Raw genomic sequence first — 115,343 nt, 5'->3', positions numbered from 1 at the left:
TGGAACCCACGAGGAGTCATACCTTTTTCAGTAAGAATTCGTTTGACATCATCCCACACCTGGGAAGGGGCCGTGTCGACATTCGTATTGGACTTACACCCTTCGCTTTCGAGAACATCCAAAAGTCGTTTGCACTGTTCAGCACGATTGCCAAACACAGAAATCTCACGCAAAAAACGCAGTTGTTCATCGCGTCCTGAAATATCTAGAGAGTAACCCGGGCGATACTCGCCCTTCAATGTAGTTTTGCGAACACGAGAATTGATGCCAAAACGCAACAGGAGAATAGAAAGCTGATCCACTAGCTCACGTGAAGTTGAGGAATAGTAGATACGCCCTGTTCGACCATTCTTGTTCACAGTTACAGAACCATCAGTTGCCCACAGGTGCTGAATAAACAGAGCAATCTGACGTTTAGGCAGGGCATTTACTGACTCAGGGATAAATTTTTCCCATGACCGCAGACCAAAAAGACCCACTTCATCCAGCCAAGAAGCCAAAGGATTACGTTTGCCGTGGGTAAGTCGATGGGGCGCAGGCAGACGCAAAGAAACACAACGGGCAGCTTCGTGCTCATCACGCACAGCTGTAATACCGAACTGCTTGAGGGCAGCGTCAGTCATTACCTTCAAATTATTTTCATCAATAGACGCATACCGTATGGGCTGATGTTTTACAGCCGAACCATCGCCCAACATATGAGCCAGCAGGATGACCTGCTCATCGCTCCACTTCACGCGCTCTGAGGGGCCGTTTACATGGCGGGACACGCCAATGCGCTCGCCGACTTCTAGCTCGCCCAGCCCCTTCCACCCGCGGAAGGTAAAGAAGGGATGGTTAGCGGTTGCGCGCAGGGTCTTGCCGGACGCCGTAGTGAGGCGGTAGACCGGCTTTACACCGGTTGAGAAAACGTGGGTGAGGTGACGTTCCACGAAACGCATATCGTCACCTAGAGACCACACAGGTACATCCTGAGCTCCGGCTGCGTAAAGCTCGCCCATAGTGGTTTCCGCGCCGGTGTCTGCCCTGAGAATACGAGTATCCGCGGTGAGGCAGCCCGATTCGCGAAGATCTGACACCATGGGTTTCTTGTCGGTGCGCTGCTCCGAACCACGGTTCAGCTGCGAAAGCGCGATGAGAGGAACCTCCAGTTCCTTCGCCATCAACTTCAGCGCACGGGAAAACTCCGAGACCTCCTGCTGACGAGATTCCACCTTCTTACCCGAGCTCATCAGCTGCAGGTAGTCCAGCACAATCAGCTGCAAGTTATTGCGCTGCTTGAGGCGGCGTGCCTTCGCGCGAATCTCCATCAGCGTCATATTCGGCGAGTCATCAATAAACAGGGGCGCGGCGTCCATCTTACCCATCGCTGTTGCCACCTTCGCCCACTGGGAATCATCCAGCGTACCCTTACGCAAATCAGATAAGTTCAAAGACGCCTCAGCCGAAAGTACACGCATAGCAATCTCATTACGGCTCATTTCCAACGAGAAAAAGACCGTTGCCATATTGTGCTTAATCGCAGCGGAACGAGCGATATCCAGAGCGAACGTACTTTTTCCCATGGCCGGCCTCGCCGCAATAACAATCATCTGACCTGCCTGCAAACCGGCGGTCAGCTCGTCGAGCTCGATGAAACCGGTGGGGACGCCGTGAATGCCGTCGGGGCGGGCACCGTTAGCCTCGATTTCCTCAACCGTGGCATTCATAATCTCACCCAGCGGCGCATAGTCCTCGCTCTCGCGAGTATCAGCCACCTGGTAAATCTCAGCCTGCGCCTGATTTACCAAAGCATCGACCTCACCATCGCTCTCATAACCCAACTGCACAATCTTCGTACCAGCACTCACCAGACGGCGCAGCACGGCGCGCTCGCGCACAATCTCAGCATAAAACCCAGCATTTGCAGCAGTAGGCACCGAAGAAATCAAAGAGTGCAAATAGGGCACACCACCCACTCGCTCAAGCTCCCCGCGCTTCTTCAACTCATCAGCCACCGTCACCGCGTCCGCAGGCTCACCGTGACCGTACAGCGAAATCACAGCCTCATAAATACTCTCATGGGCAGGCTTATAAAAATCAGTACCGCGCAGCACCTCAACAACATCAGCAATCGCGTCCTTCGACAGCATCATGCCGCCCAGCACCGACTGCTCAGCCGCGTCATTATGCGGGGGTGTTCGAACAAACTCAGACTGATTTTCAGACACGAAAGCCACCTTGGATAGGGAAAAGAACCGGTTTCTATTATCCCCCATTCTTCAGCATCGCATGGAGTCTAGGGGGTTTATACTGAGCATAAGTAGTTCATCGCACCCAAGGAAGAAAAGATGAAATCCACACCCAACACTCTCATCGTCTGGATTTCAGCGGTGGCAGCAACAGTCAGCGTTCTCATAGTTGTTTTGACCACAGCGACCCTTGACTACGGGTCGCCCCTTACCCCTCTCATCGAAATATTCAGTGTGCTGGGCAACGTATCCTACATACTCTTAGCATTTGCACTGCTACCACTGATTAGCAAAATCTTTCGAGGCGAAGGTTCTGCCTCAGAGACCCGCACCGCGTGGGTTGCTCCTTTAGTAGCCACAGGGGTGCTGGTTGCTGTGTGCATACCGGGCATCATTCTTCTTTCTCTCAACTCGCCGGTAGCGTTCTAGGAGGCACACCATGAGTAACTACACCAGCACATCCGCCCCGACGACAGGACGCACCCTCGGGCTTCTCGGAATCATTTTCACCCTCATCGCCGTGCTCGTGATCTGGGTAGTCACCCTCGCGCCCCTCTTTGACCCTGAAAGTGAAATGTGGCTGTTCGTCTCGATCATCTTAATGCCCTCTGCCCTGCCGGGTTACATGATGCTGATACTCGCCGCAGGTAAGGGATACCGCAGTACACTCGCCAAAATCTGCGCACTCGCAGTGCCCCTCACCGCGGGACTACTGGGGCTTATGCTCCTTTGGTTCATCTTACCTAGCATCAGCATTCTCTAACCTCACCCGTCTTTAAATACCACCGGGCAATCTCCGTTCATTCTGCTGGGTGCAGTGAACAAAAAGTGAATCACTCCCAAACAAACCTCAACACCTTTACCAGCTTGAGGGGCATCTTTCACCAAGGACTGAATCTTCGAATTTATCTAGCACTGCGACTAATCTAACCTCATCCGGGAGGTACATATTTTTGTAAAGTTACTGATGATACCTTTCAGTCGCCAGAGGCAACCCACCGATTCGCTGTATGAATCAGATGGACGATACAGGGAAAAATACTCCTTGAAGTCCTGGAATGAGTGACTCATCCTACTCAAACAAGCACTAAAGATACTTGGCTCGCTGGCGATTGATGGAATACTAATTCTTCAAGCAAGCGCAAACGTACTGGTTTTACGCTTCAAATAATCTGCACATTATCCAGTCAACCATTTGCGATAACGAGCCAACTTCCAGAAGCTAAACATAACTACCTTCAAAGCTCACGGCTTAGAGAAAGCTGACGTATTTTCACGCGGTATACAGGCATCGGCTGAGGTCGTATAGTGGGTGTTTTCGGTGGTACGCGGGTTGGTGTTTTTGAACCACAGGGAACCCCTTATGGACTAAGATCTCTAGCCCGGTTGCACGCTGATATAGCAATGACCCTTCCTATTGGCTGAGATTATTTGGTCGAAGATTTAACTCTCATTGTGCCAATAGTAGGGCCATTGTCTCGATTGGTGTGGGGCTTTTAAATAAGCTTCCTAGTAGCTAGTAATAAATTATTCTGAGGCTCTCACCCCTGCATAGCTTCCAGTTACTTTCTGCACTGCATATCGAACCACTCTCTCCAATGGACCATGTGCAAAGAAAGCAAACCAGCACACAGAAAACAGTAAAAACACTCCAGCAGTAGTCCAAAAGAACCACGGTACCCTTACAACACCGCCAGGACCCACCATAATAAAGACTGATAAGACGTGCAAAGAATAAACCGTCAGTGGCATAGTGCCCAAAGCCACTATTGGTAAAGCTAGCCAACGCAGCCTAGCAGCGACCATCAGACATACCGATACCACGACTAGAGCGAGCCCCCCCGAGCCCATAATCTCAAGAGTTCCACCAGCGTGAGGTTCAGAGGCGATCCAAACTGCAAGGATTGTAGGTACCAGATCTGGCTCAACCAGACGTTCGCCTACTTCGGACCATTGGTTTATTATCTCCTCTTCTGATTCACCCTTTTTCTTATCGAGATCTTCCTTAGATCCTGTTAAAGTACAGCCAATATACGCTTTATCGAAACGCTCACATTCGTACTTCGTGAAGTCAAAGTCTTCAGATGGAACGGTCTCAGGTGGAACGTCCTCAGCAGAATATAGTTCCTTCTTCTGTTCCGCAGTTATGGGTGAAGAACTGGAGTCAGCAAAACTCATCAGACCTGGCAACATGATGCCAAGGACAAGAGCAAGCCCAGAGCTCAACACCATAAGCCCCACACCCGCACCAGCTAGCTTCGCAAGAACTTGAAAACTTCCTAAATCCAGACGTCCCACATACATCCCTAATAGCATCAACGATGTCCATGCAGCAGGAGAATAGATTGATTGGAAAACTAAAGCGTAGCCAAAACCGTTACTGGGCATTAGAGTCTGAGTCACAGCAATCAGAGGCGGACCGACAACCATGATACCGGCAGACCACCACAAGAGCGCTCGTGAGGTAGCTGTTACGAAAGGCAACATCACCATATACAAAGCCCCGTAGAGCGTAAGAATCACCATTATAGAGGTGCCGAGCGATTCCAGTAAAAGACCAAAGCCGAAGATAATGATCCCGCGAATCATGAGGTTGATTCTAGCGGTAGTTACCGCCTCAGCGCTCTTTGTTTTCCACGCTGCTTTAGTCATCAAAGAGATTGATACCCCAGCAAGCAAAGCGAAGAGCAAAGATGGGTGCCCATGAACTATGGCGTTATAGCTCTGTACATCAAACAGTGAAAAAACATCAGCTGTAGGGTAAGTATGTGCAGCAATCATACCGATAATTGCAAGCCCGCGTGCCAAGTCAAGACCCGCAAGGCGTGGTGCGGCCCCTAAGCGAGCTAACCTGCTGAAAACCGATGAGGATGGTATCTGTCCTATTGTCATAATTGGTTAGCCTAACCTAAATATCTCAACTTGAGAAGACGACATGCTTCTGCGTTTTCAGCAAGATGCCCTAGAACATCTTCATCGATGCTTAATACAGAGACCTAAAACCTTATTTATAAGGTCTTACCTCACACTAAAATCACTTAGTGAGTTCCAGCAAACTCTGCAAGAGGGCCAGAGGAGAAGATTCCTGCGGTTTCTATGCACAGATAAAAATAGGGGCAGAAACACCAATGCCTGCCGCCAAAAAATTAGTTGATACCCTAGATGGCACCTCAAATTCCACAATCCATCTGTATTCCCCCTCCACAGCCTGGAAAGAAAAAGGAGGGGACTGCAGCCGCTGAGTAATAATCCGGTTATTTTTTGGGGCAAGCGGTACACCTAAAACACCACTAGCTGGTGAGGAACTGGTACTGTAAGCCGATCTTGAAGCAGCCACCTCATTACCTTGAGGGTCAATAAGGTACACTCTCATGGTGGGGTGCAAGGTATTTGGCGCGTTGGCGGGTAGTGAAGTGATCCCGTACTGAGTTGAGTAAGTGCGCCCAGCTCTCAAAGCACCCAAAGCCTCACCCCCTGAGCTAATAGTTGTTGAGTAACGCACTAAGGCTATACCCCCAGGGTTGGCGGTAGTAGAAGAGATGAAGTAATCCACATTATCCGCCCCTCGATAAACCTTGTTTGCCTTAGGAGAGTAAAGAGAACCCTGAACAGGGTTCTCTAATGTCCAAGAAGCATCAAATCTCTTCTCATAAGACGGGCATACAGAAGCAGCATATGCTGGCACCAAGCAAGTACTAACAACAACCGGAGCAGCCCACAAGGAACCCTTTAATAGAGCGCGTCGTGATTCTTCACTTCTCTGTAAAATTCTATTGTTCATTTTTCTACCCCAGTTTACTTTCGCTCTTCATTAGGTAGTTACCTAATCTTGTTAGTACCAGATAGTACAGGCAAGTAAACTGCCTAAGTTGAAGACCCGACCTCTCCAACTAGTGATGTTTAACATGCTAGCTACAGGTGATGGTCTAGCTTTTTGAACAAGAGAAGATGCAGCAGTTCCACAGCAAAAGTTTCAGGCACTCAGTAAAAACTATGCGAAAAATATCATACGCATGAGTTACCCAGCGTGGAATCACGGTGGAGGATAAAACGCCAGCGTACAAACGCAGCTCAGCAACCCAGCACGTTGCTGACAGCCCTTACCAGCCACCTCGCCTGACCAAAACCCTAAAAATCACGCCTCTGACCTACCGGCAGAACATCATCCGAGCAGGCTACTACCAAATCTACGCCTACCACAGCATTGCAGGATGCACCATAGCAAGACCACAAGTTGAAGCCTGCCTCAAAGAACTCCGTCCAGAAGATGCCCTCGGTAAGGTGGCATATGATGGTTGCATTACCTACGCTTGATGATCAGGGAGCCTTCCGTGTCGAAGAAGACGAAGAAACAGCAGAAGAAGCTGGCTAAGGCGCTCAAGAGCCAGCATAAATTGTTGAAGAAAGTTGTCAAGCAAAACAAGAAGCTGCACCGCCAGTTGCGTGTGGTACATCAGCAGCTGGACGCACTGCCCCTGGCAGCTCAGGCACCCCATACCGCGAACGATGCTCAGCCCACGCGGTCTCAACCTCACCGGGCGCCGGTAGTGAGCACTAAAGACCGCCCGGGAGCGCCAGCCCCCTTACGCAGCGGCAAATACCCCTCGCCCTACCTGCGATACAAGGTGGCGAGTGCCCTCCGCATCACGCCCACGATGATGAGCATCCGCTGTATTCCCGCAGGTGGGGCGCGGGTGGAGAGTCAGCATCTGGTCGGTGAGTACATGCGGGTTCTGGTTTCGCGTGATGGCTCTGCCCTTGCAGAGCCTGAGTTTAAGGGCAGCAAACCGGTATGGGGCAAGCCCTCCCCTACCTCACGTAAATACACTATTCGTAAATTCTGGCCTGAATCTGGTGCCATTGAGTTGGGCGTGGTCATCCATGCGAAGGGTCCGGGCACCCAGTGGGCGCAGCAGGTTCAGCCGGGCGACCCCGTTCACCTCTTAGGACCGCGCTCTGGGTACGACATCAGCGATAACTACGACTTCTACCTGTTGGCAGGTGATGAGACGGGGCTACCCGGTATGGCTCGCTGGATTGAATCTATGCCCGCCACTGCTCGGGGTGCTGCCTATATTGAGATTCCTTCTGCTGAGTCCGAGCAAGAAATTCTTGCACCCGATAATTTCGAGGTTCACTGGGTCATTCATGAAACCGAGAACTCGCTGTATCAGGCAGTGAGTTGCGCCGAGCGTCCGCAGGGTCAGGTATTTATGTGGCTGGCGGGTGAGTCCCGCTCCATTCAGCCCCTACGCCAGTGGATGCGCACCGAGCTGAATCTTGGTAAGGATCACGCTCATGCCAAGGGGTACTGGAAAGATAAAGACTAACTCAAATAGTCCCTGGCAATCTGCGCTCCCAGTTCTTCAACGTGCGGACGCGGGTCGGCCAGAGATTCTTCGAGACTCACCCCGGTACCCAGCACCGAGTAGACAGCATCGAACCCGGCATCGCTCCACTGACTCTCATCAAGTTCGCAGGCACCGCAGACTGCAAGGACGCGTGCACCCACCTGACGGCAGGCAGCGGCAACACCGGCGGGGCCTTTGCCTTGAAGGGTTTGTTCATCGAATTTTCCCTCACCGGTAATGACCAGGTGAGCTCCGTGGAGTGCCTGGTGAAAGCCGGTAAGTTCGAAAGCGACATCGACGCCAGGTCGCATGGTTGCCCCCAAAACTGAGAGGCAGGCAAATCCTAGACCACCGGCAGCGCCAGCACCGGCGGCTTCGCTGAAGGTGCCCCTGGCAACTTTCAGGGCCTGCTCTACGAGCTGCGCGGTATGCGCCAACAGGCTATCGAGTTCAGCAACATCAAGAGCAGATGCGCCTTTTTGTGGACCATAAATAGCAGGAGCACCGTTGTTCCCATTCAGAGGGTTAGTCACATCGGACGCCATCACAAAAGACACCTCGTGCAGGCTGGGGTGCAGGGTCGAAAGATTAGCACGGGTGACGCCGCTCAGAGCAGAACCACCGTGCACAGCAGTCGGATTCTCAGACCCCACAAACCGCACCCCCAAGGCGCTGAGCATGCCCGCACCGGCGTCCGTCGTGGCAGAACCGCCCAGACCGATCACTATCTCAGATGCATCCTGTGCTACTGCGTGCAAAATGAGCTCGCCTACGCCGTAGGTGGTGGCACCGCATGCGTCCAAAGAATCCATGAGACGCAAACCGCAGGCTTCAGCCACCTCAATTACGGCTGTTTGTGTAGAGGGGTTCAGCGCATACCGGGCAGTCACCGGTGTACCTGCCGGGCCGGTAACGCGCGCAATTTTCTCTTCAAAACCTGCAGCGAGTGCAGCATCCACCGTGCCATCACCACCATCAGCAATAGGGCTGATGCGGGGAGCAAAGCCCTCCCCCAGGACTCGGCGCATACCGGTAGCAAGGGCGTCCGATAGTTCGACGCCGGTGAGTGAACCCTTGAACTTATCAACAGCAATGAGAACGGTCATGCTTCTAGTATCGCGCACCATCTACCGAGATCCGGATTTATTGCCGAAATCCTGATATAAAACAGGATTTCGGCAATAAATCCGGATCTCGATGCACAGAAGAAAAGCGAATGGCTCAACCGCATTTGGTTGAGCCATTCGCTAATCACACACACATACATACTTTGAGAAACCGTCAGGTTTCTGACCAAGAAAGTCACACAATCACTCTCTTAGCTCCCTGAGGAACCGTATGATTCAAGTATGCTCCGCCCACCTTGAAGTTGGTAGTAATCTGACTGAGAGTTACCTGTGCATCTCACAAATCTAGGGTTAACGTTCGTTGCGCCTGTAGTTATCTAAACGCTCAGGGGTAATAATTTCTAGGTTCTCTGTCAAAGGATCCCCCGGACGCCATGTTTCTCGCACCAGTAACCGTTTGGTTCTTCTGCGGGTTTTGCTACGAAAGCTAGGACGCGGCACCGTAATACTCACGGGTTGAGGTAGCTGCCAGTTGCGCCAGCGTGACAGCAGACCCAAAACGCCACAACTCAGGATTGCAACCGCCATGCCAAGGGTTGGCTGGTTGAGTGCTACGGTGAAGATAGCCATTTCGGCTGCGCCAATGAAGGCGATGGTTGCGTACAGTGAATTGCCGCCAAAAATTGAGGGAATCCTGTTGACCATCACGTCTCGTATGATCCCGCCACCCACCGCGGTAACAACCCCTAAGACGACTGCCGGGAACCAGTGCAATCCTACGCTCAGACTTTTGAGGGTGCCAGTGGCTGCCCAACAGCCCATACCCACAAAATCGACAATGAGCAGAAGACGGTCAGTGATTTTGCCGCCCAGGTCAATTGCGTAGGCGACCCCGGCAGATACAAGGGCTGCTACCCAGTAAGCGCTATCGGTGAGGGCAACGGGTAAACCGGTGTTAAGCAGGACATCGCGAATTAGCCCGCCGCCCATGCCGGATGCAACGGCAAGCATCAAAAAGCCAACCACATCAAACCGGAAGGCTCGTGCTACAGCACCGCCAAGCAGACCGTTGGCTGCAACTGCGGCAACATCAACAACGCGATACCAAAGGTCTGGGTCAAAAGTTGCCATAAATGCCCCTCCCTCGTCTTTCTTCCCGTATCCTAGTACACTGCCTTGAGACCGATAACGCCACCAATAATCATGGCGAGAAAAAGAATTTTGAGAGCGGACGCACTCTCCGCCCCAGTGAGCATCGCCCAGCTGACCGTCACTATAGCACCGATACCGACCCATACTGCGTAGGCGGTACCCACGGGGAGCCCCTTGAGTGAATAGGCAAGCCCCGCCATCGAGGCGCACAGCCCAACCACGAAAATCAGGGAGGGCACCAACCGCGTGAACCCCTCAGACTTACCCAGAGCTGTCGCCCATACCGCTTCGAGAACGCCCGAAAGAATCAGAATCAACCAGTACATCTTTGCTTTCTGAGCCGTCTTGTCGCTGACCGGGTACGGCCTCCCTCGTCCGGGGTCTTGCCTGAACGGCTGAAGACCTCGAATGATATTAGCAAAGTTTCAACTCACATCATCTTCGACAAAAAAATGCTGTACACCCGACGATGTGAGGTTCTGAGAAACCCCAAAGTTTTAGTACCCTCAGAAGAGATTATTCTTCTTTCATCCAGCAAGAGGCTTGCTGTGATTGGTCTTGTTGATCCGACTGCGGGTTTGATTCTTAGCTCCCTCATTGCCGTGGCTTTTTGTTGCTGGCGGTGAGCGCTTTTGCAAGAGAGAAATGATTTACCTGCCCTAGTACATGCAACGCAGGGAATTCTTGCACTGACTGCGGGTGCTTGTGTTCTTAGCGCGGTGTCTCTGGCAGAAATCTGGGGCGCCAGCCTGGTGGCACTCTTGCTGGCTTTCCTCTAAGCATTGGGCAGGTTCTCGTCAAACATTAACGAATATGGAGGGAAATCTTTTTGTTAAACACGAAGGCGAGATCCCCATACAGATCTCGCCTTCGTGTTGAGTATATTCAAGGCTCAGCATTACCTTGTTTATTCAGCACACACATTTTGCTTCACGTTCTCACCGAAGTCTTACTACTATTATGCATGCCTATTCTTGGGGGTAGTTTGAAAAAACCTGCAAGAAACCTGAGTGTTTAACGACTTCTACCTAAACACCTGAGAAAACCACCAAACCCATGAAAATAGTGAGCGGATTGAACACAAAGGCAGCCACGAGAAGAAAACTCAGCCAGAGAGTGTATTCTCTGAACTTCACCAAACCCACAAGAGCGAGTAAAGCAGCAAGACCAGCAGCAATCGACCCCAGCACCAGAGCCACCAGAAAAACAGTAACCACCACTGAGGTAGAACCCGCTGTAAAGAAGAATGCTACCAGCAGCATCAACACCGAAATACCCTCAGCAATACCGGCTGCTACTAGCATCTGCCCCGCCGGACTCAAACGTTTTTTCGCCATGCCTACAAGCATGGCAGAAACAGCGCTGGCAACACAAAAATCAAGGCATACAAAGGGACGCGCCAACCCGCTCTCGCTAAAGAGCAGGTGAGCGCGTCCTTTGAACTAACGCTAGGGGCTAACCCCTAAAAGAGTTAATTATTCAGCGACAACGTCGAGCTCAACGTTAGCAGTTACGTCTTCGTGCAGACGTACTGAAACGTTGTAAGTGCCGGTTGACTTGATTGCTGAACCGAGGTTGATTGAGCGCTTGTCAATTGAACCTGCACCAGTAGCTTCAATAGCTTCAGCTACGTGCTCAGCCTTAACGGTACCGAAGAGGCGACCATCAGCACCAGCCTTGTGAGCTACGGTGATGGGTGAAGCAGCAAGTTTAGCTGCCTGTGCCTTAGCGTCCTCAAGATTAGCCTTCGCGCGAGCCGCACGAGCTGCCTTGATTGACTCAACCTGCTTCTCGCCGCCTTTGGTCCAGGTAACAGCGAAACCGCGGGGCAGCAAGTAGTTACGTGAGTAACCGTCTTTAACGGTTACAACGTCGCCTGCAGCACCGAGACCGGTAACTTCCTGAGTAAGAATGATCTTAGCCATGTTCTTCTACTCTCCTTATTCTTTAGCGGCCAGCGCCTGAGTAGGGCAGCAGTGCAACTTCGCGTGCATTCTTGATTGCCTGAGCAATCTTGCGCTGTTCCTGAACGGTTACGCCAGTAACGCGACGAGCACGGATCTTACCGCGGTCGGAGATGAACTTACGCAGCAGTGCAACGTCCTTGTAGTCAATTACAGTAACGTCAGCAGCCTTGAGCGGGTTCTGCTTGGGTTTGGGCTTACGGATTTCAGCCTTAGCCATCGTGGTGCTCCTTATTAGTCTGGGAGCCCGCGGGTTTCAAACCGCGGGATGGTGGATATTTTGGTCTTAGTTAAAGAAGGTGAACGCGGTGAAGCGTGAGGCTCTCTTTAGAAGGGAGGCTCATCGTCAGCGCCGCCACCCCAGTCATAGTTACCGCCGGACTGAGCGCCCCACGGATCAGCTGCGGGAGCAGCAGGTACCGCGTTAAAGCCACCGCCGGTGTTGCCACCGTTGTTGTAGCCATTACCGCTACCAGCGTTGAACTGGTTAGCTGCCGGGGCTACTGGGGCGTTATTGTAACCGCCCTGCTGACCGCCGAAGCCGCCATTTTGCCCGCCTGCGTTGTAACCACCCTGACCACCGCCATTGAAGCCACCGTTTGCAGCGCCACCGTAGTTGTTACCACCGTTGCGCTGATTGCGGTTGACCGAAGCGGTCGCGAAACGGAGTGAGGGACCAATTTCTTCGATCTCTAGCTCCATTGAGGTGCGGCGTTCGCCTTCTTTAGTTTCGTATGAACGGGACTTCAAACGGCCCTGCGCGATAACGCGCATACCCTTCTTCAGGGTTTCGGCGATGTTCTCCGCAGCATCACGCCAGGCGGACGCGCGCAGGAAGAGGGTTTCGCCCTCTTTCCACTCACCAGACTGACGGTCAAAGACGCGCGGGGTTGATGCGATCGTGAAGTTAGCTACCGCTGCACCGTTGGGGGTGAAACGAAGCTCGGGATCGCCAGTGAGATTACCAATGACGGTAATAACGGTATCGCCGGCCATAATCAGCTCCTGTTAATGTCGAAAGAAGTATTACTTGAAAGGGTAGACTCACCGACTGACATTTTAGGGTCTAGTAACCGTGCCAGCGGGAGAATTTTCAAGAATTTACTTTGCAGAGATCTGCTGATCTTCCGGGCGGATGATCTTGGTGCGCATGACAGATTCATTCAGGTTCAGAACGCGGTCAAGCTCAGCAGCAGTCTCAGGGGTTGCAGTGAAGTTAACGACTGCGTAGATACCTTCGGACTTCTTCTGGATTTCGTATGCCAGACGGCGACGACCCCAGATGTCCATGTTGTCTACGGTGCCGTTGTCTTTGGTGACAACTTCGAGGAATTTCGAGAGGGTGGGCTCTACAGCCTTGTCCTCTACCTCGGGATTGAGGATAACCATCAGTTCGTATGCACGCATGATTAAACCCCTCCTTTGGGCTAAACGGCTATGGGATTTCCATAGCAGGAGTATCTTCTAGTTCTGTGTGCCTCGCGGGGATTGGCCGGTTGGCTACACAGACTCATTCAACTTTACAGTAGTGCGGCGGCTTTGGGCAGGGCTGAACAAGGTTTTCTAGCAACTTCGGTGCAACTCACACTAATTACGCCCCTGCTATTTACCGACGCGCGCACCTACGCCAAGAACGCGCCGCTTACCCGATAGATATCAAGCAAGCAACGCGTCCTAGTAGCTAAGAACTAAGCAGTTTTAGTAGCGGTAGCCCTGATTGGCGCGGGCGGTGGCAATAGCATTGAGGATTCGCACACGCAGGGGAATGGTAAAGATGTCAATAAACATCAAAAAACCCCAGAGGAAGAGGGGAATGTACCCGATAAAAAGAGCGACAGTGAGTGAGCCGATACCAAAGAGAGCCAAGTAGATGATTCCCATAAAAGGCGCATTCAGGTAGAACTTATGAATACCTAGCCCCCCCCCAAGAAGAACCAGAGCACGTAGGCAACAATCGAGGATTTCGACCTCACCACAACCTGCGGGGTGGCACCCCACAGAACGTTTGACTGACCCCAGCTTGCTCGTTCTTGGTCAGTAATAGGGGTAGGAATATAGTGATCGGGTTGCTGACTCATAGCCCTCCATCTGTAGGTGCGAAATGTGTTACTGCAAGATGCTTTCTGCGTCCTGCAATGACACGTCAATTTTCGCGCTGCTACCTGTAGATTCTACCCGCGCGTCAATTGCGGCTTCGATAGTTTCACGTTGAGCTTTACCGTCGATTTCGTAGGTTAGCTCGAAGACAACGGGGGAGCGTTTCTCAGCTTCCCAGACAGTGGGCTGCTCAAAGTTTTGAGCAAGGACGAGGGCAGGTCGATTCACGAGTTTCCAGCGGACCTTCTCGACCACCACGCGCTCATCAACATCACTGTCACTTTCGCTGTCATCATCTACTGCGGGAACAGCAACCCTACCCCGCAAAGACATTCCGTTTTCTACATATTTCTCAGATGAGGGGCACCCACTGGGCGATAGACTGCGGGCTTCAGCGCACCTTTTAACCAGCCTGCTCACCTCTTCATCAACCTCGGACCACATGCGAGATGAGGGACGAACCCCTAGTGACAGCAATTCCACTTTATTGTCAGTCAAGGCTACACTGAAGGGCTTATTCATGCCTACCAAGGAATAATACGAACCCTTAGGTGTGTCTAACTGATATTCACCGGGCAGAAGAACAAGACCCCACTGGGTAGCTCCACTAGGCATTACAGCCCCCTGACCGGCACCTAAATCAGTTTTCACACCGTTCACAGTTACCGCATCCAGCGGCAGCGGAGCCTCAATAGGCTGCACTATTTGCGTGGGGTTAACCAGCTGCCACTCGTCATTCAAAAGCCCCTCTTTTTCAAGACGCTCCACAGGAATATCAACGGTATGCCACTGGTCATGCACCTTGACCTCAACATGCGCTACAGCCTGATTCACACCGGCGGTCTCAACATCCTTAATACGGTGATCTTCGATACGCCCTGTTGACCTGCGGTAAGCGGCGCTTTTAATGAAGATTTTGTGATCGGCGGTGAAAACATCTTTATCAAGGGCAGAGAAATAGCTACCGCGCTCCAGTGAGCGCAAGTAGGAGTTCACTGCCTGCTCGGGAGTGCTATTGGTCGTGAGGTGATTGGTAATCGACGCGACCACTGCACCCACCAGCGCCAAGGAGAAAGCAACAAGCAACAAGCGGTTGCGCACAGTAATGCGATCCCTGGCGGTGAGAATACCCGCAATCACCTTAGGCGGCTTGTAGTTGCGGCGGGGCTTAGGTTTCTTGCCCGCAGAAGAAAGGCGGCTCTTGCCAGCCTGAGAGCTTTGAGGCGATGACTCAGCCACAAGAACCTCTTTCTCTTATCAATATCTAAATTATAAGTTTACTGTTTACGGGCGCCCGGGCTGACCAGCCCGCTCTCATAGGCGAAAACAACCACCTGCACGCGATCTCGCACATCGAGTTTAGTCAGAATAGAACGCACGTGGGTTTTCACTGTTGTCTCAGAGACGAAGAAACGCTGGGCAATTTCAGCATTCGACAAACCCTCAGCAATAGCGCCAACCACCTCGTACTCACGCTTGGTCAGCAGAGCCAGCTGACGTTTGTACCGTGCGTCCGACTCTTGAGCAGCAGGACGCGCGATGTACTCTTCTACCAGTTTTTTAGTGATGCGCGGGGCAACAATAGAATCTCCCGCACTCACCACCTGAACGGCACGAACCAACTCATCAGGTTCTGAGTCTTTGAGCATGAAAGCACTCGCGCCAGCACGCAGACCGGAGAAAGCATACTCATCCAAATCAAAGGTGGTCAGAATAATGACCTTTGAATCAGTCTCAGCAGTAATCTTAGCGGTGGCGTCAATGCCGTTGAGCAAGGGCATACGAACGTCCATGAGCACAACATCGGGTGCTAATGAACGAGCCAGATCGTACCCTTCAAGACCGTTCGCACCCTCGCCAACCACCTGAATATTATCGGTGGACTCCAAGACCATCTTGAAGCCCATACGAATGAGGGGCTGATCGTCAACAATAACAACTCTTATCTGAGGTGCCATATATACCCTCCTAGCTATTATTCCATGCCAAATGGGCTTTAACCTGCCAGCCACCCTCTTCGTGAGGGCTTGCTTGCACCGTACCACCGTAGAAAGCAGCGCGCTCTCTCATACCCGCAATGCCCTTACCAGACCCAATGCTGGGTGGCAGAGAATCACACAGTAGCGACCCATCATTAATGATAGTCAACCAAATATCTGGCAGGTTAACCTCCACCTTCACACTAATATGCTGGGTATTTTGCCCATATCGCAAAGCATTGGTCAGTGACTCCTGCACAATACGGTAAAGACTCAACCGCAGATTGTTATCAGAGGGGATCTCTTGCCCCTCGTGTACAAATCTCGCCTTCATGCCGGTGCTAGCAAAAGACTCGGTTAGCACCCGCAGGTTATCCACCGCTTTTTCTTCCGCACCCTCGGCGGGGGCTAGACGCGCATCCTCACCCTCATCAGAACGCAATACACCCAAAGTGCGGCGCATATCAGCAAGTGCGGTGCGCCCCGTCGTTGAAAGCTCTTGAAGAACCTCACCGGCTTTTTCGGGGTTCTTAGCGGCAACGAACCTAGCCCCATCAGCAAGAGTAATCATCACTGTGAGAGAGTGGGCGATTACATCGTGCATCTCGCGAGCAATGCGATTGCGTTCCTCAGCAGCAGCCAGAACCTGATTCTGTTTAAACCCAGCCAGAAGCGCCTGTTCAAACATGCGGTTGCGGTGTACCGCGCGTCCCACCAAGAAGAGGGTGATGTAGAACAGAGCAATAGAAATGATGTCCCCTGCAATGTAGGGGAAATCCGTTGTTGCTGACTCCACCCCTTCAGAGAACTCAACGCTAATGAGATCCCCAGAGTTGTTGATGGAGCGCAGATAGAGCAACACCTGTGTAGATATAGCCATAAGGGAATACAAAATACATCCCAGTAGACCCCGCCTAAAAGGCTCACGTGAACCCAGGGTGTACATAAAAACCCATGAGGTAGCACCGCTGACCACATTGTTCAGTGGGAATGCTACAGCAATCAAATCGACAACACCGCTAGCTAACAAAAGCCACAATGAATAGCGGTTGCGCCAGAAAATCCCCAGAGAAAAGAGAATGCCCAGTGATACCACCAGTAGAAGCTGAGCCCCTTGACTCAAACCTGGGGCTTGACCCGCGTCAGAATCCCCTGCCAATACCTGAGACGCTGACCCCACCACAAAAGACAACAGGTGCATAACCACCAGTGCCACATTAATAATGCCGGGATGCTCATTAACCCACCGCAGCAGCGGGCCGCGTCTTTTCGCCAGCAGGCGCTGACCCTCCTCAGAGAAATCAGCGCCTGCCGGTAATGTTTCATTAGCCTTCTTCAAGGCTTCTACAGCTTTCTACTTGGAATCCGTAAAACGGAATCGCAGGTATCCCAAAACTGCCGGGACAACACACCAAATGGCAAGGTATCCCGCTGCTTCAAGATTATTGTGTTTAGCGTCGGCTGCAACTTCGTAGGCCACCATGCTGTGCCCCAATAAGTTAGGCATGTAGGGCACCATATTAGTAGCCCATTCAAAACCTCCAGCAAAAAGCGCAAACATAATCGGCAAGACAAAGAGGCAAGAAACCACCAATACGATGCCGCCGGCATTATTACGCATGAGAGCGCCAAAGCCAATTCCCATCCACGCAAGCATCATGAAGTAGGCGGCTACTGCCAAGCAGTTGTAGAGCACACCAACCTCAAAGGGGTTAGCATCACGTATTGCAGGTTCAAGAATCGCGTAAGAAGCAAAGAACCCAAGCAACGACAGTACGAAGCCCAAGGTGAAGCTGTAAACACTCATCATCAGTAGCTTGGCGAAAAATACCATGGAACGCTTAGGTACTGTGGCCAGAGTAGTACTTATAGACCGCGTGGCATATTCAGAAGCAACAAAGACCACGGCAATAGATGCAATCAGCATATTTGCCATATCCATGCTCACTGCACCGTTAGAGAAAACGTCATTCGCGAAACTTGTAGCTGCGGACTGATCCACAGATCCGGCAGGCAAGCCCTCCATCTCTGCGGCAGACAGGGCACTCTTGTACATGCTGTTAATAAACAGACCGCCCAGCATGGCGAACCCGATAACCACCACCGCCAAGACGCCGGTCATCACCCAGTTGGTGGTGAGAGTGCGGAACTTAAGAAATTCAGAACGCACAACACCAAAGAACGAGAGTTTCTTGTCCGCGTACCGCGAAGCCTTCGGGGAAAAAGTTGTAGTAGTCATTTACTCGCCTTTCGAGCCCCAGGGGGTCTGGGCTTTCTCATACATGGTTGCTGGTGCTGCCTGCGGGGTGACGCTGGGGTTACCACCGTCCGTAATCACAGAACCTGCAGGCTCAAAACCACCAGAGTGGTACTCAACGTCATCGCGGGTCATCTGCATATAGACCTCTTCGAGGGTCGCAATCTGCGGAGTGAGCTCGTGAAGCACAATGCCTGATTCCATAGCTCTACGAGCAAGGTCACGGGCATCTACACCACTGACCATAAGACCGTCAGTTTCCACCGGGGTAATGGTGAGTTCCTCGGCAGTGGGAGCACCGTCTCGCAGGATGCGCTCAAGCTGCTCACGTGCGTCCGCACGTACCAGCAGACGGGAGTTATCTGCCTGCTCCAAAAAGTCTTTGATAGAGGTGTTAGCCAGTACCCTACCGCGGCCGATTACTACGAGGTCGTCAGCGGTCTGCGCCATTTCGCTCATCAAGTGTGATGATATGAGGACGCATTTGCCCTCGGAGGCTAAGTGACGGGCAAGGTTGCGTACCCAGATGACACCCTCGGGGTCGAGACCGTTAACGGGCTCATCAAGGATAACGTTCTGAGGGTCGCCCAACAGCGCACCGGCGATACCCATGCGCTGCCCCATACCCAAGGAGAAACCCTTAACTTTTTTCTTGGACACGGCACTCAGACCGGTCATCTCGATAACCTCATCAACGCGGCTCTTAGGGATACCGTGGGTAAGAGCCAGCGAGCGCAGGTGCTGCATGCCGGAGCGGCCGGGGTGCATGGCTTTTGCATCCAGCAGGGCACCGACTGATGCTAGCGGTGATGCGAGCGAGGTGTATTTTTGACCGTCAACGAGCGCAGTGCCTGAGGTGGGATTTTCGAGCCCGATGAGCATGCGCATGGTGGTGGATTTTCCGGCGCCGTTGGGGCCGAGGAATCCGGTGACTTTGCCGTCAGGCACGGTGAAGCTGATGTCGTTGACAGCTACTTTGTCACCGTATTTTTTGGTGAGGTTCGTGACTTCTAACATTGCGAACTTCCCTCCCTGTGTCAGCGAATGTGTTGGTGCTCTTCTAGGTTCATACTACGGCACTGAATGGGGACGTGTAAGGTTCTGCGGGCTGGTTTTAAGGGAAAGTAGAGCTAGCTCTACCCTCCTTGCGGACGATTTTTCGGTGGATTTTAGGGGCTTATGAGAAAACCCCACCTGCGGAGGTGGGGTTTTCGTCGTTAACCGGTGGGGGGCTATGAGGTGGTTTCTTGTTCTGCCCACCATGATTTGAGGCGGTTGGTTGCTTCTTCTTCGCCGAGGGCGCCTTCATCTAGCCTCATGTTGAGAAGGTATTTGTAGGCTTTGCCGACTGCAGGACCGGGTTTGATGCCTAGGATTGCCATGATTTGCTGACCGTCGAGGTCAGGACGCATGGCGTTGAGTTCTTCTTGTTCGGCGAGTTCTTCGATGCGGCGTTCGAGGTCGTCGTAGGCGCGGGCGATTTTGTTGGCTTTGCGTTTATTGCGGGTGGTGACGTCCGCCCGGGTGAGGCGGTGTAGACGCTCCAGTAAATCGCCGGCGTCACGCACATAGCGGCGTACGGCCGAGTCGCTCCAACCGGCGTCACCGTACCCATAGAAGCGCATGTGCAGCTCGACGAGGCGAGCGACCGCTTTGATGGTGTCGTTATCAAAGCGTAAGGCGCGCATGCGTTTTTTGGTGATTTTGGCTCCCACGACATCGTGATGCAAGAAGCTGACGGTGCCGTTGGGTTCAAATTTGCGGGTGGCCGGTTTACCGCAGTCATGCATGAGGGCGGCAAAGCGCAGTACAAAGTCGGGGGCGGGTACCGCACCGTCGGCACCGGTTTCTTGGGCTATGGCCTGTTCCATGACGGTCAGGGAGTGCTGGTAGACGTCCTTGTGGTGGTGTTCATCAGCCTCCAGTTTGAGGGCCGGAATTTCGGGCAGAATGTAGTCGGCAAGCCCGGTGTCTATCAGCAAGTCGATGCCGCGGCGGGGGGAGTCAGCCAGAATAAGTTTGGTCAGTTCATCGCGCACGCGCTCCGCAGAGATGATTTCAATGCGTCCTGCCATGTTCTTCATGGCGTCGAAAACATCGTCAGCGAGCGCATAGTTGAAGCGGGCAGCAAATCGGGCGGCGCGCATCATGCGCAGGGGATCATCGGAGAAAGAGGTTTCGGCGGCGCCGGGGGTCTGGATGATTCCAGCTTCGAGGTCGCGGGTGCCCCCATAGGGGTCTACGAGTTCGAGAGTGGGTAGGCGTAGCGCCATGGAGTTAATGGTGAAGTCGCGGCGAAAGAGATCGTCGTTGAGGTTATCGCCAAAAGCTACGGTGGGCTTGCGTGAATCAGGGTCGTAAGAATCTGCCCGGTAGGTGGTGATTTCTACGGTTTCATCGCCTTTACGAATACCGATGGTGCCAAAATCGCGCCCGATATCCCAGGTCGCATCCGCCCATTCGGCCGTTATCTCTAGGGTTTGGTCGGGGGAAGCGTTAGTGGTGAAATCAAGGTCGATAGCTTTCGTACCCAAGATGAGGTCGCGCACGGGCCCGCCTACCAGTGCCAGTTCAAAGCCGTGGCGGGCAAAGAGCTCCCCCAGTTCAAGGGCAATGGGGTCAATGTGTGATGTCTTAAAATTCGCAACCATAGTGCCTTAATCGTGCCAGATGTTTGGGTGTTCGGCATACTTTGAGGTGTTTGTCAGAAGGTATCTTGTGAAAGCGGGCAAAAGGTAGGGCAAGTTTTCGGTAAGGTAGTAACATGACTTTTCCAGTACCTAGAGCACCAAAGAATCGGGTTGTGACACCTGTGTCGATGCTGCCTACGGTTGAGGAAATCTCTGCTGGCGGCGTGATTGTTGATTTTGAGAAGCCTTCTTTGCCGGTAGCGATTATTGCCCGAGTGAACAGGGGCGGACGTGTGGAATGGTGTCTGCCGAAGGGTCACCCTGAGGGTGTTGAGACGAACGAGGACGCCGCTGCCCGCGAAATTGAAGAAGAGACGGGCATCGCCGGTGATGTTTTAGCTTCTCTGGGTAGTATTGATTATTGGTTTACGGTGGGTGGTCACCGGGTTCATAAAACGGTGCATCATTTTTTGTTGAATGCAACGGGCGGGTATTTGACCACCGAGAAAGATCCTGATCACGAGGCAGTTGATGTTGCCTGGGTTGATATTAATGATCTGGGCCGTAGGCTTTCTTTTCCGAACGAGCGTCGCATCGCTGAGATTGCGCGTGAGTACATTATTCATCAGCTTTCCTAGGTTTGTGGGGGGGCTGGTTAGCGGCAGTGAGGGCTTGTTGTGGCGCGTACCGGTGCTTTATCGAGCGCAATTATGGCTGCGGGAACGATGGTTTCTCGTGTGCTGGGTTTTGTTAAAACTTTTCTGATTACCATTGCTTTGGGTTCAGCAACAACGGTGGGCGATGTTTTTGAAACATCGAACACTTTGCCGAACCTGATTTATGTGTTGGTGGCCGGCGGTATTTTCAATGCGGTGTTGGTGCCGCAGATTATTAAGGCTGCTAAGCACGATGACGGTGGCTCTGATTTCGTCTCGCGTTTGGTGACGCTGGCGGTGACGGGTATTTTTGCTGTCACTGTGGTGGTTGTGGTGTGCGCGTGGCCGATTATTACGGTGATGGGACGCGGCTGGTCGCCGGAGCAGCGCGAACTCGGTTTCATTTTTGCGCTGTGGTGTTTTCCGCAGATCCTTTTTTACGGCATTTACACCATTATTGGTCAGGTGCTCAATGCCCGCGGTGCTTTTGGCTGGTTCATGTGGGCGCCGGTAGTCAATAACGTTGTAGCGATTATTGGTGTGCTGGGCTTTATCTGGGGCTTTGGTGCTCAGCGGATGAGCAACCCGCCGCTACATTCTTTGGAGTCGTGGACGTCCACCCAGACCCTGGTATTGGCTGGTTCAGCGACCCTGGGCGTTATTTGTCAGGCACTCATTTTGTTGCTGCCCCTGCGTACAGTGGGCTTGAAATTGCGCCCGAAATTCAAGTGGCGCGGCATGGGCTTGGGCGATTCAGCCAAGCTGGCAGGCTGGACGCTTGCTACCGGCATCGTCTCTAACCTCGCTTTTCTCTACCTGACCCGCGTTGCCGCTGGTGTAACCGGTGCTCGCGCGGAATACCTTGAACAGGGCATCCCGATTCTGGGTGTAGCGGCACTGAACTACTCTTCAATGCTCTACTCCCTGCCCCACGGCGTCATTGGTCTCTCCATTGCCACCGTGCTCTTCAACCGTATGTCTGAAGCCTCACAGGGCGACGACGCAGCAGGTCTGCGCCACGCCCTCTCAGCGGGTCTGCGCGTAGCCTCTGTTGCCACCGTCTTCTGCGCCGTAGCCCTAGTAGTGTTCGCTGGTCCCGTCGGCATGATCTTCTCAGGCGGCGACCCCGTCGTTGGTGCCCAAATCGGTCAGGTCCTCGCCGTTATCTCCCTCGGCGGGCCCTTTTTGACCATCGCCTTCATGATGGGCAGGGTCTTCTACGCCCAAGAAGACGCGAAAACCCCCTTCTACATTCAAGTATTCTCAGCCCTACTCATTGTCGTCGCAGGCTTCGCAGCCTCACAAGTAGACGCCCGCTACACTATCTTCGCCCTGGCAGGCACCTACGCCACCCAGAACATCTTGGCGGTCTATCTCAGCCACCGCGTCCTTGCCCGCCGACTCGGCGACTACGGGCAACACGATATCGTGCGTACCCACGCGCAGGTTGCGCTCGCGTCCTTCTGCTCAGCCCTGGTAGGGGCAGTTGCCCTGTGGTTGCTTGGCGGCTTTAGCTTCGCGGGTTTCGCCTGGCAGTCCCAGCTAACCGCCCTACTCGCTGTCGCTGTTGGCGGCGTTGTCATGGCCATCGCTTACTATGCCTTCCTGCAAATCTTCCAGGTGCGCGAATTTGACCAGTTAGCTGACCCGATTCGCAGCAAACTCGCACGCCGCTAACACAACACCACTGTGCAGTACGGAGCAGTCGCACGATAGCCGTCACAAACATAACGTGAACCGTTAGCTACGGTTCACCGGGTATTATTTGAAGTTACAGCCTTAACTTTGCATTCTAAGGCAGCAATATTTATAGGGGAGGGCCCTTGTCGCAACCATTCACACCAGGTACCGTGCTCGGTGAGCGTTACAACATCACCGGCAAAATCGTTGAAACCAGCGATGGTGTTTATATTTACGATGGTCAAGATCAGGTACTGGGTCGCAGTGTCTCTATTGTCGCAGCCAGTGCAGGACGCGGTGAGCAGCTTCTCGCTAACGCCCGCACGGTTGCTGCCTCCCCGCGCACTAACGTTCAGATTCTTGATCTGGGCCAGTCAGAGAACACCGCTTATCTGATTACTTCACATACCCGCCCGGCTATACTTACCGAATCTCTGGTACACGCTAATGCGGCGCAAAATGCAAACGACACCAACGCCCTCGGCGAGCATATCTTCGGTGACACCGCCTCCCACGCCGGCGAAAACAGCTACGTAAAGGTGGAATCAGAAAAGCCCACCCGCCGAGCAGAACCCCTTGAAGCGTCAAGGTCTGTAGCAGCCCCCGCCGCGGCAACCGCTGCAAGCGCCCTCAAAGAACCCGCCTATAGCGCCGAGACAGCCTACGAAACCACCTACGAACCCGACGAGTTCGAGGTAGAGCACGACGAGGACGACGAAGATTCCGGCTCAGGCATGTGGTTGCTCGCCATCGCCGCAATCATCTTGCTTCTGATCGGTGCGGCTGTCGTATACTCACAACTCGGCAGAATGGTCGATGAACCAGAAGACACAGCTGCCAATCCCACCGCAACCGCTACAGCCACTACATCCATTGCAGCCAGCGCGTCCGCAATCCCCTCACCGGAACCCACCGAAACCAAAGAAGAACTCCCCAAACCCGTAATCTCCGGCGTCAGCCGTCTCTCCCCCGCCAATCCCACCTTCATGGCAGATCAGGATGGCACCCTGGGGCACATGACCGACGGCAACCCCAACACCCAGTGGATGAGCTACGGGTTTGGCTCCCCCAACTTCGGCGGGCTGGTCAATAACTTCGCAATCTCCCTGGAGCTCAAAGAAGAAACCACCGTCTCTGAACTGGTCATCAACCAGGTCTCAGGCACCGGTGGCAGCTTCACCGTCTTCACCAACAGCACCAACTCGCTCGACGGCGCTACAGAGGTCGGTTCAGGCACCTTCACCGCCGCCGAAATCACCACCAAACTCAACGAAGAAGCGCAGAAGGGCGAAACCCAGTTCGTCATTATCCGCTTCGACCAAGCGCCTCTGCTTGCCCAGCCCATCACCCCCGCCTACGTGTACGGCTTGCGCATCGCGGAGCTCTCCGTCAACTAACGCCTCACAGCTCAGGACGCGCCTTCGCCCACCCGTTCACTCACCGGGCGAAACGCGCGTCCTTGTAGCGTTAAAAGGGCAAGCAACCGGCACTACCGGCTGAGCCCTATAGAATACTTCGCACTTTTGGAATAATCGATACTAATCCCGGGTTTAACCCGGTGTAAGCACATGCCCCACAGACGAAAGGCGTTTTAGTGAGCACTTCTCTACCCTTCGGCAACGTTTTTGCCGCGGCAAGCGTCAATCTTAACTCTGCAGGTGAAGACCCCGTTCAGGCACAGCCTACAGGCACCACCGATGAGACCGTTCACGATGTCATCATCGTCGGTTCAGGCCCTGCCGGGTACACCGCCGCGATTTACACCGCACGAGCCAACCTCAGCCCCATCGTCTTCGCATCATCCATCTCCCCCGGTGGCGATCTGATGACCACCACCGAGGTTGAGAACTTCCCCGGCTTCATCAACGGCATCATGGGTCCTGAGCTCATGGGTAATCTACAGGCGCAGGCAGAACGCTTTGGTGCGGACGTCCATTTTGAAGACGTCGCTTCCCTTGAGCTTGAGAGCGATGTTAAGACTGTTACCCTCACCGACGGCAGCGTTTTCCAGGCGAAATCAGTCATTATTTCTACTGGTTCTGAGTACCGCAAACTCGGTGTAGACGGTGAAGAGCGCCTCAGCGGTCACGGCGTCTCATGGTGCGCCACCTGCGACGGTTTCTTCTTCAAAGAAAAAGCACTTGCCGTTGTAGGCGGTGGCGACTCCGCCTTGGAGGAGGCACTGTTCCTCACCAGCTTCGCGTCAAAGGTTTACATTGTGCACCGTCGCGATACTTTCCGCGCCTCAGAAATCATGGCTCAGCGTGCTTATGACAACCCCAAGATCGAGATTCTGTGGGACTCAGAAATCGCCGCCATTGAAGGCGAGAACAAAGTGGAGTACGCAACCCTGCGCAACACTCGCACCGGCGTTGAGTCACGACTCGATATTGAGGGTGTTTTCGTTGCTATCGGTTCTGATCCCCGCACTGATTTAGTCAAAGACAAATTGGAACTGACCGCGCAGGGAACCATTCGCGTTGATGGTCGTTCCTCACGCACTTCTATCCCCGGTGTTTTCGCAGCAGGTGACGTCATCGACCCCACCTACCGCCAGGCAATCACCGCGGCAGGTTCCGGCTGTGCAGCAGCCATTGATGCCCAGCATTACCTGGAATCACTGTAAACACCCGCGGCCCCACCCCGCACTATAAGATTTACCCGCACAACAACCTCTAGGAGTAGATAATGAGCAAAGCTCTCGCAGTTACCGATTCAACCTTTGGTGAAGAAGTTTTAAAGTCAGATATCCCCGTGATCGTAGACTTCTGGGCTGAATGGTGCGGTCCCTGCCGCATGGTTGGCCCCGTACTCGATGAAATCGCTGGCGAGCACGAAGGTAAAGTCAAGGTTGTCAAGGTCGATGTTGAAGCTAACCAGGCAACCGCCATGAAATACGGCATCACCTCTATTCCCGCAATCTATGTCTTCAAAGACGGCGAAGTAGATAAGCAGACCGTAGGTGCTAAGCCCAAGCCTGTTCTGCTCAAGGAGTTCGAGGACTACCTCAAGTAAGCGCTCCTTGACCCCTCAGCGCCCCCTGTTTCACGTGAAACAGGGGGCGCTTGTGTATGCCAACCGCATAAATGCTTCACGAAATAAGTAAGGCTAGTAAATCTTGCTAATCTTATTTTTATGACACAGCAAAACATACTTACACCCCCTGAGATGGTGAGCACCCTCGTCAATTCCATGGAGACGAAGGCAGAAACACCCACCCTCAAACTCATCACTCAGGCACTAGCTGGCGGCGCGTTCATCGCTCTTGGCTTCGCTTTTTACATCAACACCATTACCGGCGCTGGTTCCATCGTCCCCCAGGGCATTTTGAAACTCATTGGTGGTGCCACATTCTCGGTGGGCATCATGATGGTAATTATTACCGGCGCTGAGCTTTTTACCTCCACCACAATGAGCCTCACTGCTCGCCTGTCAGGGCGCATCTCGTGGTTCAACTGGGCACGTCACTGGCTGTGCTCCTACGGTGGCAATTTTATTGGCTCCATGATGGTTGTAGCGCTGTGCTACTACGGTGGCTTGCACCTGCGCAACGATGGCGGCTGGGGCGAAACCATTATTGGCACCGCAATGATAAAGACGTCATATTCCTGGGGTCAGGCTTTTGCTTTGGGCATCGGCGCTAACTTCCTGGTGTGCGTAGCTGTTTTTATGTCACTGTCAGGACGCACCACTTTTGACAAGCTCGCATCAGCACTTGGCCCCATCACGGCTTTCGTGGCTCTCGGTTTCGAGCACTCTGTAGCGAATATGTACCTTATTCCTTACGCTATTTTTATTAGCGATGATCCCACCCTGAATTGGACCGCTTTTATCTTCTCTAACCTTATTCCGGTAACTCTCGGAAATATTGTTGGTGGCGGCATCTGCATGGGTCTTTACCAGTGGGTTATCCACGAACGCATGGGTAAAAAGAAAGCTTCGCAGGTTTAACAATCTGCCAAAAACAAAAACCCTCCACTTCTATATAAAAGTGGAGGGTTTTATTATACGCAACCCTAAAAAACCTGACAGGATCATAAGATACGACTCCTACGCATCGAATGCATCCGGGTGTTACTAAAAACTTGACAGCGAAGCGGGGCAGAGAGAGCCATTCACCAACAGATAGATTATAAGGTTTACTCAAAAGTCATATAAACAGCTCCGAACGCGGCAACGGTGAACTAACCTTCTTACCTAGTTCGCCGACGCTCACAAGGCAATTCACATCCCGGCTCACAGGAGGGTTATCCATAAGGGATTTCGGCGGCCGCTTACCCTTGTATACTGGGGTGTTTGCGGTGGGGCGAGGGTTGGTATTTTATGCTACTGGTAGGACTTTGAATAAACCTACAGAAACCCACCGGCACCGGGAACAAAATTATTCATCCACTGGTTGATTTTGTTCCCGGTGCCAACCAGTTGGCATTTCCCGCGCGTCCATCTTTAGTTGTTTTCACCTACCTTATGAATAAAATTTAAATAACTTATGTTATTTATATCTCTCTTATAATTTTCTTGTATAGAAGAAGTGTAAAAAATTAAAGAAACTATGATTTCAATTGAGAATTTTACAAATAATTCTAATCATCAGGCAGAAAACTTAATGACAGCAAGCATAGTCATTAAAAAATATTTAAAACTTTTCACGGTGTATTTTATAAAAAATAGAATTTACATTCTATTAAAATGCTTATAAAAACTTTTATATCCCGACCTTACACATAGACAATTCTTTGTGATAAAGCGTTGCCAGTGGAAAGGACGATCCGCAAGCGTCCCAGAGAAGCATCCATCAAGAACTGCCTATAAGCTAGTGAGTATGGGCAACTATGTACCCCGTTACGAGGATTTTGACGATTTCAGGTCTAAGCCCCTCATTCGCACCAGGTTCAGGGCATACCAGATAGCCTGCTGGCAGGGATACCTAGGCACCCACGAGTTCTTCTTAGGTCACTCACTGCGTGGCTGGGGCATTCTGCTCTTTACATCGGTTCTTTCAACGCTCTCATTCTCGAACCGATAATTGGCGTTTTTCTCCTACTGGCAGTCGGGGGGCTACTCAATCTAGCCAGTATTCACACTATTGCAGCAACAGAGCCTCACGTTAGCGAATCCTACGGGCAGCCCTACGACTCTGTATTTTTCGCCCTCCACATGGTAGGGTGGCTTTCAATTCTCTAGGACGTAAACTTCTGGAAAGGTAAAGAACCACAGACCCAGCACCCACCGATGGGCTCTCATAAGATTTAGTGACAATTCTCCCTGTCGGTTTCACTCAAAATTTCAGACAGCACACGGTGTTTCACGTGAAACATGAACACACAAAAGCGGTGGGGACGCATCCACAATGCTGCCCCACCGCTTAAGTTTTCTGCGGAGAATCCGGTCTTAGGAATCCATCTGCGGATCAAGCACCGAAATAATACGATTGAGATCTTCCACAGACGCGAACTCAATTGTCATCTTGCCCTTGCGCGCACCCAGCTGAATCTTCACGTTCGTGTCGAGCTTGTCTGCAAACGCATCCGCTATGTAGTCAAGACGCTCGTGGTGCTTCTGCGGCTGTGCGGGTTTGCGTGCAGGTTTAGAATCTGAGGAACCCACCGCGAGAACCATTTCTTCAACAGCACGCACCGAAAGACCCTCATTAACAACCTTTTGAGCTACTCTTTCAACCTCTGCGGCGCTCTTGAGACCCAGCAGGGCTCGCGCGTGACCGGCAGAGAGTACGCCAGATGCTACCCTGCGCTGTACCAGCGCAGGCAACTTTAACAGGCGAATAGTGTTAGAAATCTGCGGACGCGACCGCCCGATGCGCTGCGCCAGCTGCTCCTGGGTGGTTCCGAACTCGTCCAGTAACTGCTGGTAAGCAGCTGCTTCTTCAATGGGGTTCAGCTGGCTACGGTGCAGGTTTTCCAGCAGAGCATCACGCAAGAGATCAACGTTCTTAGTCTCGCGAATAATGGCTGGAATTGTGGTGCGACCAGCCCGCTGACTAGCCCTCCAGCGGCGCTCACCCATGACCAGCTCGTACTTCTCAGGAGCGTTAGTGTCTTCGCTAGGTCGCACTACAATGGGCTGCAGGATGCCGATTTCCTGGATTGAGTGTACGAGCTCCTGCATATCGTGTTCGTCAAAATCAATACGCGGCTGTTTGTGGTTGGGGTGAATATCAGCGATTTTAAGTTCGACAAACTTCGCGCCGGGTACGGGAACCAGAGTATCTGCGTTCTCAGAGCCGAAGAAAAAGTCGGCTGGACGCTTGGTTGCCCCGGCGCTACGCAGGGCAACTCCCATGTCAGCACGCTTTTTCTTCGTTTCACGTGAAACATTGTTCTTAGACTTCGATACTTTATTCACGTCCGGCTCGACAGTATTGCTTTCAGTGGGTCTCTCAGCAGCTTGCTCAACTGGCGCAGTCTCAGGCTGACGGGTCTTCCTCGGGGTTGAGATGCGAGGCTCGACAGATTTTTCTGTAGCTGAAGAACCCACCGTGGTATCAGCTTGCTGATGCTCTGTCTGGCTCTTCTGCGCTACCGGCTCCTGCTCTGCGGTTTTGAAGATATCGGTATTTTCGTCACCTGAAGGAATGAGAGCACCTAAGCCCCTCCCCAGTCCCCGTCGTTTTTCTGCCACGATGCTTTAGCTCCTGCTCTTGCTGAAAAATTCTTCCTTTCAAGTCTAAAGCAGTCAGAGAAAAAGGGGGGTCTACGATCCGCCGGTGGCGGGCTATGTTTCACGTGAAACACATAAAGCCCTGTTTGATTCTTAAGAATCAAACAGGACTTTATCTACAAATAACAACTGTTTTTAGTTGTTTATTTGTTTGCTATTTCAAGGGCGGCCTTGAGATAGGCAATAGCTCCAGTCGAGTGCGGATCGTAGGTAAGTACTGTCTGCTGGTAGCTGGGCGCCTCTGAAATGCGAACTGAACGAGGAATCATGGCACCCAACACCTCGTTCGGAAAGTGCCTGCGCACCTCTTCAGCAACCTGGGACGCGAGGTTGGTACGACCGTCGTACATCGTAAGCATGATAGTGCTGACGTGAAGCTCACTATTGAGGTGCTTTTGAATCATGCCGATATTCTTCAGCAGCTGACTCAAGCCCTCCAATGCGTAGTATTCTGCCTGAATTGGAATCAGCACCTCTTGGGCAGCAACAAACGCGTTAATGGTCAGCAGACCTAAGCTCGGCGGGCAGTCGATAAAGATGTAGTCCAGGCGAGACAGCCCTTCACGTTCGCGATACGCAGCGTAATCTGAAATTGCTGACTTCAACCGTGTTTCACGTGCAACCATCGAGACCAGTTCAATCTCGGCACCGGCAAGGTCAATGTTGGCAGGGGCTACCCACAGATTCTCTACGTCGGGAGCGGGCTGGACCACTTGCGCCAAAGGCAGATCTTCGATGAGCACATCGTAGGTACTTTTCACCTCGGTGCTGTGTTCAATGTTGAGGGCGGTGGACGCATTACCCTGGGGGTCGTTGTCAATTACCAGTACGTTGAGCCCTTTGAGCGCTAGGGCAGCTGCAAGGTTAACAGCGGTTGAGGTTTTACCCACCCCGCCTTTCTGGTTTGAGATGGTAAAGATGCGGGTTGATGCCGGCTTTTGGACTTCAGTTTTCATGAGAGCTGCGAACTGCTGGCGTTCCGAAACAGCCTCTTTGGCGAGCGGGGTGTTGGCTGCCGCCGATGATGAGCGCTCGATCTTTTCTAATGTTTCACGTGAAACACGCTTGCCACGATCGGGTGACGATGCTTTTGCATCTGAGGTGGGTTCCGGAGGTAGACCAAAATCCGCCGGCTTTACATTTGCGCTCATGAGGTTCTTTCCTTCAATACTGTCAGGGGTAACCGACACTCCCACACCCCCTCAGGGTAGGTTCAGTGCAGCGGTTTCTCGTTTCTCTAAGACTACCCGGCACGTCCAACAATCACCAGCAAGATAATTTTTTAAAACCTATAAAGGTTTATATTCTGAATATTAAGGGGTGTTTCACGTGAAACCGCCCCAACACGGTATAAATTTGCACGTTCTCCCATTGACAGTGACGTAAGTATAAATCTTGAAAATAAGGAGATGCCAGTGAGCAACCAACATGTCTTTACTTCAATAGTGATTGGTGCAGGGCAAGGCGGGCAGGCAGGCTGCGCGTGAAGTGAAGAAGTTTCTTGTAGAGAGCACATCAGCGACTACTTCAGGTTACGGTCGCCCCTAAGACTAGAGACAGCGGGGCATCAGTAGCTAGCAAAAAGCCCACCGTCCCTGCGAAGGGGCGGTGGGCTTGAGGTGAGACAGAAAGAGACGTTAGAGCGTCACTCGTACCACGGTAGTGGAATCTTCTAGCAGGTTCTCGCCGGCGAGAATAATCTCGGTCTCGCGAGCGCCGTACTTATTGAGCTTCTTTTTCGCTTTGGTGATTTCTTCTGCTGCGCTGCGACCTTTGAGGGCGAGCAGGGTGCCGGTGCCTCGCAGGATTGGCAGGGTGATGTCGAGCAGTCCTACCAGGGCTGAGACGGCGCGGGCGGTGACATAGTCGGCGTCCACCTGCCCGACAGCTTGTTCGGCGCGTCCGCGGATGATATCGACGTTCTCAAGACCCAGATCGTCAACGACTTCGGTGAGCCAGATGACGCGGCGCTCTAGGGGCTCTATGAGGGTCAGCTGGAGGTCGGGGCGTGCAATTGCTAGGCAGAGGCCAGGAAGCCCTGCTCCGGATCCTACGTCGGCTACTGAGGCGCCCTGTTCGATGTGTTCCTGTACGACGGCACAGTTGAGCACATGACGTGCCCAGAGGCGGGGCATTTCGCGTGGTCCGATGAGGCCGCGTTCGATGCCGCTGGTTGCGAGGTGTTCAACGTAGCGCTGCGCTAGGGGCAGACGGTCGCCAAAAACGGCGTGTGCGGCGGTGAGGTCGCTACCGGTTAGTTCGGGGGTTTGGCTCACTGGTTACTCGCTTTCGACTGAGATAACGATGTGGCGGTCGCGTCCTTCGCCCTGGGATGCTGAGATGAGACCGTGTTCTGCCACGAGGTCGTGAACAAGTTTGCGTTCGTAGGCACCGAGCGGGGGCAGGTGTACCTCTTCGCCGTTTTCTTGGACGGAGGTGATGGCGTCCATTGCAAGTTTAGCTAGGCGCTGCTGGCGTCCTGCACGGTGGTTGGCGATATCGAGGATTAGGCGTGAGCGGTTGCCAGTGGAGGCGAGAACGGAGAGGCGGACGAGTTCCTGTAGGGAGTCAAGCACCTCGCCTTTGGAGCCGATGAGAGCTCGAAGGTCTTCGTTCTCTTCACCGTCGGTTACTACCGAAATGTAGTTGCGGTTGTTACGAATTTCGATGTCGATGTCGCCGTCGATATCAGCGATATCAAGCAGTTCTTCGAGGTAGTCAGCGGCGATGTCGCCTTCCTCTTCGAGGGTGGTGATATCTATCTCGTCGAAGATTTCAGTTTCAGACATTACAAAGCTCTTTTCTGGTGGAAAGGGGGTAGGCAAAACGTAGAGGCTAGAAGCTATTTGTTCTTTTTGAGCTGCTGTTTCTGACGTTTTTTGCCAACGGGTTGTACTCGCTGACCGCGGGTTGCGCGTTCGCGGATTTCTGCCTGTTCCTGGTCGTGCTGTTCTTTAGTTTTGCCAACGGGGGGCAGACCTTTAGCGGCACGGCGGGCGTTAAGTTCGCGTTCTGCCTGTGAGTTGGGTGAGGGGTTGTTGCGGATAACCCACCACTGCTGCCCCATTGACCAGAGGTTTGAGACGGTCCAGTAGATCAGCACACCGATGGGGAAGTTAATGCCGGTGATGAGGAAGATGATGGGGAAGACGTAGAGCAGAATCTGCTGCTGGCGGTATATGGAGGATTCTTTGGCAGCGTCAGACATGTTTTTGGCTGAGAGCTGCTTCATGGTGATGAACTGGGTCAAGCTCATCAGAACCACGAGGACGCCTGCGATGGCGATGGTGGAGGTGTGGTTGCCGTTGCCGGGCTGCATCATGGTGGAGAACAGGGGCGCACCGAAGACGAAGGCATCATTGAAAGAGGTGACGTCAGACGGTGAGAGCATGAGAATACCCTCATTGTTGCGAGCTGCACCGGGTACACCGTTCAGTACCTGGAAGAGGCCGAAGAAGATGGGCATTTGCACCAGAATGGGTAGGCAGGACGCGAGAGGGTTGGTGCCCTTTTCTTTGTAGAGCGCCATCTGCTCCTGCGCCATTGCCTGGCGGGAAAGCTGGTCGGTCTTACCCTTGTATTTTGCCTTCAGCTTCAGCAATTCAGGCTGGAGTTCCTGCATGCCGCGCATTGATTTGATCTGCTTCAAGAACAGCGGAATGGTGAGAACACGCATAACCAAGGTTAGGCCGACGATGCACAGCACCCAGTTCAAACCGGATGAGGGATCAAGACCGATGGTGGTGAAGAGGTTGTGGAAACCGGTCAGGATCAGTGAAACGATCCATTTGAAGGGCCACAGTATTGCATCAAACATTAAGTTATCTCCTACGCCAGGGGCTTATTCTGGCAGGGTTGGGTGGGTATCTGGGGGCGTGCCGTTATGAGTGAGGGGCGACGCGTTCAGGATGGTTCAAAAGTATTATTTTTGGTTCTTCACCGGGGGTGAAAGAACGTTTGCCAGCGGGCACTGGGTCTAAACCGCCGGTTGCCCAGGGGTGGCATCGCAGTAGGCGTCTGACCGTGAGCGATAGGCCTTTGCAAGTGCCGTGAACGGTGACTGATTCTAGCCCGTAAGCTGAGCAGCTGGGGTAGTAGCGGCAGACGTTGCCGTACAGGGGTGAGACCAGCATGCGGTAGAGCTTGAGAAAAGCAGTGAGCGTGTTTTGGGGCAGACTCCACAGCGCGTGGGTAATGGAGGTGGGACGCACGAACTCGTGGGGTGCATCTTCTAATCGCTGCTCGTTGGTATCAGCGGTGCGCGGTGCGGTGCCCATGGGTAAATTAGAGCTCCTCTCGCGGCTGCGGTACGGGTGCATCTGCAGCGTCAGGGCGTGGTGCTACTGCAGTGGTTTCAGCGGGGCTGAGTTTGGCAAGGACGCTAGCGAACGCCGATGTGTAGTCATTATTGAGCGTTTTGTAGCTAGCTGAGGCTGCTGCTGGTAAAGCTCTTACTACAAAATAATAGCCCTCCGCGTGGGTTCTTAGCGAGTCTGCACTGATGTGGCGTAGTTTGCGCTGTACTTTATTGCGCATTACCGAGTTACCAACGGCTTTAGACACAATGAAACCCACCAGCGTTGGGGTGTGCTCTACCGGCGCGGCGTACAGTACGAGGGTTTTGCGTCCTACTTTGGCACCGGTGCGTGTTGCTACTGCGAACTGGGCTCTGGTGCGCATGCGGTGTACTGCGGCAAGCATAAGAGTTACGGGCGTCCTTGGTAGAGGTAGTGAAAAGTAGTGTGATAAGGAGAAAGCCCCCAACTGAACCAGTTGAGGGCTTCACCGTTTAAGCTGCGAAAACCTTATGCTGAGAGCTTTGCGCGACCCTTTGAGCGGCGGTGTGCGAGGATTGCACGACCAGCGCGGGTACGCATACGCAGGCGGAAGCCGTGCTTCTTGGCACGACGGCGGTTATTCGGCTGGAAAGTACGCTTTGACATGATGTTGTCTTTCGGTTGTTTCACGCGTTCACGGTGCTACAGAAGAAAAGTTTTTCTGTAGACACTGCGCGCGCAAATTTCTTGCTGTGTACGGTTTCGCCCGGATCTACGGTCGCTTGTGCTCCTTATTTTCTTGGTTTTAACACCGAGTAAATTGGGCACAGTCCTGTACACATACGACTGGACAACTCTAGAAGATTTTTGGTAGTGGGGTCAAGTTTAGGGAGTACTCGTTTTAATCACAGGCTGTATACACAGAGTCATCAACAGGTGTGGATATTTGTAATTTCACGTATGCTGGAAGGAAGTTATCCACAGGCAAGCTATCAACATCCACAAATGACAAGTTTTCGCGGATTTTTGCAGGCTTTGCTCACGGTATCCATACGACTTACCCCAGGTAAATCACAAGTTTTCCACCCTGTGTATAGTTGTGTGGATATTCGGTGCGCTGCTTGTGGACTAGCCTCAAAAAGTTTTTCGAAGAATTAAAGGTGAGCCATGGTTGAGAACCTCGATGACGATCTGAAGCAGCGTTGGGCGCATGCGACCAGTCTGTTGCGTTCACACTCAGGAATCAGTCAGCGGTGGAAGGCATTCGTGGGTTTAGCGCAACCACAGGCACACATGGGCAACGTGTTGCTAATTGCTGTTCCTAACGAACTCACCCGCGATGTTTTTCAGAACCACATTAAAGCTGAGTTCAAGGACGCCTTAGATACAGCCTTTGGGGCAGGTACCTCCGAGGCTTTTGTGATCGATACCGGTCTTTCAACGGAACCAATCACCCCCGCTCTCACCGCTGATACCGCAGCAACAGTGCCTACCCAGCAGGAACAGCCCCTCGAACCGGTGGCAGAGGTACAGCCCGAGCCTGCGATCCGCTCCAATGCTCAGGCGAAGCGAACCCTGCCCTCGCTCAAAGATTTAGAGGCAGAACAGGGTATGTCTTCGCCTAATTTTGCGGCGCAAACCCCGCATATTGATTCTTCCGCCCTGGATGTTCCTTCATCAGATACACCGCAATCAGATGCCCCCCAGCACGAAGAGGCACCTCTCGCAGAACCCGCACCTGAACCAGCCGCGTCCGCACCGTCGGCAACCGGTGCGTCCACAGCCCAGTGGGAATCTTCAGCGCGTCTGAACCCCAAGTACACCTTCGATACTTTTGTCATCGGTCAGTCCAACCGTTTTGCTCACGCAGCAGCTTTCGCGGTATCAGAAACTCCCGCCATGGCATATAACCCACTCTTCATATACGGCGACTCGGGTCTGGGTAAAACCCACCTGTTGCACGCTATCGGTCACTACGCCAAGCACCTCTACCCCAGTCTGCGCGTACGCTACGTAAACTCTGAAGAATTTACCAACGATTTCATTAACTCCATTCGTGATGATGAGGGGTCATCTTTCAAACAGATTTACCGCAACGTAGATATGCTCTTGATTGACGATATTCAGTTTCTCGCGGGCAAAGAGCACACGCAGGAAGAGTTCTTTCACACTTTCAATGCCCTGCACAACCACCAGAAGCAGGTGGTGATCACCTCGGATATGCCGCCGAAGCAGCTCACCGGTTTTGCTGAGCGCATGCGCTCGCGCTTTGAGTGGGGTTTGATTACCGATGTGCAGCCGCCAGAGCTTGAAACCCGCATTGCGATTTTGCGTAAGAAAGCTCAGAACGAGAATCTGAATGTTCCCGATGACGTGATGGAGTACATCGCCTCGAATATTTCCACCAATATTCGTGAGCTGGAGGGTGCGCTGATTCGCGTCACTGCCTTTGCATCGCTTAATAAGCAGGATGTTGATCGGGCGCTGGCTGAGCTGGTGCTCAAGGATTTGATTACGGACGATGGTGCTTCTGAGATTACGGCATCGCAAGTTCTCACGGCTACAGCTACATATTTTGATGTCACTCTCGATGATTTGAAGTCGAAGTCGCGTACTCGCACGCTGACGACGGCTCGGCAGATTGCTATGTATCTTTTGCGTGAGCTCACCGATATGTCATTGCCGCGTATTGGGCAAGAGCTGGGCGGACGCGATCACACCACCGTGATGCATGCAGATCGTAAGATTCGCACTCTGATGGCGGAGCGACGCACGATTTTTAATCAGGTGACCGATCTGACGAACCGCATTAAGCAGGAGCAGCGTACCCAGAAGTAGTGATGTGAACCCTGTGGATAAGGTGTGCGTCCACAGGTCTTTAATGTGGACTACTCTTGAATATTTATTCAAAGAGTGTGGATGGCTCCCTATGTATAAATATCCATTCACAATGCATGCACAGTGATACTAAGTTTTCTCCACACACCATCAACAGGCATTTTCCGCGGATTCACGGGCTCAGCTGGGATTTTCCACAGAATCCACAGGGGTTATTAACACTACGATTCCTTAAAGAAAAGGCCAAATAACAAATTCTGTGCTGCGCTACCTGGTTCATCGGGGGTGTAGGGATTGGATTTTTCGTAATTACATGATTCGGCTGTGACTGCTAGGGGTCGAGATAGAAATTTAGGTAATTACAAACTTTTCTGACCCCCTTAATCGGGTAGACTGAAACATCGAGCTTGCTGCTCTTGAAATAGATTCGTTGTTGTAGCCGGAAAGTTCACCGTGTAAGGGGTATTTGGCGTGAAGTTTGTTGTTGATCGCAGTGTATTGGCAGATGCTGTTAGCTGGACTGCCCGCTCCCTCTCCCCTCGTCCCCCAGTGCCTGTACTTTCGGGTCTGCTCATTAAGGCTGAAGACGGAGCAGTTTCTATTGCTAGCTTCGACTACGAGACCAGCGCCAAGCTCACCATCGAGGCTGAGGTTGAAACCGAAGGCACCACGCTGGTGTCGGGTCGTCTACTGGCTGATATTTCTCGTTCACTGCCTTCTTCAAGTACCGATGTAACCTTCGAGGTCGTAGACTCTAAAGTTCACCTGACCTGCGGAAACTCACGCTTTAATTTGGCTGCTATGCCCGTTGCCGATTACCCGGAGCTTCCCGCTCTTCCCAATATCTCGGGCACCATCGATGGTCACACCTTCGCACGCGCTGTCGCGCAGGTGGGCGTTGCCGCATCCAAAGATGACACCCTGCCCATTCTCACCGGCATCCGCATGGAAATTGAGGGCGACACCATCACCCTGCTTGCAACCGACCGTTATCGTCTGGCAATGCGTGAGCTGACCTGGTCACCGGAATCCAGCGACATTTCAACGGCTGTGCTTGTCAAGGCAAAAACCATGAGCGAAGTCGCCAAAACATTGGGTGCAGCCGGTGATCTGAACCTGGCACTCTCTGGTTCTCAAGAACTTATCGGCTTTGAATCAGGCTCACGCCGCACCACCAGCTTGCTGGTTGGCGGTGAATACCCCAAGATTCGCGCCCTGTTCCCTGAGAACACCCCCATTCACGCGGTAGTACGCACCCAGGATCTTCTCGAAGCCGTTCGTCGAGTCTCATTGGTTGCTGAACGCAACACCCCCGTTCGACTTGCCTTCACTGACAGTCAGCTAACCTTAGATGCAGGCACAGGCGAGGACGCGCAGGCTACCGAGCAGATTCATGCGCAGCTCACCGGTGAAGACATCACCGTGGCCTTCAATCCCTCCTACCTGTCAGAGGGTCTCAACGCTTTCGGCTCAGAGTTCGTACGTTTCTCCTTCACTACTCCCCCCAAGCCCGCTGTGCTCTCAGCACAGGAGGATCCGCTGGGTGAAGATTCTAAGGAATACCGTTACCTGCTCATGCCGGTACGCTTACCCAACCAGTAACCGCAACTTCGCTGTGATTGCCCACTTGCTTAGGCGAAATACCCCGGTAGTCTCCCACTGGGTATAAAGCGCAGCAACATCTTTGAAAGAGAGGGTACGTGCTATGTACATCGACCATATTTCGTTGATGAACTTTCGCACGTACCCTTTGCTGAACCTCGCCCTCACCCCCGGTGTCACCGTTTTTTTGGGTTCTAACGGGGTGGGCAAAACTAACATTTTAGAAGCGGTCGATTACACCGCCCAGCTTTCATCACACCGCGTGAGTAATGATTCCCCGTTGGTGAGGGTGGGCGCAGATCGCGCCTATATTCGCACCAGGGTGGTGCGCGGCGGGCAACAGACCATCATGGAATTCGAACTGGCACCGGGCAAAAGCAACCGTGTACGCATCAACCGGGCAGCTCCCGTCCGCGCTCGCGAAGCACTGGGCATTAACCACACGATTTTGTTTTCTCCTGAGGATCTGCAGCTAATCAAGGGGGAACCTGTCTACCGTCGTCGTTTCATTGATGATTTAGCGGTAGCCTTGCGACCTGCTGTCAATATATACCGCAGTGAGTATGAAAAGGTGTTGCGTCAGCGCAACTCCCTTTTGAAATCCATGCGCTCCCGCAGGGCTGATGTAACAGACCTCAATACATTACGTATTTGGAATGAACAGCTGGCGGACGCCGGTGCCCACTTGGTACAGGCGCGTCTGCGCGTCCTGGCTCTGCTATTGCCTCAGTTGCAGCGCGCTTATCGCGAGATGACCGACGGTGCTAAGACTGTGGAATTCACCTACGAATCGGTCGCCCTGCCCCCTGTGACCGCCACTGTCATAGATAGGGCAGCGCTCATGAGCGTAGAAGATCTCAAGCGCGCACTGCTGCAATCGCTGGGCGAAAAGCAGAAGGAAGAACTAGAACGCGGAGTGAGCCTTGTCGGGCCCCACCGTGATGAACTGATTTTAGAACTCGGTGGTATTCCGGCTCGTGGCTTCGCTTCCCACGGTGAAACCTGGTCTTATGCTCTGGCGCTGCGCCTTGCCTCTTGGTACGTGCATGTGAGTGACAACTCCTCCCCCGGTGCCTCCCCTATTCTCTTGCTCGATGATGTTTTTGCTGAACTCGATACCGCCCGCCGAACCCGCCTGGGTGAAATTGTTGCCGGTGCCGAGCAGGTACTGATTACCTGCGCCGTTGACACCGATATACCCGCTGCTCTGCGTGAAAATATGAGCTTGGTGCAGGTGGTTACCGGTGAGGCGCAGAAGGTGGATGCGCTCACTCCCTCCCCGCGGGCTGAGGCGCAACCTGCGCGTCCTGAGAACCAACACCGCGAACCGACAGATGAACACGAGGCTTCGGAGCGCCCATGAGCCAGCCGGTAGACCCGCATCGCTATGAAGATGAGGTCGATGCGCCCCATGCTTTGCTCAACAGATTGCGTATGAGCGCGACAGCTCGCGGAGAAGGACGTCTGAATAAGGCGGCGTCAAAGAAGCTGATCCGGGATTTTGGTGCGGCGATGAGTGCCACTCCGGGGTCTAAGCGCAAGCGATCTTTTTATGCCCATGATCCCCGCCTACTGGGGGGTTACTCGGGGCCCAGCAAGAGTGCTCGTGACCCCAAACCGCTCACCGAACTCATGGAAACCATGATCGCTTCGCGCGGGTGGAAGGAGCCTGTTGCAGTCTCTAGCGTTCTGGCACGCTGGGAACAGCTGGTGGGTGCCCACCTTGCCTCCTATGCGCGTCCTGTGAGCTTTAATGACTCCACGGTGGTGATTGAGTGTCAAACGACACCGCAGGCAGTGAACTTGCGCATGATGACTCATGAAATCCTCAAAGTGTTTGAGCGTGAGCTGGGGGCGGGGGTGGTGCAGAAAATCCAGGTATTTGGGCCTGAAACCCCCTCATGGAAGCGTGGACGCCGCGTTGCACCGGGTATGCGTGGGCCGCGAGATACCTACGGGTAGATGGCGTACGTGCCTGTATAGAGCGCGCTCGCGGTGCTCTGTGCATGGGACGGCAGAACCCTCGCGAGAGCCTCCGTGAGCCACCGCGAACATCCAAAGAAGAAAAAACAGCCGCCAGATGTGTTGAGGACTCAAAAGGTCTTGACCTACAGCTACGGGGGGTCAAGCCCTAAAAACCGCATTTACGGGCTTTTAAGCGGGACTTACCCCTTTCAATCCGGTAGAGTAAGAGGTAATCGTGCGCTCTGCGCGCCCTTCTCTTTCGAAGCTGAAAACGATCACGTTTAAGCGACTGCTCGGTACCTGAAATAACTGCTGGCAGTTGGCAGTTTTCAAGCAGTGTAGAAGTGGCTGTGAGTTTGGGGCGCCTTTCTAAGCACAAGGAGCCTGAGAAAAACAGTGGCAACTGAAGAAACACCGCGCGAATACGGCGCGAGTGACATTACCGTTCTTGAAGGTCTCGAAGCCGTTCGCAAGCGTCCGGGTATGTACATCGGCTCAACTACAGAGCGCGGTCTGCATCACCTGGTCTACGAAGTGGTCGATAACTCCGTTGATGAGGCGCTGGCAGGGTATGCCGATCGCATTGATGTCACCATTCAAAAAGACGGTGCGGTGCGCGTTAAAGACAACGGTCGCGGTATTCCTGTAGACGAACACCCTACCGAGCATAAGCCCACCGTTGAGGTCGTCATGACTATTCTGCACGCCGGCGGTAAGTTTGGCGGCGGCGGTTACGCTGTCTCCGGTGGTCTGCACGGTGTTGGTATTTCTGTGGTGAACGCGCTCTCAACGCGCGTGCTGACCGAGGTTCGCCGTCAGGGGTACTCCTGGAATATCTCCTTCAAAGACGGCGGTCACACTGACCAGCAGCTCATCCGCGGTGAGCCTACCGATGAAACCGGTACCACTCAGACTTTCTACCCCGATGCCTCAATTTTTGAGACCGTAGATTTCGATTTTGAAACCCTGCGTGCGCGTTTTCAACAGATGGCGTTCCTCAACAAGGGTCTTACCATTGCTCTTACTGATGAGCGTGAGCAGTTTGAAAAGGACGAGGTTGCTGGCGATGACGAAGCCGCTAAAGAAATTCCCCTGAACCAGGTGGGCGCAAGCGACGATGGGTACAAGACCGTTACCTACCTCTACGAAAACGGTTTGTTGGACTACGTGAAGTTCTTGAATGAGTCCAAGAATCTGACCGTGGTGAATGAAGAGGTTATCGACTTTGAGGGTGAAGATACCGAGCGTGTGATGACCCTTGAGGTCGCGATGCAGTGGACTTCTTCTTATAAAGAGTCGGTACATACCTACGCCAACACCATTAACACTCACGAGGGCGGTACCCATGAAGAGGGCTTCCGTACCGCACTGACCACCCTGATTAACCGTTACGCCCGCGAGAACAAGCTACTGCGTGAAAAGGACGATAACCTCACCGGTGAGGACGTTCGCGAGGGTCTGACCGCGGTTGTCTCGGTCAAGATTTCAGAACCTCAGTTTGAGGGTCAGACTAAGACCAAGCTGGGTAACTCTGAAGCGAAATCCTTTGTGCAGCGCGCCATGATGGATCACTTGGGTGACTGGTTTGAGCGTAACCCCAGCACTGCTAAAGAGATTATCCGCCGTGCTATTACCGCGTCCCAGGCTCGTATTGCTGCGCGTAAGGCACGCGAGACCACCCGCCGCAAGGGTCTGCTCGAATCAGGCTTTATGCCCGGTAAGCTCAAGGACTGCTCATCGAAAGAACCCAGCATCTCTGAAATCTTTATGGTGGAGGGTGACTCCGCGGGAGGTTCAGCGGTGCAGGGTCGAGACCCTGTAACCCAGGCGATTTTGCCCCTGCGCGGTAAGATCCTCAACGTTGAGCGCGCTCGCATTGACCGCGCCCTCTCCAACTCCGAAATTCAGTCGATGATTACCGCTTTCGGTACCGGCATTGGTGATGAGTTCGATATCGAAAAGGCGCGCTATCATAAGGTAATTTTGATGGCTGATGCTGACGTCGACGGTCAGCACATCACCACCTTGCTGCTGACCCTGCTCTTTAGGTTCATGCGTCCGCTTATTGAAGCTGGCTACGTGTACCTGGCACAGCCTCCGCTCTACCGTCTTAAGTGGTCGAACGCGCCACATGATTACGTGTATACGGACGCGCAGCGCGATGAGGCTTTGCGCGCCGGTCAGGCAAAGGGCTGGCGCCTGCCCAAGGATAACGGCATTCAGCGTTACAAGGGTCTGGGCGAGATGGACTACTCGGAGCTGTGGGAAACCACTATGGATCCCGAGAAGCGCACCCTGCTGCAGGTGACCATGACCGATGCTGCTGCCGCTGATCAGATTTTCTCTGTGCTGATGGGTGAAGACGTGGAGGCGCGTCGTGAGTTTATTCAGCAGAACGCTAAGGACATTCGATTCCTTGATATCTAAGGGTTTTTCGTGTGAAAAACCGGCTATATAGCTGATGAAGAATATTAGGTATTGAAGAAGAGAGACGTAAGGAATTGAACATGAGCGACGAAACTATTAACAGCTCAGAACCCCTTGAGGGCGTTGTCGTCAATGAAGAAGGCGCTATTGTTGCCGGACGTGTGGAGCAGGTCGACCTGCAGGGCGAGATGCAGCGTTCTTACTTGGACTACGCCATGGCGGTTATTGTTGGGCGCGCACTGCCCGATGTTCGTGACGGTTTGAAGCCCGTACACCGCCGCGTTATTTACGCGATGTACGACGGTGGCTACCGTCCGGAGCGTTCTTTCAACAAGTGCGCTCGCGTGGTGGGGGACGTGATGGGGCAGTACCACCCGCACGGTGACTCGGCTATTTATGACACCCTGGTGCGTCTGATTCAGAGCTGGGTCATGCGTTACCCGCTGGCTTTGGGGCAGGGTAACTTCGGTTCACCGGGTAACGATGGGGCTGCGGCTCCCCGTTACACCGAAACTAAGATGGCTCCCATCGCCCTGGAAATGGTGCGCGATATCAACGAGGACACCGTTGATTTTCAGGATAACTACGACGGCAAGTCGCAGGAACCTACCGTTTTGCCTGCCCGTATTCCTAATCTCTTGGTGAATGGTTCATCGGGTATTGCTGTGGGTATGGCAACCAACATTCCGCCGCACAACCTGCGCGAGGTTGCCGACGGTGTGCAGTGGTTCTTGGAGAACCCCGAGGCTACCAACGAGGAGTTGCTTGAGGCTCTGATTGCCCGCATTAAGGGCCCGGACTTCCCCACTGGCGCAACTATTTTGGGCCATAAGGGTATTGAGGATGCCTACCGCACCGGTCGTGGTTCTATCACTATGCGCGCGGTGGTCAATGTTGAGGAAATCAAGGGTCGCACCTGCCTAGTGGTCACTGAACTGCCGTACCAGGCAAACCCCGATAACCTTGCTATCAAGATTGCTGAGCTTATTAAGGACGGCAAAATCGGCGGTATTGCTGATTTGCGCGATGAGACCTCTGGCCGTACCGGTCAGCGCCTGGTTATTGTGCTCAAGCGCGATGCTGTGGCGAAGGTGGTGCTGAACAATCTTTACAAGCACACCTCCTTGCAGGAGAACTTCTCTGCGAACATGCTGGCGATTGTGGACGGTGTGCCCCGCACACTGTCGCTCGATGCTTTCATCCGTCACTGGGTTAACCACCAGATGGAAGTTATTGTTCGCCGTACTAAGTACCGTTTGAAGCAGGCTGAAGAAGAGGCGCACATTTTGCGCGGTCTGCTTAAGGCATTAGATGCGCTCGATGAGGTTATTGCCCTGATTCGCCGCTCTCCCACTGCTGATGAAGCGCGTACCGGTTTGATGCAGCTGCTTGATATTGATGAGTCACAGGCTCAGGCTATTTTGAACATGCAGTTGCGCCGTCTGGCTGCTCTGGAGCGTCAGAAGATTCAGGATCGCCATGACGAGCTGATGCGCATGATCGACAAATATAACGCCATTATCGCTTCAGAGGATCGTCAACGTCAGATCATTTCTGAAGAGCTGGGCGATATCGTCAACCGTTACGGTGATGACCGTCGCACCAAGATTCTTATGGGTTATGACGGCGATATGTCGATGGAAGATTTGATTCCTGAAGAGGAAGTCGTGGTGACGATTACCCGCGGCGGTTACGTCAAGCGAACCCGTAGCGACCAGTACCGTAGCCAGCATCGCGGCGGTAAGGGCATCAAGGGCGCGTCTTTGCGCAGTGATGACGTGGTCGATCACTTCTTCGTGACTACCACGCATACCTGGATTCTCTTCTTCACTAACTTTGGCCGCGTTTACCGCACCAAGGCATACGAGTTGCTGGAGGCAGGACGCGACGCGAAAGGTCAGCATATTGCTAACCTGTTAGCCTTCCAACCCAATGAAGAAATCGCTCAGGTGATGGAACTTTCCTCCTACGAGGATGCTCCTTACCTGGTGCTTGCCACTAAGAACGGTCTGATTAAAAAGACCAAGCTCTCTGACTACGACACCAACCGTACTGCTGGCGTTATCGCTATCAACCTGCGTGATGGTGATGAGTTGGTATCAGCAATGCTTGCCTCAGCTGAGGACGATCTGATGCTGATTTCCCGCAAGGGGCAGTCACTGCGTTTTACCGCCACCGATGAGGCACTGCGTCCGATGGGTCGAGCCACCTCCGGTGTAACCGGTATGAAGTTCCGCGATGATGATGAATTGCTCAGCGCCAATGTCGTTAGCGATGATTCCTTCGTCTTTGTTGTAACCGAGGGCGGCTACGCTAAGCGCACCCAGGTTGACCAGTATCGCGTTCAAGGACGCGGTGGCTTGGGCATCAAGGTTGCCAAACTCGCCGAAGATCGCGGCGATTTGGTGGGTGGTTTGATTGTTTCTGAGGACGATGAGGTACTGGTTGTCATGCAGGGCGGCAAGGTTGTTCGCACCGCAGTGTCAGAGGTTCCCGCGAAGGGGCGCGACACTATGGGCGTCATCTTCGCAAAGCCTTCAGTTGGCGATCAGATTGTGGGCGTGGCACGTAATCACGACCGCCAGCTTGAAGAGGAAGCTGAGGGTGAAGAGGGCGAAAACGGTGCTGAAAAAAACACCGCAGAAAACTCTGAGGTCGCAGAAAATGAAGTACCGTTAGATAATCAAACAGATGAAAACACCGCTGACGCGGTTGAACCTGCCCAGCACGGAGGTAACTAGTGAGCACCAACGCTTCAGCGCCTAAGAGCTCAAGCGCGCCGCGTAAGGGTGCTGCCCGACCGCAGCCCCGCCCCACCGCAACTCGAGGAAACAAACCGCTGGTACGCCCTGCCCCCCGGTCGAAGGTGCGCCGCGCTCGCCTGGTGGTTGCCAAGGTTGATACGTGGTCAGTTGCCAAGCTGATTTTCTTGCTTTCTGTTGCCCTGGGTATTGTGACTGTGGTTGCCACCGTTATTCTGTGGTTGGTTATGCAGACGACCGGTGCTTTTGATGGTTTGAATGAGCTTATTAGCTTGCTGGGTACTACCGGCAACAATATTCAGATTGATCAGATTCTTTCGCTGGGGCAGGTTGCTTTGTTTGCAACTATTATTTCGGTGTTCAACGTTGTCTTGCTGACTTTGTTGGGCGTTATTGCTGCCATGCTGTACAACGTAGCTGCCAAGCTCGTGGGCGGTATTGGCGTAACCCTCACCGACGACTAAACGTTACATTGGATTCAAGCTGTACAACCCGCGTCCTGGGCGTCTGAAAAGGTGTTTCGGGCGCGGGCTGTGTGCTTTACGGGTAGTGCTTACGCAACCCCTGGGGGGCTTGTGATGCATAACACCGCCTTTCGATTTGGCAAGAGGGTGAAACCTGTGTAGAGTTGTATTTCGTTCCGCTGCGGAACGGAGGGCGTATAGCTCAGGCGGTTAGAGCGCTTCGCTGATAACGAAGAGGTCCCAGGTTCAAGTCCTGGTACGCCCACTCTCCGAAAGCTCAAGGGGTCACGATGAAGAAACTGATAGTCATTGCTATGGCTGGTGCGGTAAGTTTCATTGCGGCTCGCAAGGTCAAGGAAAACCAAGAAGCGAAAGCTACTTGGAATGAATCAACTGATTCACTTAACTAAATAGAGATTCAGCTCTTTATTACGGGGGCGTGGCGCAATTGGTAGCGCACCTGCTTTGCAAGCAGGGGGTTAGGGGTTCGAGTCCCCTCGCCTCCACGTTTCGGTGATTATATCAAGAGGGAAACGCCCGGATCCATCCCGAACCCGGAAGCTAAGCCTCTTCGAGCCGATGGTACTGCACTCGGTAGGGTGTGGGAGAGTAGGTTATCGCCGAGCTAATTTTATAAAAAACCCAGTCACTGTGTGGCTGGGTTTTTTGTTTATGGGTGTTTGTCTCTAGAAGTGGCCTCGCGTTTTCGGAGAATAGGGAACCTATATGTCCTGCAACGACATATCTGCTCCTATCGCTATTCTTTTCTAAACGTGTTCGGCGAGAATACTGAACGCGTTTTTCTATTATCAGCTACCTGTCTCTGTTATATGAGGGTGAACGTAGTATGGACTTATGACTATTTCTACCCTCGCCTTGCGGTCTGTGTGCGCTGTTAACGGGGCGGACGCGCTCTCCCGCGACCGTTGGCCATTCACGGTGCCCAGTGTTCGGGCTGTGCTTGCTGAGGGGCTAGATTTCGCGCCGCTGACGGTCATCGTGGGTGAGAATGGGGCTGGCAAGTCTGTGCTGGTAGAAGCTCTGGCGGTTGTCTACGGCTTGCCTGTTGAGGGTGGCACGTCATGGGATCAGCGTGAGAGTGCCGAGGGTGAGTCTTTGCTGGCTCGGTGGCTGCAGCCGGTGCGGGGTGCGGCGAAATCCCGCGAGGGGTTGTTTTTTCGGGCTGAGACGGTTCACTCGTTGGTGAGTTATCGGGTGCTTGCTGGGTCTGACATGGCACCGCGTTATTTTAGGCAGTCCCACGGTGAGTCTGTTCTAGAGATGGTTGAGGCTGCTCGTTCTCGCGGTGGTTTGTGGATTTTTGATGAGCCCGAGTCGGGGCTTTCTTTTAACGGTCAGTTAAGGCTCATCGCCTTGATAATGGAACACCTTGAAGCGGGGCACCAGGTAATCCTGTGTACGCACTCGCCGCTGCTCATGCAGGTGCCGGGTGCGCGCGTCCTTGAAGTTGGTGGGTGTGGTATGCGCCCGGTGAATGTTGAAGATCTTGAAATGCTGATGCATTGGAAAACATTTCTGGACGCGCCGGGCAGGTATCTAAGGCACCTGTAGCGATGAAATAAATTTTCTGGAAGGTCTTGATTCTTTTTGTGATTCGAGTTACTTTTGTAGTGTCACTTCAATAGTGAAGTGACACTTGCATGAGCGAATCATGAAAGGGGAATCTCATGGCAATGAGTTCACCCCAAAAGATTGCGGTATCAATGGTGATAGGTGCTGGTCTGGTCGCAATGTTATCAACGCATGGTCATCTGCTGAAGTGTTCTACTTCAATAACAATGCGTCATATTCGTATCTTGGTAGAGCAAACGATGTCATCGATCATTTTGACCGGAGGTAGTTAATTATTGTTTCGAGGCACGTTTGCTGTTCTGACAAGTCTGTCTCACAAACAAGAGAGGTAAATATGAAGCGGATACTAACTGCTACTGCCTGTTTGGTACTGACTGCTTGTGGTGCAAACACCGGAGTGGGTGAGGTTCACCCCCAAACTCGAGAAATTATCAATAACTACAGCACTCCGAACCCAGATATTGAGGCAGCTTATAAACAGTTGGTTGAGCAATGCCTTATGCAACGAGGTGTTCCCCAAGCGCAAGGGCTTGAAAGTTCACAGCGCTCATCGCTTCTAGGGATTAGCGGAATATTTACCTCTGAAGATGCAGCCAGAGATGGCTACCCCGGCACTTACAAGGAATCTTCGTCACTCACTGCTGAACAGCAATCGGCTCTATACGGCTCGTCTCAGAGTTCAACTTCAGATATCACGTTGTCATCGGGCGTAGTAGTTAGCGTAAGAACAGACGGGTGCGTATCTGTTGCAGAGGAAAAAATTTATGGCTCATTAGAAAATGCTACCCGCTATAAAAACTTCATCAATGAGATGAAAACCGGTGAGCAAGAAGGAACAATTGAAGACATCTTTGACGCTGCTGGGAAAGAAACGAGTGCTTACAAGGCCTGCATTACAGATAAAACGGGATTCACTGCTGAAACACCTGAGCATCTAGCGCAACAGGTTGAAGAAAAACTTGGTCAGTATAGGTTGCCCGGCCAATCTCCTCATACAGAAGAACTAAATATTGCTGTGACCGACTACAAGTGTCAGCAATCTTCAAAGATTGTGGAAAAAACCAACAAGGAGTACCTCAAGCGCATCTCGCAATGGCTGAAGGAAAACGAAGAGATGGTGCTGAAAATTCGTGACATCGAAGAGGCTGCACAACAGAACGCTATAGATATCGTCAATTCGTAATACATCATCACGCTTACAAGGACGTAAGTAGAGGAAGAAATCATGGACCAGCAGCAGTACCCGCCGCGTCGCGGCATCATTGTTCCACTCTTGGTGCTGCTACTGGTTGCTATGACCTGTTTAGCACTCTATGCCTTCCTCATGGGAACGAATACGCAGGCAGAGTCAGAGAAAAAATCTGAGGAAGCTGAAATTCTCACGGCTAAGGTTGTGCAGCAAACCTTGGCTGAGACATATCAAGCCCCCGTATCTGTTGTTCAAGAAGGCGCAGCAGAGATAGCACCGCCCGTTAGTGCCTCGTCTGTGGTGACGCGCGAAGCACCTGCTGTTGGCACGGTTCTAGAAAGCGGCGATGTTGTAGCAACTATTGATGAGCGTCCCTTATTTATTTTTGAAGGAGGGGTTCCTGCCTATCGTGATCTTGCACCGGGTGTACGAGGTGAGGACGTAGCCCAAGTTCAGCGCACCCTAGTAGCACTGGGATACCCTATTTACGATGAGCTAGGGGAATACGGCAAAGACACCGCTAACGCTGTCTACCTTTTCTACCTCAACTCAGGCTACTACCCACCGGGTAATGTGGATGCGTCTCAAGACGACGATGCTCGCTATACAACTAGTATGCCACGCTCGGAATATTTCTTTGTGCCTCACGAGCGCTACACCGTGTCTAGCTTGTGCGGTGAGGTGGGTAAAGCGCCCCAACAACCCCTGTGTACAGTCGGCGATGGTAGCCAAACCTTGCGATTTAGCGTTGATTCATCAACCACCGCTCAAGCGGTGAAACCTGAACAGCAGGCAGTTGTTACCCTCAAAGACGGTCAACGTCTGCAAGCGACAGTGGGGCAAGCGCGTCCCCCTGAAAAACCCTCATCTGCTGTAAACACCGATAAAAGTGCAGACTCCGCACCGGAAAGCCAACAGCTCCCACCAGAAGGAAAAGTTCAGTACTTTGAGCTGAACATAGAAATTCCAGAAGGTGCAGACTTCACAGAATCCTCTGTAATCGTGACAACTGCATCAAGCTCCCCCGACGCTATTACGGTTCCCGAACCGGCAGTGAGCGTTGAAACAAGCGGCAGACAGTATGTGCTCGTCAACGGACAACAGGTTGATATCACCACCGGTCACTGCCAAGGCGGTTACTGCGAAGTCAAAGACCCCAATCCGTTGCTTACCCCCGGTGCAGAACTGACTCTGCCTTGAATATGACCATGCCTGCACCTCTTCTTGAAGCCAAAGAACTTTCCCGTTTCTTTGAACCGAATACCTGGGCTTTGACATCTGCCCATCTCACTATTTACCCAGGAGAATCTATTGCAATCACCGGGGCGTCAGGCTCCGGTAAATCAACCCTGCTAGCCCTCATCGGGCTACTAGACACGCCCACCAGCGGGGAACTCATTCTTCTGGGCGAAAACCTCAGCACCGCCAAGGACGCGCAGCGAACACTCATGCGCAAAGAGAACATCTCATTTGTTTTTCAAGCTTTTCATCTTGTTCAGCATCTTAGTGCTCTCGAAAACGTTCGATATGCCCTTGAACTCAGAGGAACCCCCAGACATCAAGCAGCAGAAAAAGCCAAACTAGCGCTACAAGAAGTGGGACTTTCTCACCGAAGTCACGCTCGTCCTTCTCAGCTGTCAGGTGGCGAGCAACAGCGGGTAGCGGTAGCACGGGCACTGGCAAGTAGCGCGGCTCTACTGCTGTGCGATGAACCTACAGGAAACCTTGATACCCAAAACTCCCACAAAATTCTAGACCTGCTCCTTAACTCACGAAGCGAACAGCAAAGCCTCGTCATTATTACTCATGAGCCGGATATAGCTGCTCGCTGCGATAGGCAGTTCACGATGACCGACGGCAAACTGACCGAAGAAAAACAGCAGGTTCAACCATGAAAACCACGGTTTACTACGCCTTTCTCAGTGTTATTCGAAGGTACAAAAGAAACCTGCTCACCATAGGAGCCATGCTCGTGGGCGCAGCCAGCGTTGTTGCCCTCATAGGCATCTCAGAATCATCAGCATTACACAGTGCTACTCGATTGACTAAATACGAGTCCGCCCATATTGGTGTGAGGCTGCAACCCGACACATGGCAAATAAGCGAAGAAGAAATCCAAAACCGCATCAACCAGGTGCCCTCCGTCGAAACAGGCGGAACACTCACCATCAGTGAGCAGCCAATTTTAAACGTCTCTACTCTGCGCCGCACCACCCATAAGAGCGTCACCCTAGCTATCGTGAGCCAAGAAGGCTTGCATGCCCGTGAAGCCACCATTACCGAAGGAGCCTACTACCGTCCCCACCATGCAACTGAGCCCACCGTTATGCTGGGTTCAGCACTGGCCCAAGACCTGGGAGTTACCACCCGACCAGGGTCAAATTGCCTACTCATCAACAACCAAGCAGTCAGCGTTGCAGCAATTATTAAGGACGGCCCAGACAAGGCAGCGCTCGCTGTAGCAGTTATGGTGTCGCCAGATTCAGCTCTCTTTCCCGAAATCTTTACTTCTGCTCGTGCCCTTGTCATCAAGGTGGCTCCTGGGGGCGCAGAAACAGCAGGTGCAGACTTAAAAAGAGTTCTTGACCCCTCTCGTCCTGATGACGTTAATATCGCGATTCCACCCTCTCCTCAGCAGCTCAAACGTCAGCTCACCGAAGATTCCCGCCTGCTCACCGCTGTTATCTTAGGAGTCATGGTTGTTTCTACCAGCTTTGGCATCATGATGACCATGTACATGTCTGTATGGGAGCGCCGCCGAGAGATAGGTATTAACCGTGCATTAGGTGCTGCGCGTAGGTCAGTAGCGATGCTGTTCTTGATTGAAGCAATTATTGTGGGCGCACTGGGTGCGCTAAGCGGCTTTGTCGTAGGCATCTGTATAGCTTTCACTGTTGCCCACGTTAACGGATGGGACTTTTCAATACCTGCGTACACGGCAGCTTTACCTCTGCTGGGCGCCCTGGTCGGTGCTCTCTCTGGGGCTTTGCCGGCGTATAAAGCCAGCACTGTTGAACCCTTAGAACTTTTGCAGTAATCAGCATCTCACCCTTTTTAAGATGAACAGTGGGTAAACATGAGTTAACCATGCGGTTCTAAGGTGTGGGTTTAAGGTGTTTGAGCGCACGAAAGCCACTGGTAGGTGGGTGTTGTAGGTGGTGGTGATGCACGGTTGTTGTGCATAGCTTCCCTTGATATATCAAGGTTTTAAGACCCCTTTATTCCTTGGGATGTAAAAGTCAAAACCTATTTATCGTTTGGCTTTGTGTGGGTTTTCTCGAAGTTTTGCCCACTTTTAGCTGTGGGTTGTGTGGTGTTCACCTGCTTTTATCTTTAATCTGAGCAGACGATAATTCTTATGTGACTACTGAACTGATTATCCTGGCAATCGTGGTGCTCACTGCGCTGGCATTCGACTTCACGAACGGATTCCACGACACCGCGAACGCGATGGCAACCTCCATCGCCACTAAAGCTCTCAAACCTAAAACCGCTGTAGCGCTCTCAGCAGTGCTCAACCTTATCGGCGCTTTTCTTTCCATTGAGGTTGCTAAGACCGTCGGTAAGGGTCTCGTAAACCTCGACTCGGCAGGCTCAAATAACAGCCTCATGCTGATCGTCTTCACCGGCCTCGTTGGCGCGATCCTTTGGAACGTGCTCACCTGGCTGCTGGGTCTGCCCTCATCATCATCACACGCTCTCTTTGGCGGTCTTATCGGCGCGACCCTCGCGTCCTTGGGTGCTAATGGCGTACTGTGGAGTGGCGTCCTCTCCAAAATTATTATTCCCGCCATCGCAGCGCCCTTCATCGCAACCATCGTTGCAACCGTGGGCACCTGGTTGGTATACCGCCTCTCGCAGCCCGTCTCTGATGAGAAAAAGCGCTCGGGCTTCCGTTACGGTCAGGTAGCCACTGCTTCACTCGTTTCGCTGGCACACGGCACCAATGACGCGCAGAAAACCATGGGCGTTATCTTCCTAGCACTGGTAGCAGCCAACGAAATCGACCCCGAAGCAAGCATTCCTTTCTGGGTACGCCTCACCTGCGCACTGGCTATCGCTCTGGGTACCTACCTAGGTGGCTGGCGCATCATCCGCACCCTTGGCAAGGGTCTCGTTGAAATCGACTCACCGCAGGGTATGGCAGCAGAAGGCTCGTCAGCAGCAATCATTCTTACCTCATCACACTTCGGTATGGCGCTGTCAACCACTCACACCGCAACCGGCTCAATCCTGGGTTCAGGTCTGGGACGTAAGGGCGCAGAAGTGCGCTGGGGTGTCATGGGTCGCATGGTTATTGCCTGGCTCATTACTCTGCCCGCCGCGGGCGCTGTTGGTGCTGCCACCTGGTTCATCGGTCACTACATCAACCACTTCAGTGGTAGCGAATGGTTGGGTGAACTCGTCGTCTTCCTCATTCTCGTAGGCTTCTGCACCTGGATGTTCCTGCACTCACGCAAACAGCCCATTGACCCCACCAACGTCAATGACGACTGGGAAGACTCAACCTCCGTAGCGGCACCCGTTGCCACCGCAGCGGCAGAAGCTGTTAGCTCACAGAAGGCAGGACGATAACCATGAGTTTCGCAGAAATCTTTGAAAAGATCATCCCCGTTCTGCTGGCAGGTCTCTTCTTCGGTGCCGGTATGCCCGCCCTCTACTCACTGGGTATGCGCTGTATGGCAGGCACTACCGAATACACCGCAGACGGCAGGCTTATCGAAGTTGATCCGCCCTCAAGCATCGCCAAAGCGGTTGGATACCTCATTTTCGCGGTCATCATTGTGGTGATTGTTCTGGGTATCCTCTGGATTGCAAAAGACTTTATCTTCCACATGACCGGTTTTAACCTCTTTGGTCTTACTGGCAACTAGGATTTAAAGAAACTGCACTTTACCCAAGGAGGCAACGATGCCCGATAAGAACGTTATTTCACGTGTGATTGACTGGCTGAGCGCAGGCTACCCTGAGGACGTGCCACCCACAGACCGTGCAGCGGTCATGGCGGTGCTACGTTACAACCTCACCGACGGCCAGCTTGAAGAAGTCATTCGACGCCTCATGAAATCCCGCGAAGCCCGCGGTGAGGAATACGTGAGTGATAACCGCATCAACGAGTACATTCGCAAGGTCGTTGGTCAGGCACCCAGTGACGAAGACATCGACCGTGTGGCAAAAATTCTCGGATCGCGCGGGTTGAAAATCGATGCCCGTCACCTTGAGGAAAACTCAGATACTGCAACCGGTGAATACCGTGCCGTAGATTCTGACACCAATCTTCAGAAGTAGTCACATACTCTCAAGCCATAAGGCACCATCTGCTGTTTACCCCCCGGTTAGCCTGGGGAAGGCAGGTGGTGCCTTTGTGGTGGTGGGTGCGGGCGGACGCGTCCGCCCGAGGTATGAAGTGTCGGTGGGCTTGCGGTTTTACCGCACGCAAAGTAGTAGTGATACAGAACACCGTGTACTGATTTGTTTTAAGATGTTTACCTGCGGTAAGCTATTTATACACCACGGGGGCGTGGCGCAATTGGTAGCGCACCTGCTTTGCAAGCAGGGGGTTAGGGGTTCGAGTCCCCTCGCCTCCACGTTTCGGTGATTATATCAAGAGGGAAACGCCCGGCTCCATCCCGAACCCGGAAGCTAAGCCTCTTCGAGCCGATGGTACTGCACTCGGTAGGGTGTGGGAGAGTAGGTTATCGCCGAGCTAATTTTATTAGCCGGATAGGTGAGAAAAAGACCCAGTTCTTAGGAGCTGGGTCTTTTTCGTTGTGCTCACGTCCGTGGTGCCTCCTTGTGCCACCATGAACGTGCAGCATCCACTCAGCTCGCGGTGTCACCGCAGCCGATGCCGCCGGATCAACCGCTAGCCGGTGATATTTCTTACCTGCTAATCTGCGCATTGGTAATCTTGAGCATCTGCTCATAAGCTAGAAAAGCTGTAACCCCGATTACGCTTGTTCTTAAAAGTAATCACCACACACGTTTTTAGCGTGTTACTGACACAAAAGGTGCCTCTATGTCTCCACAAGCCATTGGCTTCTCGCTGCTCATTCTGGGAGTAGCGTTACTGATCGGTAAGTTTGTTCGCGTGAAATCAAGCATGGCGCAGAACCTGTTTCTGCCCAGCTCTATCATCGGTGGCGCGCTTCTTTTGCTACTCGGACCTCAGGTTCTCGGACGCTTTGGAGGCCCCTGGGGCGAGTTCGGTTTCTTCAACGAAACCATGATTACCACCTGGAAGGCTCTTCCCGGTCTGCTCATTAGCGTTATCTTTGCGACCATGTTCTTGGGTCAGCCTCTGCCCAACCCCAAGCGTGCCTTCAAGCTGGCAGGCCCGCAGCTTTCTTTCGGTGTTGCGATGGGCTCAGGCCAGTACGTTGTTGGTTTGCTGCTCACCGCACTGATTTTAATTCCCGCCTTTTCAGCATCCCCCATGTCTGGTGCGCTCATTGAAATCGCTTTTGAGGGCGGTCACGGCACCGCAGCAGGTATGCGCGACGTAATGATTGAGCTCGGCTTCGAGACCGGCGCTGACCTCGCTGTTGGTCTGGCAACCGTTGGTATCGTGGGAGGCATCGTTATCGGTATCGCCATGATTAACTGGGCTGTTCGCACCGGCAAAACCAAGGTTCTGCGCGGGGACGCCCACATGAGCGTTGAGGAACAGAAAGGCCTGTTCCGCTCAGATGAGCACTACGAAGCTGGCAAGATGACCTCACGTCCAGCGTCCGTAGAGCCCCTTTCACTGCACATGTCAATCATGGCTGTGGCAATCATCATCGGCTGGGTGATCCTCGAAGCGCTGCGTTGGGTAGAATCACTGACCTGGGGCAAGATCATGCTTGATGAATCGACCCCTCTGGAAATCTTCTCTTACGTTCCATTGTTCCCCATGGCACTCATTGGCGGCGTGATCGTACAATGGATCGCTACCGCGCTGAAGGTCGATCACATCATCGACCACCAGATGATGCTACGTATTCAAGGCTGGGCACTGGACTTCCTCATCGTTGCCGCAATGGGCACCCTCTCACTGGCAGCAGTGGGCGAGAACCTGGGCACCTTCCTGATTCTGGCGATCGCCGGCATTATCTTCAACGTCGCGATCTTCCTGTTCCTGGCACCGCGCGTACTCGGCTACTACTGGTTTGAGCGCGGCATCGGCGACTTCGGTCAGGGCATGGGCGTTACCGCAACCGGTCTGATCCTGATGCGCGTGGTTGACCCCAAGGGCGAAACCCCCGCCTTTGAGGCTTTCGGCTACAAGCAGCTCATCTTTGAGCCCTTCTTCGGCGGCGGTATGGTGACCGCGCTGGCAGTGCCGATTATCTTCTTCTCGGGCATCTGGCCACTATTCTTCTTCATGCTTGTACTGTTCTTCATCTCAGCCGGTATCGGTTTGATGATGCAACGCAAGAACAAAGATTTTGACGGTCCGCTGACCACCCGCCACGCCATCGTGGACGAGACACGCTAGAACCTCTAACCTCTGTAGATACTCAAATACCCTCTCTCAACCTGCGCCCCTCGGGACTGTGGGGTTGCGGGAGGGTATTTTTATGGATGGAGGCAAAGGCTTTAGGCTATTGCTCTGAAAATCAGGTACATGGTGAGCAGAAAACCCACCGCGTAGTTGGTCCAGAGAAAATTCTTCCAGCCTTTATTTGCGGTTGCCGAGGTCCGTATCCGTAATGCCCACAAAAGGAGCCCCGCTAAGGGGGTATAGGGTAGCACCGCAAGTTCCACCAGCGCATTCGACAAACCTAAGCTCAAGAGCAAACAACCACTGATTAGCCACAAGGACAGCGCGAAAAGTACCGCCTTCAAACGCGCCAGCGCAGAATAAACCTGTATAAGGCTGAACTGCTCCCCAATGCGGTACGTTCTCGCAAGAACAGAAAAGGGCATACAAAAAGCGGTGCGAGAGCACACGCTCTCACACCGCTTGAGAAAAATGTAAGACTTAGCGAGCCGCGGGGGTCTTCCAGGGATCCTCAACGGGGCGTGATGCCTTGTACGCTGAGAAACCAGCAACACCAGCAGCAACAATCAGACCAACAATGAGCAGACCCTTGCCGCCCTTCTTTGAAGCCTTCTTCTGATCCTTCGCGTACTGCTTAGCAGCCTTAACAGCTGCCTTCTGAGCCTGCTTCACAGCCTTCTTGTTACCGGTTGCCTTAGCAACAACGGTCTCAACCTGAGTGGGCACCTCAGCGTCAGAGAGCTTATCAGCAACATTTGAAGCAACCGCAGCTGCCTTGAGGCGAGCATTTGATACTGCATCCTCAACAACGGGGCTTACGTTCTCAATCTGCTCCTGGAACTTATCGCTCAAAGTCTCCTGAACATTGTTCAGCTTCTTAGCGCCGTCCTTCTGAGCAGCCTTGAACGCCTTCTGAGCGTTCTTGCCGGTTGCTGCAACAGACTTCTGAGTCTTGTTCAGCTTCTTCTCGCCCAGCTTCGCGGCCTTAGCGGCGTTCTTCTCAGCGATCTTCGCGAACTTGTCAGCCTTCTTACCAGTGGTCTTCTGTGCCTTAGCAAAAGCCTTCTCAGCTGCCTTAGTAGCCTTCTTTACCTTGCGGTCTTTACCGAATACCATTCGATATACCTCCCTATAGGTGCCGGTACTCACGCCAAAAAATGAAACGACGAGCTACCAGCAAACGTATGTTTGTATATCAGCTTACGTTCTATCGCCCCAAAACCCTAAGAAATCACCTCTCAACACTCAAGGTTTCACTGTTCGCTAAAGTTTTCCTCAGACCGCGATTTCAGGCGTTCACTAGCGTCCACCCACTTTCGCTACCTGCAAAAGAACCCCCAAAGTGTAGCGCGGGGCTGTTCATGCGTGAGAAGATAACAAACATGACTGCAACAGCTAAAGCAACTATTCATACCAACCACGGCGACATCGTTGTTAACCTCTTCGGTAACCACGCGCCGCTCACCGTTAAGAACTTCATCGGTCTGTCAGATGGCACCCAGGAATGGCGCCACCCCCGTACCGGCGAAGTACAGAACGGCCCCCTCTACAAGGACGTCGTTTTCCACCGCATCATTCGTGACTTCATGATTCAGGGCGGTGACCCCCTGGGGCAGGGCATCGGTGGCCCCGGCTACCAGTTCAAGGACGAGATTCACCCCGAACTCTCCTTCAACAAGCCCTACCTGCTGGCAATGGCTAACGCTGGCCCCGGCACCAACGGTTCACAGTTCTTCATCACTACCGTTGAGACCCCTTGGCTCAACGGCCGCCACACCATCTTCGGTGAGGTAGCAGATGAGGATTCCAAGAAGGTTGTAGACGCTATTGAAGGCGTAGCAACCGGCGCTATGGATCGCCCCGTTGAAGATGTTGTTATCTCATCAGTAGATATCGAACAGCTCTAAAAATTTTTCAAGCGCTAACGCGCTAATAAAGGCTCAGTGGATGCCCGTACAATGTGCGGGCATTTACTGTATGCCCGGTAGTTAACCATGGAGATAAGGACGCGCGTGAACCAGCAAGACCCCTATTCACCGGATGATGGTGCACGAGATTTTCAGGCACCTCAACCTACCCGTTACGGTGCCTACGAAGAGCACCAGCAGTTTCCCACCTGTGCTCGCCACCCCGATCAGGTGAGCTATGTGCGCTGCGGTCGATGCGCGCGTCCTACCTGTGGACAATGCCAGATACCGCTTGAAGTAGGGATGATCTGCACTGACTGCTATAGGCAGGCGACCGGCAAGAATTACCATCAAGAGCAGCGTAAAGACCGCGGCGGGGTGTGGGCGAATTACCCTGTGACGATGGTGCTGATTGTGCTCAACCTTCTAATATATGCAGCTCAGGTTATATTGCCGGGTGCGACTGTTCTGCAGCACCTAGCCTTCAACGGGCAGTACGTTCAGTACACAGGGGAGTGGTGGCGTATGCTTACCGCAGGTTTTGTACACTCACAATCCAACATCGCCCACGTGGGTATGAATATGTTTACTCTCTACCTCTTTGGGCAGGCTCTGGAACCGCTCATGGGTAGGGTCAAATATTTGCTGACCTACCTGCTGGCGATTTTGGGTGGATCTTTAGCTGTTCTGATGATTGCCCCCACCGCGACGGTGGTAGGTGCCTCAGGCGGCGTCTTTGGTCTCTTCGGTGCCCTTTTGGTGCTAACCAAACTGCGCGGCGGCAACACCCGCTCTCTCGCGACCCTTATCGCCATCAACTTCGCCTTCGGGCTGATCTTCCCCAATATCTCTTGGGAAGGTCACCTCGGCGGTCTTATTGCTGGCGCCCTTATGGCTGGCGCCCGCGTTGCTAATCTGCTGAAACTTAAAAACAAAAAACCGGCAGTCCACAGGTAATAGGTGGCGGGCTGAGGGGTGGGGCAGACATGTCTGCCCCACCCCCCTTTCTCTCTTTGTGTCGTGTGTTGCGGTTAATTAGCGGCCTCTAATGTGAAATGTCGTAATTACATAATCCACAGAAGTTATCCACACCTGTTAGTAACCACAGCAGTGTAATTCCACAGGTGTTAACAAGCCTGTGGATACTGCAATTCAGGGTTTCTTGGCGTCTTGGACACCCTTGGAATTACAGGCATGTAAGGAATATCCCCAGAATTATCCCCATCTGTGGAAAACCTTTAAGAACAGGGTGTGGACTCTTTGTAATTTTAAAAAACTTTCATTCAGCTAAGTGACAGAGCACCAAGAGCACCAAAAAGGGCACCCACTAGGGGCGCCCTCTTGAAGGAAAAATCAGTACTCGTGAATGACTTTAGCGAGTAACAACCTCACCGGTTACCGCATCAACGTCTACCTCATCGTCGTTGCCAACAACATCAAAGGAAACTTCCCATACCAGGCGGTTGTTCTGGGCATCAATGCGGTCAAGGCTCACGCTCTCTACCTCTTCGCCGGATTTCTCGCCCTGCGCGGTAGCGATTGCGTCCTTGATATCAACCCGCGCCTCGCCGGCATCGCGAATATCGTCGCTGTCAGAATCATGATCTACATCAACATCTTCAAGCTCAACCTGGGTGCCGTGAATGTGAATATCGAGTTCTTTATTATCCTCGACGGCGCTAACATCCCAGTGGTCTGAATCGTCATCAGCACTGATAGAGACAATCTGCGCATTGGGATGCGCTTTGCGCACTGCATCTACCGCGCCCGCTACATCAAGGGCACGTGAAACCTTTGATACTGGGGACTGGCTGGTTGCTGAGCTTGCCGCTGAAGTTTTAGCTGCTGCATTTGAGGTGTTTGCATCGGCTGTCGGGGTGGATGCCGGTGCCTCTGCGGTCACGGTGACAGTTGATACCTCGGGAGCAGGTTCTGCGGTGTTTGAACCGCATGCGCTCAAGGCGAGAAGGGCGAAAATTCCTGTTGCTGCGTATGTAGTTTTCTTCATCATGCTTATAATTTTGCCAGAAGAATATGAAAGAAACATGAAAAACCCCTTGAGGCGCGTAAATTGCAAGGAAATGGTTGGCAGGTCAGCGCCAGGGGGGGGCAACGAACAACCGGTCACCGCAAACTTGCTGGTAATACCTTCACTGTGGAGAGAACACCGTGAAATCATATGCTATAGCTGACAACCGTGGGCAACGTGCAGGAACTAGAACCTAGCTTGCCCTGACTGGTTTTAATCTTGTGCCCCTGATAGTCGGTTTTGTAGGTAAATGCTTACCTCCCACTATATTGACGGCTGGTACGCTACTGCTCACAAAGTGCCCTGGAACTCGCCCAACTTCGTCTTCGCCCCGGTGTTGACCCTGCTTTATATTGTGATCGGCATTGCCGGCTGGAAGCTGTGGCAGAACTCCGCTACCACCGGAAACCTGATGACTCTCTACTGGGTGCAGCTGGTGCTTAATGCTGTATAGTCACCGCTGTTCTTCGGTAGGTACACTGCCTGAGGAACCACAGCCCTATGGCCTTGCCTTTGCTATTATTCTCGCTCTGCTCCTTACTATCACCGTCCTCTTACGAGGTGCCTTCACTCGTGGATTCACTCCTGTAGGTTTTCTATTACTACCCTATTTTTGTGGGTGGAGTATGCCTCTACACTCAACCTGTGGGTGGCAATCTTTAACTAAGGCGGAGAGCGCGTCCGCCCAGGTCTCTGGCGTCCTACTGCCCCAACAGGGCGGATCAGCTTTACTCAAAGTGACCACCAAAAATCAGGGGTGACCATCAAAAGTAATACTGACCGTGAAATGTACGGTCAGTATTACTTTTGATGGTCACCTCTTACTTTTCGCGGTCACCCCGTGGGAAAACCGGGTTGTCGCGGACGCGTCAAGTTCCTGAGCATCTGGCCGCTCTTCAACCTCAGCGGAGCGGTGGTTAGCTTGCTCATTCTCTCAGGTATTTTGCTGGTTTCAGCCCTGCCTGCTGCCATTGCCACCGTGGGTGGGACAGCCATCACCGGGGTAGCCTGGACGGTAGCGACGCCGCCGGTGACTAAGCTGCCGCCCGGCACGTCCAGAAAAATACCGAGAGTACACTTTAAGACATGTTTTGAAAGAAAATATGTCTTAAAAATGCACTCTCGGCGGTGCAAGGGGCTTTAGCTTGCCTGCGCCTCTGCTTCCTCTACATCTGCCGCTGACACCTCAACGCCGGTGTAGAGCCTAAACTGCTCAGCCGCCTGCAGGGCGATGACTTCGCCGCCGGTAATAACCTCTTTGCCAGCTGCTCTGCCCGCCTGAATCAGGGGAGTCTCCACCGGCATAGCGACCACATCAAACACTATGGACGCGGCGTCGATAGCTACCTGGGGGAAAGAAAGTTCATGCTCCTTAGCACCCCCAGCCATGCCAATAGGAGTTACATTCACAATAACGGGGGTCTGCACACCTTCGGGTGAAGAAACCCATTCGTAACCGTATTTGGTTGCTAGCGCGCGTCCTGCTTCTTCATTGCGGGCAATAATGGTTCCCTGCGTGAAACCGGCATCAAAGAAAGCCCCCGCAACAGCCGCCGCCATGCCGCCCGAACCGCGCAGAGCAAAGGGTAGAGACGGATCAACCGTGTGGCTTTTCAGAAGAGAAGCCACCGCAATAAGGTCGGTGTTGTAGGCATGCAAGTAACCGTCGGTGTTCACAATGGTATTGACCGCGCCAATGACCTCTGCCGAATGGTCGATTTCGTCCATGAGTGGGATGACGTCTTTTTTGAAAGGCATCGATACGGAACACCCGCGAATACCTAAGGCTCGCACGCCACCAATAGCTGCCTTAATGTCGGTGGTGGTCATTGCCTTATAGAGAAAGTCTAGACCGAACTTCTCATACAGGTAGTTGTGGAACTTGATGCCGTGGTTTGAAGGGCGACCCGAGAGAGAAATGCACACCGTCGTATCGCGGTTGAGTGGTGGGCGTCCAACGAAGGTTTCTGATGAAGACATTATTTGCTGCTCTCTTCAATAAGAGTTGCTGCCTTTGAGCGCGTATCATCGCCAGCAGCCACAAATGTTTCACGTGAAACAGCTACGGTAGGCACAATCTCATTTCCGTCATTGACGCTCTTGATGAAGTCAGAACCCGCTGAATCCTCCCAAACATTCACCCACAGTGCCTTATCGCCCAGCTCGCCCAAAGACTTATCAAGACGCTTGCAGAAGGGGCAACCCTCACGCCAGTAAACGACAACACCGCCGTCCTCCATGAACTTTTCTGCCTCAACCTGGGTGCCCTGCGGGCGTGATGCTGACATGACTCTTAACTTTCTTATAAACAATGGAGTTACTGAAATACTTTCTAAAAAACAAAACGCACCGCAAGGGTATTCCCCTCCTACGAAGGGTTACCCTGCGGTGCGTCGCTGTATCAGAGACTTACTTGTTGTCAGTCAAAGAATCCTTGATGCCCTCTACAACACCCTTGACATCTTCAATCTTCTCTTCAACAGCAGCCTTAACCTGGTCTACCTTGCCTTCTGACTCAAGACGCTGATCGCCGGTGATGTCGCCACCAACCTCTTTAGCCTTGCCAGCCAACTTATCGAAAGTGTTTTCTGCGCTCATCAATGAGCCTCCTTTTTTACTGTCTGCGCCACAAAGCACGCAGTGAATCAAAAAAATTTTTACCGCTCACGCGGTGAGAGTGTTCTACTTACCGAAGCCTGAGGGCTTGTCGTTGATAATGCTCTCTGCCTTTTCAACGTGCTCGTCGGTAACAACCTCTTTGCCAGCCTTGTTATTGACTGCGTCCTTACCAGCGTTCAGACCCTCGCTGACTTTACCATTGATACCGAAACCTATAGGTGTCATCCTTTCATCACGCGGTTTCTACTCCGAAACCATTAGAAGTGACCCGCAACTCAGCGTTGCGGCTTGTTCTAAGCATACTGAATTTTTGTTTCTCTGGGAACTTTCTACAGATGTTCAGTTGCCAGCGAACACCTCCGGAGTGCGCTGCTTAGTGGTCGCGCTGCGCGGGGAACCCCGGTGACATCGGCAGAAATTCAGGGGACGCGTACCCCCACGCCGCGTAGGCATCGGCAACTGCCTGCGACACTGCATAAAGGCTGTCAGCTTCTACCAGCGCCATGACAGCACCACCAAAACCACCGCCCACAATGCGCGCGCCCAAGGCACCTGCGTCCAAACACGCATCCACCGCCGTATTGATCTCAGGGCGTGAAACCTGCAACTCATCGCGCATCGACACAAAGGACTCCGTAAACAGGTTGCCCAACTCAGACCATGCGGCGGGGGACTGCGCGTCCGCCACCGAAATAACGTAGGCGGCGCGCTCTACTAGACACATATCATGGAAAGCGTGACGCACCCACCCGCGCGGCGCCTCGGTGCAACGAGTAACGGAATCCATAGCAACCATCGCTTTGTTAGTGAGATCATCGATAGCAGCAAGACGCCACTGCTTAGCCTCAGCCTCACCCAACCCTGCACAGCGCAAATCATCGGGCAGAGCATCGCGCAGATAAGCCAACCCCAACGCCTGGGTGGCGCACTCCGTCACAGCACGACGCGCAGCGAACTCACCACCGGCAAGCTCATGCGGAGTATTAGTGTTAACCACCAAAAAACTCAGACCGGCACTCTCAAGATCTACATCAACCGGCTGTAACGAAAAATCACGGAAATCAACAACCAAAGCCTGACCGGGTGTCGAACGCAGCGATGCCGTCTGATCCAAACCACCCGTATGGGCACCTGCCACCTTATTCTCAGCGCGAATACAGACCTGAGCAAGACGCGCCCGCAACTCACCATTCGCTGAGCTGGCATCTAAAACCTGCTGACGCAAAGTAACAGAAAGATCCATGAGCGCAAGAACCGTTGAACACTCAATTGCCGCAGATGACGACAGCCCGCCACCGACCGGAACGTTTGAATCAATCATCAAATCCGCGCCGAATTCAGCAGGCAGGGTAATATCACCAGCCTCCTGATTCAACGACCAAGCAACACCGGCAACATAGGTAAACCAACCCTTAAGATTGCCCGGGTGAATATCGCGAATCACCACGGTGCGCTCGTCCCCAGGCATCTGCACCGACTCAGCACGCAAAACCCCATCACGACGCAACCTGCCCGCCACATAGGTGCGGTACGGCAGAGGCATAGGCATACACGAGCCACCCAAAAAATCAATGTACTCACCCAACAGGTTCAGGCGACCGGGAGCCGACCACACCCCATCCGGCTCTACACCGTACTTAGCCACAAACGCATCGCGGACGCGCGCTACCAGCACCTTGTGGTCAGGTTCAGATGCCCAGGCAGGCTCAATAATAGTCACGAGATGCTCCTTAGCGCTGAAAAAAGATACGCCCCCTAGTCTATGCCTTCTGACGAGACGCCGCGGGGTTAGAGCGAGTGTGAAACCAAAAACCCTCGTGCGACCGCTTCAATCGACAGGGCATAGTACGCTGGGGCAACAGTAGACAGTTCGGCGGCTGTAACCAGGGCGCGCGTCTGCTCTTCCTCAATGAGCGAAAGCATGCAGTGCAGCACGGTTTTCGCCGCAAGAGCGGGGTCGGACGCATCTGCCGCCCCAGGCACCTGCTCACCGAAAACAGCATCAAGGTCAGTGAGGAACACCAACCGCTGCGGGTGCAAAGCCAAAGCAAGACGCACCACCTCAGCACCCTCACGAATACCCACCAGCTTCTCGTAAACCCGGGCGGACGCGTCCACCACCGCCGTCACCTTCTCATCAACAGACACCGGTGTGGGCGAAGATACCGGAACATCAACCAAAAGACGCGATGCAAGGTGACTCAGCAGATCCTGCTTATTTTTGATGTGGTAGTAGAGGGCACCCGGAGCAACGCCCAACTCAGCGGCAAGACGGCGCATCGACAAATCAGCCAGACCATACTGCGACAGCACAGTAAAAGCTGTATCAAGAATCTTTTCACGGGTGAGCGCCATGCCAACCATTCTACCCACCACACATCCGCACCCCACCGCCGCCCGCTACCCCCCCCTCGTGGTGTGACCACCTTCTGCTTAGGTGTGACCACCCTCTGCCCAGATGACCAGGTTTATTGTGGTCACCTGAGCAGAGCATGGTAACAAAGGGCGGGAGTAGAATAAAAACATGCCTTACACAGAACTGACCCAGCGAGTAATCACCGGCGCACCCGCCACCCCCGAAGAACTCAGCGAACTGCTACAGGCGCCCGCCTCTCAAACCTTTTCTATCATCGATGCGGCATCATCACTGCGATACCGCTTCTTCCAAGCGACCATCACCACCCTAGAATCCACCGCCAGCGACGACTCCGTGGGGCTGCTCGACATCGCGCCCGACCTGACTCCCGAAGACATGACTACCGACATCGCCCGCTTCTCGGGCCACACCGGCACCCTCATCATTGACTTCCCAGCCCTCGAGTGCCACCGCCCGCTCCCTGCCATGACCGCTCTGCGCGTCATCGCAGCCACCCGATTCGCCGCACCGCGCGCCACCATCATCGTGGGTGAAGGACGCGCCCGTACCCTTAACTCCCTCCAAGCCCTCGCCCTGCACACAGCCAACGGTCTGGTGCTCAGCGACCGCGACGAAGAGAACGGACGCGCCCGCCTCGCGGAGACTCAGATGCTCAGCGACGGCAACTTCAAGGTCCTAGGCTCAGAAAACACTGATCTCGTCGCGGAACAAGAAGAGTACATGCGCGCTCAGGGGTTTGAGATCCCTGCACCAGCTGAATCAACGGGTGGATGCGGCGGTTCCTGTGGCTGCGGTTCAGGTGGTTGCGGCGCGTGAGTCCCGCACCAGGCACCGATGCTGACGCGCCCTCCACGGTGGCGTCCACACCTGCCCCCACCGATAACCCCCAACCGGTGAGCACTACCCCAACCACCGGCGGATCAGCGCGATTCTTTTCGCTGGGCGCTCGCGGAACCCAGACCGTTCGGTGGAGTTTTGTTGATACTAACCGGGAACTCTACGAGAACCGCACCCCGCTGCCCGGTTTTACCTGGCAGAGCCTTATTTTTGCTCTAGTTGTTGGAATGTTTGCCGGTCTTATTTTTGGGTTGCTCATGGCGCGTGCCGGCGGTTTTCCGCAGTCGCAGGTTGCTGTGTTGGCGTTGGTGGGTGCCCTGTCGCTGGGGGTTGGTTACGTGCTTGCCGAACTCATGGGTAAAACTGTAGAGGTACTGGGGCTCAGGCGCTTGATTTTCTTTGCTTTACCCATTGGTAAGGTGCCGGTGGCGGTGATGACTACCTTTGTGATGTCGTTTTTTATTGTTCAGGGGCAGTCCTATGTTTTTGTGCTTTCCGGTGCCCTCTACTTTGCCCTGTACGCGTTAGGTGTGATGATTCTGAACTATCGCAGTTATTTTGAGTCGCAGCGAAACTCTCTTTTTTAGGTTCTGCCCGCGGTATTCGCGGAGTTTCGAGCGTGCCCTAAACTATGAAATATAGCTCACACTACAGATGCCAATTACCTCTTGACTCGGTGCCACGCGGTGGGTGGATTTGCTCTGGATGCGGGCACCTTCTGTCCTTTGCACCATGACCTAAGGTTCACCAGCCAGCAGCGCGGCGAGGAACTCACTACCGCCGCCATGCAAGCTACCGTGGACGCGCTTTGTGGAGCCTGCGGGCATGTAACGGTCAAGAAATTCCCAGAAATATTCTCTACACTTGAGTAAGTACAGAACACAGCCGTATATGCCTTAATTGACATGCGTCCGTATGTGTAGACACCCGGATCTACGAACCAACGAAAAATAAAGGAACAATGGACTTCAAAGAACTCTCACCAGCATTTCTCACCTCCCTCGCAGCAATTTTTGTGGGCGCGATTTTGGCGGGCACCGGCTTGACCTTGGTGACAGTTCTAGGATGGTTGCTGATTCTTGGCGGCATCGGGCTGAATGTCTTCGCCGCCCTCGTCTCAATCCAGCAGGCTAAGGGCGCTCCGTTGCCTTTTCTGACTGCATCCCATGAAGACCATGGCGAATCACCAAGGGAGTCTGCAGAAGTTCAAGAAGTTGAACTGAATGAAGACCCAGAGCCTGACACCGAGTCGCAGCCCATCGTAGTGACCGATAAGACCGAAGAAAAAGACAGCTCGATCTTTCGTACCGTACGCAGAAAACCTGTTGGTAGCAGGAGCTAAGGCAAAAATCTTATGAACACTAAATTTCTGCTATCACCGGCGTACCTAGTCTCTGTGGGCGCTATGCTCGTGGGCGCTTTGCTCGCGGGGACCGCCTACATGACGGTGGGATGGATTCTGTTCATCACTGGACTTGCCCTCAACGCTATGGCGCTGGTTGTTCTCGCCAACCGCGAGCAGCTGCGCCGCGCGTCCGACTCTCAAACCCCTAGTCGAGCGAAAACCTCAACCGCTACACCCACGTCGGTCAGCAAAAAAGCACACGACAAAAAAGCACAGAGCAACGAGAAGCGGGGCAAAAATTCGCAGCAGACAGAGAAAATATTCCCGCAGAAATAGAGAAGTGAAAAAGGCAGGAGCATCACGCTCCTGCCTTTTCTGCAATAGTTTTTGACTAGCCCGTCTCACCTGCAGTGAAGGGTGTTAAGCTCCTGCCTCACCGTGGTGGGTTTTGTCGTAGATATGAGTGGCATCGAGAATCTTTGCATAAATGTTCCTGAGCACTGCGGTTTCCTCATTGCTAATGTTTTTGAAAACGATGTCGCCAATTACTGAGTAGTAGACCTTGTAGGCTTCAGAAAAAATCTCGTAACCTTTATCGGTAATGCTGACTGCTAGGCCTCGTCTGTCTTTGTCTGCTTTGCACTTGTGAACCAGCCCCTGTTTAACCAGCGAATTGATCTGGTAGGTCAAGCGCGAAGGTGAAATGCGCAGGGAATGAGAGAGTACGCCCATGCGCAACTCTCCGCTGTTAATAGCGTCGGGAGATTCTACCAGTAAGTGCAACAGCTTGTAGTCAACGAGCCTAATACCGGCACGTTTTTTGAGCGTGCGGTCGGTGAGTTCCCGCAGGTAATCACCGGAATCTATATAGAGCTGCCACAGATCAACGGGTGAGAGGGAGGTCTCATCGGTGTTTGGCATAGTTTTTGATGTCACCTTTCCCCGTAAGTACGAATCGCAGATTAATCTAATAAGTATTATCAATACTAATTACTGGCAGTAGTTGTGGGTGCTATATCTGGCATGTTTTCGGCGGCGGTGCACACATTGAGGGGTGAAATTTTGAAATTACACAAAATTCCACCTGGAGCCTGGGTTTTTGTTGGGGGAGGTGCAGGTGCCGTGACACGCTACTTCATCCTAGAGATCACCCCCTGGGATGGTCTTCTGATGGGGTACAAGATTCCCTGGGACGTCCTGCTCATCAACTGCGTGGGAGCTATCGCGTTAGGGTTCCTGACCGGGTACATGCAATCCGGGGTTCGTACGGGGCGGACGCGACCTCACTCCGACGCTGTACGTTTGGGGCTGGGTGCAGGATTCTTGGGCGGATTCACAACATATTCGACTCTGGCTATGGGAATCCTAGAGCTTACGCGCGGGGGAAGCCCGGCAAGTGCTCTTTTCTACGCGAGCATCAGCCTGCTACTGGGTTTCTTTTTATGCTGGTGGGCAATGATCGCCGGTGAAAGGTTCGCTCATCGCACCGTAGGTGATCTCTCATGACTTTGATGCTGACCGGGGCTATATTTATTGCCGGTGGGGTAGGTGCCTGGTGTAGATACACACTGGATAAGCTCATGAAATCTGCCCTGCCGCGCAAAACGTATCTTTCTATACCGCTGATTAATGCCGCAGGTTCGCTGATGCTGGGCGCGCTCGTAGGGGCACTGCCCTTATTCGCACCAGAACTCACCTCCTTCTCGACCTTCCCAGCCATCGCGGGAATTGGTTTTTTGGGAGCCTTCACCACCTTCTCAACAGCCATGGTCGAAGCTGTCACCGCCGCGAGGAACGCGCGTCCGGCTCTCGCCTGCTGGCTACTGTGCGGTCAGCTCATGGTGTGCATTATCGCTGCCTGGTGCGGTTTCTTGGCGCCATTTTTGATAACACTGATGAGAAGGTAGGTAAACACCACACCCACAAAAATTGATGTACCCGTGCCCAGCGCGTAGAGTGCAAGTCTGGTTTTACGTTTGAGGTGAAGAGGCGGTTACTTGCATGAACCTAGCTGATCTTTTAGTGCAAGCCGTCATCCTGTGGGTGGGCTTGGGGCTGATTCTGGTGCCCATTTACCTGACTACCAGCCACCACTGGAAAGAAAAAGTACAGCGACACTGGTACATCGTTCTGCCGCTTTTTCTGCTGTACATCTGCACAGTCATTTCATTTACTTTCCTGCCGCTACCTGATGACAGTGAGTTCAAATGTAACTCCAGCCTCTACTACCCACGCTTCTTTCCCGGATGGAGCCTGCAGTTTGCTTTGAGAGATAGCGGCGGCAACCTTTTATCTGCTTTGGCTAGTACATATGTTCTTCAGGTAATACTTAACGTGCTTCTCTTTCTGCCGCTCGGAGTCTTTTTGCACCGCGTCCTAGGATTCAATTTTCGCCCCTGTGTTCTGGTGGGTTTTGCTGCAACCATGCTTATTGAACTCACCCAAGCAACCGGGCTTTGGGGCTACTACGACTGCCCCTACCGCACCTTCGACGTAGAAGATCTCATGGCAAATACGCTTGGCTGCGCCGCGGGATGGATTCTCTGCGAAGCACTGCGCCTACACGGCAAACGCGAACTGCCCAACCTGTAAAAAATCACCTGGCTCACTAAGATTCAGGGGTCGCTGAGAACCATAAGAGGTGCTTAGTTCCACACCGTCAGCGCGCATGAACCCCGGCTTCAATGAATAAATATAGGGTAGTGTGAATATGTACTTTTAGCCCGCACCATCACCGAAGACTGGCGCGGCACGCAATTTTTGCACTCTCAATTTCAAGAGGAAACATGGCTTCACCAGAACACGTGAAAGACCCCAGCGACGCCTACGCCCACGAACAAGTTGGTTTCAAACAGGGGCTCAAACCCCGCCAAATCCAGATGATTGCCATGGGCGGCTCCATCGGCACCGGTCTCTTCCTGGGTGCGGGCGGACGCCTGGCGGACGCTGGCCCTTCCCTCTTTGTGCTCTACGCTATCGCCGGTTTCTTCGGCTACCTGATTCTACGTCAGCTGGGCGAACTGGTTGCCTACCGACCCTCGTCCGGCTCATTCGTCTCATACACCCGTGAGTTCTACGGCGAAAAATCCGCCTACTTCGTGGGCTGGATGTACTGGCTCTCCTGGGCTGCAACCGCCATCGTAGATGCCACCGCGATTGCCATCTACTTTCGCTGGTTTGGGCAGTACATCGAGGCAATCAACGATATTCCCCAATGGGCCATCGCCCTCGTTGTAGTGGTAGTTGTGGTTGCCATGAACCTCGTATCGGTCAAACTCTTTGGCGAACTTGAGTTCTGGTTCGCGCTGATCAAGGTCGGTTCGCTCGTGGTCTTTATGATCATCGGTATCTTCTTCGTCATCTTCGGAACCCCCAACGGTAACCCCACCGGGTTCTCACTCATCGCCGACAACGGCGGCTTACTGCCCAACGGACTGATGCCCGCGCTGGTAGTTTCTCAGGGCGTCATCTTTGCTTACTCGGGTATTGAACTGGTCGGTACCGCATCGGGTGAAACAAAGGACGCGCGCACCGCCATTCCGCGCGCCGTCAACACCGTGGTCTGGCGCATCGCAATCTTCTACGTCGGTTCAATTCTGTTGCTAACCCTGCTACTGCCGCACACCGCATACTCTGCCGACGAGTCACCCTTTGTGACCTTCTTCGACTCCATCGGTGTTGGATACGCAGCCCCCATTATGCAGCTTGTTGTCATCACAGCGGCAGCATCATCACTCAACGCGGGTCTATACTCCACCGGGCGCATTATGCACTCCATGTCGCTCAACGGCTCAGCGCCCCTGTTTGCCGGCAAACTCTCCCGCTCAGGCGTACCCTACGGCGGCATTCTACTCACCGGTATTGTTTCCATTATTGGTGTGGGTCTTAACTGGTGGGTTCCCGCTCAAGCATTTGAAATTGTGCTCAACATTTCTGCCATTGCCATCATCATTGGCTGGGCGGCTATCACCCTGCCCCATATGAAGTTCGTTGCCCTGGCTCGCGCGGGCAAGTACATACGTCCGCACTACCAGGCGCCCCTAGCGCCCGTGAGCAACTGGGTGACCCTCGCCTTCCTCTTGTCAGTGATGGTTCTTGTTGCTTTTGATTACCCGGTGGGAACCTACACTATGGCGTCAATGGCTGTAGTGCTGCCGCTAATGGCTCTGGGCTGGTTCTTTGTGCGGACGCGCGTAGCCGACGTAGCGGCACGGCGAGCTGACGCACATGATGACTCAACCACAACCATCACTCTGCCCTAAGACCCTCGAATTTTGAGAGTCCGGGGTTTTGATGCCCGGTTTCTTCCTTTGAAGTGGGGAGCTAGCGCTGATCGGAGTGCGGGATGGGGCGCGGGCTCAAGGAGCTGGACGCGGTCGTTAGCCTTTTTGTCTCGCTTGAGGTTCTAAGTGTTGCTTCTTGACCACTCGCGTCCGCCCCGCTCACCCTCTACACCTTATAAGCGCGATACCGTCCGTCACTGCCTGTCATCATAAGCCGTCTGAGCACTCGGTTATTCCCTACTGAACAACCCCTCACACGGCAAAGACCGCACCTAGCTAAAAGCTAAGTGCGGTCTTTCCTTTGAGTTTCCCTAATATCGGTGTGAATACACTAAAAATACAACTCAAACCGTTTTGCTGAGCAAATCTTTACGGAGGTTATATGCCAAACGGCCGCTTAGATAAATGCCACCGACCAGACCCCATTTTTCTGGCTCGGGGCGTAAGCGGCCGCTCAGCATACCGTGCAATAGCCAGTACCCCTACGGCTATGTACGTTTCCCTAACCCTGGTATGCCCACACGCGGACGTAGTCCACTTCGAGTGCGCAATCCCGGGTGCTATCAGCCATGCCACCCCACCAAGCGTTACCAGCCTGCATGCTCAGGCGGATGTTAAGGTTCGCTCCGGTGGGAAGCGCGGTTGCATAGCGCGGGTTGTTTGAAGAGACAAACATGTATTCAATGTCGTCAAAGTAAAAACGAATACCCGCAGGGGTCTTTTCAACGGCCCAGGTGTGGTACTCGTCTGCAAGTACCTGACCCAGAACCGGAATCATTTTGTTGTGCTTGGACTTGTTGCCCTGCTGCTGACCGTAGTGTACGGATGCTTCTGAGCGGTTGGTCGGGTCAAAGCTCTGCTTGCCTGAGGTGTAGCCGTATGACTCTGAGATGTCGATCTCGCCAAGCAGTTTGGTGTTGTCGGGGCGCATCCAGATGCCACCCCATGCGCCGATGTGTTCGGGGCGTGAAACGGGTTGCTTTGCGCGGTATTCGAGGCGGAAGTACTCTGCTGAGAACTTGCCGATGGTGTCGATATAACCGGTTGCCCAGTTGCGTACCTTGCCGTCGCGGTAGATGCGTTCCTGACCTGCGGGGAGCTTTTTCAGCCAGATCTTCGCAACTGAATCCTGAACGGTGACAGCATCTGAGAGGATAACTGCCTGATCGTAGCCAACATAGTCGTTGTTACGGATTCGCCACTTTGAGCCATCGACGGTGCCGGTGCCGTAGTAGGCGGCGTTGTCGAAGTCGTCTTCGAAGATGACCTGCCCCCAGCCGGGCTGAACCATTGAGCCACGGAACTGGCCCCATTCGCCTGCGGTTGCCTGTGAAACGTTGAGCTTGGTGGCGGCGGGAGCGTGGCGTGAAACGTAACCGCTGACGCCGGTGCCGGTGCCCTGGGGCATACCTGAAAGGGGTACGTTGATGTCATCTGCTGCGATGCGAATCGCGGGCTGACCTGCGAAAACAACCTGTGCTTCGAGGTGACGAGCGCGGGCGCTCAATGCCAAGTCGAAGGAGAGTTCCTGGTCAATGAGAGGGCGGGCAATGTTGAGAATCTGATGCTTGATGACGGTGGTTCGGTTGTTGATAATGCGCTCAATGGTGAACTCGTACTGGCGGTATGAGGTGATTGCCAGTGCTGCTGCGTAGAAGTCCCTGCCATCTGCTGAGCGGCGGAGGATCACGCGGGGGTAAACGGAGCCTGAGCGGGGTGAGACGGTGTCAAAGTGTGCTGATACCAGCGCGTCGGAGGGGGAGGGCTCGGGTGCTGGGATGAAGCGGGATCCGGTGCTGGGGTTTGCAGTGAACGCCTGCGCAAAGGGATTGACGTAGGTGACGTCGTTGATGGGGGTGAAGCGGAGGCGACCTGCGGGCAACTCTGCGCTGTTGAGTGCAAGAATGTTTGCATTTGCTGCAGGCACGAAGGCGAGGGTTGCTGCGCCTGCGATTGATGATGCTAGAACTGAGCGACGTGAAAGAGTAAGCATGATTTTTTCCTGTAGTCGGGGTACTCAATGGGGTACGTGTTGTTCGGGGATCGTTTGGGCAGTTGAAGTGCTAGAGACATTGGGGTGAATGTCTTTCGCTTGGGGTACCTTCTGTGCCTTGGCGACAGAGAAAAATCTATCAGGGATTTTCTTGCCCACCAGGTGGGGGACAAATAAAAAAGATGGGTGCAAGCCCTTGAGGGGTATTGGTTTCAGAAGAAACTATTGGTTTTCTAGGTAAAACAGTTTAAGGGACAAAATAAGTGTGTTATGCAACATATTTTGAAAGTGTGTCTTGTGTGGGTGGTTTTTAGAACGCTAATAAATAAAAAGCCAATCAATGTAAAGTAAAAAGGTTTTCTTAAACACGCTGTGTGTTAACGAAAGCAAGAATCTTCAGCTTTGAAATACTGGTAAATCCATTGGTCAAAGTGGGTAAAGAGTGGTTTTGTGGAATCCTGTCATCTCTATTTTCTGGGCGCAAGCAGAGAACATGGCTGGTGTAGAAATTGTTACCCAGTGGTAACGTACATGCCTACTGAGGGGCTCTTTTGCCTCTCGCTGCCGCTGAGCAGGGGTCAAGGCTGGTCTTGTAGAGCTTTGGGGGGGGTAAGCTGTGAGGTTCTTAAAGTGCCTGCCTGTAGTTTTGTCTCCTGTCCGGTGAATGGGGACAAAATTTAGTCGCTCAGGATGCATAGGCGTGGCTGCACATCACTAAAACGCGCCGCCGACTCATCTCTTTGCCAGCTTCTACCCGCTGTAAAAGGGCGAAACGCGCGTCCGCCCCCGATCTCAGTCAGGGGTGTGACCACCCTCTGCCCAGGTGACCACAATAAACGTGGTCACCTGGGCAGAGCATGGTCACTCCGGCTCCGTCCGACCCCTTCTGCCCCGCCCTGCGTGTCGGGCAAAAAAAGGGGCAGGACGCGCGGTGTTGCATCCTGCCCCCTTGGCTGGCTCACGGTTGCCCAGTGTTTATTTGCCTTGCGCCCAGCTCAGAATGTTACGCATAAAGTCTTCGCAGGCTTCGATTTGGGTGAGCTCAATCCACTCGTTAGGGGTATGTGCTTGGGCAATGTCACCGGGGCCGCAGACGATGGTTGCCACGCCCGCTGCCTGAAACTGCCCGCCTTCGGTGCCGTAGGGAACCTTAGCGCCCTCACCGATGCCGCCCATCTCGCCGCCGAAAGTGATGATGGGTGAGCCTTCTTTCGCGCCGAGGGCGGGCACGCGCGCGAGAAGTTCGTGCTTAATGGAAACCTGAGATTCCAGAGATCCGGGTTCTGCCCCTGAGAGCTGTTCGGCGCTGCGGGCGCGGGCGCGTAGCTCTTCGCCGAGGGCTTCAACATAGGCTTCGATCTCATCGATGACGGCTTGCGCGTCGATAGTGGGCAGTGCCCTGAAGTCGTATTCGAGCACGGTGTCTTGGGCGATGATGTTGTATTGTACCCCGCCGCGTGCCACGGTGACGCCGCCAGTCGAGAAGGGTGTGACGAACCCCCTATCGAAGGGGCCCTCTTCAATCCACCGCTGTGCCAGTTCATCAAAGAAGGTGATGAATTTTCCTGCTACAGCCACAGAGTTGACCCCGTGCGGGGCGAGGGATGCGTGCTTGGCAACGCCGCGCAGGGTGACGCGTCCGCGGTGGGCGCCCTTGTGCGCGGCGATAACCTGCATCATAGAAGGCTCACCCACCACGCAGAATTCGGGGGTGAGACCACGCTGTACCATGTCTTCGAGCATGCGAGGTGCTCCCACGCAGCCGATTTCCTCGTCGTATGAGAAGGCGAAATGTACCGGATGTGCCAGCTTCGCCTGGGCAAATTCGGGCAGCAGGTGCATGGCAACACCGATGTAGGCTTTCATATCTGATGATCCGCGACCGTAGAGTTTGCCGTCTTTGACGGTGGCGGTGAAGGGATCTGTGTTCCAATCTTGACCCTCAACGGGCACCACATCGGTGTGACCTGAAATCACCACTCCACCGGTGGTTGAGCCATCGTGGGCAGGCAACGTCACGAATATATTGGCACGCTCACCGTCGTCACTGTAGGTGTAATGCGGGGTGAAACCATATTTATCAAACTCGTCCGCTAGAATCTTCAGCAGACCTTTATTAGAGGTTTCACTGACAGTGGGTTCGGCAATCAGCTTTTCAATCCAGGGGAAGGAGTCTGGCAGGGCGCTCATAGCTACTTCTTTCATTTCTGTGGTGCTGTGTGATGTATACAAAAACACCGCACCTATTCTGCGGCGTTCTTCATTACCTTAAGAATGCCACCGACAAGGCGCGGTGTGCTGGCGCTGTTGAGTACCTGAAAAATTTAGTTGACTTCGCTGTGCTCACCGAGGGCGTGGAACTTACGGGCATGGTAGACCACGGGCGCCCCGCTAGTGTCGTGACGAATGAAATTCAGTACTTCGGCGGTGAGTAAGATAGCCGGACCCGCCTCGATCTTGTCGTGAAAACGAGCACGCAGCACTCGTCCTACTCCTTCAAGCAGGGGCTCGCCGGTGGGCAGCGTCTCCCAGGTGGAAAGATCTGCGAAGCGAGGGCAGCCGCTGGTCGCGAAGTTTTTGGCGAGCTGAATGTTCTCAGCCGAGAGCAGATGAATCAAAAAGGTGTCAGCTTTCAGCAGTTGCGCCGCCGAACCGCTGTTGCCTTTGAGCGAGAAGCTCACAATGGGCGGCTCTGCCGATACGGAGTTCACGGATGAGGCAGTGATACCCACCGGGTTGCCCTCAGCGTCAAGGGCGGTAATAATCGAAACGCCTGCGGGCTGAGCGCCAAACGCCTCTTTGAAAAGGTCGCTTACTGACGCGGTTTCGATGCGTGAGATTTCAGGTGCCAAAGTCATCATCAACTCCTTGTTGCGGCTGCAAATAACGGTGTTACATTCACAAAGACTAGAACCCATTGAGGTGTTAAAGCTAGGTTGTTTCGCTATATGTTCTTTAAAACCTGTTTATGACTTTATGACGCCAAAACTGCGGGTTCGTTACCAAGTGTGCTCACGAACCGCCGGTTGAGAGGGCATGTACAGGTTTTTGCGCGCGGACGCGTTTCCTCTGCACGGTCATGTTCTATAACGGGTGTATAACGCACGAGAACCGATAACTAACGCCGATCTGCGACATGCAAAGTCATCACTTCGATGATTGAACGCCCTCGGTATTAAGCTGAATTTATGACTACTCATGAACCCACCCATCTGGTGGTGATGGGCGTTTCAGGTACGGGCAAAACCAGCCTGGCTCTAGCCCTCGCCGAGCAGCTCAATCTCACCTTCGCAGAAGGAGACGATCTGCACCCGAAAGAAAATATTGCAAAAATGAGCGCGGGGATTCCCCTCAATGATGAAGACCGCGCGCCCTGGTTGCAACTCATCGCCCGCTGGATGCAAGAAACCGGTGCTACCGGTCAGAATACGATTGTGACCTGCTCCGCCCTGAAAAGGAAATACCGCGATACCCTGCGCTGTGCTGGTGGGCGCGTCCTCTTTCTTCACCTCGCCGGTGAAAAATCGTTAATCGCCGAGCGTATGAACGCCCGCAAAAACCACTTCATGCCACCTGCCTTGCTAGATTCGCAGTTCGAAACCCTTGAGCCACTTGAAGCAGATGAAAATGGCATTGTGCTTGATATTTCTGGCACCCAGCAAGAGATTATGCAGGACGCGCTTGCCCAGCTCAACAGCCTGCGCTAAAGATTTTTGAGGCAGCAACCGCTGCACATAACGAAAGAAAACACACAGAAATGAAAATTGAAGACTGGTCGCAGACCCTGACCGCGGGTCCGCTCCTTGCGATCGCAGCTGCTGCTATTGCCCTGCTCTTGCTGCTGATTATCAAACTCAAACTGCACGCCTTCCCCTCGCTGATTCTGGTGAGCCTACTGACCGCGCTTGCCGCAGGTATTCCTGTGGCGCAGGTGGTGCCGGTGATGCTCAACGGCTTCGGTAGCACGCTTGCCTCTGTTGCCCTGCTTGTGGGTCTGGGTGCGATGCTTGGCGTTCTCATTCAGACCTCCGGTGGCGCTCAGGTGTTGGCTACCAAACTCATCGATGTCTTCGGTGAAAAGCACGCCCCCATTGCGCTGGGCGTTGCATCTATGCTTTTCGGTTTCCCCATTTTCTTCGACGCCGGTCTTGTAGTGATGCTACCGATTATGTTCTCGGTAGCGCGCTGGGTGGGTGGCTCCATGCTGCTTTACGGTCTGCCCACCGCAGGCGCTTTCTCCGTCATGCACGTTTTCGCGCCCCCGCACCCCGGCCCCGTCTCAGCGGCAACCTTCTTCAACGCCAACATGGGCGTCCTACTTTTCGTTGGTCTTATCGTTGCTATGCTGACTTGGTATTTCGCTGTCTACCTCTTTAGTAAATACATCGGCAAGCGCATTCACCTACCCGTTCCCGCCATCCTCGGTCAAGAAGAAATCCAGACAGAACCCGCCAATCCGCCCAAATTCTCCACCGTTGTGTTGGTACTGCTACTGCCCATGATCCTCATCTTCATGAACACCGGCCTCAACACCCTGCTTTCCTCAGGCGTCCTGGCAGAATCCACGGCAGATGAAACCTGGTTCCAGTCCCTGCGTATGCTCGGTGAAACCCCTGTTGCCCTGCTGATTACCACCTTGTACGCCATGTACACCCTGGGCACCAAACGTGGCGAACACAAAACCCACCTGCAACACACCATGGAAGGCGCCCTGCCTGCCGTCTGCTCCGTCATTCTTATCACCGGTGCTGGTGGCATGTTCGGCGGCGTTCTACGCACCTCAGGTATCGGTGCGGCACTGACTGACTCCCTCGGCGGTATCGGCGTTCCCCTGATTCTTGCCGGGTTCCTTATCTCGGGCATCCTGCGTATCGCTCAGGGGTCAGCAACCGTAGCGCTGACCACTACCGCTGGACTGCTCGCACCCGGTGTCGAAGCAGGCGGATACAACCAGCTACAGCTGGCAGCACTTGTGATGGCAGTTGCGGCAGGCTCAATCATTCTGTCTCACTTCAATGATTCCGGCTTCTGGCTCATGAGCCGTTTTTTCAATATGGACGAAAAAACCACCCTCAAAACCTGGACTGTTATGCAGACCCTCATGGGTGTTTTTGCTTTCATCGTTGCGGCAATTGTCTTCGCGTTTGCTAGTGCGTTCTAAAACCAACGAGTGAAGGCTGTAGCCAGCTAGGAAAAAGTGGGTGGACGCGTCCGCCCACTTTTTCTATGCTCACAGCGGGTTGGGTACGTCCCACTCCCCGCCCCTCTTGCTTGCCCGACCTCCGGTGTGACCACTTTCTGTTCACCTGTGACCGTCCTCTGCCCAAGTGACCGCGTTGGTCGTGGTCACCTGGGCAGAGCGTGGTCACACCTCTAGAAGGAGGAGAAATAATCTGATTGCCCTGTAAAATTGGTATATTTGGATGACCTCTGCCAACTTTAGACCGAGAAGGAAAACAACCTATGTGGATCAACGCTTTACTACCTGCTGCGCTGGCACTGGTGGTTGTTTTCGCCCCCGGTCTCATGGTGACCATCGCAGCGCGACTCAAAGGCTTCGACGCTTTTGCTATCGCCCCGGCAATCTCCGTTGCCGTAGTTGCCGGCAGCGCTATACTCGCTCCTTTCTTCGGCTTTGACTGGGCACTGTGGCTGCCCTTCGTGCTCGCCCTTTTTATTGCAGTGCTCGCTGCCTTGGTAGTCTGGGGCTTTGATTCAGTGGGACTGTTGGACGCGCCCTCCCGTCGTCGACTGAACTCCACCGTGGACGCGACCCCTATGAGCTGGTCGTTCAAGGGGCAGCTCTGGCACTATCTCGCGTGGGCGCTGGCACTTATATTGCTTGTGCGTAATATGACTAACTCTTTGGGGAACCCCGAGTGGATTTCACAAACCTGGGACAACATCTTCCACCAGAACGCCATTCGATACATCGCTGATCACGGCAACGGTTCCGCGCTCTTTATCAACAGCATGGTCTCCGCCAATGAAACCCCTGCATTCTACCCGGCAGCCTGGCACGATATTGTTTCACTAGTATTTATGAACACCGAGGCATCTACTGCGCTCTCGACCAATGCTGTTGCTTTAGTAGTATCAGCGGTTGTGTGGCCGCTTTCGGCTCTCTATATGTTGCGTAGCATTTTTCCGCTGGGTCGCTTCGCCCTGATGCTTTCAGCTGTTGCCCTAGCGTCTTTTCCTGCCTACCCCTATCTTCTGGTGTTCTTCGGCGTTCTCTACCCCAACCTCTTAGGGTATTCGCTGGTGCCGGTTGGTATTGGCATGATGGCGCAACTCTTCCGCGTTGGTTTGGTGCGTCACCTTGCGACGGTGCAGACGGTGTACCTGGGCATTTTCGTCACCCTAGGTACCGCTATTGCTCACCCCAATGCGGTGATGTCCATGCTGGTTCTAGTGACCCCCATTTTCGCTACCCGCCTGGTGATGCAGATAGTTTCCGCGGTGCAAAAGCAAACCCCCGCTTGGGTTGCAGTGTTGCAGGTTTTGGGTCTGCTCGCCCTTTTTGCTGTGGTTTACTACCTGTGGGGAGTGGTACGTCCGCCCAAGGAAGCTGGCGATATGTGGCACCCTTACATGAGCCAGGGTGGAGCTCTGGGTGAGTTGCTGTCTCACCAGGTGCTGTCACTGACTAAGCCGCTGTGGTTGGTGAGTACGCTCTTTGTGGTTGGTGCTTACCTGCTGGTTACCGCCAAAAACCGCCTCTACTGGCTGTTTGGTACCTGGGTTGTTCTTGCCTATTTCTACATTGCGGTGCGCTCGTTGGATTGGGAGGATGGCCGTTACGATGTGGTGGGCGTCTGGTACCACGATTCCTATAGGGTAGCTGCGCTGATACCTCTGGTAGTTTTGCCATTTATTGCATACTTGGCACAGCATTTAGCTGAGTGGGCACAGAGAATTTATGCTGGTTGGACTGTGCGCAGGGTTGCAGCTGAGACTGCCTCGTATCGGGCGGACACGCGTCTGCGGCTTCTGCCGGCTGCCGGTGTAGTTGCTGTGCTTGTGGTGGGTGGTGCCCTCCAAACATCAGCGCCGTTGACGAAATTTATTGACAGTATTTTCTGGCAGTATGCCCCCGAAGATGAGTCACCCCTGCTGGGTCCTGATGAGATCACCATCTTTGAACACCTCGATGACTATGTTGAAGAGGACGAAAAGATTGTGGTGCAAGCGTTCAACGGTGGTCCGCTTGCTTACGCCTACACTGGTCGTGAGGTCAGTGCCTACCATGCCCTGTGGGACATGACGGACGATGAAGCCTACGTTTATCAGAACCTTAATGCCGCCAATGAGGACCCTAAAGTCTGTGAGATTTTAGAGCGCGAGAACTACCGTTACTACCTGGAATTTGGACACATTGAGGTCAATGAAGCTGACCATTCTGTCTGGTATCCGGGTTTCGAAGAGATTGTTGAGAATAATGTGGTTGAAGAGACCTACCGCGCCGGTGGTGCCAAACTCTACAAGATTACTGCCTGCGATTAGGCTGTCTGGCCTCGTCACGCGTCTTGAAATATTGGGTCGGGTACAAGGATTACTGCGTTCAATACCTCACCCCTCCTGCAGAGGTTAGATATGAGCGAACTGCTAAACTGGCAACAATTCTGTGTACTCTGTGGGGGTACACTGCCTTGTTTTTGGAGATTGTTTGATGCAAAAATCTGCACCGCACGGTGAGTTGCGCGTACTGGTTATTATGCCTGCGTGGAATGAAGAGGAAACCATTGGGCAGACGATTGCTGAGCTGCAGGCAAAGCGTCCTGACTTGGATTTGATCGTTGTCAATGACGGTTCAATTGATCAGACATCTCAGGTTGCTCAGGCTGCCGGTGCAAAGGTGATTGAGTTGCCTTACAACATGGGTGTGGGTGCTGCAATGCGTACCGGCTATAAGTATGCCCGCTACAAGAACTACGACGTTGCTCTACAGATGGACTCCGACGGGCAGCACCTGCCTGAATATATTGAAACTCTTCTAGACGGTTTGCAGCGGGCTGATATTGTGATTGGCTCCCGTTTTGCAGGGAAAAGTGATTACGAAGTGTCAGGCCCTCGCAAGTGGGCAATGAGCCTGCTGTCGGTTATGTTTACCCAGATTTCTGGTGAGAAATTTACCGATGTCACCAGCGGCTTTAAAGCGGCTAACCACAGGGGTATTCAGCAGTACTGCGATTTCTACCCGGCTGAATACTTAGGCGACACTATTGATGCTACGGTGATGGCTATTCGCTCTGGATGCAAAGTGGTTCAAGTACCGGTGCAGATGCGAGAGCGGCAGGGCGGCACGCCGTCTTCTGGTCCTATTAAGTCAGCGATTTACCTGGTACGTTCCTTCTTTGCTTTCGCTATTTCGATGACCCGTCAGAAGACCTCCAGAGAGGGGTAATCATGCCGTCTAATATTTTCTTTTTGATTCTTTCCCTTTTTATTTTCTGTGCTGTACTGATGCTGGTGCGCAGCCAGAAGATGAAAGAGAAATACGCGGCTTTATGGTTGATTATTTCGGCTATTACTATCGTGCTGGCTCTCTTCCCCTCTCTCCTGTCAGTGGTGACAGGTTTTACCGGCGTCGTTATGCCGGTGAATCTGCTATTTTTACTGGCAATTATCATGCTTATGGGGGTTTGTATGCACCTTACCCTGGAACTATCAAAGGTTTCTGATGAGGTGCGCACCCTTGCCGAGGAGATCGCGATTTTGAAGGCTGAAACCCTTTCGCGTTCGGAGGCCTCTCGCACGCCAGGTATTCCCCTCAGCGGCAGAAAGAAGACTAACCAGTGAAGATTGTTTTTCTGATTAATAACTACCCACCGCGTATTGGTGGGCTTGAGCAGCACGTGTACTCTCTGGCAACCCGTCTGGTGGGCTTGGGGCATGCGATTAGTGTACTAACTCTGGGTGAACGTACTGAGGTAAACATCGAGGACGGTATCACCGTTTATCGTTTTAAAGAACTAGTACAGGTAGATGGAGTATTGGGTTTCCCAACCCTAGGTGCTACTGCAGGGCTCTTTTCAGCTCTTAAAAAAATCAATCCGGATATTATTTCGGTGCATACTCGTTTTTTCACACTCACTTGGCTCGGTGTGCTTTGGAGTAAGCTGCTGAAAATACCCGTGCTGCACACTGAACACGGTTCTGGCTTTGTTGTCTCGGGTAGCCCCGTCATTGGTGCCGCTAGCCGCCTGGTTGATTACACCCTCGGACGCGCGTCCTTGCGGGCAGCCAGCGGAGTGGTATGCGTGTCTGAGCCTTCACAGCGTTTTGTTGAAAAGCTGGCGCAGGTTAGCCCGGCATTGTTCTACAATGTTTCCCCCCTGCCCATGCGTTCCTCCGGTGACATAGTGCTGGATCGTAAGCGTCTGGTCTTTTTGGCGCGCGTGGTCGAGGTCAAGGGGTGGCGTGACTTCTTGGACGCGGTTGCCCTGGTGCGTGCTCAGGATCCTGAGGTTCACGCGGTGGTCTTGGGCGACGGTGCAGACCGCGCCAAAGCGGAATCTTATGCTCGTGAGCTGGGCATCGCAGAGGCAGTAGACTTCCGCGGGTTCGTTGACCACGCTGAGGTGGCTCGCATTTTGCGGGGCGCTACTTTAGTTAACCCCACCGTGGCAGCTGAGGGTTTTCAGACCACCATCATTGACGCCTTCGTTTCGCACGCGGGCATCGTCACCTATGATGTTTCAAGCGCGCGCGTCCTTGAACAGCGCGGAGTACCGGTTCGTATTGTGACCGAGCGCGGCCCGCAGCAGCTGGCTGAAGCTGTTCGGCAGGAAATAATCACACCGCCCGCCCCCTACAGCGATGACGAAATTAAAAACTGGGGCTGGGAGCACCAAGCAAAGCTCTATGAAGAATACGCTCAACATATTGTGAACCGGGGTACATAGTTGATGTCTGCTGAAAAATCTACAGGAAAACTTGCTGTTTTTGTGCGCAGTGGTGAGCTTAATCGCTGGCTCGACCAGGCTGTTGAGTCTGTCCTGGCAAGTGATTACGCCCTATTGGAGGTTATTGTTCTACTCAACGGCCCGAGTATCGGTGTGAGTGTTGATGCTGTTGCGGCGCAAGAAGCAGCACACCCCTGGATGCAGGACGCGCGCGTTAGTACCTACCGCTATGACCGCTACCTGGGGATGAGCGGCTCTATGATTGAGGCAACCTCTAAAATTTCGGGCGATGTTGAGTTTATGGCGAATGTCGATGGTGATGATTATGTCGCCCCAGAGAAATTCTCTGCTCAGATTAGTTATCTTCAGGCTCATCCTGACTGCGTACTGGTGGGTACTGGTGCTTACATGATCGATGGGGAAGGTGCTGTTACAGGTGAGCTGGGGGGCACCCACCGCGATGACGTGCGCTCAAAACTGTACTTGTTCAACCCGTTGCCGCATTCGTCTGTGCTTTACCGCCGTTCAGCTTTTGAGAAGGTTGGCGGGCATACTCCTGGCTTGTCACAGTGCGAGGATTACGACTTCACCTTGCGCATTGCCTGCCACGGTAAGGTCGCGCAGTTGGCGCAGAAGTATGTGTACTACCGGGTGCATCAGTCTAATTTGAGTAAGGGTGCTACTGCTTCTGGGCCGCACATGAAATGTGTGAGTGAAGGACGTCGCGCCCTGGCCCATGCAACCGGCACCCCTTCGGTGGTTGCATGCCCTCAACATCTACTCTGGGTGGCAATACAGTATATTCGCACACGCGGGCTTATCAGGCCTTTGCATGAGTACAGAATCAGAAAGTCCTCCTAGCTTATTGCGTGTAGTCTTTCCACGACTATTGGCAGATTGAAAGGTTATTGCTATGACGAGCTCTGCGAGTGTTTTGTCTGTGGTTGTGCCCGCTTATAACGAATAAGAGGGCATTGCTCTTTTCCACACGGACTACCTGTTGCCTGCCCTCGTTGATTGCGAGCCGCTGCTCTCTGGTAAGGATAAAAATGCTTTTGAGGTTATATACGTTAACGATGGTAGTAGCGATAAAACTTTGGCAACTCTGCAGTCTTTAGCCGATGCGGACGCGCGGGTAAAGGTTGTGAACCTATCGCGTAACTTTGGCAAAGAGGTTGCTACTACCGCAGGTGTTTCTGCTGCCACCGGTGACGCTGTGGTGATTCTGGATGCCGATGGGCAGCATCCGCCCCACTACCTACCCCAGTTCATTGAACGCTGGCGGGGGGGGGTGCCCAGGTTGTCGTGGGTGTACGCTCAAACCACGGTGGCGGTAAGCTCAAAACCCTAGGGTCGCAGGCTTTCTACAAGATTCTGAACTCGATCACTGACAACCCCACCGTGCCCTACTCCACGGATTTCAGGCTGATTGACCGAGTGGTCGCCGATGAGTTTTTGCGATTCAGCGAACGCAAGCGTATCGCTCGCGGTCTGATTGACTGGCTCGGGTTCACGCGTGACTATGTGGAGTTTGAAGCACCTGATCGTCTTGCCGGTGAAGCTACCTACGACATGCAAAAGCTGGTGGGCTTGGCGCTGAACAGTTTTATCACGATGAGCATTAAGCCCCTCTTCGCTTTCGGGTACATCGGGCTTTTTATTACTCTGGCGGCATTTATTGCCGGATACGCGGTGATAGTGCAACAGTTCCTCCTTGGTGATCCGCTGAGGTGGAACATCACCGGTTCAGCCATGCTGGGTATTCTGGTGTCGTTCTTGGTGGGCGTCATGCTGATTTCCCAGGGCATTGTGGCTGTGTATATGTCGCACATCTACATGCAGGCACAGGGGCGTCCGCTCTTCGTTATTGACCGTTCTACCTCACGCAACCTCGGTGGAAGCGCCAGAGCGGGTGACCCGTGGAATTCCTAGCGAAAAATAAGACCCTGATGCGCTATGTGGGTGTAGGCGTCACCGGTGTTATTTTTGAACTTCTCATTCTTTACATCGTCAAGAACGTGCTGGACGGCGACAATAAGATAGCAGTCACCGCCAGCTACTGGCTGGGTATTATCTTCTCTTTTCTGCTGCAAAAGTTCTTTGCTTTTGAGAATAAAGAAACGGCTACCAAAGTGGTGGGCGCCCAGGTGCTTTCCTACTCCCTGCTGTTACTGGTGAACTACCTGTTTACTCTCGGGTTTATCGCCCTCTTCGCTGAGATGCTAGGCATTTATATTGCCCGCATGGTGGCGCTGATGATTACAACGGGGTGGAACTTTTTTGTCTACAAGTACTTCGTGTTTAAGAAGGTCAAGTAATGGAAGTGACCGTCACTAGCTACAAGAAGTTTAAGGATTTTACGCAGAACAACAAACTGACAGTTGTCGCGGGAGTGCTTTTTTCTCTGATTCCAGTGTTCCTGATAATTTATTTCGCTCGGTTCTCATGGGCGGCAGGTATTATCGCTGATGACTACCCATACTTCATGAAGTTCAATCTTTCAGGCGGTGCTTTCGAATACTTTTGGAAGCATATAAATACTCACAATGGAAGGTTTGGGCAGGCGTCCCTCTTTGCGTTCCTTTTTTAGTAATGGGGGGAGAGAACGATCAGCCTGGTCCCTTTTTGCTTTTTTATCGGGATCTCACTAACTATTGCCGCTATTACCAACCAATTGCTGGATTTTAGGAAATTTAAATATATTGCATTACTGGTTATCGGGGTAAATCTCACCGGCGCTGCTTTACTGCTAGCTCCAAGTATCGTTGACTCGTACCTTTGGCTGACTTCAAGTACGGTATACTTCGGTGGAGTAATATTTTTTCTTTTAGTTTTTTTATTGCGCCTGCTGACATTGAACCAGGTCATTCAGCTAAAAATTGGGCTAGGTGCAGTATTCGCAGTGTCTGTTTACGCAGCTGGCTTTGTTGAACCTCTAACGGTCTGTATGTGCATCCTCTGGTTTATGGTACTACTTGATGACTTCATCAGGGGTAGGATGTTGAATCTTAAACTAACCGTAGCCGCTGGCCTCGGTACCGGTATAGGATTTTTGCTACTGTTCTTTCTGCTAGGGTCGCAGAATAGGCAGTCAAATATCAGTACAACCACAGGGGTGCAAGAGTCACTGAAGAATATGCTGACTAGTGAATTCCCTGAATTCTTGGATCACTCTTATGTGTGGCCTTGGCTCATCATTGTGCTTACTGGGTTCTTTACTGTGTTTATCGTGAAACCGGAAAGTAGTAACAGTTTCTACCAGCTCAGGAATTTAGCCTATGCAGTCCTACTTTTTGCTTTTATTTGCTTGGTCTATAGCCTGCTCACTGTGCATATTACCGGTGATATTCCTTGGCGTGCATATTCTGTTCCGGTTTTTGCCATGAGCGCTTCAGGTTACGCGGTCATCACATATGCTTTTAGTGGAATTTATCAGAAATATGCTACTACCTGGGGTGCAGTTGCAGCACTAGTAACATTGGTAGGAACGTTCATTGTTCTTATGGGGTTGGGTTTCTATGGCAGTGTCACCTTAGAGGCGCTCACTAAACGTAGTGACTTACTTGAACAGCGCCAGAGTGAAGTTGCACAACAGCTCAACTTTTCGGAAAATGCGCCTATTTCGGTTCGTGACGTTCCATCATTGTTGACTAGCGATGGAACTGATATGAAAAACCGATGGGGTTTTGAAGAGGCAATTGCGTGGCGCTTGGAAATCCCTGAGGATCGAAAATATGAGTTTGATTCATCATTGCCGGCACAATATTGTGCACCTGAGTCAATTCTGGTAAACCCCAATTTTTATTGTGAATAGATTGTTAACCTCGACGCTTCGCTATTCCTGCTAGGTGGACGGCGAATCCAGCCAGTGGCCCAGCAATAAGGGCGATGTTAGCTTTTGCTACGAGGTCAGTGCCCACTACCAAACAGACCAGCGAAACAAGGAGGGCAACAACCCAGCCCGCAAGATAGAGGCGGTGCTTATTGAGTGCTAACGCCACCGTGCCTGAGAGGGTAGTTAGCGCTAGCAGGGCACCTGCGAAGGTCAGCACAGCAAGCACTGCACCCGATAGCTGCCCGGCGTACTTAGGATAGATCAGGTCAAAGAGCCAAGGACCCAGTAGAAAAGCTGCCCCAGCACCTACAACGCCTATACCAATAAACACCGCAACCGGCTTGAGTAGTGCTTTCACCGGCTGATTCTGGTGCGCCAAGAAGTGGGAAATTGCAACGCCCTGAAAAGCCTGTAGGGGAATCATAATGGGCGCGCGCGTAATCGAGATACCCAAAATAATTGCCGAGAGCAGAGCCGCTTTTTCTGTGGCAGAAGTGCTTGAAGTTGCCTCCAAAAAGACGGGGAAACCGGTTGAAACCGCCGCCATCGCCAGTGCGGTGAGCAGCGTCCACAGCATCGCTTTAAAAACAACGGACGCGGGTTCTGCAACGCGGATGCGCGCCGCCGACCGTGCGGTGGGTGAGAAGGCCAAGAAAACTAACCAGAGGAAGGCAGTGGCAGTGAAGGCGAGCTGAAAGAAGAACACATCTTTGCTGAACAGTGAAGCTATGCCTGATGCCGCCAGGGTGAAAATACCGCCGGTAGAAATGAGCAGACCGTAGAGGGTCCAGGCTTTCAAGCCAGCCATTGCACCGATAAAGTACACGTGCAGGGCGTAGGCGACGGTGCCAATCAGCACCAGGAGCATCGACCTGCCGGTGTTGACCGACAGCACATAGTTCATAAGATAGGGTGACGCTAGCGCCAGCACCACCGCGCACAAAACGCCCACGCCCAAAGCTACGACTAGCGGACGCGCCCCACCGGGTTTGTTGTTGCTGACTGCGTCCTGCTGGGAGCCAATGAGACGTGCCGCTTCTTGCTGCACACCGAGTAAGGTTGCGAACACCAGTGACATCAAAGACCAAAAGACCAGAAACTCTTTATTGTCATCGACGCTGAGTACGCGCGAGCTGAGCCAGGTCACGGCGAAGGTGGTCGCCGCGCTGATGATTGATGCGGAGGCAATAAAAATAGACTGACCGCGGGTAATCACGGAATCTTGAGGTAACTGTTCTTCCATGCCACTTCTCTGTTCTGGTGTTATTTTCTGTGCCCGGTTTGATACCTATATATCGCACCGTTAAAACCCTTTCAATACTAGACCGTGCGTCAGTGTCGCGTTTTAGTCATCTACTACCTGCCGGCGGTGTCATAAGCAGAGGTGTGTCACATGACGGTCATGTTCCTTTCTGATTTTGTGGCAAGCGCTAAGGGTTCTTAGACTCTACTCATTGACCAAAGATGGTTGAACAGATCTAACCCCCGCGCGCACACCTGAGAACAAGGTGGTGCGGGGCTTATGGGTGAAGGAAAACTGTGGCACCTACAGCAGGCGCAATCGCCAAAAATCCGCGTAAGGCAGCATTCGCCTCATGGATCGGTTCTGCCCTTGAATATTACGATTTCGCGGTTTTTGGTACAGCGGCTGCGCTGGTTCTCAACCAGATTTTCTTCCCCGACGATTCGGCGGCTTTGGGCACTCTCAAAGCGATGATGACTCTGGGTGTTGCCTACGTGGTGCGTCCCTTTGGCGCGATGCTCATGGGCCCGCTGGGCGATAAATTCGGGCGCAAATTTGTACTGATGCTAACCCTCTTCCTGATGGGCGGAGCCACCTTCGCCATCGGATGCCTGCCCACCTACGAACAGGCTGGTATGCTCGGCCCAGTTCTTCTGGTGCTCTGCCGCGTCCTGCAGGGTCTCTCAGCATCGGGAGAACAGGCATCTGCCATTTCCATGTCGCTGGAACACGCCCATGACAAATCCCGCGCCTTCACCACCAGCTGGACGCTGCAGGGCACCCAATTCGGCTCACTACTGGCAACTGCCGTCTTCATTCCCTTCGCCGCGCTACCCGAAGAACAGCTGATTTCATGGGGCTGGCGCGTACCCTTCTGGCTCTCCGCCTTCGTGGTTCTCGCCGCCTGGCTGATTCGCCGCACCCTCGAAGAGCCACCCGCCTTCACCCAGACAATCACCGTGCGTCCGCACTCAGCTCCCTTGGGCGAAGTCTTCCGCAACCACAAACGCGCAGTACTCGCCGTTGCAATGTGCGCCCTAGTTAACACCGTCAATATGATCTTCACAACCTTCGCCCTCTCCTACGCCACCAAAGGCATCGGCATTGAACGCGGCACCATGCTGTGGGTTCCCGTTGCGTCCAATGCGCTGGGTCTGCTCGCCATTCCGCTCCTCGCTCGCCTCTCAGATAAGGTTGGACGCAAGCCCGTCTTCATTGGCGGCGCACTAGTTGCCGGGGCGCTCATGTTCCCCTACCTCTACATGATTCACGAAACCAATATCCTCGGTATCTTCGTGATCGGTGTGCTCATGCACGGCGGCTTCTACTCCATGGCAAACGGCATCTGGCCCAGCTTCTACGCAGAAATGTTCCCCACCCGCGTCCGCGTCACTGGTCTGGCACTGGGCACCCAAATCGGTTTTGCCCTTTCAGGTGGGCTAGCACCCGTTGCCGCTACCGCGCTCGCCGGTGCCGATCTGACCGGCTGGGTGGGGCCTTCCATCTTCACTGTTGCCGTGGCAGTTCTGGTGGCTATCGTTGCTAGCATGCAGCGTGAAACCGCCCACCTGCCGCTCGAAGACATCGACCGCTAAAACGTCCGATTATCCCCACAGAGTCGTGTACAACACTTGCTCAGTACCCGGTCAAGTCTTCGTTTAAGGAGCTAAATAGACTAAAATAGCTCCTGACGTTACGCAACGGTAACAACCGTGCGTACCTGGCGAAAGCCTATAAATCTTATGTTTTAGACGCATCATCTGCCCTAGATTCAGTAATTTATTCACAGGTTCTAGGGCTTTTTGGTGAACTCCCCTTGTTAAAAATGAAACTTTTGACACGGGATATAAAGCGTTGAGAGCAACAAGACTAAAAAATAGAAAGGTCACCATATGACCTTTCGTCACTCTCAAGAAAGAAAAACGATGAGCAAAGTTCAGAAGACTGCCCAGCCGGCAGCTGGCCGCTCCTTGCGTGCAACCCTCACCGAGGGTCTTGCTACCGAAGCGGGCAACAACATTTCATGGCGCAGCGTTTTTGCTGGCCTCGTCACCTTCATCTCACTCTCATTGCTGTTCACCCTCGTAGGTGCAGCAATTGGTTTGGGCGGTACTGACCTAACCGCAGCAGACCCCACTGCTGGCGTAGGTACCGGTCTCGCAGTGTGGACTATCTTCTCACTGATTCTTTCACTGGGCCTCGCTGGCTTCATCGCTGGTTTGACCGCTAACCGCGCGGGTTTCATCCACGGCTTCTTGACCTGGGCAACCGGCGTTATCGCAATTGTTATCCTAGCTACCTCAGCTGTATCATCAGCTTTCGGTGCTGTCGGTAACATGCTCGGCACTGCAGGTCGCGCAGCAGGCGACGTTGTTTCAACCGCCACCAACGCAACCGGCGACGTATTCAACCTCGTCGCTGAGCAGGTTGAACTCGACACCACCGGCATTGACCGTGAAGTCATCACCGCTCTGGAAAACAGCAAAATTGAGCAGTTGCACCCCGACTACCTGCAGTCACAGCTTGACGCAACCATCAAGGACGTCCAGGATGCAGGCAAGCGCATCGTTGTTGACGGTGAAGACGCAGGCGCTGTAGCTGAAGATGTTAAGGGCAACATCGAAGAGCGCGTAGCATCGGTGACCAAAAACATTGACCGCCCCACCCTGGAACGCGAAATCGCTGCTAACACTGACATGTCACAGCGCGAAGTGAGCCAGGTAGCTGACAACATTGTTTCAGCCTACGAAGATGCTCAGAAGAACGCTGAAAAGCAGCTCAACAACCTGCAGTCAGGTGCTCAGGAAGCATTCGACCGCGGCGTAGTTGTTGCTAACGACGCAATGAACAACACCGCGAAGTACTCCCTGTACCTCTTCGCTGGTCTTGTGATTGCTGCTATCGTAACCACCGGCGCTGGCGTTGCTGGTTCACGCTTTGGCAACAAGGTTCAGAACGTCTAAGGAATTTTATTCCTAGATACATGAATCCCGTGGGGCTCGTCTGAGTTCCGCGGGATTTTTGTTTAAAGATTCTTGGAGCGTAGGTTAGCTGACCTTTTTGAGCAGGGCTGTTAGCGCAGTTCTGGCTTCTGCCACCATGTCTTCGGGTGAGGTGAAATAGTATTTTTCGGCGATAGTTGTACCGGACGCGGGCAAGAACAGCTCCCCGCCAAATGCAGCCGGAACAGGGTTTGGGCTCTCTGGCTCTTCTAATAGGGTGTAGCCGTAGGCGGTGGTGTCATCGAAGCTGAGGTTCAGCACGTAGCGGTGCGCTCGTCCGCCCACTCTAAAGGTGCGCGAAAGGTCAGCATCATCAAGAAACTCACCGTCGAGTTCTAACCCGCCGTTGTATTCAAGCTCCCACCCGAACTCGCGCGCCAGCGCGTAACTGACCTCTTTAATGCCGGTATCTTGTGCCACGAAGGAGCCTCCTGAGAAAGAAAAATGGATTGTTATATTTTACTACCCTGCTCAGAATGCAATTTAAGACATGTTTTGGGTGAAAATATGCCTTAAATTGCATTCTCGATGGGAGATCCAACCAGGGTTGCGAAGTGTTCCCTCATGCGGTGCGCGTTGGGGGTGATGTCGGCGATCAGGGCGAGCGCGTCCACTGCTTGACCTACCGCCATGTAGCCGCCGGGCAGAACGTGGCACCCTAGCTGGCGGGCGGCAACAATGAGCGGGGTTTCTTGGGGGAGGTAGATGACGTCGGCAACCCACAGATTTGCGTGCAGGAGAGAAAGGTCGAGGGGCGCACCGGGGTGTACGTGCATGCCAATGGGTGAGGCATTAACGAGGCCCTGCGCTTGGGGTAGGACGTTGGCGAGTTGTTGTGGGGCGGTGGCGATGACCTGCGCCTGCGGAAAAAGTGCCTGAAGGTCGAGGGCTTTTTCGGTGGCTTTAGCGGCGTCGGGGTCTACCAGATGTAGGACGCGCACCCCTGCTTTCAGAAGGGCGTAGGCGGTTGCTGAGCCGGCACCGCCGGAGCCTAGCTGCACAACGGTGTGTAGGTGTCCTGAGGCTGCGGTGACTTTGGGTAGCCCCCATTTCATGCCGGTGAGAAAGCCGGAGTAGTCGGTGTTTTCGCCGTGGCGGGTGCCGTCTGTATTTATCAGAACAGTGTTGACGGCGCCGAGGGCTACGGCTTCGGGGGAGATGGTGTCGAGGTAATCGAGCACGCTCTGTTTGCAGGGGTGGGTGATGTTGAAGGCGTTGAAGCCTAGGAGGTGGGCGGCATCAAGCAGCGCTGGGAGGGAGTCGCCGTGAAGTTCTAGGGCGTGTAGATCTATGGGGCGGTAGAGGTAGTGCAGTCCGTGGTGGGTGGCTTCTGCTTCGTGCATGGGTGGGGTGAGTGAGGCTGTGATGCCATCGCCGATGAGACCCACTAGGTACGACTCGTTTCTCAGGCTCATAGGGCTTTATCTTAGTGGTCTTTGCCGGGTGGTTAGTAACTGTTTTTACGGTGTAAGACGGTGGGTGTTTTCGCTCAGGTGAATGAGTGGCTGATTAGATAGCCGCGGGCTAGACTTAAAAGGATTTGCAATTGAATCTATGGCGGGTACACAAAGACGTGGCTTGCACTATGAAAGGCATGACGTTGGTCGAACACAATGGCGTTGAGAACAAGTGGTCAGACGAGTTGGAGTGGGTGAATCAGTATATTCTCCATTCCACTGAGGATGAGTTGTCGATGTTTTCGGCAGCTGATATTGAGCAGATGGCGGTGGCGCACCGCAAGCTGGCGGGTAGGCGTGAGCGCGGCCAGGCGGTAGTTGATGTTATTGATGTTGCTGGTGCTTCTACGGTGTTGCTGGCAACGGATGACATGAGCTTTTTGGTGAGCTCCGTGACGGCACAAATTGCGGCGAAGTATGGGGGTATTGCCACCCTGATTCACCCGACCTTCATTGTTCAGCGTGATGATGCGGGTAATTTGGTTGATCTTAAGGGCACGGGTTTGGCTCAGCCGGTGGCGTCCGGTGATACGGTCTCGCTGCCGAGTTTGAAGGTGTCTGACGAGTCAGGACGCACGTTTGTTGAGTCGTGGATTGCTGTTCGTCTTACTTCTTTGGTTGAGGGTGAAGACCGTGCCCGCCTGATTGCTGAGATTGCTGAGATTCTTGATGATGTGAAGGTTGCTGCTGCTGACCGCGCGCAGATGGTGGAGCGCGTCCTTGCTATCGCTGATTCGATGGGGGAGCTGCAAGATATTACCCTGGGTGGTCCTGAACATTATTCGGGTTTTGTGAATTCTGAGGATGACCCGGCGTCTCGTGTTGCCCCGGTGCAGGAATTCTTGCGGTGGCTGACGCGCGGTAACTTCTTGTTACTGGGCGTGAAGGCGCGTGATCTTTCGGGTGATTCCTCTGCTGTGGTGTTGGAGGATCGCCCCGGTTCTGCTTTGGGTATTTTGCGGTATGACGCGGACGCCCCTGCTCGCCGTATTGAGCTGACGGGTACGGCGCTGAATAACGTGAAGACCCCGCATCCGCTGTATATTACGAAAGCTAATTCGCGTTCAACGGTGCATCGTCATGATTACCTTGATTACATTGGCGTGCGCGATTTTGATTCTTCGGGCAAGGTTGTTGGCGAGTATGTGATTCTTGGTTTGTTCTCGATGCAGGCGTATGCGCTGCCGGCTGCTGAGACTCCGCTGGTGCGTGAGCGTGTGGCGATTGTGCGTCGTCGCTTGGGCTTCCACCCCGGTTCGCATTCTGATAAGACTCTTTCGGGTATCATTGAGGATTTCCCGCGTTTGGAGCTTTTGCACTCGAACGTGGAGTCTTTGACGGAGATGTTCCGCGGCATCATGGGTCTTGAGGAGCGTCGCACTACCCGCTTGTTCCTGCGTCCTGATGCTTTTGGTCGTTTTGTGTCTGCTGTGGTGTTCTTGCCTCGCGACCGTTATAACACCGCGGTGCGTCAGCGTATCGAAGAGGTGTTCCGTAGCGAGTTTGACCTGCTCAATATTGATTTTGAGGTTCGCCTCTCGACCTCGTCGCTGGCGCGCTTGTATTTCCGTTTGCGTTTGACTGACCCCAATACGGTGCCGCAATTGGATGTTCAGGCAATCGAGAAGCGTCTACAGCAGACGGTTCGTTCGTGGGGTGAGGCTGCGGGTGCGGCGCTTGAAGAGGGCGGACGCGCTTTGGCGGCTGCGTGGGCTGAGGCTGTGCCGATGACCTACCGTGCTGACTATGAGGTTGCGGATGCGGTAGAGGACGTTGCAATTTTCGAGTCGCTGGATGCTGATGCCGGGCGTCCTGCCGCTGTGCGTTTGGTGGAACATAACGGTGTGACTCGTTTGAAGACTTATCTTTCGAAGGCGCACACTCTAACCGAGTTACTGCCGGTCATGCAGAATATGGGTCTGACGGTGTTGGATCAGAAGCCCTATGAGATTACTCCGGCTGATGGTCGTAACTTCTTGCTCTATGACTTTGGTGTGCAGCTGCCTGAGGGTGTTGAAGCGCAGGCAGTGCAGGATCTTTACGAGGACTCCCTGAATGCCTTTTTGAAGGGGCTGCGTGAGTCTGATTCACTGGATCGCCTGTTGCTTGCCGAGCAGCTGTCGTGGCAGCAGGTAGCGATTTTGCGCGCCTACACTCACTACCTGATTCAGCTGGGACGCGGTTTCACTCCCCAGTTTATGGCTGATACTCTGCTTGCTTTCCCGCAGGTCACCGGTGTCCTGGTGCGTTACTTTGCGGTCAGCTTTGACCCCGATTTGGGTCTGTCTGAGCAGGAGCGAGAAGACGGACGCACTGCCCTCTGGGCTGATTTTGAGGCAACGCTGGGTGAGGTACCCACTCTTGATGCTGACCGTTTCTTGCGCTCCTTGGGTACGGTCATGGCAGCGACCTTGCGTACCAATGCGTATGTGGGCAGCTACTCACGGGCTATTAAGATTGATCCTGAGGCGATTGATTTCGCACCTCTGCCCCGCCCCAAGTTCGAAATTTTCGTTTATTCCCCGCGCGTGGAGGGCGTGCATCTTCGTTTTGGTCCGGTAGCCCGCGGTGGCTTGCGCTGGTCTGACCGCCGAGAGGACTTCCGCACCGAGGTTCTGGGTCTGGTTAAAGCTCAGATGGTGAAGAACTCCGTCATTATTCCTACCGGCGCGAAGGGTGGTTTCTACCCCAAGCAGCTACCTAATCCTGCTGTCGATCGTGATGCTTGGATCACTGAGGGGCGAGAGTCCTACAAGATTTTCATCCGCTCATTACTGGATGTCACCGACAACCTAGAGGTTGCAGGTGACGGTACTGAAACCGTTGTGCACAACCCGCGCGTTATTGCCCGCGATGGTGATGACTACTACCTGGTTGTTGCAGCCGACAAAGGCACTGCGGCATTCTCTGATACAGCTAATTCCATTAGCGAGGAATACGGTTTCTGGCTGGGGGACGCCTTTGCTTCCGGCGGGTCGGTGGGCTATGACCACAAGGCGATGGGCATTACTGCCCGTGGTGCCTGGGAGTCGGTCAAGCGTCATTTCTCCGAGCTGGGAATTAACTGCCAAGAGGAAGAATTCATCGCAGTGGGAATTGGTGATATGAGTGGTGATGTCTTCGGTAACGGCATGATGCGCTCACGCACCACCCGCCTGGTTGCCGCCTTTGACCACCGCGATATTTTCCTCGACCCCAACCCTGACGCGGCGACCTCCTTTGAGGAGCGCGTGCGTCTGTATGAGACCCCCCGTTCGTCCTGGCAAGACTACAATCGTGAGCTGATTTCGGCAGGTGGTGGCGTCTACTCGCGTGGCGCTAAGTCGATCGATATCACCCCCGAGGTGCGCGAGGCGTTGGGTATTTCCTCAAGCGTGGAAAAACTGGCTCCTGCAGAGCTAGTCTCAGCGATCCTGCGAGCGCCGGTTGATCTGGTCTACAACGGCGGAATTGGCACCTATGTGAAAGCTGCATCGGAAACCCATGCTGAGGTGGGCGATAAAGCCAACGATGCTCTGCGTATTAACGGCGGTGAAATTCGCGCCAAGATTGTCGGTGAGGGTGGTAACCTCGGTTTCACCCAGCTGGGTCGCATTGAAGCCGCTGAGGCTGGCGTGCTTATCAATACCGACGCCATCGATAATTCCGCGGGTGTGGAAACCTCTGACCGCGAGGTGAATATCAAGATTCTGGTGGACCGCCTGGTGACCGCCGGTCGCCTCTCGGCTAACGAGCGCGCGTCCTTCATTGAATCCCACCGTGAAGATGTCGGTGCGCAGGTGCTGCAAACCAACGTCGAGCAGAACGTACTCTTGCAAGCTGAGCGTCACGGCGTGATTCCCGGTGTTGAAGCCTACATTCGTCTCATCGGTTATCTGGAGCAAGAAGCCGGTCTCAACCGTGAGGTGGAGTTCATTCCCGGTGACCAGAAGATCCGCGAGCGCTACGAAGCAACCGGTATTACCCTCACCGCCCCAGAGCTGTCGGTGCTGGCTGCTTACGTGAAGATTCACCTGACTCACCAGTTGCAGCAGACCAACTTTGCTGATGACCCCTGGTTGGGCGGCGTGCTACGTAGCTACTTCCCGCCCGCTCTGGTGGAGCGTTTCGGGGACGCACTTGAAACGCATCCGCTGCGCCGTGAGATTATCTGCACTCAGGTGGCAAACGAGATTGTGAATATTGGCGGCATTACGCACGTTTACCGCGTCATCGAAGAAACCGGTGCGCCGGTGGATGTAGTTGCCCGCGCCTTCATGGTTTCACGTGAAACATTCGGTCTTGCGGATGAGGCAGCCCTGCACCGCGCCCTGCCTGCCGACACTCCTCTAGAAGCCTGGCAGTCAGTAATTCGCGACTGGCAGCGTATTCTCGACCGCCTGGTGCGCTGGTTTATTGCCGAGCGTTCTGTGGTGGTGGGGCACCCCATTGCAGATATGATTGAGCGCTTCTCGCACATCAAGACCCTGCGCGAGAACCTGCCCGACTATCTTTCCGAAGACACTCGTGCGCGCGTCCGCGCCAAACGTGAGCAGGCGCAAGAGTGGGGGCTGTCAGAAGAGCTTACTGTTTACTGGATCCGCGCCTTTGAGTCCTTTGCGCTGATGGATGTACTGCGTATTGCAGAAGCAAATGAGCTGGACGCCGACCAGGTAGCCCACCTCTACTTCTCAGTTTACGACCGCTTCTACATCAATGACATGCTCACCTTCGTCTCGCATCTGCCGCGTACCGACCGCTGGGAGACCCTGGCTCGCTCGGCGCTGCGTGATGACCTTTACGAGATCGCTGCCGCCGTGGCGTTGAAGGTGGCACGTGAGCAAGGTCTGGACGCGTCCATGGACACCCCCCAAGAAACAGCCGAGTTGTTGCGCGATTGGGTTCGCATCAACCCCGTCCGTACCGGACGTGTGGACGATATGTTTGATGAGCTGCGTGGCGGTGCTATTGCTGAGGGTGAGCGCCCCCGTCTGGCAGTGCTCTCAGTGATGATTCGTACCCTGCGCGCGATGGTTACCAGCTAGTCAGCGGTTCGCCGAGATCCTGATTTATCGCCCAAATCCTGATTTAAAACAGGATCTCGGCAACAAATCAGGATCTCGGTGGTTGGGGTGGCATCAACTAGACTGGGAAAGAGAAAACTTCTACCCACTTTTATAAAAGGAGCTGCCCATGATTGGTGCTCACGTTGAACACAAGGACGAGTTTGTGCTGGCTGGTTTTCGCGAGCTGGTGAGCCAGGGCGCTGATGCGGGCATGGGTGCCCTGTGGCAGAAGCTAACCAAGCACGCTGAAGAGCGCGGCGTAACCATGGAGGGTGTGCGCCTTTTCGGTGTCATTCTGGGTATGAACCAGAAGAATCAGTTCGATTACATGGCTGGTATTTTGGTTGAAGATAAGGACGTCGCGGCGAAGCTCGGTTTGAACGCGATTGTTGTTCCTGCCGGTGAGTTCGCGGTGACGAATGTTGAGGGTTCCATTCCGATGAGCATCATGGCAGGCGTGGATTTGCTGATGGGAAAGTACCTGCCGACCTCCGGTTTCACCCCCAACGGCCCGGTTTTTGAAGCCTACGGTCCCGGCGACCCCACCGCCGATGACTACCAGATGCAGGTGTGGGTGCCGGTTAAAGCCGCCTAGCGCTCGAACCAGAAAAGATTATGTGAACATGTACTCTGTGCGCACGAGGTGCCTATTGCGATGGTGTACCCCGTGCGGGCAGGGCATATTTCGCGTGTAAGGCATCTTCTATTCTTCGATGAACTTCCCGGCTCTGCGGGAGCTACCTTTTGAACTACATCCGTGTTCGAGTTCCCTGCACAAAAAAGGGGGAAGTGCGGGTGGGTGCCGGGGGTGCAGCGTCCGGTTATTCTTCTTTGGGTACGTAGGCATTCTGATTTTTCGGCTAAAGTTCCAGGCGGTGAATCTGCGGGTGCGAGCTTGTACTCTGCTCATAATTTCGTTACCTGGTGCGCTACACGCGGGGTAACCGTAGCGCTCAAGAGTTGCCTCAGATGGTGGCGAAATCGGCACTCTTGAGATGCGCGGTAATATCGAACCCGCGGTCAAGATGTCGTTTCGTACCACGTCAATGGTGGCGTCGTGAAAAAGGCGTTGCTCAGCGGTGAAGGTCGCGCAGACCAGCGCATCCTGGTCGAAAATGGTGGGCAGTCAGAACTGAACTAGCCTACACAAAGCCTTATCGCTTCAGGGCACGGGGCGTGAACATAGAGAATGGGCAATTGCTGTTCGCTGGTAGACACCAGATGAACAACAATTGCCCACTTTCAGAGAAGTTCAGAACGGTTGGGGTTACGAGCCGCAGCCACAACCGCCGCAACCACAGCCACCGGTGTTCTGCGCGGCAGGCTGCATCATCGCCTGGGTGATAGATAAGGACGCGCCGCCCCCCTTCACCGCCACCGAACCCTGGGTGGGAATACCGTCGCCGAAGTCGCCACCCATCAGGTTCACGCGATTACCGATCTCCGGGCCGCCCACGGGCTTCTCAGCAATACCCGCCAGCGTTGCCGCGAAACCAGCAGGATCAAGGGCAGGAGCTGTAGCGGGGTCATCTGCGCCACCGGTGCCACAGGCAGCTGCCGCCGCAGAAACCTTCTTCTGCTTCACCTCGTTGCTACGCGAGAAACGGCGCATCTGCTCAACGGTGGGGTACATGTACGACACCTTCACCAGACCGTCTGCCAACATCACCGGCAAAACATTACGCCCCGAAACCTCAATCAAATCGGCAACCGGCACACAATCCTCAAAAGCTGAAGGGTACGAATCCGTAGAGTAAACCGCAATATTTGCACCCTCATCAAGAAGCGCCTGCGCCTGCTCCAAAAACTCGGTGCGCTGGGCATCGCCCGCGTCCTCAGGGTTCTCACCCTCACCCCAGATAAAAATTTCTAGCTCACTGGTGCCCAACTCATCTTTACGTGCCATCACACTACCTTTCTGCACTGAAACCTTACGCCACCTGTAACGGAAAAGGCCGAGGAAAAACTTCCCGACCCTCACCCCTCACCTACTACCCAAACCAGCGCTTGAGGGCACTACGGAAACCGCCCTCGTCGCTGCCGCGCTCGCCGCGGTGCTGGTCAACAAAACCTGACCTGGTCTCTTCAGACTCCTGACGCTGGGCAACTTCATCGAGCTTAAAATCAGCGACCGACTTGCCGCGTTCATCCTCCATGACCTCTTGCTCTTCAATGATGATTTCACCCTTGGATTCTGATGCTGGTGGGGTTGATTCATCACGCAGCATCGCCAAAGCCTCAACTTGGCTGCGGTACTCTTCGCGCGGCTCAGTCGTCTCGGCGCGTTCTGCTGCCTCATCGTAAACGCCGCTAATCTGCTCTAGGTAGGCGCGCGCCTCGCGGGTAGCGTCATCCTCAGAAACAGCTGGGGTAGCACCACCGACTGAACCCGGTTCGGTGCTGATAAAGAAAGAACTCGCTGACTCAAAATCACCCTTAGACGGTGCCAGGGTGTGCGGCATCTCAGCCTCCACCAAGAAGCGCGAATCGGTCTCAATCTCAGCGGAAGTCTTCCACTCCTCGGTGCCCTCAGCCACATCAATGCGGGGAGTATCATCGTCGGCAATCAGCGGGGTGGGCTGGGTAGCGGGGGAGAGCTCGGAGGTCTGAATAACGATGTCCTCGCCCTGCTCCTTGCTGCTCTCTGTGGGTTCAGCCGATTCAGCTGACTCAGCGGTCAGTGCCTCAGGCTCCCTCTGCGTCGAGCTTTCAACCGGCTCAGCTGACTCAGCCGGGGCAACAGATGCAGGTTCAGCAACTGCGTCCTCACTTGCTGCGCCCTTCCCCTCAGCGGGAACACCTTTAGGCGTTGCCGCGCTCGCTTCGGTCTCCCACTCATTGACGCTCAGTGGCTTGGTGCCGAACTGAGTGAGGACGCGATTGACCACCTCGCCCTGCTCAGCGGTGAGTGCATTAGCGGTGGTGAACTGCGCTATATTCAGGTGCTTAGGCAGATTGTCATCCTCGACCAATACCGTCCACACGCCAAGAGGTGCGGTCAGGCTGGTAATGCTCAAATTCTTCGCTGCCGAAGTATTCGCCAGTTGATAGTCATGATGCTGGGTGAAGCGCAGCTCTTTCAGATGCGTCAGCGGAGTGAGCTGTTCAAGATCGAACGGTATTGAAAGCTGCTGAATCTCAATGACCGTGCTCTCTTTCAGGTGCTGGGCGCTCGGCGTCACACCGTCTGCGAAAACAGCAACATTGCCGTACTGAGCATCAACATCTGAAACGTCTCCTGCACCCTGCCAGCTCGCAGCGCGCGCCTGGGCAGAAACCAGCTCACCGTTAATGAACTCGGTCAGCGAACGGGCAACCAGGCGCGGAGGAGTCAGCTCACCGTGGGTGAACTCCACTACCTGACCTGCGCGTCCTGCCGGGCCCGGTGCAATATCAAGAGCAAACTGATTACCGGCGTCATTGCGGGCAAAAACAATCCACTCACGGGCAGTAAACAGCGGGCGAACAGCGTCCGTCTCGGCAGGTGCGGGCATCGGAGGAATCTCAGATCCACCGGCGCGCAGAGCATCATCAACCACGTTGTCGCTCTCACCGGTACCCGCCTGCAAATCAGCGGCAAACACAGGTTTACCCTCAACTTCAGCGACCTCACCCTCACGCACCAGCGCGTAATAAAAGCGTAGCTCCGGAGGGAACTCAAGACCACGGCGCTGCTGCTCAGCGTCCAACTCAACCATCGAATAACCGGTGCCGTGCCCACGCTGTAAGAGGAGCTTACGCATCAACAAAGCATCATTGCGTACTGCCGAATCCTCAGCGACAGCATTCGCGTCCTCATCCTCACCGCTAATAGGGGTGGGAGGATGCAAACGCCCCGCCTCAACGGTCTTTGCCTTAAAATCAGCGGCAATAACCGGGGCATGACCCTGCACAAAGGCAGAAGAATCAACCTCAGTGACCCTCACCGGCGCACCAGCCTCAGACACCACTTTCACGTAGTAAGACTCCGGCAGATAACCCTCACCCAACAGCTGCGCCAAGGTCTTTTCAAGCATCGTCGCAAAAGCCTTCAGGGACGGCGCCAAGGTAGAAGTTCGCACCCCATCGCTACCGTAGAAAAAGGGGCCATTCAGCACCCCGTCGTCCACAGAAAAAACAAACTCAATACGCTCATGCGTTGCAGATGCGTGCCACTGCGACAGTGCAGCAATGGTCTCAAGGCGCGAAGACAAGGGGAGAGTAGTGCTCATGTTCTCCATCATACAAGCCGTGCCTTACAAAGTGCCCGCCACCGTCCCAGCTTCTACACTCGGGTGGGCAGTTTGCTGTAACAGGGCTGCGTGCCCGCATCGACAGCAAACACACGCTGATTTTCCCCTCTTGGGCGGACGCCTGCGCCAGGGTATTGCGCCGCAGTCTCGCACAACTTAAAAACTTTTTAAAAAGTTTTTTAAAACCGCGTCATAAAATCCGTCATCACCCCTCTTTAAGGGTGACGGCGTGAAAACCGCCCCTTGCTAGACAGTGTGTTCAGTGATTAGGGAATATGCGTGAGTAGAAAGTGTCAGTAGCTCATCCTGGGGAACTGCTGGTTTGTTTTCTACTAGCGCGTACGTGCGAAGTGAAGTGCTGATGACTTCGTGCAACTGGGCAAGCAATGCGGTAACAGGTTGGGGAATCTGTTACCGCAAGCAAGGAGCGACGCTGAAGTCACATGCTACTGGGGAGTAGCCTGTTGGCTCCGGCAATGTCGTTGCTCTGACCCGCACCGCTATGGGGGTAGTCGGTACGAGCAGAACCTGCTGCAGGTGGATACCTCGGGGAAAGATAACCTCCTGCAACCTTTAAGTTCCACGATGCTGTGGAGCTCATTGGCTAATCATTGGGGAATGACTAGCGCATACAACACCGGTAAAGGCCCGGTGATCGCTCCGTTAGGGTGCGGTCGCCGGGTCTTCTCCATACCCCGCACAAGCCCCTTAAAGGTGTTCTCGCTCTCATAATGCCCTTTTTGGCGAAAAGCAGTGTAGGCTAAAGGAAGTGCTCATCGGTTGATGTTGTAAGTATTTTAGAAGCATTGTAGTTTTTGATTTTTTTGCGTTTCATCCACTGGAAAACATGAGAGCACGACCTTCGCGTTCGAGGTTTGAACGCAGGAAATTTCCAGTAAGGAATAACAAAAATGGCTACAGGTATCGTCAAATGGTTTAACGCTGAAAAAGGCTACGGATTCATCCAGCCCGACGACGGATCAGAAGATCTGTTCGCTCACTTCTCAGCAATCAACTCAAACGGCTTCCGTTCACTCGAAGAAGGTCAGTCCGTTGCATACGACCCCGAGCAGGGTCAGCGCGGCATGCAGGCAGCTAACATTACTGTCCTGAGCTAATAAGCTTTTATGAAAATCCCCACCCGCCAAAGGCGGGTGGGGATTTTTTGTGTACTGAATGAAAGTCTTGCGGAGGGTATGAAATTGTCTCCGTGGTTATTTACATTTCCCCGTACTTTAACCACGGGGAAATGTAAATAACCACGGGGAGAAGTCAAACCGTTTCTGCCAGGCTTACTAGCTCTACACTCTTTCCTGGCTTAGGGGCTTTGCCGCAGGATGCATAAACCTCCGACAGGGTGCGGGTGGCCGTGGTTGCTACCCAGCTTCTACCATTTGTGTGGCTGATGCTCACCTTCATCAACTCATTATGGTTGTTTTCTCGTGTTTCACGTGAAACATAAAGATCGTTCATGCCAGCAGACTCACCCTGTTCAACCAACAAAGACCTCACCGCAAGGTCAGCCACCTGTTCCTCAGGTGTGTAGCAGGAGCGTCCGCGCAGTCCTTCGAGTTCAGGGGCATCCCCGCGATGGAGAGCCTCGAAAGTCGCCCGTGCGCTGGCTGGGCTGAGTCTGCCGTAGGTGTAACCGGTGGGCAGAAAAATAGCGACCGGGGCAAACCGATGCCCTCCGGTGTGGGAACACTCCCAAATATTCTCATCGGGAAAAGCCGCATCAAGCGCCGCCGCAATGGGACGACCAAACACTGCGCAGCAACGATCACGTTTGGAATGGGCGCACAGAAGGGCAAGAGTTTGCCCGGTTTCTTGCGCCCCGACAGTGGGTAGAAGGTGCGGAGCATCAAGGGGCAGGTGCAGTAAATCCTCCGGCGAATCGACGGTGAGTTCGTACAGTTTTTCTGCGCCCGGCTGGGTGACTGCTACAAAGACTCGACGAGAGTTGTGAGTATCAATCTGACCGGCGCGTCCGGGTTTGCGAATCAAAAGCAGGCGCGCCCCGGCGTCCCTCATCTTGTGGGTGAGCGCAACAGAAAGCTCGGCACCAAAGGTAGTGCCATCGAGAATATCTTTGCCCCAGTTACCGGGGTGCTCCAAGCAGACCCAGACAGTCTCAGTAGATGCTGTGCCCGGTAAGGGTTCGGCGTTGAGCAGTGAACAGGAGTCAGCGAGGGAGGTGCGAGGTGAACTCATGCCTCTCACTTTACCGCCGCTGCGCTCGGGAGGGAGCGGGTTTTGTATATTTCGTCTGCGGTTCAAGAGAGTTAGGTAGTTTGAGCTGCTTGGTAAGCTGGTGGGCATGGCAAGTGAAGAAACGAAACCCGTTCGGGTAGACGCCTGGTTGTGGGCGGTGCGTATTTTCAAGACGCGCGGGCTAGCCACGGACGAGTGCAAGGCTGGGCACGTTCGCGTCAACGATGAGCACGTGAAACCTTCGCAGAAGCTGCGTATTGGCGATGTGGTGCGCGTGCGCTACCCGGGCTGGGAGAAGGTGCTTAAGGTCGAGAAGATGCTTGCCAAGCGAGTGGGTGCGCCGGTGGCGGTGACCTGTTATGAAGACTTATCAGAACCTCGACCTGCTTATTTCAGCGCCGGTGTTCCCCGGCGTGATCGCGGTACCGGCAGACCGACCAAGTTAGAGCGCCGCAAGCTCAATGACCTGCGCGGTTATGAGAAACAGTAATGACCATAATCTACCGTTTAGCGACCCTTACTGATGCGCCTGCTCTTGCTGCTGTGGCGCAAGCGTGAACGTTTGGTTTGTGGGCGGCAAGAGACCACGAGCCTTGGTTTGAACCGTTTTGTTGGTGAATCAGCGCAGTTCTGAGGAACCCCCGGTAGCAAGCTCGCCATGCTCTCGTCCATCGCGAAGGCGAAACTGACCGGTGAGCGTCCCTCGTGGAACCAGCGGAACTATTGCACTCTCGGCTAGGGTTGATGGAGTGAAAACCTCTACGCCCTCCCTCAATCGCCAGATTCTCGCCCTCGCTGTACCGGCTTTTGGTGCCCTCATCGCTGAGCCGCTTTTTGTGATGGCTGATTCTGCCATCATCGGTCACTTGGGCACCCCGCAGCTTGCCGGGCTAACCCTCGGTTCTACAGTGGTGCAAACCATTGTTGGCTTGGCTGTTTTCTTGAGCTATTCCACCACTCCGGCGGTTGCGCGCGCGTTTGGTTCCGGTGATTTGAAGAGGGCATACACGGCAGGACGCGATGGGTTGGTCACAGCCTTGATGCTGGGAGTTTTGGTAGCAGGTGCCCTCTGGCTAACTGCGCCGGGTCTCATCACAGCACTGGGTGGCACCGGTGAGATGCACACTTTTGGCGTGGACTATTTACGCTGGTCACTGCCGGGACTGCCAGCTATGCTCGCGGTGCTTGCTGCGGTGGGCGTCCTGCGCGGTATGCAAGACACCAAAACCCCGCTCTACGTTGCCACTGGTGGCGCGGTGCTCAACGCCGGGCTGAACTGGGTACTGGTCTACCCTGCGGGTATGGGGGTTGCAGGTTCGGCGCTGGGAACATCGGCGGTGCAATGGCTCATGGCGCTAGTCTTGGGAGCAATGGTGGTGCGTGGCATGCGCGCCCATCACGTCTTAGCAGTACCGGGAATAACCGGGGTGGCGGGGGTGTTGCGCGTGGGGTCTTGGTTGATGTTGCGCACACTTTCAATGCGCATCGCCCTACTTGCCACCGTGTTTGTGGTGACCGCCCAAGGCGCTGAAAACCTCGCGGCATACCAACTGGTGCTCACCTTCTTCAACTTCCTCGCCTTTGCTCTAGACTCTCTCGCAATCGCTGCCCAAGCCCTGCTGGGCAAAGAACTCGGCGCTCGCAATCTTGACCGGCCCGCAGAGCGCGATGCAGTGGTCGTTCTCAAGGATCGCCTGGTGCGCTGGGCACTCGGATTTGGCCTAGTCACAGCCCTGTTATGCCCGTTAGTTGGGTTCTTCTCAGCGCCGCTTTTCACCTCTGATTCTCAGGTGCAACACCTCTTTGCGCTCGCCATGCTGGTGGTTGCGGTGGGGCAGCCACTCGCGTCCTACGTCTTCATTCTCGACGGTGTTCTCATCGGCGCCCAAGACGTGCGCTACCTAGCACTTGCCTCCCTGCTCAACGCGGTGGTTTACCTGCCCATGCTGGTAGCTGTGTACCTGATTTTCTCGGGCAGCGCATCTGTTGCCGGCTTCATCTGGCTCTGGGTTTCCTACGCCCTTGGCTACATGGGAATACGCGCTCTCACCCTGGGGCACCGTGCTCGCCAGGGCGTGTGGATTAAGTAAGGACGCATCCGACCGCCGGCAGGGTGCGCGGCAGAGGAACCGAAACCGCGTGCTATGGTTAAACTCCATGGTGAATAAAATTGGTTTTGACCGTGAGAAATACATCGAAATGCAGTCCGCTCATATCAAGGAGCGTCGAGAGCAGATCGGTGGCAAGCTTTACCTCGAAATGGGCGGCAAACTATTTGACGACATGCACGCCTCTCGTGTGCTGCCGGGGTTCACACCCGATAACAAGATCGCGATGCTCGATCACATTCGCGACGAAGTTGAGATTCTAATTTGCATCAACGCCAAAGATCTCGAACGTAACAAAATCCGCGCTGACTTGGGTATTTCCTACGAAGACGACGTTTTGCGTCTGGTAGATGTTTTCCGTGAGCGCGGTTTTTTGGTGGAGCACATTGTGCTGACTCAGATGGAAGACGACGACCGCAAGGCTGTTGCTTTCAAGGAGCGTTTGGAGCGTCTGGGGCTGAAGGTTGCCCGTCACCGTGTGATTCCCGGTTACCCCGCAAACACTGATTTGATTGTGTCTGAAGAGGGACTGGGGCAAAACGAATTTTCTGAGACCACCCGCGATTTGGTGGTTGTAACCGCGCCGGGCCCCGGCTCAGGTAAACTGGCTACCGCGCTTTCGCAGATGTATCACGAACGCAAACGCGGTGTTGAGGCCGGTTACGCGAAGTTCGAGACTTTCCCCATTTGGAACCTTCCTCTTGAACACCCCGTCAACCTGGCTTACGAGGCGGCAACCGTTGACCTCAATGACGCCAACGTGATTGACCACTTCCACCTGAGCGCCTACGGCGAGTCAACGGTTAATTACAACCGTGACGTTGAAGCATTCCCGTTGCTGAAAACCATGCTGGAGAAGCTGACCGGCACCACCCCCTACCAGTCACCGACCGACATGGGTGTAAACATGGCGGGTAACTGCATTACGGACGATGCCGCTTGCCGTCGCGCGTCCGAGCAGGAGATCATTCGCCGCTACTATAAGGCGCTGGTTGATGAAGCGCGTGAGGGTCTGGATTCTACCCAGTCTGACCGTGCCGCTATTGTTATGGCGAAGGCTGGCATCAAGTCAACTGACCGCATGGTGGTTGAGCCCGCCCGCAAGCGTGAGGAAGAGACCCAACTGCCCGGCGCTGCAATTGAACTGCCAGATGGCACTATCGTTACCGGTCGTACCAGCGATTTGCTGGGTTGTTCATCGGCGATGCTGCTGAACGCACTCAAGCACCTGGCCGGTATTGACGATGAGGCACACCTGCTCTCACCCGAGTCGATTGCTCCGATTCAGAGCCTAAAAACTGAGCACTTGGGCAGCACTAACCCGCGTCTGCACACAGACGAGGTGCTGATTGCACTGACCGTTTCAGCAGCTACAAATGCGGACGCGCGTGCCGCCCTAGAGCAGTTGAAGAACCTGCGCGGCGCTGATGTTCACACCACCACCATTCTGGGTTCGGTTGATGAGGGAATCTTCCGCAACCTCGGTGTGCTGGTGACCAGCGACCCGAAGTTCCAGCGTAAGAGCCTCTACCAGAAGCGATAAACCCTTACCGCCGAGATCCTGATGTGTTGTCGAGATCCTGTTTTATATCAGGATCTCGGCGATTAATCAGGATCTCGCTGTTTAAGGATGCAGATAGCGGGTAGGGTTAAAGCATCAGTTCGTCGTAGGGAGATTTAAGGGGTTGAGATTGTGCTAGGTACTGTTTTGATTTTTCTGGGTCTGGTACTGCTGGGTGTTTTGGGCTTGATGTTGCTCATGAGTATTCTAGTGGTTCCGCAGTCAGATGTGTACGTGATTGAGAAACTGGGTAAGTATCACCGCACTCTCTTCTCCGGTCTGCATTTTCGGATGCCGTTTGTTGACCGGGTTGCCTACAAGCAGACGCTGCGCGTGAAAGAGCTTGACCTGATGGTTGCAACAAAGACCAAGGACAACGTGTTCGTTCAGGTTCCTGTGAACGTGCAGTATTTCGTGAACGAGAACGAGCAGGATATTAAGAATTCGGTGTACCGCCTGTCTAACCCTGAGAACCAGATGCGTTCTTACATTCAGCAGAATATTGTGGGGTCACTGTCGAAGCTCGATCTTGATGAGGCGTACGGTTCACTGCACCAGGTTGGTCTTGCGCTGCAGGGTGAGCTGACCGAGAAGATTGGCGAGTACGGTTACGTTATTAAGGATACGAACGTCATTGACGTTGACCCCGCGCCCGAGGTGAAGGACGCGATGAACCAGGTGAACGCGTCCGAACGTAAGCGTCAGGCACAGATTCTGACCGCCGAAGGTAACAAGGCTGCCGCGATTTTGGAAGCTGAAGCTGAGCGTGATGCGCGCCGTCTACGCGGTGAGGGTATCGCCCAGGAGGGCGACGAGATCGCTAAAGGCATGAAGGAGCGCATTGATAAGCTCAAGGACGCGGGCCTATCAGCCGAGGCTGCTGTGGAGTGGCTGAAGTTCAACGACGGCATCGCAGTCTATACTGCTTTAGCGTCGAGCAACAACGCCAAGATCATCATGATGGACAACAACCTGGGCCCGACCTCCGGTCGCCCCATGACCTCCGAAGACATCACCCGCAGCATCATTCGCGCGGACGAGGTGCAGGGTAGGTAGAGAGTGATATATTACATTGATCTTTTACGCGCTGCAGGGGCTGGCAGGTCTCCTGCAGCGCGTTTTATAGGGGTGGAGGGAAAATGGTTAGGGAGTGTGGAGTTTCCACAAAGGATCTTGTTCCCATCTATTGGGGAAACCCATCTGCGACTCCGTGAGAAAAGGAATGTCAGCCAAATTGTCCTGCACTAGATTTGCGACGTTCTTCGACCAACTTGAACCCGGTGAGACAGCCTCAAGTGTATACGCTATACACGCTAAGGCACCGTATAATTTTTCACTCTGAGGTAACGGCAAGGAGCTTAGCTGAGGGATTTGTCTTAGTATAGGCGTACCGACAGGAGGTAACGAACAGTTCCAGATCCGGGCATGATGGGCCGCTTTGTTGCGTAGTACTGTTAACTGCCGTAGAACTGAAGCGAGAGGATGCGCGTCCCTATATGCGGAGTTTTGATTACTTGTTCGACGTATTGATGAAACGTCAAAACCTAATAAATCAGCGATTTTTTCTTGTTCCGTGGTCTTCAACATACTATAAGTTTTAGACATATCGCTGAAATCTAGAACATCGGCGAGTACCCAGGGAGCTAGCAGAACACCATATTTTTCCACGTTGTGGTGAACTGACGTTCGTTCTCTTGAATTGAGCGATCTACTGATACGACCAGTCACTGTACTGATGAGCTGGTAGTGGTCAAACTCTTTGCGAGGGGTGATCCTAAAAGTATCTCTTTGATAGAAAGCGAGGGGACCCATCGCCCCTAATGTTTCTGCTAGCGCTGTTCGTCCGGCAATTTCTACTCTTTCGATGCCGTCGTGGACTAAAGTTCGAAGTTTTCTATCAAATTCGTAGAGTTTTACAATGTCTGAAAAATCTGTGTTTGGCTGGAACGTATCATCGCGAATTGGGGTTCTTTGTCCAGTGGATGCTGGATTCTCTGTGCGGCAGATGTACCAATATCCACTTAACCGATAATAACCAACATAGCTTAGCCACTGCTGCGCTTCAGCTGGGTCAATCAACATCCCGCGGCTCTTCAGTAGGTCAATTTGTTGGTTGATAGTGGTGTAAGGCTTAATCTGCGCATCCATAGTTTTAAGGTAGCAGAAAAGAAATCCAGCCCACTCCAGAGAAACGAGTTTCTCCGTGCGGGCTGAACGATTAATACATACTTTACATGTATCTGTGGATAAATGCCATATTTATGTGGATTATGTGCATCACGAGGTCTCGTGCGGACGCGTGGGCCGGCTGTGCGGGTTCCCGATCTTTTCACGATCTTCTTGGGGGCTGGATCCAGCCTGAACGACCATGATGTTCCTAGCGTTGAGAGAGGGCATCATGGATTTATTGCACGTAGTTTCAGTAGACAGTGACTTTGGGAAGGCTCTACTCATTGCGGGCAGGCGGGTAACGCCCGAAACTTTTACGCCCTTCATCCGCACATGCCGGGTCACCCAGCAACTTGTAGTTTTCTGCGGTGCTGGGACGCTGCATCCGGCAGTGAGTGACGATGTAGTGACTGCTTTTTGCGATGAGGTAGGCACCCGTCAGCCTGTAAGTAGATGGTGCGACGCAGTGTCTTTTACCGAGATGCAGAGAGCAAGACTACTCAGGCAAGTCGCACTCGCACAACGTTTGGTGGGTGAACACGCCGTAGGTATAGAAGACGCAGCGCGAACTTCCGAGGTATTGGGTTTTGCGCTCGCCCTCTTGGGGTCTGTAGACCGTGATTTCGGTGTCCCTCCCCTCATCTACAATGGATGCCTTGTCATGAGCCAACTGGAATGGGTATCAAGGCACCTACTCACCGGAGGCACAGAAGTTCTTGTAATTACAGGTTTCCACGCTCGGTGGTGTGAAGAAAAATGAGTGCCCACCGGGCAGCCTACTCGACGAAGAAGAAGCAAAAATCTAAGCTGCTTGTATGAGTAATGCGAACGAAAAATTACCTTATGGGCTTTATGAACTTGCGAAGTCACATCAAAACCTTGCACTAAGTATTCCAGAAGACGCGGAGTGGTCAGAAACAGTTGTCGACGCAGATGACGCTCTGCATATCCCCTCACTATCGCGCTATGTTGCTGAGCGAATTACTCATCACCTTGAACAAGCAACGTCTAAAGAACGTGTAGCAATCGTTAATTCTCTACTGAGTCAGTTAGGGTCTGAGCTAGGCGAAGACAGGTTGGAATCTACCGGTGATAAAGGTGCGCTCATACAGCTAACGGAGCTTAAGCCTAAAACGCAGACGCAGCCATCAGCACGTCCTGCTACTCCCCTGTCAGAGGTGGCTCTTCTTACTAACAATCCTAAAGAACCGAGCCTTTCGGACGAAATTCAGCGTGAGCTAGAGAGCGCTGACCGCGTGGACCTTTTGTGCTCTTTTGTGAAGCTATCAGGCATTAATATTCTGAGGAAACAGCTGAGCTTTTTGAAGAGTAGGGGCATACCCTTTCGTGTTTTAACTACGGTATATATGGGGGCTACCGAGCGCCCAGCAGTTGACAAACTGGTTAAAGAGTATGGTGCCCAAGTCAAGGTAAGTTATGAGCAAAGAGTAACCCGCTTGCATGCCAAGGCATGGATTTTCTACCGTAATTCTGGGTTCACCACCGGATATGTAGGTAGCTCTAATCTTTCATATGCAGCTCTAACGGATGGTTTGGAATGGAATGTGCGCGTTTCGAATTCAGTTACACCCGGTATTTTGCGTCAGTTTGAAGTGGCTTTTCAGAATTATTGGGAGTCAGATAGTTTCGAGAGCTATGACGGCAGCGATGAAGACGGTGCCAAACTTGAGAAATCTCTGCTCAATGCTGCGATAGGTAGAGGTTCCCAGCGGCGTCCAAATATGGCCATCAACTTTTCGCATGTTGATGTTCAACCTTATCCACACCAGTCGTTGATGCTTGATGAGCTTCACGCTGAAAGAGGTAAAGGGCATCATAAGAATTTGGCTGTCGCTGCTACAGGTACTGGCAAAACTATATTCTCTGCACTGGATTATCGCAGATTATGTGAAGCTGCCGGTGGCCGTAGATTGCGTCTACTTTTTATTGCACATCAGAGTGAAATCTTAAATCAGGCGCAAAGTGCATTTGCAACGGTTATGCGGGACGAAAGTTTCGGTGAATCCTTATTCGATGGTAGAAAACCAATTCACAACGAACATATTTTCGCAACCATTCAAACCCTTGCACAGGGTGCTATGGAGGAGTATTCACCGGACTATTTTGACCTCATTATTATCGACGAATTTCACCACTCGGCGGCACCGAGTTATCGCAAAATACTGGATTACTTTAGGCCTGAGGAACTGTTGGGACTAACCGCGACCCCGGAACGTACTGATGGGACAAACGTTGCAGCTGAGTTCTTTGAAGGACGTATAGCAACCCAGCTTCGCTTGTGGGATGCGCTTGAAGAAGGTTTGCTGGTGCCTTTTCACTACTATGGCATCGATGATGGTACCGATCTCAGCGAAATTAAATTTCACTCGGGAAAGTACAATGAGTCTGATCTGACGAAGTACTATATGAGTCACACAAGACGTACGCGCGTCATCTTGCAACAGCTGGAAGACAAAATTGCTTACCCTCAGCTGATGCGAGCTATCGGTTTCTGCGTCAATGTGGACCACGCAAAATATATGGCAGAACAATTTAATACAGCTGGTCTATCTGCTACATATCTTGAGGGAAACAGCACACTCGATGAGCGCACTGAAGCAATCCGTCGTCTTAAAAATCCTGATGACAAACTGTGCATAATTTTTACCGTTAATCTTTTTAACGAAGGTGTTGATATTCCTGAAGTCGATACCTTACTCATGCTTCGTCCTACCCAGTCTACTACGTTGTTCCAGCAACAGCTGGGACGAGGGTTGCGTCGTACGGCCGATAAAGCGGTGCTCATTGTCTTGGATTTTGTGGGTAATCAGGCTAGTGGTTTTAGGTTTGATATGAAGATGCGCTCTTTCACGCGCGATGGTCATATCACAAAAAGCTTCATTGAGAGTCCTGAACTTCCTGCTGGATGTAATTTACAGCTAGACCGCAAAGCCCAAGATCAAATTCTTAGAAGCATTAAGAAACAACTTAACCCCAAGGTTCCTGCAATGGTTGACCAGCTAAAAGTATTTGTTGAGGAGGAAAAGAAAAAGAACCTCGATGTTGTGGTTACCGAGTTGCTCGAGCCGTACCTCGAAAAGCACGGTTTAGAGCTGGCAAACATATATGGTAGGTCCGTTGCCTATAAGCAAGGACAAAACAAGAAGGGGCTCACTTTTACTTTCTTGCTGGATGCAGCCGGGCAAATCCCCCAAATTCCTTTGCTTTACGAAGAAGGTTCACGGGTGCAGCAGATTGCTAATCGTATACGGGCATTAACCCATGTCAACGATGCGCAACGGGTTGATTCCTATACCAGATTCCTTACAACAGATATAAGTGAATCCCAGATGACCTTAGCTGAAAAGCGTATGGCATGGGGTCTAGTATTTTCTTTTTGGCCCTACGGAAAATTTGAGGCGGGTAAAGAGAACCCGGTAATGACTCTTGACGAGGGCCTAATCGAGTTGCAGAAGCACCCATATTTCATCAATGAGTTACTGCAGATCTGGGCTTACAAGCTTGATATTGACCGGCATCTTCCTCAACAGAGTGCATCTCTAAGTCCAGATATTCCTTTATTAACTCATGCATCCTATAGTCGTGAAGAGATATATGCTGCGCTGGGGGCGCACGAGGGTGACAAGTTTACTAGCCCCGGTGGCTCTGTAAGCGGGGTATTAGAAGCTAAACAGACTAATACGTTGGCATTGACAGTCACTCTTGAAAAGTCAGAAAAGTATTACTCACCAGAAACAATGTACAGAGACTATGCCATCACAGAGAAGAAATTTGCATGGGACTCTCAGAACCGAACGACCCCAGAAAGCCGTCTGGGAAAAATTTATCGACACTGTTCAAATAAAGGTGAAATGCCCTTACTGTTCGTTCGGTACGTCCGTGAAGATGGTATGGGAACAAGCCCCTTTATGTTTATTGGTTCGGTGAGTTATCTGGCTCATACTGGCTCGCGGCCTATGCACATTACTTGGGATTTGGAGAGGGATTTGCCTGCTGAAATGTTTAATCTTGCGAGAGCTTCAGCTTAAATGTGGAAGTTCAAAGCCTAAGGTTTAAAGCGGACCTCAATATTTGGTCTTTTTGCTCCGCCTGCTGGGGAATTTGGGTTTCTATATGGTCAGCTTTACTTCTTGTAGAGCCAGTGATCCACCGGTTCTCCGCTGCTCCCCTCGCCTAGCAAAGTTGAAGCCTACTTGCGCCTAGACTTCATTCGCTGATTTTAGCGTAAAGTTCGATGAGATTTTGTGACAGGTTGTTACGGGCGCGCTGGTATGCCTGACTAGGACGAACGCACCTGCTGGGGAAGTTATCCACAAGTTACTTGGTAGTAAGGTGCGCCAGCTTGCCCGCTGGGCTATCTTACAAGGTAACCACTAGAACCACGCGAACCATAGCGAGTACTCGCACTGAACCTCTAAGGAGACAACACCCCATGTGCCTTATGCCCTCAAAAAGTCTTGCCGTCTTGGCCCTTGCCGGGGTAGCTCTTGTTGGTTGCTCGGCAAAAAATGAAGCAACTGCTGAATCAACGGCTAGTGCGACTGCTTCAGTATCAGAAACTCAGGCGACTGCCAGCTCTAGTGCTAGTAGCTCGGAACCTGAAGTCTCGCCTCTACCCACTCTTGCTAACGGTGAGGAGGTAAAACTAAGCGATGAGGAACGTACCGCGTATGAAGCGGGGAAGTACGTGCCTGCAACTGAAACCCACCCCGCCTTGAATGTTCCTAAGCCTGTGATGCCTGAGCTTGCGAAGGAGCAGAGTTTTGAGGGGGCGAAAGCGTTTATCGAGTACTGGATAGAAACTGAAAATTACGCT

108 protein-coding genes, 3 tRNA genes, 2 rRNA genes and 1 riboswitch (2 of these 114 running past the window's edge) are annotated in these 115,343 nt (G+C 53.3%); of the genes, 67 read left to right on the top strand and 46 right to left on the bottom strand.

Annotated elements, in window-relative coordinates; genetic code table 11:
- Positions 1-2,258: the 5' portion of a replicative DNA helicase gene (locus JTP09_RS07425; RefSeq protein ID WP_204877805.1), read on the bottom strand. 436 nt of this gene lie to the left of the window's left edge; 2,258 of the gene's 2,694 nt are visible here — the first part of the coding sequence; its start codon is at positions 2,256-2,258; its stop codon lies off the left edge, out of view.
- 72 nt (positions 2,259-2,330) lie between these two features.
- Between JTP09_RS07425 and JTP09_RS07420 the strand changes: the two genes are divergently transcribed.
- Both JTP09_RS07420 and JTP09_RS07415 read left to right on the top strand, forming a co-directional pair.
- Positions 2,331-2,660, top strand: a complete 330-nt coding sequence (locus JTP09_RS07420; RefSeq protein ID WP_204877804.1) for a hypothetical protein — start codon at positions 2,331-2,333, stop codon at positions 2,658-2,660.
- 10 nt (positions 2,661-2,670) lie between these two features.
- On the top strand, positions 2,671-2,994 hold the full coding sequence (locus JTP09_RS07415; RefSeq protein ID WP_204877803.1) for a hypothetical protein: 324 nt from the start codon (positions 2,671-2,673) through the stop codon (positions 2,992-2,994).
- A gap of 764 nt (positions 2,995-3,758) precedes the next feature.
- Here the strand turns inward: JTP09_RS07415 and JTP09_RS07410 are convergent.
- Positions 3,759-5,123, bottom strand: a complete 1,365-nt coding sequence (locus JTP09_RS07410; protein ID WP_204877802.1) for a heparan-alpha-glucosaminide N-acetyltransferase domain-containing protein — start codon at positions 5,121-5,123, stop codon at positions 3,759-3,761.
- A 202-nt stretch (positions 5,124-5,325) separates the two neighbouring features.
- Positions 5,326-6,012 (bottom strand): hypothetical protein, encoded by a 687-nt coding sequence (locus tag JTP09_RS07405; protein WP_204877801.1) that lies wholly within the window; start codon positions 6,010-6,012, stop codon positions 5,326-5,328.
- Between the two features lie 257 nt (positions 6,013-6,269).
- Between JTP09_RS07405 and JTP09_RS07400 the strand changes: the two genes are divergently transcribed.
- Entirely contained in the window at positions 6,270-6,545 is a 276-nt protein-coding gene (locus JTP09_RS07400) for a hypothetical protein (protein WP_204877800.1), read from the top strand.
- A gap of 17 nt (positions 6,546-6,562) precedes the next feature.
- Positions 6,563-7,561: a siderophore-interacting protein gene (locus tag JTP09_RS07395; protein ID WP_204877799.1), complete on the top strand. Its 999-nt coding sequence runs from the start codon at positions 6,563-6,565 to the stop codon at positions 7,559-7,561.
- Here the strand turns inward: JTP09_RS07395 and JTP09_RS07390 are convergent.
- From JTP09_RS07390 to JTP09_RS07320, 16 genes are all read right to left on the bottom strand, one after another.
- A complete protein-coding gene (locus JTP09_RS07390; RefSeq protein WP_204877798.1) occupies positions 7,558-8,688 on the bottom strand; it encodes a glycerate kinase in 1,131 nt (376 codons plus the stop codon). The two genes, JTP09_RS07395 and JTP09_RS07390, sit on opposite strands and share 4 nt — an antisense overlap.
- Positions 8,689-9,000: 312 nt before the next feature.
- Positions 9,001-9,780: a trimeric intracellular cation channel family protein gene (locus JTP09_RS07385; RefSeq protein ID WP_204877797.1), complete on the bottom strand. Its 780-nt coding sequence runs from the start codon at positions 9,778-9,780 to the stop codon at positions 9,001-9,003.
- A gap of 32 nt (positions 9,781-9,812) precedes the next feature.
- Entirely contained in the window at positions 9,813-10,127 is a 315-nt protein-coding gene (locus tag JTP09_RS07380; RefSeq protein WP_204877796.1) for a multidrug efflux SMR transporter, read from the bottom strand.
- A gap of 8 nt (positions 10,128-10,135) precedes the next feature.
- A riboswitch (guanidine-III (ykkC-III) riboswitch) is annotated at positions 10,136-10,209 on the bottom strand.
- A gap of 620 nt (positions 10,210-10,829) precedes the next feature.
- Complete coding sequence (locus JTP09_RS07375; protein WP_204877795.1) at positions 10,830-11,138, bottom strand: hypothetical protein; 309 nt, start codon at positions 11,136-11,138, stop codon at positions 10,830-10,832.
- A 138-nt stretch (positions 11,139-11,276) separates the two neighbouring features.
- Entirely contained in the window at positions 11,277-11,726 is a 450-nt protein-coding gene (rplI, locus tag JTP09_RS07370; RefSeq protein ID WP_204877794.1) for a 50S ribosomal protein L9, read from the bottom strand.
- Positions 11,727-11,748: 22 nt separating this feature from the next.
- Complete coding sequence (gene rpsR, locus JTP09_RS07365) at positions 11,749-11,985, bottom strand: 30S ribosomal protein S18 (protein ID WP_004005948.1); 237 nt, start codon at positions 11,983-11,985, stop codon at positions 11,749-11,751.
- A gap of 107 nt (positions 11,986-12,092) precedes the next feature.
- Entirely contained in the window at positions 12,093-12,761 is a 669-nt protein-coding gene (locus JTP09_RS07360; RefSeq protein WP_204877793.1) for a single-stranded DNA-binding protein, read from the bottom strand.
- Positions 12,762-12,866: 105 nt separating this feature from the next.
- The gene (gene rpsF, locus JTP09_RS07355; protein WP_204877792.1) at positions 12,867-13,172 is read right to left on the bottom strand and encodes a 30S ribosomal protein S6; all 306 of its coding nucleotides are present in this window, start codon (positions 13,170-13,172) and stop codon (positions 12,867-12,869) included.
- Between the two features lie 291 nt (positions 13,173-13,463).
- Positions 13,464-13,646: a hypothetical protein gene (locus JTP09_RS10085; protein WP_239478988.1), complete on the bottom strand. Its 183-nt coding sequence runs from the start codon at positions 13,644-13,646 to the stop codon at positions 13,464-13,466.
- Between the two features lie 32 nt (positions 13,647-13,678).
- Complete coding sequence (locus JTP09_RS10080; protein ID WP_239478986.1) at positions 13,679-13,843, bottom strand: hypothetical protein; 165 nt, start codon at positions 13,841-13,843, stop codon at positions 13,679-13,681.
- A gap of 28 nt (positions 13,844-13,871) precedes the next feature.
- Positions 13,872-15,101, bottom strand: a complete 1,230-nt coding sequence (locus tag JTP09_RS07345) for a hypothetical protein (protein WP_204877791.1) — start codon at positions 15,099-15,101, stop codon at positions 13,872-13,874.
- A gap of 38 nt (positions 15,102-15,139) precedes the next feature.
- A complete protein-coding gene (locus JTP09_RS07340; RefSeq protein WP_204877790.1) occupies positions 15,140-15,820 on the bottom strand; it encodes a response regulator transcription factor in 681 nt (226 codons plus the stop codon).
- 10 nt (positions 15,821-15,830) lie between these two features.
- Positions 15,831-17,180, bottom strand: coding sequence for a sensor histidine kinase (locus JTP09_RS07335; RefSeq protein WP_204877789.1), 1,350 nt, complete (start codon positions 17,178-17,180; stop codon positions 15,831-15,833).
- 15 nt (positions 17,181-17,195) lie between these two features.
- Positions 17,196-18,080 (bottom strand): ABC transporter permease subunit, encoded by an 885-nt coding sequence (locus JTP09_RS07330; RefSeq protein ID WP_204877788.1) that lies wholly within the window; start codon positions 18,078-18,080, stop codon positions 17,196-17,198.
- Positions 18,081-19,115 (bottom strand): ABC transporter ATP-binding protein, encoded by a 1,035-nt coding sequence (locus JTP09_RS07325; protein WP_204877787.1) that lies wholly within the window; start codon positions 19,113-19,115, stop codon positions 18,081-18,083. It lies immediately after the preceding gene.
- A 215-nt stretch (positions 19,116-19,330) separates the two neighbouring features.
- Positions 19,331-20,749, bottom strand: a complete 1,419-nt coding sequence (locus JTP09_RS07320) for a CCA tRNA nucleotidyltransferase (protein WP_204877786.1) — start codon at positions 20,747-20,749, stop codon at positions 19,331-19,333.
- Positions 20,750-20,862: 113 nt separating this feature from the next.
- Between JTP09_RS07320 and JTP09_RS07315 the strand changes: the two genes are divergently transcribed.
- The 7 genes from JTP09_RS07315 (at position 20,863) to JTP09_RS07285 (ending at position 28,090) form a co-directional block, all read left to right on the top strand.
- Positions 20,863-21,366 (top strand): NUDIX hydrolase, encoded by a 504-nt coding sequence (locus JTP09_RS07315; RefSeq protein ID WP_204877785.1) that lies wholly within the window; start codon positions 20,863-20,865, stop codon positions 21,364-21,366.
- 39 nt (positions 21,367-21,405) lie between these two features.
- Complete coding sequence (gene murJ, locus JTP09_RS07310; protein ID WP_204877784.1) at positions 21,406-23,061, top strand: murein biosynthesis integral membrane protein MurJ; 1,656 nt, start codon at positions 21,406-21,408, stop codon at positions 23,059-23,061.
- Positions 23,062-23,207: 146 nt separating this feature from the next.
- The gene (locus JTP09_RS07305) at positions 23,208-24,461 is read left to right on the top strand and encodes a serine/threonine protein kinase (protein WP_204877783.1); all 1,254 of its coding nucleotides are present in this window, start codon (positions 23,208-23,210) and stop codon (positions 24,459-24,461) included.
- 197 nt (positions 24,462-24,658) lie between these two features.
- Positions 24,659-25,690 (top strand): thioredoxin-disulfide reductase, encoded by a 1,032-nt coding sequence (gene trxB, locus JTP09_RS07300; RefSeq protein ID WP_204877782.1) that lies wholly within the window; start codon positions 24,659-24,661, stop codon positions 25,688-25,690.
- Between the two features lie 62 nt (positions 25,691-25,752).
- Entirely contained in the window at positions 25,753-26,079 is a 327-nt protein-coding gene (trxA, locus tag JTP09_RS07295; RefSeq protein ID WP_204877781.1) for a thioredoxin, read from the top strand.
- A 120-nt stretch (positions 26,080-26,199) separates the two neighbouring features.
- The gene (locus JTP09_RS07290; protein ID WP_204877780.1) at positions 26,200-27,015 is read left to right on the top strand and encodes a formate/nitrite transporter family protein; all 816 of its coding nucleotides are present in this window, start codon (positions 26,200-26,202) and stop codon (positions 27,013-27,015) included.
- An 871-nt stretch (positions 27,016-27,886) separates the two neighbouring features.
- Positions 27,887-28,090 (top strand): hypothetical protein, encoded by a 204-nt coding sequence (locus JTP09_RS07285; RefSeq protein ID WP_204877779.1) that lies wholly within the window; start codon positions 27,887-27,889, stop codon positions 28,088-28,090.
- A gap of 365 nt (positions 28,091-28,455) precedes the next feature.
- Here the strand turns inward: JTP09_RS07285 and JTP09_RS07280 are convergent, their stop codons facing one another.
- The 8 genes from JTP09_RS07280 to rpmH all read right to left on the bottom strand — a co-directional run bounded on the left by JTP09_RS07280 (position 28,456) and on the right by rpmH (position 34,685).
- Positions 28,456-29,703, bottom strand: a complete 1,248-nt coding sequence (locus JTP09_RS07280) for a ParB/RepB/Spo0J family partition protein (protein ID WP_204877778.1) — start codon at positions 29,701-29,703, stop codon at positions 28,456-28,458.
- Between the two features lie 182 nt (positions 29,704-29,885).
- Positions 29,886-30,698: a ParA family protein gene (locus JTP09_RS07275; RefSeq protein ID WP_239479073.1), complete on the bottom strand. Its 813-nt coding sequence runs from the start codon at positions 30,696-30,698 to the stop codon at positions 29,886-29,888.
- Positions 30,699-31,379: 681 nt separating this feature from the next.
- Complete coding sequence (gene rsmG / locus JTP09_RS07270; protein ID WP_204877776.1) at positions 31,380-32,018, bottom strand: 16S rRNA (guanine(527)-N(7))-methyltransferase RsmG; 639 nt, start codon at positions 32,016-32,018, stop codon at positions 31,380-31,382.
- Between the two features lie 3 nt (positions 32,019-32,021).
- Positions 32,022-32,531 (bottom strand): R3H domain-containing nucleic acid-binding protein, encoded by a 510-nt coding sequence (locus JTP09_RS07265; protein WP_204877775.1) that lies wholly within the window; start codon positions 32,529-32,531, stop codon positions 32,022-32,024.
- Positions 32,532-32,584: 53 nt separating this feature from the next.
- Positions 32,585-33,559 carry a membrane protein insertase YidC gene (yidC, locus tag JTP09_RS07260; RefSeq protein ID WP_204877774.1) on the bottom strand — a complete coding sequence of 325 codons (975 nt, stop codon included), beginning with the start codon at positions 33,557-33,559 and terminating at the stop codon, positions 32,585-32,587.
- Between the two features lie 64 nt (positions 33,560-33,623).
- Entirely contained in the window at positions 33,624-34,019 is a 396-nt protein-coding gene (gene yidD / locus JTP09_RS07255) for a membrane protein insertion efficiency factor YidD (RefSeq protein WP_204877773.1), read from the bottom strand.
- 7 nt (positions 34,020-34,026) lie between these two features.
- The gene (gene rnpA, locus JTP09_RS07250; protein WP_204877772.1) at positions 34,027-34,443 is read right to left on the bottom strand and encodes a ribonuclease P protein component; all 417 of its coding nucleotides are present in this window, start codon (positions 34,441-34,443) and stop codon (positions 34,027-34,029) included.
- Positions 34,444-34,547: 104 nt separating this feature from the next.
- Positions 34,548-34,685 (bottom strand): 50S ribosomal protein L34, encoded by a 138-nt coding sequence (gene rpmH, locus JTP09_RS07245; RefSeq protein WP_204877771.1) that lies wholly within the window; start codon positions 34,683-34,685, stop codon positions 34,548-34,550.
- 501 nt (positions 34,686-35,186) lie between these two features.
- Between rpmH and dnaA the strand changes: the two genes are divergently transcribed.
- The 22 genes from dnaA to JTP09_RS07140 all read left to right on the top strand — a co-directional run bounded on the left by dnaA (position 35,187) and on the right by JTP09_RS07140 (position 56,339).
- Positions 35,187-36,857, top strand: coding sequence for a chromosomal replication initiator protein DnaA (dnaA, locus tag JTP09_RS07240; RefSeq protein WP_204877770.1), 1,671 nt, complete (start codon positions 35,187-35,189; stop codon positions 36,855-36,857).
- Between the two features lie 471 nt (positions 36,858-37,328).
- Positions 37,329-38,459 (top strand): DNA polymerase III subunit beta, encoded by a 1,131-nt coding sequence (dnaN, locus tag JTP09_RS07235; RefSeq protein ID WP_204877769.1) that lies wholly within the window; start codon positions 37,329-37,331, stop codon positions 38,457-38,459.
- Positions 38,460-38,562: 103 nt separating this feature from the next.
- The gene (gene recF / locus JTP09_RS07230) at positions 38,563-39,822 is read left to right on the top strand and encodes a DNA replication/repair protein RecF (protein WP_204877768.1); all 1,260 of its coding nucleotides are present in this window, start codon (positions 38,563-38,565) and stop codon (positions 39,820-39,822) included.
- Positions 39,819-40,421, top strand: coding sequence for a DUF721 domain-containing protein (locus JTP09_RS07225; protein WP_239478985.1), 603 nt, complete (start codon positions 39,819-39,821; stop codon positions 40,419-40,421). The genes recF and JTP09_RS07225 overlap by 4 nt, the downstream gene beginning before the upstream one ends.
- A 399-nt stretch (positions 40,422-40,820) precedes the next feature.
- A complete protein-coding gene (gene gyrB, locus JTP09_RS07220) occupies positions 40,821-42,851 on the top strand; it encodes a DNA topoisomerase (ATP-hydrolyzing) subunit B (protein WP_204877767.1) in 2,031 nt (676 codons plus the stop codon).
- Between the two features lie 80 nt (positions 42,852-42,931).
- Complete coding sequence (gyrA, locus tag JTP09_RS07215) at positions 42,932-45,592, top strand: DNA gyrase subunit A (RefSeq protein WP_204877766.1); 2,661 nt, start codon at positions 42,932-42,934, stop codon at positions 45,590-45,592.
- Entirely contained in the window at positions 45,592-46,077 is a 486-nt protein-coding gene (locus tag JTP09_RS07210) for a DUF3566 domain-containing protein (RefSeq protein WP_204877765.1), read from the top strand. The genes gyrA and JTP09_RS07210 overlap by 1 nt, the downstream gene beginning before the upstream one ends.
- A 191-nt stretch (positions 46,078-46,268) precedes the next feature.
- Positions 46,269-46,342, top strand: a tRNA-Ile gene (locus JTP09_RS07205).
- A gap of 25 nt (positions 46,343-46,367) precedes the next feature.
- Entirely contained in the window at positions 46,368-46,487 is a 120-nt protein-coding gene (locus JTP09_RS10075; protein ID WP_239478981.1) for a DLW-39 family protein, read from the top strand.
- Positions 46,488-46,510: 23 nt separating this feature from the next.
- A tRNA-Ala gene (locus tag JTP09_RS07200) sits at positions 46,511-46,583 on the top strand.
- Between the two features lie 3 nt (positions 46,584-46,586).
- A 5S ribosomal RNA gene (gene rrf / locus JTP09_RS07195) occupies positions 46,587-46,703 on the top strand.
- Between the two features lie 229 nt (positions 46,704-46,932).
- Positions 46,933-47,649: an AAA family ATPase gene (locus tag JTP09_RS07190; protein WP_204877764.1), complete on the top strand. Its 717-nt coding sequence runs from the start codon at positions 46,933-46,935 to the stop codon at positions 47,647-47,649.
- 355 nt (positions 47,650-48,004) lie between these two features.
- A complete protein-coding gene (locus JTP09_RS07185) occupies positions 48,005-48,853 on the top strand; it encodes a hypothetical protein (protein WP_204877763.1) in 849 nt (282 codons plus the stop codon).
- A 42-nt stretch (positions 48,854-48,895) separates the two neighbouring features.
- On the top strand, positions 48,896-50,059 hold the full coding sequence (locus JTP09_RS07180) for a peptidoglycan-binding protein (RefSeq protein WP_204877762.1): 1,164 nt from the start codon (positions 48,896-48,898) through the stop codon (positions 50,057-50,059).
- Positions 50,060-50,067: 8 nt separating this feature from the next.
- Positions 50,068-50,754, top strand: a complete 687-nt coding sequence (locus JTP09_RS07175; RefSeq protein WP_239478978.1) for an ABC transporter ATP-binding protein — start codon at positions 50,068-50,070, stop codon at positions 50,752-50,754.
- Positions 50,751-51,896 carry an ABC transporter permease gene (locus tag JTP09_RS07170; RefSeq protein WP_204877761.1) on the top strand — a complete coding sequence of 382 codons (1,146 nt, stop codon included), beginning with the start codon at positions 50,751-50,753 and terminating at the stop codon, positions 51,894-51,896. The genes JTP09_RS07175 and JTP09_RS07170 overlap by 4 nt, the downstream gene beginning before the upstream one ends.
- A gap of 323 nt (positions 51,897-52,219) precedes the next feature.
- Complete coding sequence (locus JTP09_RS07165) at positions 52,220-53,434, top strand: inorganic phosphate transporter (RefSeq protein WP_204877760.1); 1,215 nt, start codon at positions 52,220-52,222, stop codon at positions 53,432-53,434.
- Positions 53,435-53,436: 2 nt separating this feature from the next.
- Positions 53,437-53,733: a hypothetical protein gene (locus JTP09_RS07160; RefSeq protein WP_204877759.1), complete on the top strand. Its 297-nt coding sequence runs from the start codon at positions 53,437-53,439 to the stop codon at positions 53,731-53,733.
- Positions 53,734-53,770: 37 nt separating this feature from the next.
- The gene (locus tag JTP09_RS07155; protein WP_204877758.1) at positions 53,771-54,148 is read left to right on the top strand and encodes a DUF3349 domain-containing protein; all 378 of its coding nucleotides are present in this window, start codon (positions 53,771-53,773) and stop codon (positions 54,146-54,148) included.
- 226 nt (positions 54,149-54,374) lie between these two features.
- A tRNA-Ala gene (locus tag JTP09_RS07150) sits at positions 54,375-54,447 on the top strand.
- 3 nt (positions 54,448-54,450) lie between these two features.
- A 5S ribosomal RNA gene (gene rrf, locus JTP09_RS07145) occupies positions 54,451-54,567 on the top strand.
- Between the two features lie 311 nt (positions 54,568-54,878).
- Positions 54,879-56,339: a sodium/glutamate symporter gene (locus JTP09_RS07140; RefSeq protein ID WP_204877757.1), complete on the top strand. Its 1,461-nt coding sequence runs from the start codon at positions 54,879-54,881 to the stop codon at positions 56,337-56,339.
- Between the two features lie 486 nt (positions 56,340-56,825).
- On the opposite strand, the gene JTP09_RS07135 is transcribed toward JTP09_RS07140, so the two are convergent.
- A complete protein-coding gene (locus JTP09_RS07135) occupies positions 56,826-57,461 on the bottom strand; it encodes a hypothetical protein (protein ID WP_204877756.1) in 636 nt (211 codons plus the stop codon).
- Between the two features lie 266 nt (positions 57,462-57,727).
- Here JTP09_RS07135 and JTP09_RS07130 point away from each other — a divergent pair, with 266 nt between their 5' ends.
- Both JTP09_RS07130 and JTP09_RS10070 read left to right on the top strand, forming a co-directional pair.
- The gene (locus JTP09_RS07130; RefSeq protein ID WP_304621684.1) at positions 57,728-58,252 is read left to right on the top strand and encodes a peptidylprolyl isomerase; all 525 of its coding nucleotides are present in this window, start codon (positions 57,728-57,730) and stop codon (positions 58,250-58,252) included.
- A gap of 105 nt (positions 58,253-58,357) precedes the next feature.
- Positions 58,358-59,209, top strand: a complete 852-nt coding sequence (locus JTP09_RS10070; RefSeq protein WP_370592529.1) for a rhomboid family intramembrane serine protease — start codon at positions 58,358-58,360, stop codon at positions 59,207-59,209.
- A gap of 415 nt (positions 59,210-59,624) precedes the next feature.
- Here JTP09_RS10070 and JTP09_RS07120 read toward each other — a convergent pair whose 3' ends face one another.
- Positions 59,625-60,263 carry a PepSY domain-containing protein gene (locus JTP09_RS07120; RefSeq protein ID WP_204877754.1) on the bottom strand — a complete coding sequence of 213 codons (639 nt, stop codon included), beginning with the start codon at positions 60,261-60,263 and terminating at the stop codon, positions 59,625-59,627.
- A 268-nt stretch (positions 60,264-60,531) separates the two neighbouring features.
- Between JTP09_RS07120 and JTP09_RS07115 the strand changes: the two genes are divergently transcribed.
- On the top strand, positions 60,532-60,735 hold the full coding sequence (locus JTP09_RS07115) for a TspO/MBR family protein (protein WP_204877753.1): 204 nt from the start codon (positions 60,532-60,534) through the stop codon (positions 60,733-60,735).
- 686 nt (positions 60,736-61,421) lie between these two features.
- Here the strand turns inward: JTP09_RS07115 and JTP09_RS07110 are convergent.
- The 6 genes from JTP09_RS07110 to JTP09_RS07085 all read right to left on the bottom strand — a co-directional run bounded on the left by JTP09_RS07110 (position 61,422) and on the right by JTP09_RS07085 (position 65,276).
- Entirely contained in the window at positions 61,422-62,261 is an 840-nt protein-coding gene (locus tag JTP09_RS07110; protein WP_204877752.1) for a shikimate 5-dehydrogenase, read from the bottom strand.
- Complete coding sequence (locus JTP09_RS07105) at positions 62,261-62,569, bottom strand: glutaredoxin domain-containing protein (RefSeq protein ID WP_239478976.1); 309 nt, start codon at positions 62,567-62,569, stop codon at positions 62,261-62,263. The genes JTP09_RS07110 and JTP09_RS07105 overlap by 1 nt, the downstream gene beginning before the upstream one ends.
- A gap of 121 nt (positions 62,570-62,690) precedes the next feature.
- Positions 62,691-62,879 (bottom strand): CsbD family protein, encoded by a 189-nt coding sequence (locus tag JTP09_RS07100; protein WP_204877751.1) that lies wholly within the window; start codon positions 62,877-62,879, stop codon positions 62,691-62,693.
- A gap of 84 nt (positions 62,880-62,963) precedes the next feature.
- Positions 62,964-63,125: a ribosome recycling factor gene (locus JTP09_RS07095; RefSeq protein ID WP_239478971.1), complete on the bottom strand. Its 162-nt coding sequence runs from the start codon at positions 63,123-63,125 to the stop codon at positions 62,964-62,966.
- A 148-nt stretch (positions 63,126-63,273) separates the two neighbouring features.
- Positions 63,274-64,620: a galactokinase family protein gene (locus JTP09_RS07090; RefSeq protein ID WP_204877750.1), complete on the bottom strand. Its 1,347-nt coding sequence runs from the start codon at positions 64,618-64,620 to the stop codon at positions 63,274-63,276.
- A gap of 68 nt (positions 64,621-64,688) precedes the next feature.
- Entirely contained in the window at positions 64,689-65,276 is a 588-nt protein-coding gene (locus JTP09_RS07085) for a TetR/AcrR family transcriptional regulator (RefSeq protein WP_204877749.1), read from the bottom strand.
- 148 nt (positions 65,277-65,424) lie between these two features.
- Between JTP09_RS07085 and JTP09_RS07080 the strand changes: the two genes are divergently transcribed.
- The 4 genes from JTP09_RS07080 (at position 65,425) to JTP09_RS07065 (ending at position 67,795) form a co-directional block, all read left to right on the top strand.
- Positions 65,425-66,093, top strand: a complete 669-nt coding sequence (locus JTP09_RS07080) for a hypothetical protein (protein ID WP_204877748.1) — start codon at positions 65,425-65,427, stop codon at positions 66,091-66,093.
- A complete protein-coding gene (locus tag JTP09_RS07075; RefSeq protein ID WP_204877747.1) occupies positions 66,090-66,701 on the top strand; it encodes a hypothetical protein in 612 nt (203 codons plus the stop codon). The genes JTP09_RS07080 and JTP09_RS07075 overlap by 4 nt, the downstream gene beginning before the upstream one ends.
- Positions 66,702-67,075: 374 nt before the next feature.
- Positions 67,076-67,456 carry a hypothetical protein gene (locus JTP09_RS07070; RefSeq protein WP_204877746.1) on the top strand — a complete coding sequence of 127 codons (381 nt, stop codon included), beginning with the start codon at positions 67,076-67,078 and terminating at the stop codon, positions 67,454-67,456.
- 12 nt (positions 67,457-67,468) lie between these two features.
- Positions 67,469-67,795 carry a hypothetical protein gene (locus tag JTP09_RS07065; protein ID WP_204877745.1) on the top strand — a complete coding sequence of 109 codons (327 nt, stop codon included), beginning with the start codon at positions 67,469-67,471 and terminating at the stop codon, positions 67,793-67,795.
- Positions 67,796-67,879: 84 nt separating this feature from the next.
- On the opposite strand, the gene JTP09_RS07060 is transcribed toward JTP09_RS07065, so the two are convergent.
- Positions 67,880-68,380 (bottom strand): MarR family winged helix-turn-helix transcriptional regulator, encoded by a 501-nt coding sequence (locus JTP09_RS07060; RefSeq protein ID WP_204877744.1) that lies wholly within the window; start codon positions 68,378-68,380, stop codon positions 67,880-67,882.
- A gap of 102 nt (positions 68,381-68,482) precedes the next feature.
- On the opposite strand from JTP09_RS07060, the gene JTP09_RS07055 reads away from it, so the two are divergent.
- From JTP09_RS07055 to JTP09_RS07040, 4 genes are all read left to right on the top strand, one after another.
- Entirely contained in the window at positions 68,483-68,965 is a 483-nt protein-coding gene (locus JTP09_RS07055; protein ID WP_239479061.1) for a CrcB family protein, read from the top strand.
- Positions 68,962-69,366, top strand: a complete 405-nt coding sequence (locus JTP09_RS07050) for a CrcB family protein (RefSeq protein WP_204877742.1) — start codon at positions 68,962-68,964, stop codon at positions 69,364-69,366. The genes JTP09_RS07055 and JTP09_RS07050 overlap by 4 nt, the downstream gene beginning before the upstream one ends.
- 94 nt (positions 69,367-69,460) lie before the next feature.
- Entirely contained in the window at positions 69,461-70,051 is a 591-nt protein-coding gene (locus tag JTP09_RS07045) for a VanZ family protein (RefSeq protein WP_204877741.1), read from the top strand.
- Positions 70,052-70,245: 194 nt separating this feature from the next.
- On the top strand, positions 70,246-71,721 hold the full coding sequence (locus tag JTP09_RS07040; RefSeq protein WP_204877740.1) for an amino acid permease: 1,476 nt from the start codon (positions 70,246-70,248) through the stop codon (positions 71,719-71,721).
- A gap of 523 nt (positions 71,722-72,244) precedes the next feature.
- Here the strand turns inward: JTP09_RS07040 and JTP09_RS07035 are convergent.
- From JTP09_RS07035 to JTP09_RS07025, 3 genes are all read right to left on the bottom strand, one after another.
- The gene (locus JTP09_RS07035) at positions 72,245-73,735 is read right to left on the bottom strand and encodes a family 16 glycosylhydrolase (RefSeq protein WP_204877739.1); all 1,491 of its coding nucleotides are present in this window, start codon (positions 73,733-73,735) and stop codon (positions 72,245-72,247) included.
- Between the two features lie 975 nt (positions 73,736-74,710).
- Positions 74,711-75,925, bottom strand: coding sequence for an acetylornithine deacetylase (gene argE, locus JTP09_RS07030; RefSeq protein ID WP_204877738.1), 1,215 nt, complete (start codon positions 75,923-75,925; stop codon positions 74,711-74,713).
- Between the two features lie 134 nt (positions 75,926-76,059).
- Complete coding sequence (locus tag JTP09_RS07025; RefSeq protein WP_204877737.1) at positions 76,060-76,593, bottom strand: flavin reductase family protein; 534 nt, start codon at positions 76,591-76,593, stop codon at positions 76,060-76,062.
- 330 nt (positions 76,594-76,923) lie between these two features.
- Here JTP09_RS07025 and JTP09_RS07020 point away from each other — a divergent pair, with 330 nt between their 5' ends.
- The 12 genes from JTP09_RS07020 to JTP09_RS06965 all read left to right on the top strand — a co-directional run bounded on the left by JTP09_RS07020 (position 76,924) and on the right by JTP09_RS06965 (position 87,457).
- Positions 76,924-77,442, top strand: coding sequence for a gluconokinase (locus JTP09_RS07020; protein WP_204877736.1), 519 nt, complete (start codon positions 76,924-76,926; stop codon positions 77,440-77,442).
- Between the two features lie 50 nt (positions 77,443-77,492).
- The gene (locus tag JTP09_RS07015; protein WP_204877735.1) at positions 77,493-78,896 is read left to right on the top strand and encodes a GntP family permease; all 1,404 of its coding nucleotides are present in this window, start codon (positions 77,493-77,495) and stop codon (positions 78,894-78,896) included.
- Positions 78,897-79,198: 302 nt separating this feature from the next.
- Positions 79,199-81,241, top strand: coding sequence for a DUF6541 family protein (locus JTP09_RS07010; RefSeq protein WP_204877734.1), 2,043 nt, complete (start codon positions 79,199-79,201; stop codon positions 81,239-81,241).
- A 166-nt stretch (positions 81,242-81,407) separates the two neighbouring features.
- A complete protein-coding gene (locus JTP09_RS07005; RefSeq protein ID WP_239478969.1) occupies positions 81,408-82,142 on the top strand; it encodes a glycosyltransferase family 2 protein in 735 nt (244 codons plus the stop codon).
- A 2-nt stretch (positions 82,143-82,144) separates the two neighbouring features.
- A complete protein-coding gene (locus JTP09_RS07000; protein WP_204877733.1) occupies positions 82,145-82,537 on the top strand; it encodes a DUF2304 domain-containing protein in 393 nt (130 codons plus the stop codon).
- The gene (locus JTP09_RS06995) at positions 82,534-83,643 is read left to right on the top strand and encodes a glycosyltransferase family 4 protein (RefSeq protein WP_204877732.1); all 1,110 of its coding nucleotides are present in this window, start codon (positions 82,534-82,536) and stop codon (positions 83,641-83,643) included. Before JTP09_RS07000 ends, JTP09_RS06995 begins: the two co-directional genes overlap by 4 nt.
- A gap of 3 nt (positions 83,644-83,646) precedes the next feature.
- A complete protein-coding gene (locus JTP09_RS06990) occupies positions 83,647-84,504 on the top strand; it encodes a glycosyltransferase family A protein (protein ID WP_204877731.1) in 858 nt (285 codons plus the stop codon).
- A 139-nt stretch (positions 84,505-84,643) separates the two neighbouring features.
- Positions 84,644-84,994, top strand: a complete 351-nt coding sequence (locus JTP09_RS06985) for a glycosyltransferase (RefSeq protein WP_204877730.1) — start codon at positions 84,644-84,646, stop codon at positions 84,992-84,994.
- On the top strand, positions 84,949-85,575 hold the full coding sequence (locus JTP09_RS06980) for a hypothetical protein (protein ID WP_204877729.1): 627 nt from the start codon (positions 84,949-84,951) through the stop codon (positions 85,573-85,575). The genes JTP09_RS06985 and JTP09_RS06980 overlap by 46 nt, the downstream gene beginning before the upstream one ends.
- The gene (locus tag JTP09_RS06975) at positions 85,563-85,961 is read left to right on the top strand and encodes a GtrA family protein (RefSeq protein WP_204877728.1); all 399 of its coding nucleotides are present in this window, start codon (positions 85,563-85,565) and stop codon (positions 85,959-85,961) included. Before JTP09_RS06980 ends, JTP09_RS06975 begins: the two co-directional genes overlap by 13 nt.
- The gene (locus JTP09_RS06970; RefSeq protein WP_204877727.1) at positions 85,961-86,233 is read left to right on the top strand and encodes a hypothetical protein; all 273 of its coding nucleotides are present in this window, start codon (positions 85,961-85,963) and stop codon (positions 86,231-86,233) included. Before JTP09_RS06975 ends, JTP09_RS06970 begins: the two co-directional genes overlap by 1 nt.
- Before the next feature lie 312 nt (positions 86,234-86,545).
- On the top strand, positions 86,546-87,457 hold the full coding sequence (locus JTP09_RS06965) for a hypothetical protein (RefSeq protein ID WP_204877726.1): 912 nt from the start codon (positions 86,546-86,548) through the stop codon (positions 87,455-87,457).
- A gap of 4 nt (positions 87,458-87,461) precedes the next feature.
- Here the strand turns inward: JTP09_RS06965 and JTP09_RS06960 are convergent, their stop codons facing one another.
- A complete protein-coding gene (locus JTP09_RS06960; RefSeq protein WP_204877725.1) occupies positions 87,462-88,721 on the bottom strand; it encodes a hypothetical protein in 1,260 nt (419 codons plus the stop codon).
- A gap of 296 nt (positions 88,722-89,017) precedes the next feature.
- Here JTP09_RS06960 and JTP09_RS06955 point away from each other — a divergent pair, with 296 nt between their 5' ends.
- Together JTP09_RS06955 and JTP09_RS06950 are read left to right on the top strand one after the other, a co-directional pair.
- Positions 89,018-90,316 carry an MFS transporter gene (locus JTP09_RS06955; protein ID WP_204877724.1) on the top strand — a complete coding sequence of 433 codons (1,299 nt, stop codon included), beginning with the start codon at positions 89,018-89,020 and terminating at the stop codon, positions 90,314-90,316.
- A 330-nt stretch (positions 90,317-90,646) separates the two neighbouring features.
- Positions 90,647-91,684, top strand: coding sequence for a YrzE family protein (locus JTP09_RS06950; protein WP_204877723.1), 1,038 nt, complete (start codon positions 90,647-90,649; stop codon positions 91,682-91,684).
- Positions 91,685-91,768: 84 nt separating this feature from the next.
- Here JTP09_RS06950 and JTP09_RS06945 read toward each other — a convergent pair whose 3' ends face one another.
- Positions 91,769-92,143 (bottom strand): hypothetical protein, encoded by a 375-nt coding sequence (locus tag JTP09_RS06945; RefSeq protein WP_204877722.1) that lies wholly within the window; start codon positions 92,141-92,143, stop codon positions 91,769-91,771.
- Between the two features lie 92 nt (positions 92,144-92,235).
- Entirely contained in the window at positions 92,236-93,138 is a 903-nt protein-coding gene (locus tag JTP09_RS06940; protein WP_204877721.1) for a shikimate dehydrogenase, read from the bottom strand.
- Positions 93,139-93,317: 179 nt separating this feature from the next.
- Here JTP09_RS06940 and JTP09_RS06935 point away from each other — a divergent pair, with 179 nt between their 5' ends.
- Entirely contained in the window at positions 93,318-98,204 is a 4,887-nt protein-coding gene (locus tag JTP09_RS06935; RefSeq protein WP_204877831.1) for an NAD-glutamate dehydrogenase, read from the top strand.
- Between the two features lie 148 nt (positions 98,205-98,352).
- Positions 98,353-98,820 carry a GyrI-like domain-containing protein gene (locus tag JTP09_RS06930; protein ID WP_204877720.1) on the top strand — a complete coding sequence of 156 codons (468 nt, stop codon included), beginning with the start codon at positions 98,353-98,355 and terminating at the stop codon, positions 98,818-98,820.
- Positions 98,821-99,492: 672 nt separating this feature from the next.
- Here the strand turns inward: JTP09_RS06930 and JTP09_RS06925 are convergent.
- Together JTP09_RS06925 and JTP09_RS06920 are read right to left on the bottom strand one after the other, a co-directional pair.
- On the bottom strand, positions 99,493-100,131 hold the full coding sequence (locus JTP09_RS06925; protein ID WP_204877719.1) for an arsenic metallochaperone ArsD family protein: 639 nt from the start codon (positions 100,129-100,131) through the stop codon (positions 99,493-99,495).
- Positions 100,132-100,216: 85 nt separating this feature from the next.
- Entirely contained in the window at positions 100,217-102,436 is a 2,220-nt protein-coding gene (locus JTP09_RS06920; protein ID WP_204877718.1) for an SMI1/KNR4 family protein, read from the bottom strand.
- A gap of 932 nt (positions 102,437-103,368) precedes the next feature.
- Between JTP09_RS06920 and JTP09_RS06915 the strand changes: the two genes are divergently transcribed.
- Entirely contained in the window at positions 103,369-103,575 is a 207-nt protein-coding gene (locus JTP09_RS06915; RefSeq protein ID WP_204877717.1) for a cold-shock protein, read from the top strand.
- Positions 103,576-103,729: 154 nt separating this feature from the next.
- On the opposite strand, the gene JTP09_RS06910 is transcribed toward JTP09_RS06915, so the two are convergent.
- Positions 103,730-104,668 (bottom strand): sucrase ferredoxin, encoded by a 939-nt coding sequence (locus JTP09_RS06910; protein ID WP_204877716.1) that lies wholly within the window; start codon positions 104,666-104,668, stop codon positions 103,730-103,732.
- A 106-nt stretch (positions 104,669-104,774) separates the two neighbouring features.
- Between JTP09_RS06910 and JTP09_RS06905 the strand changes: the two genes are divergently transcribed.
- The 4 genes from JTP09_RS06905 (at position 104,775) to JTP09_RS06890 (ending at position 109,393) form a co-directional block, all read left to right on the top strand.
- On the top strand, positions 104,775-105,158 hold the full coding sequence (locus tag JTP09_RS06905) for an RNA-binding S4 domain-containing protein (protein ID WP_204877715.1): 384 nt from the start codon (positions 104,775-104,777) through the stop codon (positions 105,156-105,158).
- Between the two features lie 259 nt (positions 105,159-105,417).
- Positions 105,418-106,758: an MATE family efflux transporter gene (locus JTP09_RS06900; RefSeq protein ID WP_370592528.1), complete on the top strand. Its 1,341-nt coding sequence runs from the start codon at positions 105,418-105,420 to the stop codon at positions 106,756-106,758.
- 67 nt (positions 106,759-106,825) lie between these two features.
- The gene (locus tag JTP09_RS06895) at positions 106,826-108,319 is read left to right on the top strand and encodes a DUF1846 domain-containing protein (protein ID WP_204877714.1); all 1,494 of its coding nucleotides are present in this window, start codon (positions 106,826-106,828) and stop codon (positions 108,317-108,319) included.
- Positions 108,320-108,469: 150 nt separating this feature from the next.
- Positions 108,470-109,393 (top strand): SPFH domain-containing protein, encoded by a 924-nt coding sequence (locus tag JTP09_RS06890; protein WP_204877713.1) that lies wholly within the window; start codon positions 108,470-108,472, stop codon positions 109,391-109,393.
- An 87-nt stretch (positions 109,394-109,480) separates the two neighbouring features.
- Here JTP09_RS06890 and JTP09_RS06885 read toward each other — a convergent pair whose 3' ends face one another.
- Positions 109,481-110,485, bottom strand: coding sequence for an Abi family protein (locus tag JTP09_RS06885; RefSeq protein ID WP_204877712.1), 1,005 nt, complete (start codon positions 110,483-110,485; stop codon positions 109,481-109,483).
- An 836-nt stretch (positions 110,486-111,321) separates the two neighbouring features.
- Here JTP09_RS06885 and JTP09_RS06880 point away from each other — a divergent pair.
- The gene (locus JTP09_RS06880; protein WP_204877711.1) at positions 111,322-114,555 is read left to right on the top strand and encodes a DUF3427 domain-containing protein; all 3,234 of its coding nucleotides are present in this window, start codon (positions 111,322-111,324) and stop codon (positions 114,553-114,555) included.
- Positions 114,556-114,959: 404 nt separating this feature from the next.
- Positions 114,960-115,343: the 5' portion of a DUF6318 family protein gene (locus JTP09_RS06875; protein WP_204877710.1), read on the top strand. It continues 366 nt past the right edge of the window; the window shows 384 of its 750 coding nt (coding positions 1-384); it begins with the start codon at positions 114,960-114,962; its stop codon lies off the right edge, out of view.

It is taken from the genome of Rothia sp. ZJ1223 (assembly GCF_016900985.1).
Classification (GTDB): Bacteria; Actinomycetota; Actinomycetes; order Actinomycetales; family Micrococcaceae; genus Rothia.
This window is presented reverse-complemented; position numbering and strand designations above follow the sequence as displayed.

Bases quoted from the DNA above. Each gene is read 5' to 3' on its own strand.
- JTP09_RS07420 (WP_204877804.1), top strand. From the start codon at position 2,331: ATGAAATCCACACCCAACACTCTCATCGTCTGGATTTCAGCGGTGGCA.
- JTP09_RS07415 (WP_204877803.1), top strand. From the start codon at position 2,671: ATGAGTAACTACACCAGCACATCCGCCCCGACGACAGGACGCACCCTC.
- JTP09_RS07410 (WP_204877802.1), bottom strand. From the start codon at position 5,123: ATGACAATAGGACAGATACCATCCTCATCGGTTTTCAGCAGGTTAGCT.
- JTP09_RS07405 (WP_204877801.1), bottom strand. From the start codon at position 6,012: ATGAACAATAGAATTTTACAGAGAAGTGAAGAATCACGACGCGCTCTA.
- JTP09_RS07390 (WP_204877798.1), bottom strand. From the start codon at position 8,688: ATGACCGTTCTCATTGCTGTTGATAAGTTCAAGGGTTCACTCACCGGC.
- JTP09_RS07385 (WP_204877797.1), bottom strand. From the start codon at position 9,780: ATGGCAACTTTTGACCCAGACCTTTGGTATCGCGTTGTTGATGTTGCC.
- JTP09_RS07380 (WP_204877796.1), bottom strand. From the start codon at position 10,127: ATGTACTGGTTGATTCTGATTCTTTCGGGCGTTCTCGAAGCGGTATGG.
- JTP09_RS07375 (WP_204877795.1), bottom strand. From the start codon at position 11,138: ATGGCGAAAAAACGTTTGAGTCCGGCGGGGCAGATGCTAGTAGCAGCC.
- rplI (WP_204877794.1), bottom strand. From the start codon at position 11,726: ATGGCTAAGATCATTCTTACTCAGGAAGTTACCGGTCTCGGTGCTGCA.
- rpsR (WP_004005948.1), bottom strand. From the start codon at position 11,985: ATGGCTAAGGCTGAAATCCGTAAGCCCAAACCCAAGCAGAACCCGCTC.
- JTP09_RS07360 (WP_204877793.1), bottom strand. From the start codon at position 12,761: ATGGCCGGCGATACCGTTATTACCGTCATTGGTAATCTCACTGGCGAT.
- rpsF (WP_204877792.1), bottom strand. From the start codon at position 13,172: ATGCGTGCATACGAACTGATGGTTATCCTCAATCCCGAGGTAGAGGAC.
- JTP09_RS10085 (WP_239478988.1), bottom strand. From the start codon at position 13,646: ATGGGAATCATCTACTTGGCTCTCTTTGGTATCGGCTCACTCACTGTC.
- JTP09_RS10080 (WP_239478986.1), bottom strand. From the start codon at position 13,843: ATGAGTCAGCAACCCGATCACTATATTCCTACCCCTATTACTGACCAA.
- JTP09_RS07340 (WP_204877790.1), bottom strand. From the start codon at position 15,820: ATGGCACCTCAGATAAGAGTTGTTATTGTTGACGATCAGCCCCTCATT.
- JTP09_RS07330 (WP_204877788.1), bottom strand. From the start codon at position 18,080: ATGACTACTACAACTTTTTCCCCGAAGGCTTCGCGGTACGCGGACAAG.
- JTP09_RS07325 (WP_204877787.1), bottom strand. From the start codon at position 19,115: ATGTTAGAAGTCACGAACCTCACCAAAAAATACGGTGACAAAGTAGCT.
- JTP09_RS07320 (WP_204877786.1), bottom strand. From the start codon at position 20,749: ATGGTTGCGAATTTTAAGACATCACACATTGACCCCATTGCCCTTGAA.
- JTP09_RS07315 (WP_204877785.1), top strand. From the start codon at position 20,863: ATGACTTTTCCAGTACCTAGAGCACCAAAGAATCGGGTTGTGACACCT.
- trxA (WP_204877781.1), top strand. From the start codon at position 25,753: ATGAGCAAAGCTCTCGCAGTTACCGATTCAACCTTTGGTGAAGAAGTT.
- JTP09_RS07290 (WP_204877780.1), top strand. From the start codon at position 26,200: ATGACACAGCAAAACATACTTACACCCCCTGAGATGGTGAGCACCCTC.
- JTP09_RS07285 (WP_204877779.1), top strand. From the start codon at position 27,887: ATGGGCAACTATGTACCCCGTTACGAGGATTTTGACGATTTCAGGTCT.
- JTP09_RS07275 (WP_239479073.1), bottom strand. From the start codon at position 30,698: ATGAAAACTGAAGTCCAAAAGCCGGCATCAACCCGCATCTTTACCATC.
- JTP09_RS07265 (WP_204877775.1), bottom strand. From the start codon at position 32,531: ATGTCTGAAACTGAAATCTTCGACGAGATAGATATCACCACCCTCGAA.
- yidC (WP_204877774.1), bottom strand. From the start codon at position 33,559: ATGTTTGATGCAATACTGTGGCCCTTCAAATGGATCGTTTCACTGATC.
- yidD (WP_204877773.1), bottom strand. From the start codon at position 34,019: ATGGGCACCGCACCGCGCACCGCTGATACCAACGAGCAGCGATTAGAA.
- rnpA (WP_204877772.1), bottom strand. From the start codon at position 34,443: ATGCTTGCCGCAGTACACCGCATGCGCACCAGAGCCCAGTTCGCAGTA.
- rpmH (WP_204877771.1), bottom strand. From the start codon at position 34,685: ATGTCAAAGCGTACTTTCCAGCCGAATAACCGCCGTCGTGCCAAGAAG.
- dnaA (WP_204877770.1), top strand. From the start codon at position 35,187: ATGGTTGAGAACCTCGATGACGATCTGAAGCAGCGTTGGGCGCATGCG.
- recF (WP_204877768.1), top strand. From the start codon at position 38,563: ATGTACATCGACCATATTTCGTTGATGAACTTTCGCACGTACCCTTTG.
- JTP09_RS07225 (WP_239478985.1), top strand. From the start codon at position 39,819: ATGAGCCAGCCGGTAGACCCGCATCGCTATGAAGATGAGGTCGATGCG.
- gyrA (WP_204877766.1), top strand. From the start codon at position 42,932: ATGAGCGACGAAACTATTAACAGCTCAGAACCCCTTGAGGGCGTTGTC.
- JTP09_RS10075 (WP_239478981.1), top strand. From the start codon at position 46,368: ATGAAGAAACTGATAGTCATTGCTATGGCTGGTGCGGTAAGTTTCATT.
- JTP09_RS07190 (WP_204877764.1), top strand. From the start codon at position 46,933: ATGACTATTTCTACCCTCGCCTTGCGGTCTGTGTGCGCTGTTAACGGG.
- JTP09_RS07185 (WP_204877763.1), top strand. From the start codon at position 48,005: ATGAAGCGGATACTAACTGCTACTGCCTGTTTGGTACTGACTGCTTGT.
- JTP09_RS07180 (WP_204877762.1), top strand. From the start codon at position 48,896: ATGGACCAGCAGCAGTACCCGCCGCGTCGCGGCATCATTGTTCCACTC.
- JTP09_RS07175 (WP_239478978.1), top strand. From the start codon at position 50,068: ATGCCTGCACCTCTTCTTGAAGCCAAAGAACTTTCCCGTTTCTTTGAA.
- JTP09_RS07170 (WP_204877761.1), top strand. From the start codon at position 50,751: ATGAAAACCACGGTTTACTACGCCTTTCTCAGTGTTATTCGAAGGTAC.
- JTP09_RS07160 (WP_204877759.1), top strand. From the start codon at position 53,437: ATGAGTTTCGCAGAAATCTTTGAAAAGATCATCCCCGTTCTGCTGGCA.
- JTP09_RS07155 (WP_204877758.1), top strand. From the start codon at position 53,771: ATGCCCGATAAGAACGTTATTTCACGTGTGATTGACTGGCTGAGCGCA.
- JTP09_RS07140 (WP_204877757.1), top strand. From the start codon at position 54,879: ATGTCTCCACAAGCCATTGGCTTCTCGCTGCTCATTCTGGGAGTAGCG.
- JTP09_RS07135 (WP_204877756.1), bottom strand. From the start codon at position 57,461: ATGGTATTCGGTAAAGACCGCAAGGTAAAGAAGGCTACTAAGGCAGCT.
- JTP09_RS07130 (WP_304621684.1), top strand. From the start codon at position 57,728: ATGACTGCAACAGCTAAAGCAACTATTCATACCAACCACGGCGACATC.
- JTP09_RS07120 (WP_204877754.1), bottom strand. From the start codon at position 60,263: ATGATGAAGAAAACTACATACGCAGCAACAGGAATTTTCGCCCTTCTC.
- JTP09_RS07115 (WP_204877753.1), top strand. From the start codon at position 60,532: ATGCTTACCTCCCACTATATTGACGGCTGGTACGCTACTGCTCACAAA.
- JTP09_RS07110 (WP_204877752.1), bottom strand. From the start codon at position 62,261: ATGTCTTCATCAGAAACCTTCGTTGGACGCCCACCACTCAACCGCGAT.
- JTP09_RS07105 (WP_239478976.1), bottom strand. From the start codon at position 62,569: ATGTCAGCATCACGCCCGCAGGGCACCCAGGTTGAGGCAGAAAAGTTC.
- JTP09_RS07100 (WP_204877751.1), bottom strand. From the start codon at position 62,879: ATGAGCGCAGAAAACACTTTCGATAAGTTGGCTGGCAAGGCTAAAGAG.
- JTP09_RS07095 (WP_239478971.1), bottom strand. From the start codon at position 63,125: ATGACACCTATAGGTTTCGGTATCAATGGTAAAGTCAGCGAGGGTCTG.
- JTP09_RS07080 (WP_204877748.1), top strand. From the start codon at position 65,425: ATGCCTTACACAGAACTGACCCAGCGAGTAATCACCGGCGCACCCGCC.
- JTP09_RS07070 (WP_204877746.1), top strand. From the start codon at position 67,076: ATGGACTTCAAAGAACTCTCACCAGCATTTCTCACCTCCCTCGCAGCA.
- JTP09_RS07065 (WP_204877745.1), top strand. From the start codon at position 67,469: ATGAACACTAAATTTCTGCTATCACCGGCGTACCTAGTCTCTGTGGGC.
- JTP09_RS07060 (WP_204877744.1), bottom strand. From the start codon at position 68,380: ATGCCAAACACCGATGAGACCTCCCTCTCACCCGTTGATCTGTGGCAG.
- JTP09_RS07055 (WP_239479061.1), top strand. From the start codon at position 68,483: ATGTTTTCGGCGGCGGTGCACACATTGAGGGGTGAAATTTTGAAATTA.
- JTP09_RS07050 (WP_204877742.1), top strand. From the start codon at position 68,962: ATGACTTTGATGCTGACCGGGGCTATATTTATTGCCGGTGGGGTAGGT.
- JTP09_RS07045 (WP_204877741.1), top strand. From the start codon at position 69,461: ATGAACCTAGCTGATCTTTTAGTGCAAGCCGTCATCCTGTGGGTGGGC.
- JTP09_RS07040 (WP_204877740.1), top strand. From the start codon at position 70,246: ATGGCTTCACCAGAACACGTGAAAGACCCCAGCGACGCCTACGCCCAC.
- JTP09_RS07035 (WP_204877739.1), bottom strand. From the start codon at position 73,735: ATGCTTACTCTTTCACGTCGCTCAGTTCTAGCATCATCAATCGCAGGC.
- argE (WP_204877738.1), bottom strand. From the start codon at position 75,925: ATGAGCGCCCTGCCAGACTCCTTCCCCTGGATTGAAAAGCTGATTGCC.
- JTP09_RS07025 (WP_204877737.1), bottom strand. From the start codon at position 76,593: ATGACTTTGGCACCTGAAATCTCACGCATCGAAACCGCGTCAGTAAGC.
- JTP09_RS07020 (WP_204877736.1), top strand. From the start codon at position 76,924: ATGACTACTCATGAACCCACCCATCTGGTGGTGATGGGCGTTTCAGGT.
- JTP09_RS07015 (WP_204877735.1), top strand. From the start codon at position 77,493: ATGAAAATTGAAGACTGGTCGCAGACCCTGACCGCGGGTCCGCTCCTT.
- JTP09_RS07010 (WP_204877734.1), top strand. From the start codon at position 79,199: ATGTGGATCAACGCTTTACTACCTGCTGCGCTGGCACTGGTGGTTGTT.
- JTP09_RS07005 (WP_239478969.1), top strand. From the start codon at position 81,408: ATGCAAAAATCTGCACCGCACGGTGAGTTGCGCGTACTGGTTATTATG.
- JTP09_RS07000 (WP_204877733.1), top strand. From the start codon at position 82,145: ATGCCGTCTAATATTTTCTTTTTGATTCTTTCCCTTTTTATTTTCTGT.
- JTP09_RS06990 (WP_204877731.1), top strand. From the start codon at position 83,647: ATGTCTGCTGAAAAATCTACAGGAAAACTTGCTGTTTTTGTGCGCAGT.
- JTP09_RS06970 (WP_204877727.1), top strand. From the start codon at position 85,961: ATGGAAGTGACCGTCACTAGCTACAAGAAGTTTAAGGATTTTACGCAG.
- JTP09_RS06960 (WP_204877725.1), bottom strand. From the start codon at position 88,721: ATGGAAGAACAGTTACCTCAAGATTCCGTGATTACCCGCGGTCAGTCT.
- JTP09_RS06950 (WP_204877723.1), top strand. From the start codon at position 90,647: ATGAGCAAAGTTCAGAAGACTGCCCAGCCGGCAGCTGGCCGCTCCTTG.
- JTP09_RS06940 (WP_204877721.1), bottom strand. From the start codon at position 93,138: ATGAGCCTGAGAAACGAGTCGTACCTAGTGGGTCTCATCGGCGATGGC.
- JTP09_RS06935 (WP_204877831.1), top strand. From the start codon at position 93,318: ATGACGTTGGTCGAACACAATGGCGTTGAGAACAAGTGGTCAGACGAG.
- JTP09_RS06930 (WP_204877720.1), top strand. From the start codon at position 98,353: ATGATTGGTGCTCACGTTGAACACAAGGACGAGTTTGTGCTGGCTGGT.
- JTP09_RS06925 (WP_204877719.1), bottom strand. From the start codon at position 100,131: ATGGCACGTAAAGATGAGTTGGGCACCAGTGAGCTAGAAATTTTTATC.
- JTP09_RS06920 (WP_204877718.1), bottom strand. From the start codon at position 102,436: ATGAGCACTACTCTCCCCTTGTCTTCGCGCCTTGAGACCATTGCTGCA.
- JTP09_RS06915 (WP_204877717.1), top strand. From the start codon at position 103,369: ATGGCTACAGGTATCGTCAAATGGTTTAACGCTGAAAAAGGCTACGGA.
- JTP09_RS06910 (WP_204877716.1), bottom strand. From the start codon at position 104,668: ATGAGTTCACCTCGCACCTCCCTCGCTGACTCCTGTTCACTGCTCAAC.
- JTP09_RS06905 (WP_204877715.1), top strand. From the start codon at position 104,775: ATGGCAAGTGAAGAAACGAAACCCGTTCGGGTAGACGCCTGGTTGTGG.
- JTP09_RS06895 (WP_204877714.1), top strand. From the start codon at position 106,826: ATGGTGAATAAAATTGGTTTTGACCGTGAGAAATACATCGAAATGCAG.
- JTP09_RS06885 (WP_204877712.1), bottom strand. From the start codon at position 110,485: ATGGATGCGCAGATTAAGCCTTACACCACTATCAACCAACAAATTGAC.
- JTP09_RS06880 (WP_204877711.1), top strand. From the start codon at position 111,322: ATGAGTAATGCGAACGAAAAATTACCTTATGGGCTTTATGAACTTGCG.